The sequence below is a fragment of the Actinoplanes sp. NBRC 101535 genome, assembly GCF_030269225.1.
Taxonomy (GTDB): domain Bacteria; phylum Actinomycetota; class Actinomycetes; order Mycobacteriales; family Micromonosporaceae; genus Actinoplanes; species Actinoplanes rectilineatus.
Genome location: NZ_BSSY01000015.1, coordinates 1 through 115,343 on the forward strand (window position 1 = coordinate 1; position 115,343 = coordinate 115,343).

A 115,343-nucleotide genomic window follows, 5' to 3' on the forward strand; every position below is an offset into this window, starting at 1 on the left:
AGTGGAACTGCCCGTGCGGCAGCCACCACGACCGTGACGTCAATGCCGCCATCAACATCAAGGCCGCCGGGCAGGCGGACTTCAACGACCGTCGAGCGCAGGTAAGACCAGGACTTGTCCCGGCACCGCGCAGTGAAGCGGTAACCCGCCAGAACGCCGCGCGTGCCACGCGCAGCGTGGCTGGAATCGCCGTCCTTTAGGGCGGCGAGGATGTCAAGGCACCACCCGCACGTCGATCCGGACGTCGTCCATGGCGGCGGCCATCCGGCGGCCGACGTCGGCGGCGTAGAGCGCGTCGGCCCAGAGCAGACCCACGAAGCACAGCATGAGCACCACGAACGTCCACACCCGGGCCTCCCCGGGCCTCCCCGCGCCTCCCCGCGCCTACACCACTACCTGATCATCATCGTGATCTTCTTGATCGCGAACCTCGGCCCGGTCCGCGCGGCGCTCGCCCGCGAACCCTGGACCGTGGTCGTCCCCTGGCTCGGTCTGGACATCCTGGCGTCACCGGCAAACCGCCGGCGTAGCCGTCCCGCAGCCTCGGCCGTCATTTCGCTGCCCCGGCTGTGGTCGGGTGGCGCTCGTTTTCGAGCCGTGTTGGACGGCCTGTCCCTCCCAGCCGTCGTTCGGGGTTGTTGTGGATCGCTGGGTGAGCCGTGGGGGACGGCTGGGGTGGGTGGGCCGTCGTTCGGGGTTGTTGTGGATCGCTGGGTGAGCCGTGGGGGACGGCTGGGGTGGGTGGGCCGTCGTTCGGGGTTGTTGTGGATCGCTGGGTGAGCCGTGGGGGACGGCTGGGGTGGGTCGGCCGTCGTCCAGGGTCGTTCTGTGGAGATCGGCAGGCGGGTGGGGCGTAGTCGATCAATCGCCCGCCGGCATTGTGTTGTCTTCGGGTGCCCGGGGCCTCGGCAACGCGGCGGGTGATTGATCAACATCGTGCCATGGGTGACGAGTCGGCCCGGGAACTATCGGTCAGCCGGCGTTCGTGGCTGCCGCGCGGAGTCGGACCGTGGCCGGCGTGCGGAGTCGGACCGTGGCTGCCCGCGCGGAGCCGGACTGTGGCCGGCGCGTGCCGGAAGGGTTGCAGGCGACACCGGTCCTGGGCTGGATGGCGCCGTGATCCCGATCGACTATTGTGGACGGCCATGGACGACGTGAAGCCCCGAAGCGCTTCGATCGACACGACCGTGCCGCATCCCGCCCGGCGATACAACTACTGGCTCGGTGGCAAGGACAACTTCGCGGTGGACCGGGAGTCCGGCGCCGAGTTCGAGAAGCTGCTGCCCGGTCTGCGCGACGGCGTGCAGGCCAACCGGGCGGTGCTGCGCCGGGCCGTGCGGTTCCTCGCCGAGGAGCGGGGCATCCGCCAGTTCCTGGACATCGGCACCGGACTGCCCACCGTGGACAACACGCACGAGGTCGCGCAGCGGGTCGCCCCGGAGAGCCGGATCGTCTACGTCGACAACGACCCGCTGGTGCTCACCCACGCGCGGGCGTTGCTGACCAGCACGGAGCAGGGCCGGACCGCCTACATCGAGGCGGATCTGCGCGACCCCGCGGCGATCCTGAACAGTGACGCGGTCAAGGAGACGCTCGACCTGACCCAGCCGGTCGGCCTGATCCTGGTGGCGGTGCTGCACTTCATCCCGTACCCGGGGGCTGCCAAGAAGCTGGTGCGCCAGCTGCTGGACGCGCTGCCCAGCGGCAGCTACCTGGTGGTGACGCACGGGACCGCGGACTTCCTGCCGCCGGAGATCGCCGCCGCGCACGAGAAGATGTACGAGGAGGGCCGCTCGGACATCTGGCCGCGCCGCAAGGCCGAGGTCGAGGACCTGTTCGAGGGCCTGGAACTGGTCGAGCCGGGCGTCGTGCCGAACACCCTGTGGCGTCCCGAGGAGGGCGACCCGGAGCTGGACCTGCAGGTCGTGGCCGGCTGGACGGGCACCGCCCGCAAACCCTGACTCACCGCGCGTCGCGGAACCGTCCGGGGCTCACGCCGAGGATCCGTTTGAAGTGCCGCACCAGGTGCGGCTGGTCGTAGAAGCCGCTGCCGGCCGCCACCGCCCGCAGCGGCTCGCCGGCCAGGATGCGCCGGCGGGCCAGGTCGACGCGGCGGGAGATCAGGTACTGGTGCGGGGACATGCCGAACTCGCGCCGGAACGAGCGGACCAGATGCGCCGGGTCGAAGTGCAGGGTGGCGGCGGCGACACGGAGCGGCAGGCCGTCGACGATGTGTTCCTCGAGCAGGTCACGCAGGCCGTGTGCGGCCGCGCGGAGGGCCGGCACGGGTGCGGCCGGATCACCCAGGCGTGCGCGCAGCCCTTCCAGGGCGAGGGCGAGAGGTGCGTCCGCCGCCGGCGCCTCCTCCGGGGTACGCGCCAGCTGATGCACCGTGGAGATGAGGCGGTGCAGGCGCTGGTCGGCCAGTGCCGGGGTGTCGACGGCCGCCCCGATCAGCCGTTCCGGCAGCAGAGCGGGTTCCAGGTAGAGCACGCGTTTGCGGAAACCGCCCGGCTTGGCGGCGGTGCCGTTGTGCGGGATCCGCGGCGGCAGCACCGTGATCAGGTCGCCGTACGCCCCGCGTTCGTGCCGGTCCAGGTCGTAGCGGACGGCGCCGTCGTCGACGAGCAGGACCGTCCAGGTGTCGTGGGCGTGCATCGGGTAGGCGTGGTCGCCGAACCGGGCGTGCAGCACCTCGGCGACCCCGTCGAGCGGTGGTCGCCATGCGCGGAGCAGGGGTCCGTCCGGCACGTCAACATCGTACAAGACCTGGCGGGGCGTCCCGGCCTTTGATGGGGGCATGACCGAACCACTGGGTTTTCCGGCACCACTGCGTTTCGCGACCAAGATCGCTGTTCTGCTCCGCGACGACCTGCCGGTGTGGCAGCGCCTCAATGTCACCGCTTTCCTGGTCAGCGGCATCGCGACGGCGGTGCCCGAGGTGCTGGGCGAGCCGTACCTCGACGCCGGCGACGTGTCCTACCTGCCGATGTTCCGCCAGCCGGTGCTGGTCTTCGCCGGTGGCAAGGAGACGTTGACCGGGGCGCACGGGCGGGCGCTGAGCCGGGGAGTGTCGCTGTCGGTCTTCACCTCGGACCTGTTCGGCACCGGTCACGACGCGGCGAACCGGGCCGCCGTCCGGGCCGTCCCGACCGCTGACCTGGACCTGGTGGGTCTCGCCGTCTACGGCCCGCGGGTGGCGGTCGACAAGATCATGAAGGGTGCCGCCATGCATCCGTGAACACTCGGGGACGGTGCTTCGACGCGTACCCGAAAAGAGCGGAAGAGGCGTTCGGAGCGCAACCACTCTGCTTTGCCGCACATGTGCCGATAGGAAGGGTGTGGCGTGGATCTCGGATAGGACGGTGTCCCGGCCCCAGGTGGGGTCAGGGCGGCGATCCGTGCCTGATTCGTGGTCAGCGGGTGAGCCAGCGCAGCGGGTCGGCGACGATGGTGCGGACCACCGAGAGCGCGGCGCCCAGAGCCGGTGCCTCGGCGCCGTAGGTCGAGACGGTGACCTCGGGGCTGGCCCAGCCGGCACCGAGGAAATGCGCCGCCACCTCGCGTTCCACCTCGGGGGCCAGCCACGGTGCGAGCTGGCGGTAGATGCCGCCGAGGACCAGGCGGCCGACGTCGAGCAGGTTGAGACAGCCGGCCAGGACACCGCCGAGGACCGCGCCGGCCTCGGCGAGCGCGGCGAGGGTGGCCGGATCCCCGGCCTGGGCACGCTCGGTGATCAGGTCGGCGGTCGGCCGGACGCCGAACGTGGTGCCGGCCCCGTCGGTGATGCCGGCGGCGCGCAGGATCGCCTCGTGACCGGCGTAGCGCTCCAGGCAGCCGCGCCGGCCGCAGGGGCAGGGCGGGCCGTTGCGGTCGACGGTCAGGTGGCCGATCTCGCCGCTCCAGCCGTGCGACCCGCGGTAGAGCTCGCCGTCGAGCACGATGCCCGCGCCCACGCCGATCTGCCCGCTCACGTAGAGATAGCTGCCGCCGGCCCGCAGCAGGCCCGCCTCGGAGAGCGCGGCGAAGTTCGCCTCGTTGTCGAGTGCGGCCCGCTCGCCGTGCGCGCCGGCCGGCAGCAGGTCGGAGACGTCCAGGTCACGCCAGCCCAGGTTGGGGGCGAGGGTGACGGTGGCGCCGGCCCGGTCGACGATGCCCGGCACCGCGACGGCGCTGCCGACCAGGTCGAGGCCGTCGGCCTCGGCGGCCTGCCGGGCGCCCCGGGCCAGCCGGTCGACCCGGTCCAGGATCTCGCGCGTGCCGTGTCCGCGCTGGTCCTCGGCGACCACGTGTTTGTAGCGGACCTTGCCGGTGAGATCCACCACGCAGACGGCGGTGTAGTCCACGTTGACGTCGATGCCCAGACCGGCCGGGCCGTCCGGGCGCAGGGCCAGCGCGGTGCCCGGACGGCCGGCGCGGGTGCGGGCGGTGGAGCCGACCTCGCGGACCAGTCCGCCGCCGATCAGTTCATCGATGAGGCTGCTCGCCGTCGACCTGTTGAGGCCGGTCCCGGCCGCGATGCCGGCCCGGGAGATCTCGCCGGACTGCTCGGCGACGCAGCGCAGAGCGAGCGCCAGATGGGTGGCCCGGGGATTGACGGCCGGTGTCGTGCGGCGCTTCGCCCGGACCGTGGCGGCGCTGGGCATCCGGACTCCTCTCGCGCGTCGTGTCGTCACGATAGCGGTCCGTACATGATCACCCCTCGGCGCATTAGTCCGAGTGGGCAACAAATAGTATGGCGCGGACCTCATTACGGGCTGTTGAGGGATGGGCCGAAGGCCCCTCCTTTTCATGCCCAATTTCTGCAGGTGCACGGGCTGTGACGGGGCCTACAGTGAGAGACGCTGCTCACGAAGAGTGTTACACAGCCGTTACGGCGCAGCGCGTGCATCGGGCAGGCAAGAGCGTATGTTGTGACCGGCAACAAATAGACCCCGGTTGGCGTCCTGCCGCCGGAATTTTCAGTACTCAGAAAGGAGACGTCTAGGTGTCCAAGAACTTCCGGGTTCTCGCGGCTGTCACCCTGGCCGCCACTCTGGCCGCGGCGTCGGGCTGCAGCAGCAGCCGTTCCAGCGACGAGTCCTCGGACTCGGGCAGCAACCTGATCGGCATCGCGATGCCGACCAAGAGCCTCGAGCGGTGGAACAACGACGGTACGTACCTCGATGGTCTGCTGAAGAAGGCGGGCTACGAGACGTCTCTGCAGTACGCCGACAACAAGGTCGACCAGCAGATCACCCAGCTGCAGAACATGATCAACCAGAACCCCAAGGTTCTGGTCGTGGCGTCGATCGACGGCACCGCGCTGAGCACCGTCCTCGAGACGGCCGCCAAGGCGAACGTCAAGGTCATCGCGTACGACCGTCTCATCAACGAGACGCCGAACGTCGACTACTACGCGACCTTCGACAACTACCAGGTCGGCAAGCTCCAGGGTGAGTTCATCAAGGAGAAGCTGGCCCTCGACACCGCGGCGGGCCCGTTCAACATCGAGCCCTTCGCCGGCTCGTCGGACGACAACAACGCCAAGTTCTTCTTCTCCGGCGCGTGGGACGTGCTCAAGCCGTACGTGGACAGCAAGAAGCTGGTCATCCCGTCCGGCAAGAAGCTCGCCAGCAACGACGACTGGAAGAACGTCTCCGTCGACGGCTGGAGCTCCCAGAAGGCTCAGGCCGAGATGGACAACCGCCTGAACTCGTACTACACCGGCGGCAAGAAGCTCGACGCCGTCCTCTCCCCGAACGACTCGCTCGCGCTGGGCATCGAGCAGTCGCTCGAGTCGAAGGGCTACAAGCCGGGCACCAACTGGCCGATCATCACCGGCCAGGACGCTGACCAGGCGAACGTCAAGAACATCCTCGCCGACAAGCAGTCGATGACGGTCTGGAAGGACACCCGCACCCTGGGTGACCAGGTCGCCAAGATGGTCGACCAGATCGTCAAGGGCGAGACCGTCGAGACCAACGACACCACCACCTACAACAACGGCAACAAGGTCGTCCCGGCCTACCTGCTGCCGCCGGTGGTCGTGACCAAGGACGACGTGAAGACCAAGCTCGTCGACTCCGGCTTCTACACGGCTGACAAGCTCGGCCTGTAAGCAGTCGCCGGCTCAACGCTGGGCAACACCGGGTTCCCACCGACTTCCGGTGGTGGGAACCCGGTCAGTCCCGGTTCTCGACCCCCCTACAGCAAGCGAGTTGTGATGGCCAACGACACCACCCCGATCCTGGAAATGCGGGGCATCACCAAGACCTTCCCGGGCGTCAAGGCGCTGCAGGACGTCACGCTGAGCGTGGCCCGCGGGGAGGTCCACGCCATTTGCGGCGAGAACGGCGCGGGCAAGTCGACGCTGATGAAGGTGCTCAGCGGCGTGTACCCGTACGGCACCTACGACGGCGACATCGTCTTCGAGGGCGAGACCAGCCGATTCAAGACGACGCGCGACTCCGAGGACGTCGGCATCGTGATCATCCACCAGGAACTGGCGCTCAGCCCGTACCTGTCGATCGCGGAGAACATCTTCCTCGGCAACGAGCGCGCCAAGGGCGGCGTGATCAACTGGGCGCAGACCAACAAGCAGGCTGCCGAGTTGCTGGCCCGCGTCGGTCTCTCCGAGGCGCCCGATACCAAGATCATGGACATCGGTGTCGGCAAGCAGCAGCTCGTCGAGATCGCCAAGGCCCTGTCCAAGAAGGTGAAGCTGCTCATCCTCGACGAGCCCACCGCGGCTCTCAACGACGAGGACAGTGCGCACCTGCTGGAGCTGATCCGTCAGCTCAAGGCCGAAGGCATCACCTCCATCATCATCTCGCACAAGCTCAACGAGATCGCCGCGATCGCCGACAGCACGACGATCATCCGCGACGGCCAGAGCATCGAGACCATGGAGATGCACGGGGCCGAACCCGTCAGCGAGGACCGCATCATCCGCGCGATGGTCGGCCGCGACCTGGCCACCCGGTACCCGGACCACACCCCCACCATCGGTGAGGAGGTGCTGCGCATCGAGAACTGGACCGTGCACCACCCCAACGACCCCAGCCGGGTCGTCGTCGACCAGGCCAACGTGACCGTCCGGGCGGGCGAGATCGTCGGCATCGCCGGACTGATGGGCGCCGGGCGTACCGAACTCGCGATGAGCGTGTTCGGGCGCAGCTGGGGCACGAACATCTCCGGCAAGGTGTTCCTCCACGGCAAAGAGGTCAACCTCAAGACCGTGGACGCGGCGATCGACGCCGGCATCGCGTACGCGACCGAGGACCGCAAGCACTACGGCCTCAACCTGATCGACGACATCAAGCGCAACACCTCCGCCGCGAAGCTGAAGCGGATCGCGAAGCTCGGCGTCGTCGACGCCAACCGCGAGATCACGATGGCGGAGCAGTTCCGCAAGGACATGAAGACCAAGGCCTCCAGCGTCGACATGGTGGTCGGGAAACTGTCCGGCGGCAACCAGCAGAAGGTCGTCCTCAGCAAGTGGCTCTTCGCCGAGCCCGAGGTGCTGATCCTCGACGAGCCGTCCCGCGGCATCGACGTCGGCGCCAAGTACGAGATCTACGAGATCATCAACAAGCTCGCCGACTCCGGCAAGGCCGTTCTGGTGATCTCGTCCGAGCTGCCCGAGCTGCTCGGCATCTGCGACCGGATCTACGCGATGAGCCAGGGGCGCATCACCGGACAGATCGACAAGGCCGAGGCCACGCAGGAGGGCCTCATGCGGTACATGACCCAGGAGAAGAGCGGAGCAACGCGGTGAGCGCGTCCAAGTCGGAACCCAGCAAGAACAAGAGTGAATCGCTGGGCGCGTACCTCGGCGGAAACCTGAAGCAGTACGCCATGATCGCGGCGCTCGTGGTCATCGTGCTCTTCTTCCAGTTCCAGACCGACGGCCTGATGCTGCTGCCGAACAACGTCGCGTCGCTGATCCAGCAGAACGCGTACGTGTTCATCCTGACCATCGGCATGGTCATGATCATCGTGGCCGGCCACATCGACCTGTCGGTCGGTTCGGTCGTCGCCTTCATCGGCGGCATCAGCGCCCTGATGATCATGCAGTGGGACGTACCGTGGCCCGCCGCGGTACTGCTGTCGATCGTGCTCGGCGGCATCGTCGGCGCCTGGCAGGGCTTCTGGGTCGCGTACGTCGGCATCCCCGCCTTCATCGTCACCCTCGGCGGCATGCTGCTCTTCCGCGGCCTCGCCATCTACTTCGTCGGCACCACCGTCGGCGGCCTGCCGTCCGGCTTCAACTCGCTGGCCATCGGCGCCGTGCCCAACTGGCTCGGCTTCATCGGCAACCTCGACGCCGTCACCGTGGTCATCGGCGTCGTCGCGGCCCTCGGCCTGCTGATCGGCCAGTTCCGCACCCGCCGCGAACTGGTCAAGAACGAACTGCGGATGGAGCCCTTCGCGGCCTTCATCGGCCGCATCGTGGTGGGCATCGCCGCCATCGCGTACGTGACCTACCTGCTCGCGAGCAGCGCGGACGGCATGCCGATCGTCCTGATCATCGTGGGTGTGCTGGTCCTGCTCTACTCGTTCATCATGGGCAACACGATCTTCGGCCGGCACGTCTACGCGATGGGCGGCAACCTGTCCGCCGCGATGCTGAGCGGCGTGAAGACCAAGCGGGTCAACTTCATGCTCTTCGTGAACATGGGCCTGCTCGCCGGTGTGGCGGCCGTGGTGACGACGGCCCGCGCGGGTTCCGCCGTCGCGGCCGCCGGCCAGAACTACGAGCTGGACGCCATCGCGGCCGCCTTCATCGGCGGCACGGCCGTCAACGGCGGCGTCGGCAAGGTCACCGGCGCCATCGTGGGTGCGCTCATCATGGGCGTGCTCAACATGGGCCTGTCGATCATGAACGTGAGCCCGGAGTGGCAGCAGGTCATCAAGGGCCTGGTGCTGATCATCGCGGTCGCGTTCGACATCCTGAACAAGCGCCGCGGAAAGTAGGCGGGTCTCGTTCCGGAGCTTCACGCTTTCGAGCGTGCGGGTTTGGTGAGCAGCGCCGATCGGCTTGGCCGGTCGGCGCTGCTTCGTATCCGCGGTCGTTCCCGTTCCCGTTGTCGTCGCGGGCCACAGCGTGTCGCTGTCGCTGTCGGTTTGCGGGTTGCCTTGGACCCGTCAAGTGCACTGTTCCGCCCGCTGAGCGCGTCCTCTTCGCCCGTTGAGGTGGGACAGCTCAGGCGGGCCCGGCTCTCAGCTGAAGGTCCAGCGCTGGTTGGGAGTACTCAAGCAGAGGGTGACGATGACACCCTTGCCGGTGCGAGTGCCGGCATAAGGGTCGGTGAGGCAGAGACCGCTGGCGACGTTGGTCAGGACGCCGTCGGTGTTCATCTGCCACTGGGCGTTCGTGCCGGCGCCGTCGCAGGAGGTCAGGCGGACGGTGGTGTCGACGGACACGGCAGCGCACCAGTCCTGCACCTCGAGCGTGCGGTCGGCGTTCAGCCGCCACTGCTGCGGGCTGGAGTCGTTGCAGGTGTCGACGTGGACCTCGCGCCGGTCAGCGGCCCGCCCACCGCGCAGGTCGAGGCAGACCTTGTTGCCGCTGACCAGTGAGCCCTCGCCGGAGGGCACCACGGTGGGAGCCACCCCGGCTGGTGCCGTCGTGGCCGACGAGGTCGCGGCGGCAGGCCCGGAACTCGGTGTGCTGCCCGACGACGGGGCACCGGTGGTTGGCGCGGCCGTGCCGGTGGTGCGGGAACCGGAACCGGACGTGGAACCGCCGTTCTGTGTGGAGGTGCCACCGTTTCCGAGTACCGCGCTCTCTTCCTGGCCGAGAGCATCCTCTGTTGCGGCGGCAGCGGCCGCTGATGCTGCGGCGGGGCCGGTGACCACGGGCAGCGAAGACCCGGGCATCGCCGACGAGGTCGTCGGCTGCAGAACCGGCCGCAGCATCGCATAGCCACCGACGGCCACCGCGACAGCCACCCCGGCACCGATCAACAGCAGGGGCCGATGCCTCCGCGCGCTCGCCACCGGTTCCTCGGCCGTCCCACGAGCCGCCACGGCGGGCAGTACCTGCGTAGGGATCTCCCGGTTCGGATCGTCCTGCCAGGTGGCGGGCACGCCGTCGCGCGCTCCGTCGGAACCGGCGCCCTCCTTCAGGACGAACGGCCTGACCAGCAACGGATCCCGGTCGCGAGCGACGTCGTCGCCCGGCGCGCCGTCCACTGAACCCACGGACTAGCCACCCCTCGGTCAGCCGATACGGTGCCCCAACTTACCGGTCCGTCTCCACGCGCGTGGGGCGGCTCCTCCCTTACATGATCATTGCTCCAGCCCGTTCCTCTCCGCGTTCACACCTTCTCTTCTGCGTCATCATTTCTTCCCGTGGGCGGCCTTCCCGTGGGCGGCCTTCCCCTGGGCGGCGAGTCCCGTGGGGAAGGCCGAGTGCCTTCTTCTCGTTTGTCGCTTCGATTACGGCTGTTACGCCTTGTCGGCGACATCCTGGTCCTGGGCGGCCATCACCGTTTCCAGAAAGGCTTCCGCCCCGGCGTCTCCGAGGTGTCGGTCTTCTCGGCCCCACCCGCGAACTCGTCCAGAACGCGGATCGCCGTCGCCCAGCGTTCCTCCAACGACGTATCGCCGCGCAGCAGGACGGCCAACTCCCGCAGGGATTTGACCTCTTCCTCGGGTGCCTGCGCGATCAGAACATCCAACCGGCTGGCCAGGTCCTCCAGAAGATCCTTGCGATCGAGCACTGGCTCACCAGCCGCGTTGCGCAGCCGGTCCGCCTCCACCGTGGCCAGACTCCGGAGCTCCGGGATCGACGTTGCGGAACCTGCCGACGCGACCTTGCCGAGGCGGGCACGTCCGATCGGCCCGGCGAAACCGCGGGACACTCCGGCCGGCGGTCCGGTCATCGGGCCTGGTCGCGGCATCCCCGACCGAGATGCCCCAGATCCAGGCGATCCGGCACGGGGAGGGGCGAAGCTCGGCCGACCGGGCGCCGGTGCACCTGTAGGTGGCGCAGGCGGCGCAGCACTGGGAGCGGTCGGAGAAGACGGCGGCGCGGTGGGCGGTGTGCCCGGACCGGGCGACGGGGTGGCTGGAGCAGGCGGCGGTGCACCCGGCGCGGGCGGCGCAGGCGGGAACGGCGAGGGCGGCGGCGGACCCGCGAAGGCCGCCGTATCAGCTGCCACGAACGGCGAGGCGGTCCCCGCGAAATACACCGGCGGCGCGGCCGGCACGGGCTGTTCCCAACCGGACGGCGACTCGACAGGCTGGGTGACCCGGCGGTTCTTGCCACCCTCGTTCACCACCCGCTGGTCGACGGCGACGTAGGCGGTGAACCGGCACAACACCCCGAACCGCAGCGAGGTGCCGACGATCGCCTCCTCCCGGAACAGTTCCCCGGAGGCATACGCGTCCTCGAGATGACGCAGCCATGCTCGCGCCCAGAGAGCGGTCACCGCGGACTCGTCGCGTCGCTGGAGCGTCACTGTGGTCCGGAACTCCTGGGCGTCCCGGGTCCGGCCGGTCACCGTGAGCGTTCCCTCCGGGGTTCCGGCGTAGCGACCCGTCACCACCAGGGGAACTCCGGGGTAGAGACCGGGAAGTCGGGCCGGACTGATGTCGGAGAGGGAGAGATCGTCCCCGTCGGCGGTGATGGCGAGCCCGGTGACGACCGGGGCGCCGATCCGCCGGTGGATGTGTTCCATCGCCTCGTCCAGCCGGTCCTCGCTCTCCACCAGCTCGGCCCGTCCCGCGCCGAGCGTGGCGAGCCGGCCGAGGAACCCGGCGTTGACCGCGCGGTCGATGCCGATGGTGTGCACCCTGGTGGAGCCGATCAGCGACGAGACCTCGTGGACGATCTGGTCCTCGTTGCCGACCTGGCCGTCGGTGACCAGGACGAGCACCCGGTCCCGGCCGGTGCTGTCGGCGAGCAGGCCGAGACCGGTGGTCAGCGGGGCGAGGATCTCGGTGCCGCCGCGCGCGTCGGCCCTGGCCAGGTGCTCGACGGCGCGGAACCGGTTGCGGTCGGTCGCGGCGTGCAGCCCGGCGCCCAGGTCGGCCGGGTGGTCGACCTGGTGGTCGAAGGTGAGCACGGCGAACCGGTCTCCGGCGGTCAGCGTGTCGATCACCCGGGCGGCGGCGCGGCGAGCGGCGACCATCTTCCAGCCGCCCATGCTGCCGGACCGGTCCAGCAGGAGCACCACGTCTTTCTGCCGGGGCGCAACCGTGGGGTCGGGCGGCAGGACGGTCAGCTGGAAGGTGCCGGCCTGCTCGCCGCCAGCACGGTCGCCGACCGGCGGGGTGCTGTCGCTGGAGGCAGCGCCGGCAGCGGTCGGGTGGGCGTCGGGGCCGCTGTCGGGGACTGCGATCGCGGACTCGCCGCCCGGGGCGTAGACCAGGCGCAGGACGAAGTCGCGGTCGGCCCGGTCGCCGGACGCGATCCGCAGGACACCGCCCTCGTCGGTGACGGTGTGCAGGCTCGACCGCACGTCGCCGAGCTCGAGGCCGGCCGGGTCGATGGTCACCCCGACGGAGAGCCGCAGCGGATGGGGGAATCCGGGCAGCAGCACCGGCGGCGAGATGCGGGAGGCGTCCGGGACCGCGTCGGTGTCGGGGTGCTGGCCGTCGCCGGCCGAGGGCACGGACAGCGGAACTCCGGGAAGGTATCGGGGGGCGACGACCAGCGGGAACCGGAAGGTCGCCGCGCCGTCCTCGTAGGGAAGAGGTCCCACCAGCTGCAGACGGATGGTCACCCGCTCACCGGGCATGATGTTGCCGACCCGCATGGTGAAGACGTCGGGCCGTTCCTCCTCGGCGATCGACGCGCGCTGGCCGGAGGCTATCGCCTGGGCGTACTCCTCCCGGGCGGCACCGCGTTCCTGCAGTACGGCGGTGATGGTCCGGTCGTCGGCGGTCATGCTCATGCCGGTGACCGCGGCCCGGTCCGGCAGGGGGAAGACGTAGGTGGCCTCGAGTGCGGTGTCGTGCGCGTTGACGAACTCGGTGGTCAGCGCGGTGCGCACGAGCAGGCCGCTGATTGCGGCGCGGACGTCGAGCCGGTCGAGCGGCAGGTTGCCGCGTTCGGTGCGCAGCGTGCCGATCCCGGCGTCGGGCAGATCGGGCAGACGTTCCAGCTCGGCCGGACCCATCGGGTTGACGGAAATGATCATTCATTTCTCCCATCGGTGAGCCCGCGGGACGCGAGCAGGTCGAGCAGAGGACGGGCGGCCACGGCGAGAGCGTCGCGGTCCAGGCCGTCCACGGGGTGGGGGACCAAAAGGATCACGCCCTCGCTCAGCGGGATGCCGGTGAGCAGGGGCGCGTCACTGTTGCCGTGGTGGAGACCGGCCGGGTCGAGCGCCATCGGGGCCGAGGGACGCGCGAACGTGACGGGCGGCGCGGGCACCCGTGGGGGGTTCTTCCAGAAATCGGGCCGGGCCGGTGGGGAGGCCGGGGGGACGTCGGCGTCCAGAAGATCGTCCGGAACCCGGGCGGCGTCCGCCAGGGCCGTGTCGGTGGCGCCCGCCAGCTCCGCCTGGATCTCGGCGAGCGTGCGCCCCGCGGCCTGGCGCCGCTTGATGGCGACGAGCTGCAGGAGATGACGGGTGCCGTAGAGCGCGGTGCGCCCCCGCATGCCGAGCGGCCGGTCGACCAGGCCCGTCGTCGTGTACCACCGGATCGCACGGCGGTCGGGCAGGTCCCGGACGCGTCCGTTGGGCGCACCGGGGTATTCCGCGGTGAGGGCCGCGTGAACCCGCTCGACCAACTGCTCCATCGTCCACATGCCGTCGATATTGACACTGTCACCGTGACACTGTCAATATCGACGGAGGCGGCGAGGAGGGGTGGCGTGAGCGGCAGGCGTGATCTACGGCAGAGCGGTGCCGTCGACCTTCAGGGTGTATGGCGCGTATTGCTGGACCGTGCCCGTCGGTTCGTCGAAGGCGACCACCGCCACCACCTTGGTGAATGCGCGGAGCTTGTCGGCCTCCGCCAGCGGCACGATCGTCGCCTCGCCGCGGGCGAGCCCGACCAGGGTCACGTGCCAGGCGTGCACCGGGGCCGGGCGGATCTGCGTCATCGACCGCCAGCCGTCCAGCGTGCCGGCCGGCACCGCGGTGCCACCGATGGTGATGTTCTTGATGTGCCAGCCGCCGAGGTTGACCGCCGCGTCACTGACATACCGGAAACCCACAAAGACCTGCTTCCCGGCGTACGCGGAAAGGTCGTAGGTCAGATCGGCGTCCACGGCGGTGCCGGTGATCGCCGCACCCAGCGGCCCTTTGACGGTCCGGTTCCCGGTCGCCGGGCGGTAGGTGCGCCCACCGTCCGACGACACCGTCAGATAGCCGTAATCGAACTTCTCCTCCATGGCGAACGACGCGGTGACCCGCAGCACCGGGTCGCCGGCCGGCACGTCGACCGCCCGGACCGCCGTCGCGTCTGTTTTCGGGGCGTTCCCGGAGAAGAGCGTCCCGCCGTCGAGGGTCCAGCTCAGCGGGCTCGCCGGCAGTGTCGCGGCGCCCTGGAACTCCACGGTGCCGAACCCTTTCGGCAGGCGGACGTAATCCGCGCCGTTGGGCGGCGCCCCCGGTTTTCCGGTGGACTCCGGGTTGCCGAGGTTCACCGCCGACCGCAGGCTCGGCACGACGACCCGCCCGGCCGGGACACCCGTGATCGACCCGTCCGGGTCGCCGGCCGGCTTGTCCACCAGGGTCATGAGCTGGAAATCGTGCAGGACGTCATACCACGAGGTGCCCTCGGGCAGCACCGCCGCGACCGCGTCCATGCCCCGATGTTCCCTGTCGTTGTGCAGCGCGGAGAGGACCTTCGTGCCGAACCGGTCCCGCAGATAGGCCATGAGCTGATAGGTGATGCCGTAATCGGCCAGGATCGCGTCCGGGCCGCCTTCGGACCACAGGTTCAGCGAGTTCGACGGGCCACCGCAGTCGCGCGGATTCGGGTTGGCGCCGGTCTTGACGCTGCCGAAGCCCTGATAGCAGGTGATGTGGTTGTCGAATCCCCGGTGATAGACGCCGAGACTCGCGTCGACGTACCCCGTGAGGGTCTGGGCGTAATCGGAGAGTCCCTCGTCGACCCAGGTCTCCTCTTGCGGGTCGGTGTAATAGCTGAGCAGGTGGTGCCATTCGTGGGCGAACGTCGACTCGTACATCCGGGGGCGGGCCGGCCGGCTGACGCAGAGATCGTCGTCCGGCTCGTTGCGGGGATCCGCGCCCATCCGGTGCGGCCAGTCGAACGCGTCGATGGTCATGACGTTGCGGTCGAAGAGTTCGTTGAGCTGCTCCGAGAAGAACCCCGACACGTAGGTGGGGCGCTCCGGGAAACTGAAGTAGTTGTCGTCGCGGATGTTGTCGACAAGCGTCACGGTCCGGCCGCCGTCGCCGCTGAAGTCGCCGTCCACGCCCGGGTTCGTCCCCGACCGATCGGGCGGCGTGCTGAAGACCGTCGTCTCCTTGGGATAGATCGTCTGGTCGAACTCTCTGACCAGCGTCGCCAGCTGCGCGTCGGTGACGGTGACCGTGGTGTCCGGGCGGCAGTCACCCTTGGGGAAGGCCACATCGGCGGCCACCCACACCTCGATGTGCTCGCCCACCGCCCGCAGGGTGTAGTCCTTGCGGTAGATGTCGTTCTTGACCGCGTTGAGTCCGGCCCAGCTGCGCACCGTTCCCAGCGGCGGGGTCTTGGCGGCCGCCCGGCGCCCGGCGGGCTGCGGGCCGCGGTAGGCGGGCGCAGGCAGGGGGATCCCGTCCAGCGTGAGCCGGGCCGGTGTCAGCTCCCGGGTATCGGCCGTGGGTGGTGCAGGCGGGGGAGCGGCGGCGATGCCAGTCGTATCGGCCGTTGCGGGTGCCGCGGCCGGGGGCTGTGGTGGTGGCGCGGCAGGAGCCGGTGCGGCGAGGAAGGGAACGGTTACGGCAACAGCCGCGAAGCTCGCAAAAAGGATGCGCGTCACGTCTCGCGAGGCTACCCAAAGTCGCGAGCCCGTGACGCCAACACCCGTTGTTGTGGATCAGGAAACCTCCTGGCGGAGCACCCTCACGACACCGGCGACCAGCGGAATCACCACCCAGACGGTGGCCGAGACCGCCAGCCGGGACCACTCGCCACCGGTCATGTCCGGGTTCGTCAGGGCCTGCGAGGTGAAGTTCAGATCCAGCCACTCGGAAGCGGTGCTCAGGCTCTTCACCACGCTGCCCAGGACGGACCACACCGTCGGCAGCGCGAAGAACACGACGATCGCCAGCGGCGTGCTCAGCAGCAGCGTGCCGAACCCGATTCCCATCAGCACGAAAACGGCCTGGAGCAGCAGGCTCTGCCCGATCAGCGACGGCTCCAGCCGCCACGACGCGGCACCACCGAGCGGACCGGCGATCACGGTCGCCACCGCGGCCAAGATCGCGGCCAGAGCCGTCGCCGCGACCGAGATCAGCACGCCGGCGACCACCTTGGCGCCCAGGACCCGGCCGCGGGCCGGCACCAGGGTGAAGGTGCCCAGCACGGTGCGCTGCGACCACTCGCTCGTCACCGACAGGATGCCGAGCACCGGCAGGAGCACCGCCGACGGCACCTGGCCGAACAGGAAGAACGCCGGGAAACTCTGTTCGGACTCGTCGGCCCACCCCAACTGCAGCACCGACGTGCCCGCGGTAGCCAGGACGATCACGATCAGCAGCCACAGCCCGGCCCGGGTGTCCGCCAGCTTGCGCAGCTCGACCACGGTGAGCCGGCCCAGCGTCACCGGGCGGGAGACGGCGGGGGACAGGGCGCTCATCGGGAGACCTCCTCGAGCTCGGACTTCGCGGTCAGCCGCAGGAACATCTCCTCCAGGCCGCCCGACCCCGCTGCTCGCAGCTCGAGCAGCACCACACCGGACTCGGCGGCCGCCTGCCCGATGCTCTGCGGGCCGGCCGGCACCAGCACGCCGCCGTCGGCGCAGCGGGAACCGGTCACGCCCATCCGGTCGAGCAGCGCGTCGAGAGCGACCGGATCGGCGGCACGGACCAGAGTGCCGGCGGCGCCGAGCAACTGCGCCTTGTCGCCCTGCATCAGAACCCTGCCGCCACCGATCATGACGAGCCGGTCCGCCACCACCTCCACCTCCCGCAACAGATGCGAGGAGAGCAGCACCGTCCCACCCCGGTCGGCGAACCCCCGCAGCAGCCCGCGCATCCAGTGGATGCCCTCCGGGTCCAGGCCGTTGGCCGGTTCATCCAGGATCAGCACGGCAGGATCGCCGATCATCGCGTACGCGAGACCGAGGCGTTGCCGCATGCCCAGTGAGTACGCGCGAACCCGCCGCCGCGCGGCGGCTCCCTCCAGACCGACCTGCCGGAGCCGCTCGGGCACCCGGGCGGTGTCGAGCCCCATGGTGACCGCCGCGAGTGCCAGAGTCTCCCGTCCGGTCCGCCCGGCGTGCTGGGCGGACGCGTCGAGCAGCACGCCGATCTGCCGGCCGGGGTTGCCGAGCCGGCGATACTCCACGCCGCTGACCGTCGCGGTGCCGGAGGTCGGCGTGGCCAGACCACAGATCATCCGCATGGTGGTCGACTTCCCGGCGCCGTTGGGCCCGAGGAACCCGGTCACCGTGCCGGGTTCGCAGGTGAAGCTCACGTCGTCGACGGCGAGATGCCGCCCGTACCTCTTGGTGAGATGTTCGACCTCAATCATGCGATCAGCGTGCTGCTGCCGGACCGGTCCGCGCGTCGGCCGGTGGTCGATGCCGGATAACCAAGGTCGGGGTCAGGACCCCTACTTTGGTCGGTATCGGGGCGCGAGCGCGGGCTCGTACAGTCGCGATGTGGAAATGGCGGAGCACCGGTGGCTGATACCGTCCGCGCTGGTCGCGGACCCGGACGGTCCCGCACCGGTGCGGCGGTCCACCCGTGACTGGGTGGTCGACGGCCTCTGCGTCGCTGTCGCCGCCGGTTTCGCGGTGATCCTCACCCTGAACCTGATCAACGATCCGTCGAACGGCGTCCCGCGATGGTGGGACACACCCCGCTGGCTGAGCATCGCGGACGGCGCCGCCGGTGTCGTCGCCGGGCTCTCACTCTGGTGGCGCCGCCGGTTCCTCGCCGCGGTGGCCGGATACCACCTGGTCCTCTCCCTGTTCACGTTGGCCGGCGCGGTCTCCATCCTCGTCGTGATCCTGACCGTCGGCGTGCACCGGCGGTTCGCCGTACTCGCGGGCTACCTGGCAGCCATCGTGGCCAGCAACTTCGTCTTCGCGGGTCTCCGCCACGAGAACGGGCAGACCTACTGGGAGACCGTCGGCTGGGGCACCGCCTTCGTGATCATCGTGGCGCTCTGGGGCATGGTGCTGCGGACCCGGCGTCAGCTCATCGTCTCCTGGCGGGAACGCGCCGAGCGGGCCGAGTCCGAGCAGCGTCTGCGGGTCGCGCAGGCCCAGGTGCTGGAACGCACGCGGATCGCCCGGGAGATGCACGACGTGCTCGCCCACCGGATCTCGCTGATCAGCCTGCACGCCGGGGCGATCGAGTTCCGGCCGGACGCGCCACCCGACGAGATCGCCGGAGCGGCCGCCGTCGTCCGGGCGAGTGCGCACCAGGCGCTGCAGGACCTGCGGGCGGTGATCGGCGTGCTGCGAACCGGGGCGCAGAGTGACGACGTACCGGAACGCCCGCAGCCCACGCTCAGCGCGCTGCCGGCGCTGGTGGACGAGACGCGGTCCTCCGGCAGCCGGGTGCGACTTGCCGTCTCGGCGGCCCTCGACGAGGTGCCGGCGACGACCGGGCTCACGGCGTATCGGATCGTGCAGGAAGGTCTCACCAACGCGCGCAAGCACGCGCCCGGCACCGCGGTGGGTGTCGCCGTCGACGGCGATCCCGGCGACGGTCTGACGATCGAGATCCGTAACCCGATGCCGGCGACCGCTCCCGCACGGCCCATCCCGGGCACCGGCGTGGGCCTGGTCGGGCTGGCCGAGCGGGCCGGGCTGGCGGGCGGCCGGATCACCCACGGCCCGGCGGACGGCGACTTCGTCCTCACCGCCTGGCTGCCGTGGACGGTGCCATGACGTGGACCGGTGCCCATGTTCACGGCCGTGTCCTCAGCATCGGAATCACGTCCATGGTCGCGTCATCAGCGGTGGTGGCGGCGTCATGAGTAGTAGCAGTGCGGGCGTTGATGGCAGGGCGAGTATCGGCGGATTGAGCGACAGCGAGGGCGATGGCGAGGGTGATGGCGGCGTGGGCGACAGTGGGGGCGGTGGTGACGGCGTGGACGGCGAGGGCGGCGCGGACGACCGGGATCCGAGCGTGGTCCGGGTGCTGATCGTGGACGACGATCCGCTGGTCCGGGCCGGGCTGGCGATGATCCTGGCCGGTGACCGGACGATCCGGGTGGTGGGGCAGGCGGCCGACGGGGCAGAGGTGCCCGCCGCCGTGGCCGTGCAGCGGCCGGACGTCGTGCTGATGGACATCCGGATGCCTGGGGTCGACGGGCTCGCCGCCACCGAGGCACTGCGACGGCGGCCCGGTGCGCCCGAGGTGCTGGTGCTGACCACGTTCGACGCCGACGAGTTCGTGTTGCGGGCGTTGCGGGCCGGGGCGAGCGGATTCCTGCTCAAGGATACGCCGCCGGGGCAGATCGTGGAAGCGGTGCTGCGGGTCGCCCGGGGTGAGGCGATGCTGTCGCCGAGCGTGACCCGTCAGTTGATCGCGCACGTCGCGGTCGTGGCGCCGCCGCCGCGGGACCGGGCCGCGGAACTGCTCGGGCGGCTCAGCGCGAGAGAACGGGAGGTGGCGCTGGCGATTGCCCGGGGCCGGACCAACGCCGAGATCTCGGCGGAGCTCTTCATGTCGGTGGCGACCGTCAAGGCGCACGTGTCGCGGGTGCTGGCCAAGATCGATCTGAACAACCGGGTCCAGGTGGCGCTTCTGGTACACGACGCGGGGCTGGTATGAACCGCCGAGGGCCGAGATCATCGGAGCGGATCCCGGCGGCGAACGGCCCAAGTCCGGCAGGAGATGCTATTCGAAGAGCGAGTGGTCGCGACCGCCCTCGGCCCGTGCACGGGCCCGGCGGCGGAGCTGGATCACCACGATATCGACGGCCGCCACCACGGCCCAGCCGACCAGCAGCCACCCCGGGAGGGTCCAGCCCGCGCGGAGCAGCAGCACGGCCAGGACCGCGCAGACCACCAGACCGAACGAGGCCAGGGCGAGCCTGAGGTTCAGCGGGCTGTAGGGCTCTTCGACCGTGCCCCGGCGGCCTTGTGGTTGCGGACCGATCGGCATGCGCCGAAGCCTACCCACCGTCGGCGTGGCGAAACCGGTCCGCGTACCCGCGTACCCGCGTACCCGGATCGGGCGTGTGCCGGATACCGGCGCGGCCTCGTCCGACCGGTTGATCGGGATCGGCGGAGTGGATCAGATTCGTCATGATCGAAAAGTTTCTATATCAATAGTTCGTTGTGGACGCGATGATGGGGGACGGTCATCCCATCGAAGGAGGCGACATGTCCCAGCCGGGCGCCACCTCGCAGCAGGACGCGGTCACCGAGCGGCGGCTCGGCACATGGCCGATCTTCATCATCGCGGTGTCCGCCATGACGCCGCTCACCGTGGTCGCCGGGGCTCTGCCGCTCGGCTACGGCCAGGTGGGCGAGAAGGGGCTGCCGGTCGCGTACATGCTGGTGGCCGCGGTTCTCGGCGTCTTCGCCGTCGGGCTCGCGGCGATGGCCCGGCACGTTCCCAACCGGGGTGCCTTCTATGCGTATGCGGCTGCGGGACTCACCCGGCCCGCGGGTGTGGGCACCGCCTTCGTGGCGCTGCTCGCGTACAACGCCATGCAGATCGGGCTCTACGGTGCCTTCGGCGTCGCCGCCCACAACGCGGCGGCCATTTTCGGACTCGACGTCTCCTGGGTGGTGTGGGCGTTCCTCGGCTGGGCGGTCATCGCCGGGCTGGGCCGGCTGCAGATCGACCTCAACGCCCGGATCCTGACCGTCCTGGTCTGCGCCGAGGTGCTGATCGTCCTGATCTTCGACTCGGTCATGCTCGGCAACCCGGCCGGTGACACCGTCTCGTTCGACACGCTCAACCCGGCGTTGATCGCCAGCGCCGGTGGCATCTCGCTGCTGGTCGCCGCGGTCGCCGGCATGGTCGGCTTCGAAGCGCCGCTGGTCTACGCGGCGGAGGCCCGCGACCCGCGCCGCACCGTGGCCCGCGCGATGGGGCTCACCCTGCTCGTCGCGGCCTTCCTGTACGGCGGCACGGCCTGGGCGATGTCGGTCGTCGCCGGGCCGGACCAGATCGTCGCGGTCGCCGCCGACCACCTCGACGACCTGTTCTTCTTCCTGCCCGAGCCGTACCTGTCCACGGTGGTCGTCGACCTCGGCCGGATCTTCTTCGCAACCAGTCTCTTCGCCGCGATGCTTGCCTTCCACCACACCGTCGCCCGGTACGCGCTGACCGTCGCCCGCGAGGGAGTCCTGCCCGAGGCGCTGGCCCGCACCCGCGACGATGTCCCGGTCAACGCGTCCCTCGCCCAGTCCGGCCTCACCGTCGCCGTGCTGGCGATCTTCGCTCTGGCGGGGTGGAACCCGACGACCGACCTGTTCTTCTTCGGCACGGTCTCCGGCGGCCTGGGCGTCCTGGTCCTGATGACGATCGCCTCGATCGCCGTGCTCCGCTTCTTCCGGCGCGGCGACCACGGCGAGACCCGCTGGCGCCGATCGGTCGCCCCGTGGATCGCCACGGTCTTCCTGACGCTCATCCTGTTGCTGACGGTCGCGTTCTTCGGTGACCTGCTGGGCAACGACAACACCTTCCAGGTCGTGTCGGCGCCGTTGTCGTTCCTGCTGGCCTACCTGGGTGGCGTCTACTGGGGTCGCAAACTGCGCAAGACCAGCCCCGAGGTGTACGCCGCCATCGGCACCGGCCTACCGCCGGGCGCGCCCACTCCGGCCGCCGCACCGGTGACCGCCGCCGACGGCAGCAGCGACTCCAACACCGGCGTCGTCACCGGCACCAGCACCAGCACCGACGCTGACGCTGACGCCGACTCCAGCGTGGATGCCGCCACTGATTCCAGCGCCGTCGCCGAGCCCGGTGCTGTCGCGGAGCCCGGCACTGTCGCTGAACCCGCCACTGGTGACGGGCCGAGCGTTGGTGCTGCCACCCGTTCCGGTGTCGGTACCGACGCAGACACGAGGCCGAGCGTCAGCAGCGGTTCGGGATCGGACGGCCAGATCTCCGGCGCGGCTACCGGGATCAACGGCGGCAACGGCAGCGTCGGCGGACCCAACCCTCCCGGACCGTCGATCGCGGATACGGGTACCGAGACGACGAACAGCGGATCGGGGTCCGGCCCTGCGGAAACCGGCGTCGGCCCGGCGGCAGCCCGGAACGGTTCGACGCCACCGGCCGCGACCACCAGCTTCCCGACACCGGCGGCAACGGAGTCGACACCGCTTCCTCCCGCGGATGCGACACCGGCGGCAACGGAGTCGACACCGGGAGCCGACCCGCATACGGAAGCCACTGCCGAAGACCGCGGAGCCTCCGCCGGGCAAGGCTCTTCCGCCGGAGAGGCGGACGCGGGTGCCGGCCCGGCCGCTGGAACAGTGTCGCCTTCGGGCGTCAGCGAAGGCGCAGGGGCGGAGGCCCCATCGGGCGCTGTCGTCGGTGCGGGGAAGGACGACACGGCGTCGGGTGCTGACGAGGGTGCCGGGGGAGGAACTGTCGCAGGGGATACGGAAAATGCCGGCGAGGATGTCGCCGACACGCCTCAGCGTCCGAGCCCCCGCAAGCGCGCCCCGTCTCCCCGTCCCCGTAGCCCCCGTCCCCGAGTGCCGCGTTCTCGTCCCGCCCTCGAGGACACTGACAGCACCACGAATACCGGCAACACCACGAATACCGGCAACACCACCGATGCCGGGGACCAGGGTGTCGTGTCCTCCACCGAGGCTGACGCAGCGGCGGCAGTCGACAAGCCCCGGCCCCGGACACCCCGTCAACGGTCGCCCCGGCGGCCGCGACCGGTCGCCCCGGACAACGCTGATTCGTCGGAATCCCCGGAGGACACCGTCTGAGTGCCACCGCATCGGCCCTGCCGCTCGCAGCAAACCAGCCGAGGCTGCGAGCGGCATCGCACCCCTTCGCGTCCGACGAGGTCCGCGCATGATGTGGGCTCGGGTGGGTCGACGACAGCCGAATGGAGCGCTCATTCCGCGATCACGGAATCGGTCGCCTCGGTATGACACGCGGTGGAGTGGCGTGGCCCGTGCCGAGGGCAGGCTGAACACCGTGCCGTCCCAGCGACGTGCCCAGCCGTCCAACTCCAGCCACACGCCGGGCCGGGCGGATTCGTTCGCCCGGCTTCCCCGTGAACGCCGGCGGGCGGGGCAGAAGTGGACGCCGAAAACTGTCGTACCCCTGTTCTAATCTCTCGCCCATGGTTACCGCGGCATACAGCTACCTCGGTTCGTCGACTCTGGACGACGGGCTCACCTTGCAGACCTCCGGCGGCCCGGCGGCGCATCCCCGGTTCTTCACCGGATTCCTGACCGACCCCGGTGCCGCGGCCACCGGCCTGCTGAGCGTGGCCGAGGTCGCCCGCACGCGATACTTCCGGCCGGTCAGCCCGGCCAGCCTCGACCCCGTGGTGACCGCCGGCTCCGACCGGCTGCGATTCGAGTCGTTCTCCGGCTGCTGCGGCGTCTATGCCCGGATGGACGTGCTGCCCGCCGGACTCGACGGTGACATCGTTGCGCACGGCACCACCAATGTGGACGTCAACGCGCCCCTGCAGCGGGCCCTGTCGCGGGTCGGGCGCACCGATCCGCTGCAGGTCGCCGTCGGCCCCGACGATCTGACCGTGACGACGTTCGACGGCGAGGTGGTCGAGCGCAAGGTGCCGTTGCCGTCCCGGTGGCTGCGCGGTTTCGCCGAGGCGCAGGTGCTCACCTCCCGCTTCGACCCGCGGGCGAGGATCGGTGTCACCGAGGCCCGGGCGCTGCTCAACCGTCTTGCGGCGGCGGACCGGTCGGTGCTGTGGGCGGTTCCCGCCGGCCGCACACTGCGCTTCACCTCCCGCCCTGCGCCGGGCGCGGTCTGCCTGCCGGGCGCCGGGCGTCTCGTCGCTTTGAAGCCCTTCTTGCGGTACGCGGTGAGCCTCACCGTCTACGGCCCGCCCGTCGCGGCCGGCAGCGGACCGGTGGCCAGCACCTGGGAGTTGGGCACGCCGTCGCTGCGCCTGTCGCTGACCCTGTCTCCGGAGCCGTACCGCGGCTTCTCCGGCGAGGGGGCGGTGCTGGAGTCGTTGTCCAGCGACGAGGCGGCCGACGACGCCGACCTGATCAGCGCACTGCTCTCCTGGGATCCGACGATCGACGTCGACGCGCTGGCCGCCTCGTCCGGTCTCGGCGCGCAGCGGGTCCGTGACGCGCTGACCCAGCTGGGCACGGCCGGCCGGGTCGGCTTCGACGTCGCCGAGGGGGGCTACTTCCACCGCACCCTGCCCTACGCGGCCGACGCGGTGGAAAAGATGAACCCTCGTCTGGCCGGGGCCCGGTCACTGGCCGCCGCCGGTGCGGTCACGGCCGGCGCGGGGGTGTCGGTGGTGGTCAGCGGCGACGAGACCTACCACGTGCGGCACGCCGACGGTGTCTTCTCCTGCACCTGCCCGTGGTGGGCGAGACACCGTGGCGGCCGTGGCCCGTGCAAGCATGCGCTCGCAGTCCGGATCGTCTTAGCCGAAGCCGAAGCCGAAGCCGACAACGATGCCGGCGCCGACGTTGCTGCTGGTGGTGCGGGCGCCGGTACTGGTCTTGCCCGTGGTGCGGGTGCGGCTGGTGGCGCTCATGCCGGTACGGTCACCGGCACCGCTTTCACGGAGACCGCGGAGGCCTGCGCATGAGCATCACCTGGGAGGAGATCGACCGGCTCTCCCGGGCCGGCGAGTTCGGGGTTCTCCAGCGCCGGCTGCTCGCCGCGACCGCGGAGGAGCGCCGGGCGCAGGCGGCCGCGATCGAGGCGGGGATCACCGCGCTGCCGCCCGATGACGGGTGGCGCTCCGACCACCATCCCGCTCCCGGCTACGCGATGGCGATCATCGGGTGCCTGCCGTCGGCTGCTCGTGCGGCGGCATTGCTCCGGCGGCGTCAGTTGGATTCGTGGACCTGGTCGCGTACCCCGGAAAGATATTTGGAAATCGCCCGGACCCGTGACCAGGCCTGGATCGGCGATCTCGGTGCGCGGCTCGCCCAGCGGATCCCGGCCCGAAGTCCGCACGCCTCCGAATGGTCCGTGGCGAGTGCGTTCCTGCACGCCGGTGGGGCTACCCCGACGATCACCGAGGGTGCGGTGCGGAGTTGGCTGTTCGACCTGACCCGGCCGCATTGGCGGAACCGGCCGGTTCCGCCGCTGAGCATGCGGATGCGCGACGAGCCGTTCCTCGATCTGCTGATTCCGGCCCTGTTCACGGTCGACGGGCTGGGGATGAACCTGGCCGCCGTCCAGTGGAACGAGGAGACGAAGGAGTGGGACGGCGCGCCCCGCATCGTCACGGTGATCGCGCACCTGGTCGGTGAAGGCCGGCTGGAACGCAAGACCGTGCTGGCCGCCACCGTGGACCGTCTCGTCCGCGGTGACCGGGCCACCGCGCTGCGCCCGTTCGCGGTGTTGCACGACGTGCTCGCCCCTACCGAGGACGAGTTGTCCACGCACGCGCTCGACTATGCCCGGATGATGGCCGACGGCAACGGCGCGGTCGCCGCCCTCGGTCAGCGGTCCCTGCGCGCGGTCGACGACAGCGGGCGCCTCGACCTGGAAACCCTGCTTGACGCCAGTGCCCCGGTGCTGCTCCGCCCCGAGAAGACCCTGGTCAGAACCCAGCTGACCTGGCTGGACAAGGTTTGCCGGCGGATGCCGGAGCGGGCCGGCGAGATCCTCGAGACGATCGCTGTCGCCTTCGGTCACTCGTCACTCGCCCTGCAGGAACGCGCCCTGACAGTGATCGCCAAAAGGATCGGCGACCTGGACCCGGCAACCGTGGCCCGTCTCGCCGACGCCGCCGGGGCCCTCACCGGCGACATGCCGGCCCGGGCTGCCGCGGTGTTCGGCGCTGCTACAGAGTTTGGTGCTGCCACGCCGCTTGGTGCTGCCGTGTCGCTTGGTGGTGCCACGGCGTCTGGCGGTGTCACGGCGCTCGGTGCTGCGACGAGGCTTGGCAGTGCCACGGTGCCCGGAGCCGTTGCACCCGAGGTCGCAGACCGGGTCGAGGTGCGCACCGGCGGTACCGATCGCACCGGCGGTACCGATCGCAGCGACGTCGACTGGCTCACCATGCCCTCTGTCGACTCGGGTGCGCCACCTGTGGTGCCGGGACTTGTGCCTGGCGATGCGGGCGGGCCGTCGGTGGTCTCGGGCCTGGGATCGGGCGTTGCGGAGCTGCTGTCCGTGCCGCCTGTCGCCGCCATGCCTGCGCCGATCGATGACGCGGCCGAGCTTGCTGAGGCGGTCGCGAGTCTTGTTCACGACTCCACGGCCGTCGGGTGGGAGCGCGTGCTCGCCGGGCTCGTCGCGCTGCACGCCGCCGGGGAGCGGGAGGCGATCGCGGTCGCGCTGCCGCCGGTTCTCGACCGGTATCCGCGCATGTTCATCAAGAACAACTGGAACATTGGTTCGGCGGGCGTCTACCTGGCCGCGGCGATCCGCACCGCGGCGGGCGAACCCCGCGACGAGGCGAACCATCAGTGGACGGTCGCCACGGTCCGGACGGCCTGGCAGGAGGGCCGGCGTGGCGGGGCCGACTCGCCGATCGGGATTCGTCCGTCGGACGTGCTGGCGCTGCGGGTCGCGGAGATCGCCGTGCACCTCGGTGGGCCGGTCACGCCGACGCTCGTCGCTACCCCCACTCACGTGAACGGCAGCCTCGACGCCGCCGTTCTGCTCGACCGTCTGCGGCGGGCTGAGGCCGAGGGATGGCAGCCGTGGGCGTTCGACCTGGAACAGGCTTTGCTCCGGGTGCCGCATACCGCAGCTCCTGAGGTCGTCGCGCGGGCAGAGCGTCTCACCACGCCGGCTGGGCGGCAGTTCGCCCAGTGGCTCGTGTCCGGAGGGCTGCCCGACCCGGTCAGTGAACGGTTCGTCCAGGAGGGTGAGAGGAACCTGCGGGGCGAGTACACCTGGAGTGCGCCGGTCCGTCGCCGGGTCGTGGCGTCGTTGCGGCCGGCTCGGGACGGCGGTCTGCGGCTGGAACGACAGTTGCTCACCCGAGAGCCGGGGCGGCATCCGTCGTATACGCCGGGTGACTTCGACGGGGTCGCGGACGTGCTGGCCATGGTGCTGCCGCACCACCGTGAGGCGGCCGTCGCCTGGGCACTGGGGGACCTGGCCGCCCTCGCCGACCAGGACCAGCGGGGCAGCGGGCAGCTGTTGCCGATCCTCGCCGAGTGTTCCGGGCCGTTCGGGCCTGCTATGTCGGTGGCGCTGGCCTACGTGTTCGCCGCTAAGCAGGAGGCGGACCGGGCCGCGGGCGTCGACATGTTCCTGGCGCTGGCGGCCGGGGAGCCGACGTTCTCCGCTTCCTCGGTCGGTGTCGACCTCGCTGATCTGGCCGCGGACAGCACGATCAAGCTGAGCCGGGCTATTCCGGTGCTCACCGACCTGCACCGCGCGGGAGCTTCTGCGGCGTTGTGGGAGCTGTTGGTCGCGGCCCTGCCACCGTTGATGCGGACGAAACTGCGGGCCGTGCCGGATCTGCTCGAACTGGCTACCCAGGTGGCGGCGGAATCGGGGATCACGGGCGGGATCGAGGGACTCGAGGAGGTCGCGCGGCGACCAGGCAGCTCTCGGCTGGTCACCGAGGCAAAGCGGCTGCTGGCGATCCTCACCGGGCGTGGACGAGAGAGTCAGGTGCGGTGAGGGCGTGGCTCGCTGGCCGGACGAGACGCCCAGCCCGCCTCACCGGCCCAGCCTGCCTCGCCGGCCGCCTCCGGGCCTGCCCGCCGACCCGGACTGCCCCACTGGCAGGGCTGGCCTCCACCGGCCCAGCCTGCCCCTCCGGCCCGGGACGAGCGGTTCGGGCCGGCAGGGCGGGGGCGACTTCGGCGGTACGGGAGGACGTGCAGACACGGCCGGTCCGCGTGGCTCGTAGGAGGAACACCGGGGTGGTGTTCGGCGAGGCGCTGGACGAGAGGGCGGCGACAGGGCGGGTCAGCCGGCCTGGGTGAGGATGTCGTTGACGATTTTCTGGACCACGGCCTTGGTGGCGGGCTGGCTGTAGACGCCTACTGCGATCTGGTACTTCGGGGTTCCGGTGGAGGGGAAGAAGTGGCTCATGTCCAGGATGTAGCGGCCCTTGGCGTCCTTGGCCTTCTCCACGTACGAGGTGGTGGCGTCGAGCGACTTCGACGTGGCGCCGTCGTCGAACCAGAGCGCGCTCATCTCCTTGCGGGTGGCCGCCGTGCACGGCGAAGTGCACGGGCGCAGCATGATCTGGAGGCGCTTACCGCGGTCCGGTTCCGGGGCGCTCGCGTCGAACGGGTTGCCCTCGTCGACACAGACCCACGCCTTGGCGTCCTCGATGTCGATTTTGCCGGCCAGGCATCCCCAGCCGGACGGGGTACGGAACGCGAACGGGTAGCCGCTGAGCGCCATCGTGTAGGTCTCGTCGTTGGAGCTGTACGACGGACCGCTCAGGGTGCGGGCGGTCGCCGAACGCAGCGTCGGCTTCGCCTCCGAACCGGAGGTGGCTGATCCGCTCGAACCGGACGAGGTGGACCCGTTCGGGCCGGACGTGGCGGTCGGGCCGGCGGACGGTGCGGAGTACGTGGGGACGGTCGGCAGGGCCGGCGCCGAATAGGCGGGGAACGTGGGCAGCGTGGACGTCGTCTGTGAACTGCTGGACAGGCCGATGGCGCCGAGGCCGCACATGCACAGGATGAGAAGGAGCGGGATCACCATGAGGGCGATGTAGGCGGCCAATCCCCGGTATTTCTGCGGGGCGGGGCCGATCGAGCCGTCGAGCCAGACGATCAGCGGTACGCGGTACTCGACTTCGACGATCTGGCCCGGGTACACCGGGACGAACAGTTCGGCGGTGCCGATCCGGGACGGCAGCAGGTACGGCACGTGCACGTGCAGGTGGTGCTGACCGGGCGGGACCGGGATGACGGTGCGGCCCCACGCGCCGGGCACCCGGTGGCCGTTGACCGCCAGGAACGGACGGAACAAGGCCAGGAGGAACGCGGGCCACGGGTACTTGGTGGTCACGGCGATGGCTGTGACGTCAGAACCACCGGATACGGGACCCGCGGGCGGCGGGAAACCGGGCGCCGGCGCGCCGAAGGACGGTTGCCCGTCGAACGGTGGTTGCTGCGGCGTGGGTGCGCCGAACGGCTGTTGCCCGTCGAACGGTGGCTGCTGCGGCGTGGGTGCGCCGAACGGCGGCGGTCCGTCGAACACCGGCTGCTGCGGTGCGCCCCACGAGGGCTGCTGTGGGGTTGGCGCCCCGAACGACGGCTGTTGCGGAGTGGATGCCGCGTATGGCTGCTGCGGTGCCCCGGACGGCGGCTGCGGAAGCGCGGGTGTTCCGAAAGGCGGCTGCGGTGCCCCGGACGGCGGCTGCGGAAGCGCGGGTGTTCCGAACGGCGGCTGCTGCGGGGTGGGTGCGCTGAACGTCGGCGGCCGCGGTGTGCCGGCCGGCCCGGAGGTGGGGTCCGGCGGTACCGGGTGGGACGGCCCGGCCGGGGCGCCCCAGGCCGGTGGCCGGGGTGTGGCGGTGGGGACGCCGAACGTCGGTGGGGCGGGCAGCGGCGGCAGCGGGCCGGGGGTGCCGAACACCGGAGGTTCGGGGAGGGGGAATTCGGACGAGGGAACCCCGGAGGACGGTTTCTCCGGCGCGGGCTCGGACTGGCCCGGGGTGCCGGGCGTCGAGCCCCACGGTGGCTGGTTCTGGTCGGGCATGGAGTTCCTTCCCCGTCGGCGAATCCGGGGAAGTGTACGTATCAGCAGCTCACGGGGGTTCCTCAGGTTCGCCGGGAGGGCTGTTTCCTCCCGGGTCACCGTCGCTCGTCCGCTAAGTCAGGAAAAGCTCCATAAAACATTAAAACAAGGAAATATCCGAGCGCACAGCAACGACTCAAGCTGACCAAAACACCGAACAACACAAAACACGAAATGTCCGGATAAATATGTGAAGCGCCGCCCGTCTGGGGAGCCAAGCGGCGCTCACAGTGTGCGTTGTCTAACAACGCGACGATCAGACGGCTACACCCCTCACTTGCCGATCTTCACGTTGAACACCGGGTTCGCGGCCAGCTTCTTGAACGCCGCCAGACTTCCCGGCGTGCTGTCGATGCTGATGTCGCGGTCGCCCTGGTCGTCCTTCTTCGTCTCGAAGTGCACGATCGCCTTGATCGCCGGCCGCTTCGCCAGCTCCGGCAGCACGCTGTTGTACATCGCCGACTTGTCGGTGTCCTGCCCGACCCGGTGGTATCCGCCCCACTCCGCCACCATGAACGGCTTGCCCGGTGCCTTCTTGACCGCCCAGTTGTAGAACCCGTCCGGCGCGTTCTTGCCCTTGCGGTCCAGCAGGTCCCCGAAGTCGCCGTAGTGGTACTGACCTTTCTGCACCGAGACGTACGAGTCCAGGCCGATCCAGTCGACGATGTCGTTGCCCGGGTACAGGTCGTTCCACCAGGACTGGTTGATCCAGCGCTCGTTGCCCATGTACGCCATCACGTTCACCGCGTTCGTCACGCCCTGCTTACGGAGCCGTTCGATGGTGTGCCGGTACATGCCGCGGAAGTCCTTGGCGTCCATGCCCTTGCCGGGCGTCTTGGAGACGTCGTTCTCCGGCTCGTGGTTCAGGACGATGAAGAACTTCTTCCCGTACGCCTTGAAGCGCGCCGCCGCCGCGTCGATCCGCTTGTCCAGCTTGCCGGAGGCCACGTCCGCCCAGGTCTCGTCGCCGACCGCCACCTTCCAGTTCAGCATCAGGACGCGCGGGTTCGACAGGTCGTCGGTCATCGCCATCTCGGCTTTGGTGGGGAACTTCTCGTCACCCTTGTGGTACTGGTGGAAGATCGCCGCGGTCTTGCCGCTGGCCTTCTCGAACGTCTTGAGGGCCTCGTCGCGGGGTGTCGGCGAGAACCCGCCGGCCGCGCCGCCCCACAGGATGTTGCAGCTGGGGACGAGTTTCGCGTCGGTGACGCAGTCCTTGCCGGCTTTCGGGGCCTGGCCGGACGGTGCGGGGGTGGCGTCGGGTGCTGCGGCCGGTGCCGCGGCGTCCGTGATGATCACCAGTTCGGGACCGTGGTCGCTCTCGGTCGAGCCGAACCGGGTGACCTCGTCGTTCGAGGTGACCGCGAACGAGTAGGTGCCGGGGCCGTAGACCTCGCCGCTCAGGTCGAAGCCGACGGTGTCGTCACCCTCTCGGGGGGTGGCCGCGGCGACCGCCATACCCAGTTTCGGCATGTGCGCGCCGTCGAGTTTGCCCTGCGTCCAGCCGTTGTCGAGGACCCGCTTGACGGTCAGTTCGCCGTGCGGGGCGCCGTCCGGGTGCAGTTCCAGGCGGGCGCCCTTGACCGTCGTGCCGTCCGGGACGGTGAACTTCACGAACGTCGTCTTGACGTCGTTGCCGTCCTTGCCGGCGACCAGTTTCTTCTCGTGGCCGAAGATGGCGGCGGACCGTGCCGTCGACGTGTAGGTGTCGTCGGTCGCCTTGATCGCCACTTCTTTGCTGGTCTTCTTGACGGTGGGGGCGGCTTTGGCCGCGGCCGGGATCAGGACGGCGGTGCCACTGGCGAACAGCGCGGTCAGAGTGTGCACCGTCTTGGAAAGCTTGGCTCGACGCATCGTTGCGATCTCCCCCAGATCGTTCCGGCGGTGACCCGCCGGGCATGGGGGAGAGATTTCAGGCCGGGAGTTGCAGTCGAGTGCCCTTACCGGTGCCGGTCGGTTGCGTCTTCCTCTGGCCCGTTCGGGCACGTCGCACGGCCGTTCGCGGTGGTCCGGCCCGGCGTTCGGCGTCGGCTTTCCGGCATAGGGGGTACGCGTCGGCACGGCGATCGTGGCTGCGGCGGAGAACGAGCGCAGGGGGCGTGGGGGCGACGGTGGACTCACGTCGCGGCGGGCCGATCTGGATCCGCCGGTGGTCCGGACGTTGAGGTTCCGGGCACCGGTACCACCGGCGGATCGGCCGACACGAGCCGCGTTGCCTTCTGAGCGGCGCGGCTCCTGCCGGGTGCCGGCGGAGATGACCCGCTGACGTGAGGACCCTACGATTTCCCGGCATCCGGGAACGGGGGAGGGCGGCGCGGATCGATCAACCGGAACGGTTTCGCGTGACCGCACCGCTCGAACAGTGCGTGACGACGGCGGTGGCGCACGCGAGTCGGCCCGGTTAACCCGCCTGCTCAAGCTAGTGGCGCATGTCACACGATAATTCCCGTGAGGTGACTGAGGGTATTGTTAACTGTGCGTACTGAGGTCGTTGAGTGCGGAGAGCGCCCGGATCCGGCCGTGCTGCCCCGTCCTGGCGGGGTGGTGACGGAGCGAATCGGTGAGCGTCCGGTCCCCGCAGTGGGGGCTGCGGGGACCGGACCGGGGGTGGAATCAGGCTTGCGGGATCACTTCGCGGCGGTCAGGTCGTACACCGTGGCGCTGCCGACCGTGGTGGCCGTGTAGTTCGCCTCGACCCAGGTGGCGATCTGCGACGACTGGGTGGTCTCGCCGTCACCGCCGCCCATGCCGCCGCCGCGGCCACCGGCGATGTAGTAGGTGATCTGGCCGTTGCCGACGTAGGCCTGGAACTGCTCCAGCGTCGGCGCGGGGTCGGAGCCGTCCCAGCCGCCGAGGGCGATCACCGCGGTGCCGGTGGCCAGTTCCAGGTCGGCGGCCGACGTGGCGCCGGAGACCGCGCCGGACCAGGTGGTGGTCGTCTTCTCGAGCAGCGCGTTCAGCTCGCTGTTGCTGTTGGACCCGCCACCCATGCCACCGCCGCCGTCGCCCCCGCCGGGCCCGCCGCCCTGCGCCCGAGCGCCACCGTCCTGAGACTGACCGTCGGGGGACTGGCCGCTGTCGGAAGACTGGCTGTCGGAGGACTGGCCGCTGTCGGAGGACTGGCCGCCGGAGGAGGAGCCGGAACCTGAGGTGCCGGTCGGAGCAGGGGCGGAAGCACCGTCGGAACTGGTGGAATCCTCCGGCGACGACTCGGCCCCGCTGGTGCGGTCGGGCCGGTCCCCGCGCGTACCCCCTCCGCCGCCACCCGGACCACCGCCCATGCCGGACGTTCCGGACGGCCCGGAGGTCGGAATCGACCCGGTGTGCGCCACCGTGACCGTGACCGTCGCGTAGGCCGCGGTCCCCAGGCCCGCCGAGAGCAGGCCCGCGACGACACCCACTACCGCGAGACGTCGCAGCTGGGCGGCGGGAGCGGCGAGCGCGAGCGCCGCGACCACACCGGCGGCCAGGGCGACCCACCGCAGTGCCGGGATCCATTCGGTACGCCCGAGCAGCACGAACCCCCAGCCCGCGGTGGCCAGGACCATGCTCGCCAGCACCAGACGTGCCCAGAGTTCGGCGCGGTAGAGCCACAGCACCCGGGCGCCGATGCCCACCATCGCGGCGATCGACGGGGCGAGCGCGACGGTGTAGTACGGGTGGATCGTTCCGCTCATGTACGAGAACACGATCCCGGTGACCAGCAGCCACCCACCCCACAGCAGGGCGGCAGCCCGCGCCCGGTCGGTCCGCGGCGCCGTCCACGTCACCGCGAGCACCGTGACCAGGGCGATCAGTGCGGCCGGGAGCAGCCAGGAGATCTCGGTGCCCATCGCCTCGCCGAAGAGCCGTCCGATGCCGGTGGACCCGCCGAACGCGGTGTTCCCGCCGCCGCCCATGCCGCCGCCACCGCCGGCGTTGCCCGATCCGCCCAGGATGCGGCCCAGGCCGTTGTAGCCGAGCGCCAGCTCCCACAGGGTGTTGTTGGTGGATCCGGCGATGTACGGGCGGGAGGACGCCGGCCAGATCTCGACGAGCGCGATGTACCAGCCCGCCGAGACGATCATCGCGCCGCCGGCGAGGAGCAGATGCCTGATCCGTCTTCCGGTGCCGGCCGGGGCGGCCACCAGGTAGACCAGCGCGAACGCCGGCAGCACCAGGAACGCCTGCATCATCTTGGTGAGGAAGCCGAACCCGAGCAGCACGCCGGTCAGCGCCAGCCACTTGGCGCTCGCCGTCTCGGTGGCCCGGACCGTGGTGTACGCGGCCGCCGTCATCAGCAGCACCAGCAGCGCGTCCGGGTTGTCGTAGCGGAACATCAGCACCGCCACCGGGGTGACCGCCAGGGCCGCCCCCGCGAGCAGTCCGGCGGTCGGCCCGAACCAGCGTTTCACGGCCGCGTACAGCAGGTAGACGCTGGCCACGCCCATCAGGGCCTGCGGTGCCAGGATCGCCCAGCTGTTCACGCCGAAGATCCGCGCGGACAGGCCCATGATCCACATGGCGGCCGGGGGCTTGTCGACGGTGATCGCGTTACCCGCGTCCAGCGAGCCGAACAGCCATGCCTTCCAGCTCTGCGCGCCGGCCTGTGCGGCGGCCGCGTAGAAGCTGTTGCCCCATCCCGACGCACTGAGGTCCCACAGGTACAGGACCGCGGTCCCGAGCAGAAGCAGTACCAAAGGAACACGCTCTGGGACACTTCGGGACCGGTGGCGTGCAGTCGTCGTCATGGGACTAACCTCGCGAGTAGTTCTACGACGGCTCTGTGATCAATCTGTGGGCCGTCTGTGAGCTGCAACTTCGCCGCCGGTGGCACGGGGCCCGTGCCACCATGGGCGATATACGTGCGAGTGGCCCGGTCCGGAGTGGGAGAGATGAGCGAACACGTTTCCGACAGCGCCGAGTGGCAGAACCTTCAGGGACTCGCGGAGAAGTTCGCTGCGGTGCACCTGCGCGACCTGTTCGCCGGCGACCCGCGGCGCGGCGAGCGCTACGCGGCCGAGGTCGCTGACCTCTACGTCGACTACAGCAAGAACCTGGTCAGCGACGAGGTCCTGAGCGCCCTGGTGGCCCTGGCCGGCCGGGCGAAGCTGAGCGAGAAGATCACCGCGATGTTCTCCGGTGAACACATCAACATCACCGAGGACCGTGCCGTGCTGCACACCGCGCTGCGGCTGCCGCGGACGGCCTCGCTGGTCGTCGACGGCCAGGACGTCGTGGCCGACGTGCACGAGGTCCTCGACCGGATGGGCGCGTTCGCCGACAAGGTGCGCTCGGGCGAGTGGACCGGGCACACCGGTCAGCGGATCAAGACGATCGTGAACATCGGCATCGGCGGGTCCGACCTCGGTCCCGTGATGGCCTACGAAGCGCTGAAGGAGTTCTCGCAGCGCGACATCGAGGCCCGGTTCGTGTCGAACATCGACCCGACCGACCTGTACGAGAAGACGCAGGACCTCGACCCGGCTACGACGCTGTTCATCATCGTCTCCAAGACGTTCACCACGCAGGAGACGTTGACCAACGCGCGCGAGGCCCGGAACTGGCTGCTCGCATCGCTGAACGATGACGCCGCCGTCGCGAAGCACTTCGTGGCCGTCTCGACGAACGCCGCGAAGGTCGCCGACTTCGGCATCGACACGGACAACATGTTCGGCTTCTGGGACTGGGTGGGCGGCCGCTACTCGCTCCCGTCCGCGGTCGGCCTCTCGGTGCTCATCGCGATCGGCAAGGAGAGGTTCGCCGAGATGCTCGCCGGCTACCACGCCGTCGATGAGCACTTCCGGACAACGCCGATCGAGCAGAACGTTCCGGCCCTGCTCGGGCTGCTCAACGTCTGGTACGACACGTTCCTCGGCGCGCAGTCGCACGCGGTCCTGCCGTACGCGCAGTACCTGCACCGGTTCGCGGCGTACCTGCAGCAGCTGACCATGGAGAGCAACGGCAAGTCGGTGCGCCTGTCCGGCGACCCGGTCACGTACCAGACCGGCGAGGTGTTCTGGGGCGAGCCCGGCACCAACGGCCAGCACGCCTTCTACCAGCTCGTGCACCAGGGCACCAAGCTGATCCCGGCGGACTTCATCGGGTTCAGCAAGCCGAACCACGACATCGGCGAGATGCACGACCTGTTCATGTCGAACTTCCTGGCGCAGACCGGCGCGCTCGCGTTCGGCCGCACCCTGGAGCAGGTCAAGGCCGAGGGCACCGACCCCAAGGTCGCGCCGCACCGGGTCATGCAGGGCAACCACCCGACGACCACGATCCTCGCGGACTCGCTCACGCCGACCACTTTCGGTCAGCTGGTGGCGCTCTACGAGCACATCACGTTCACCCAGGGCGTGATCTGGGAGATCAACTCGTTCGACCAGTGGGGTGTCGAGCTCGGCAAGGTGATGGCCAACCAGCTCGCGCCGAAGCTGACCTCGGCCGACGCGCCCGCCGACGACGCCGACTCGTCCACCAACGCCCTGATCAAGCGGTACCGGGCGGCCCGCGGCCGGTAGTCGTTGCCTAGGCTCAGTGTCGTGGACGCGTCTACGGCACTGAGCCTTCGCCTTTCCAGCCTGCTGCTCGGCTCCCACCCCTGTCGCTCGGTGCTCGAGGTCGCCGAGTGGTTCGGCGCGATGCAGGCGCAGGACCTCAACAGCGTGCTCTGGTCGCTGGGCGCCCGGCTGTCTGGCTCGTCACTCGCGTCGGTGATCGCTGAGACCGAAGAACGAACGGTCGTGCGAACCTGGCCGATGCGCGGCACGGTCCACCTGATCCCGTCCGCCGACGCCCACTGGATGCTGCAGCTCACCGGCGTCCGCGCGCTGGCCGGCGCGGCGAAACGCCGGGAGATCCTGGGCCTGTCCGAGGAGACGGTCGACAAGGCGGCGCAGATGCTCGGCGAGGCGCTCGCGGGCGGCCGCCGCCTGACGCGATCCGAGTGCCTGGCCGCCCTCACCGACGGCGGCGTCGCGGTGAGTGGTCAGCTCGGCTACCACCTTCTCTGGTACGCGAGCCAACTCGGCGTGACAGCCATCGCCCCGAACCGCGGAACCGAACAGACGTTCGTGCTCCTGGACGAGTGGGCCGCGTCCCGGGTCACCTATGAACGGGAGGAAGGCCTGGCGATCCTGGCCCGGCGCTACTTCCAGAGCCACGGCCCGGCCCCGCTGAAGGACTTCGCCGGCTGGACCGGCCTCACCATGGGCGACTGCCGCCTGGGTGCCACGGCGGCCGGCCTGGTCGCCGTGGACGTCGACGGCACCGCGATGTGGGCCACCCCGGAGACCCTGGACGCGGATCCGGTGCGCGGCTGGTGGGCGCTGCCCGGCTTCGACGAGTACATGCTGGGCTACAAGGATCGTTCCCTGATGGCCACCCCGGCCCAGGTGGCGGCCGTGATCCCCGGCGGCAACGGCGTGTTCCAGTCCACCCTGGTGCGGGACGGCCACGTGATGGCGACATGGAAGCGCGCCCTGGGTAGGAAGGCCGTGACGATCACCGTCAACCCGCTGGCCGACTTCGACCTTTCAGACGCACAGCCGGCGCTGGAGCGATACGCCGCCTATCTCGACCTCCCCATGATCGTGAAGCCCGTCTGACCCCCTTGCGGGTGACGGTGCCGTTTGCGGGTGACGGTGCCGTCCCCATCTCGAGCGCAAGGCCGGGCACGCCGGCAGGCGATCACCAGGAGCGGCCAGCGCGGGCCGGGGCACCGCCGCCCGGCCATGCTCCATCCCACCAACACGCCCGGGCCGGGCGCCGCCGCACCGCCGCGCTCGACGTCTCGAGTTCCATCCCACCTACACGCCGCTCGAGCTTGTAGGCCGGCGACGTGATTTCCACCTTCGACGACGGCACCGTGCCCGCAGCCCCGTGAAGGTCCGCCGCCCGTCAGCCGTCGCTCGTTGCTCGTTGCCCGTTGCCCGTTGCCCGTTGCCCGTTGCCCGTTGCCCGTTGCCCGTCAGCCGTTGCTCGCTGCTCGTCAGCCGTTGCTCGTTGCCTGCCGCTCGCCGCTCGTCAGCCGTTGCTCGCTGCTCGCCGCCTGTCATCCGCTGCTCGTTGCTCGCCGCCCACCGTGACAGCCCTGCGCGACGGCTGGCGGTGGGCGGCCGTCGGTTACGGCATTTTTGGCCTCCGTCCTGAGCCGTGGTGAACGGCTCGGAGCGGTCAGCCGTCGTCGGTGGCTCTCCGGGTGATCGAATACAGCCGTGGTCGACGGCCGAGCAACCCCAGCCGTCGACCACGGCTGTCGGGCCGGATGCGGTCGACCGTGGGCGACGGCTGACACCGACCTGCACCGGCTGACACCGACCTGCACCGGCTGACACCGACCTGCACCGGCTGACACCGACCTGCACCGGCTGACACCGGCATCGGCCGGCATCGAGCGGCATCGGCTGACATCGACATCGGCCGACATTGGGCGGCGCTGAACGGCCGATGAGTGGTGACCATGGACGACGGCTTGGGGTAGAGCGCCGGGCTGCGTGGGAGCGCCGGCCGTGCCGGCGGCCCGGTGTTAACAGTTAACAAGCCTTGATATTTATAGATGTGAACGCCAGGATGAGGCCATGGGAGTTCGACGTGGGTTGATATCCGTGGTGGTCGGAGTGCTGGTGGCCACCGGGGCGGTGATCGGATGGTCGCCCAGCGGGGCGGCGGCGGTGGCCTGCTCGTCGACGGTGTGGGCGGAGGGTCCCACCTACACCGCGGGACAACAGGTGACCTATCAGGGGCATCTCTACCAGGCGCTGGTCACGCATACCGCCTACGCCGGGACCGGCTGGAACCCGGCGGCCACGCCGACCCTGTGGACGGACCTCGGCGCCTGCACCGGTGGCACGTCACCGACGCCGACCACGTCACCGACCACCAGCCCGACACCGACCACCAGCCCGACACCGACCACCAGCCCGACACCGACCGCCAGCCCGACGCCGTCGCCGACCGGGAGCGGCGGGACCTGCGCCACCAAGGGCCGACCGACCGGCAAGGTGCTGCAGGGGTACTGGGAGAACTGGGACGGCGCGTCCAACGGCGTGCACCCGGGCATGGGCTGGATCCCGGTCGACGACTCCCGGATCGCGCAGCACGGGTACAACGTGCTGATGGCGGCGTTCCCGGTGATCCGGCCGGACGGGACGGTGCTCTGGGAGGACGGCATGGACGCCGGGGTGAAGGTGCCGACGGCGGCCCAGATCTGCGCGGCCAAGGCGGCCGGGTCGACGGTGCTCATGTCGATCGGCGGGGCCACCGCCGGCGTGGATCTCAGCTCCAGCGCGGTCGCCGACCGGTTCGTGGCGACGATCGTGCCGATCCTCAAGGCCTACCAATTCGACGGCATCGACATCGACATCGAGACCGGGCTCACCGGCAGCGGCAGCATCGGCACACTGTCCACGTCGCAGGCCAACCTGATCCGGATCATCGACGGGGTGCTGGCCGCGATGCCGTCGAACTTCGGGCTGACCATGGCACCGGAGACCGCCTATGTCACCGGCGGCAGCGTCGTCTACGGCTCGATCTGGGGCTCCTACCTGCCGATCATCAAGAAGTACCTGGACAACGGCCGCCTGTGGTGGCTGAACATGCAGTACTACAACGGCAGCATGTACGGGTGTTCCGGCGACTCGTACGGCGCGGGCACCGTGCAGGGCTTCACGGTGCAGACCCAGTGTCTTGCCAACGGTCTCACCATTCAGGGCACCACGATCCGGATCCCGTACGACAAGCAGGTCCCCGGTCTGCCGGCGCAGGTCGGTGCGGGCGGCGGGTACATGACGCCGGCGCTGGTCACGCAGGCGTACCAGAGTGTTCCGGGGATCAAGGGCCTGATGACCTGGTCGATCAACTGGGACGGCTCGAAGGGCTGGACCTTCGGCGACACGGTGAAGTCCCTCCAGGGCCGCTGATCATCCCGGCTGCCCGTACGGTGAGGTCCTTCCAGGGTCGCTGATCACCGTGGCGGCCCGCTCACCGAGCCGCCAGCTCGGACCGCACGAGTTCCAGCAGCCGGCCCAGCCAGTTGGCGCCGCTCGAACTCCAGTACCGCGACGCCCAGTCGCTGTAGGACAACTGGGCGTCGCCGGTGCCGAGCAGTGTCGCCGCCATCGCCGGGTGGCGCTCGAATTTGTCCCGCAGCAGCGCGGTCATCACGCCCAGCCGGGCCGCCGGCCAGCCCGTCCGCCGGGGCGCCTCCTCGCCGAGCTTCCTGGCGTCGAGGCCCCGGTCGGCGGCGGCGATCCGGTCGTGCCAGCCGGTGTCGTCGGTGGACAGCGCCCAGTAGGCGTGCATGACACTGGCGTACGGCCGGCCGTCACGCACCACCGTCGCGGGGTAGTCGATCTGGAGGACCTCCAGGCCCGCCGGATCCGGCCAGCCGTTCGGGTAGACGTGCCCGCCGACGGCCAGCGCAACGGTCGACTCCGGACCGTCCGCCACCCGCCGGGCCTGGCTTCCGGCGACCGCGGCCCTGCTCCGGCGGAAGTAGTCGAGGGCCTGCTCCCGGACCTCCGGGGTCACCGTGAGCGTGCTTCCCTCGTTGCGGGCCGGGATCGTCTCACCCACCTCGGCGAGCAGGATCCGGACCGGAACGTCGTTCTGGTCCATGTCGCCGAGCATGTAGATCCGGCGGTGTTCCGGCACCGCGTGGTACGACCCGCGGACGGTCTCCAGGTTGGCCGCGGTCGGGTCGGCGGCGTACGCCAGGAGCGCGTTCCAGCAGCGCCGGGAGGAGTCCGGCCGGTCGTTGAGATCGTCCAGGTCGTCGGCGAGGTCGCCGATCAGCAGCTCGGGAGTCAGCCACGACTCCAGCGCCGGCACCGTCCCGCTCGCTGTCCCCTCGATGATCAGCGGTGCGCCCTCGGGCGGCGTCAGGGTCAGCGTGCCGTCGGCGAACGCGGCGCGCAGCCCGTCGACGTCGGTCGAACCGAATCGCCAGAGGACGGCGCCGTCGGCGAAGACACCGAGCGTGCTGAGCGCGTACCGGTCGCCCCGGTTGACGAAGATGAGGCGTTGTCTTCCCTGGATGACGTCGTCACCGGCCATCCGTGACGTCGCGGTGCTGTCCGGCATGCCGGCGAGCGTACAACGGCACCCACGCCCGGGCGGGCGGCGGCGTTGACCCCGTACCCGCAGAATGGGGTATGGATTTCGACAGTGCGCTGGCGTCGCTGTTCCAGCCGGAGGGCCGCCTCGACCCCTATCCCGCCTACGACGTGATCCGCGAACGGGGCCCGATCGTGCAGGCCGGGAACACCTGGTTCGTCACCTCGCACGCCCTGGTCAACCGGCTGCTGCGGGAGCCGGGCCTGCGGGTGGCGGACGCGGCCGACTACGACCGGTCGTGGCCGGACTGGCGGGAGAACCGTGGGGTGGCCTCGATCGTGCTGTCCATGTTGCAGACCAACCCGCCGGACCACTCGCGGCTGCGGCGGGCGGCCGCGGCGACGTTCACCGCCCGCCGGGTGGCCGGGCTGCGGGACGTGATCGCCGGGCAGGCCCGGGAGCTGATCGAGGCGATGCCTGCGCGGGCCGATTTCATGAGCGCGGTCGCCTTCCCGCTGCCGATCGGGGTGATCTGTGCGCTGCTCGGCATCCCGGAGCAGGATCGGGCCTGGTTCCGGCAGCGGACCTCGGACCTGACCGTGGTGCTGGAGCCGATCAGCTCCGAGGAGGAGATGCGGGCCGCCGACGTGGCCGGGCGGGAGTTGGAGGACTACTTCACCGGGCTGATCGCGGACCGGAAGCGGGCGCCGCAGGACGATCTGACCGGCGCGCTCGTCGAGGCCGGCTCGCTGACCGGTGAGGAGTTGCTGGCCAATCTGGTGCTGCTGCTGGTCGCCGGGTTCGAGACCACCACCAACCTGCTCGGTACCGGCCTGACGACCCTGTTCGACCATCCGGCGCAGGCGGCGCGGCTGCGCGACGACCCGGATCTCGCCCCGGCGTTCGTCGAGGAGATGCTGAGGTACGACTCGCCGGTCCAGTTGACCAGCCGGTACACCAGCACCGACCTGGACCTCGGCGACGGTCACCGGCTGGACGAGGGATCCTGGATGAACATGATGCTCGGCGCGGCCAACCGGGATCCGGAACGCTACCCGGAGCCGCATCGCTTCGACCCGGACCGGCCGAACATCCAGCCGGTGTCGTTCGGCGGGGGAGCGCACTACTGCCTGGGTGCGCCGCTGGCCCGGCTGGAGGCGCAGGTGGCGTTCCCGCTGCTGCTGGCGATCCGGCCGGGGCTGCACCTGGACGGTGTTCCGGAGCGGCGCGACCGGTTGACGCTGCGCGGCTACGCCACCCTGCCGGTCGCGACCGGGTAGGTCCGGCGGCGGCGACGCAGGTGCAGGGCCAGGCCGAAGAGCAGCGGCGACGCGACCAGCAGGACCGGGGCGATCGCCAGCCAGATGATGCCGCGCGCCGGGAACGGGTCGGCGGTCGGTGTCGGCCCGCCGAAACTGCCGGCTTCGAGCAGGTCGCGGGCCACGTCCAGGGTGAGGACGCCGTCCGGCGGGTCGAGCAGGGTCCGGGTGGTGCCGTCCGGGCCGAGGGCGAGCAGGGTGAGGTGGCCGGTCTCGTACCAGCCGGTGTCGTCCCAGCCGGTCGTCGAGGCGTCACCGCGGGCCGGGCGGAACGCGTCGTCCTCCGGCTCGTAGCGCAGGACGACCAGGTCACGGCCCTGACTCCAGCCCAGCGCCCGGATGCCGCTGCCGGTGACCGCCGGCAGCACCGGCCCGGTGGTCGCGGCGCCGGTCGTGGCGTCCCGGTAGCTGATCGTCCATCGGCGGGCGGCCAGCGCGTCCTCGTCGCAGGCGTCGAGGCAGCCGTCCAGTTCGGCGACGGCGATGCGGGCGCCGTCCGGGCTGAAGGCGCCGACTCCGGCCAGCCGCTGCCGGTCACTGAGGGTGGTGGTCCAGGCGGTTGCTCCGGTACGGTCCACCGCCCGCAACGTGGCACCGTCGGTGAGGACGATCCGGGTGCCGTCCGGGCTGATCGCGCCGCGCGCCGCGGCCTGCATCCCGACCGTGCTGGTCACCTCGCCGAGTGGCTGCAGCGTGTCGGTGTCCAGGTCGAGCAGGGCGAACCGGTTCCCTTCCGGGGCGCCGCCGGCGTAGAGCGCGACGAGCAGGGACCGGCCCTCCGGGGACCAGGCCACCGGCCCGATCAGGCTGTCGGCGTTCCCGCCGGTGTAGACCGGTGCCTTCCCGCTGGTCAGGTCGACGACCTCGAGGCCGCTGACGTCGACCGCGGGCCGGGCGACCCGGGTGCCGTCCGGGGAGAGCAGCACATCCTCACCGGCGGCCACGTCGTTCCAGCCGCCCTGGAGCAGCATCCGGTAGTCGCCGTCGCGGCCCACCACCGCGATCTTGCCTTCGGCGTCGTAGAAGTCTCCGCCCTGGAATCCGAGGGTGTCCCCGCCGGCGAGCACCGACGCGGGCCCGGGGGCGCCCATGTCGACGGTCGCCTGCCACATCCAGGGCAGTTCGAGACCGCCGGGAACCCGGTCGCCGGGGGCGGCGGCCCACGGGCGGGTCAGGCCCAGCGTGCCGGCACCCACCGACAGCGCCACCGCCGCCAGCCCCGCCAAGATCTTCTTCTGCATGGCGGGCATCCTGCCCTACCAGTGCAAACACCGCCAGATGCCGGTCCTTTAATATCGTCGGATATGGATTCCAAGAGGGAGCTGCCGCCGCTCGACGTCGCGGCTCTGCGGGCCGACACCCCCGGTTGTGAACAGGTCATCCACTTCAACAACGCCGGAGCGGGCCTGATGACCGCCTCGGTGCTCGCCGCGATGACCGGCCACCTGACGCTCGAGGCGCAGACCGGCGGCTACGAGGCGGCCGCCGCCCGGGCCGGGCGGATCCGCGGGTTCTACACCGAGGCCGCCGGGCTGCTCGGCGCGCGGCCCGAGGAGATCGCGTTCGCCAACAGCAGCACCCACGCGTACGCGACGGCGTTGTCGGCGATCGACTTCCGGTCCGGTGACGTCATCCTCACCACCCGGGACGACTTCGTCAGCAACCAGATCGCCTTCCTGTCGCTGCGCCGGCGCTTCGGCGTCCGGGTGGTCCGCGCGCCGAACCTGCCCGAGGGCGGCGTCGACGTCGACGCGATGGCCACCCTGATGCGTACGCTGCGACCTCGCCTGGTCGCCGTCACGCACGTGCCCACCAACTCGGGTCTGGTCCAGCCGGTCGCCGCGATCGGCCGGCACTGCCGTGACCAGGACCTGCTCTACCTGGTCGACGCCTGCCAGTCGATCGGCCAGCTGCCGCTCGACGTCACCGCGATCGGCGCGGACCTGCTCGCCGCCACCTGCCGCAAGTGGCTGCGCGGGCCCCGGGGCACCGGACTGCTCTACGTCTCCCAGCGGGTTCTGGACGCCGGGTACGAGCCGCTGTTCGTCGACACGAACGGCGCGGACTGGGTGACCGAGGACCGTTACGAGCAGGTCGCCACCGCCGCCCGGTTCGAGTACTGGGAGTTCCCGTACGCCACCCTGCTCGGCTGCGCGGAGGCGATCCGCTACGCCCGGACGGTCGGGATCGAGGCCGTCGCCGCCCGCACCGCGGCCCTGGGCGCCCGGCTCCGGGACCGGCTCGCCGCGATCGGCGGCGTCCGCCTCCTGGACCGTGGCGCTGACCTGGCCGCCCTGGTCACCTTCGCCGTCGACGGCTGGGACGCGGAACCGTTCAAGGCGGCGATGGACCGGCAGGGCATCAACTCGGCGCTCAGCCTGCGCGAGTTCGCGATCCTCGACTTCGGCGACAAGGGCGTCGACTGGTGCCTGCGGCTGTCCCCGCACTACTACAACACCGAGGACGAGGTGGACCGGGTCGCCGACGCGGTGGCCGCCCTGGTGCCTCTCGGGAGCTGTTCCTGAATCGGTTCCACACCCACTGCGGGTGTTGCCACACCCGCCACGGGCCCCGACGTCCGTATCGCATTATCAGCGGACGGCCGGGGCCGGCGCGGCACGGCGCTGGGCCGGTAGTTCGATCCACCGGTAGGTCAGGGCGGACACCCCCAGCACCATGGCCACATAGCCGGCGGCCACCACCACGTCCGGCAGGTCGGCGGTGAGCCACGGCTGGAGCAGCTGGATCGCGGCGTAGTGCACCAGGTAGATCGAGTAGCTCAGGACCCCGGTCCGGGCCAGCCACGCGGGCACCCGGCGGTGCCGCCACCGGAAGGCGACGGCGAACGTGCCGGCCACCACCAGCAGCGTGATCATCGACCGGGCGATGTAACCGGGGGTGAACCCGTCGAGCGCCCGCAGCTCGGCCAGCCAGTTCCACAGCAGGGCCGCCGCGACGACGGCGGCGGTCAGGCCGGCCTGCCGCCACCGGATCTGCCCCCGCTCGGCCCGGTAGAGCGTGGTGCCGGTGAACATCACCGCGACGATCAGCAGGCCGTCCCAGGCGTGCGCCGGATCCTGGTTGAGCAGCAGCAACGCCACCGCCAGCAGGCCCAGCACGATGCCGCCCAGCCGGATCCGGCGCAGGTACACCGCGGCGAAACCGGCCGTCAGCACCAGCACCGCCACCGGCAGCGGCACGAGCGACGAGGTCAGCGGGGCGGTCGCCACGGCCAGCCCGGCCAGGAGCACCGCGACCGCCGCCTCCACGCGCCGCAGCCCGACCGTGAACAGGCCGCTCACCAGCAGGTAGAACGCCATCTCGTAGCTCAGCGTCCACAGCACCGGCGTGATCAGCGGCACGTCCAGCAGGAACGGCAGCATCGTGGCGTGCCCGGTCAGGGTGCGCAGCGGATCCGCGGGCCAGGCGACCGGCAGCAGCACCACGACGACCGCGAGATAGAGCGGGAGCAGCCGCCGGGCCCGGCCCGTCCAGAACCGCCGCACGTCGCCGTGCCGCTCCAGCGACGCCGGAATGATGTAGCCGCTGACCAGGAAGAACAGCATCACCCCGGCCGGGCCGGCGTGCAGCCACTCACCGGTGACGGCGCGCACGTCGGTGAAGACGTACCGCGTCAGATGGGCATAGACGACGAGCAGCACGGCGACGGCGCGCAGGGCGTCGAGCCACGCCATGCGACCGTGCTCGGGTGCTGCGGACATCGGCAAAAGATAGTTGACTCCAGATCATGTCGATATGGAGCAGTGAGCTCAGCGGTGTCCTGCATCACGAGACGATCGACTCGGTGGTGCTGCGGGACAACCCCCTCGGAGACCCGCACGTCCGGCCGATCTGGGTGTACACGCCGCCCGGCTACGACGGCGGCGACGCACGGTACCCGGTGATCTACGTGATCCAGGGGTACTCCGGCGCGGTGACCATGTGGGGCAACCGGACCCCGTTCCGCCAGCCGTTCGTCGAGACCGCCGACCGGGTGTTCGCCGAGGGCCGGGCGCCGGGGTGCGTCATCGTCTACGTCGACGCGTGGACCGCGTACGGCGGCTCCCAGTTCGTCGACTCGCCCGGCACCGGGAAGTACCACACGTACCTCTGCGACGAGGTCGTGCCGTGGGTCGACGCGCGGTACCGGACCATCGCCGATCCGGCCGCGCGGGCGATCTCCGGCAAGTCGTCCGGCGGGTTCGGGGCGATGATCACGCCGATGTTGCGGCCCGACCTGTTCGGCATGCTCGCCACGCACGCCGGCGACAACCTCTACGAGTACGCGTACCTGAACGAGTTCGCCAAGGCCACCCGGGCGCTGCGCGAGTACGGCCACGACATCCAGGTCTGGTGGGCGGACTTCAACAGCCGGGTGGCGCTGACCAAGGAGGAGGACATGAGCCTGGTCATGGTGCTCGGCTGCTCGGCCGCGTTCTCCGCCGACCCGGACGGCACGCCGCGCCTGCCGTTCGACCCGCGCACCGGGCAGCTCATCCCGGAACTGTGGGAGCGGTGGCTGGCCTGGGACCCGGTGCGGATGATCGACCGGTACGCGGACGCGCTGCGCGGACTGTCCGCGGTGTGGATCGACGCCGGCACCCGCGACGAATGGTTCCTCGACCTGGGCGCCGAGGCGTTCCACGACGGCCTGCGGCGCATCGGCGTGCCCGCCGACCGGATCCACTTCGAGCTGTTCCCGGCCGGTCACGGGGCGATCGACTATCGCTATCCGCTGGCGGTCGCCTGGCTTGCGGAGCGTCTGCGGCGAGACTGACGGGTGTGGATGCGGCTAGCCTGGTCCGGGGCGACTCGTCGGATCGAGCGGGGTGGTCGTGCACATCGTCTGGACACCGGCGGGACCGGCCACGGCCGGTTTCGAGATCGAGGTGCGCCCGCGCAGCCGCGATGCCACTCTCGCCGACCTTTTTCGTACGCTCGGAGCACCCGTCCCGCCGGTGGCCGCGGTGGACGGGCGCCCGGTCGACACGTCCGTCCCGATCGGTGACTCCGGACTCCACGAGGGCGCCGTCCTCGCCCCGGGACCGCCGGCCGGGGCGGGACCGCCGACCCGGGCGGCGTACCAGGCGGTCACCGTGGCGGGACTCGAAGCCGGCCGGGCGTGGCCGCTGCTCCCCGGACGGTGGGTGGTCGGCCGTGCCCCGTCGGCCGGTCTGCGGCTGGAACACGACACCGTCTCCCGGGAACACTGCCGGCTCGACGTCGGCGCCGACGGTGTGACGGTCACGGATCTGGGCGCGGCGAACGGCGTACTCAAGAACGGGGTGCGGGTGTCCGGGACCGCCGGCCTGGACCCGGACGACGTGCTGGGGGTCGGCGCGGTCGCCCTGGCCGTGCGGCGGGCCGGCGACCCGGACCGCCCGGCCGGCCTGGACCTGCGCCGGCACCTGGGCCGTGGCGGGACGATCGCGTTCAACCGGCCGCCGCGCGCCGCGCCCCCGCCCGTACCCGAGGAGGCGACCGCGCCCGCCGTGCCGCGCGAGCCGCAGAAGCCGCACTTCAGTCTGGCGTCCACGCTCGGCCCGATCGTCCTCGCCGTGATCATGGTGGCGGTCACCCGGGACCTGCGTTTCGGGTTGTTCGCGCTGCTCTCGCCGGTGATCGGGATCGGCACGCACCTGGAGTCGCGGCGCCGGGTCCGCAAGGAGACCGCCGCCGACCGGGAACGCTACGACACCGCCCTGGACGCCTTCGGCGAGACGCTGGCGGCCGCCGCCCGCACCGAACGCGACCGGCTGCGGCACGTGCTGCCGGACCCGGCCGAGGCGCTGCGCCGGGCCGGGCTGCCCAGCACCCGGCTGTGGGAGCGGCGCACCCACCACGACGACTTCCTGCGCCTGTACGCCGGGATCGCCGACCGGCCGTGGCCACCACCGGCCCGGGCCGACAGCGGCGGACGGCTCCCGGACGACGCCGCCGACCGGGTCGCGGCGATCCGGCTGGCCGCGGCGCCGGTCGAGATCACCCTGGCGCACGGCGGTGTGACCGGCATCGTCGGCGACCGCGCCGCCGCCCTCGCCGTCGCCCGCAGCCTGATCTGCCAGGCCGCCGTGCACCACGGGCCGGCCGACCTGACCGTCGCGGTCTTCGCCGACGACGGCCGGGAACCCGCCTGGGACTGGTGCAAATGGCTGCCGCACACCCGGCTGCCCGACGACAGCGGGCGCTGGCTCGCCCACCGGCGCGACCGCAGCGACGCCCTGCTGCGGCAGCTCGCCGCCGGGGCGGCCGCCGGAACCGCCCTGGTGGTGATCGATTCGGAGGTTCTCACCGACGGTGTCGCCTCGCCCGGCCGGGACCTGCTCAACGCCGCCCGGATCGCCGCGCCCACCCCGTTCGGCCGGTCCGAGCCGCCGGCGCCGGTCGCCGGGATCGTCCTGGCCGCCACCGCCGACCGTCTCCCGGCGGCCTGCGACACCGTCGTCGAGATCGTCGGGCCGGACGGCGACGCCGTGGTGCGCCGCCCCGCCGACGGGGTCGCCGTCGAGGAGGTGCTGCTCGCCGGGATCCCGGTGGCCGACGCCCGGACCTGCGCCCGGCACCTGGCCCGGTTCGACGACCCGGAACTGCGGCGCACCGGAGCGGGCCTGCCCGACGGGGTGCGCCTGCTGCCGATGCTGGGCCTCGCCCAGGTCGACGCGCCCGCGGTCCGTGACCGCTGGAACCGGGCCGACCCGGTCGGCCTCACCGCCCCGCTCGGCATGACCGACCGGGGGGTGTTCGTCCTCGACCTGATCCGCGACGGTCCGCACGGCCTGATCGGCGGCACCACCGGCTCCGGCAAGAGTGAACTGCTCCGCAGCCTGGTCGCCGCTCTCGCGGCGGGCGCCGACCCGACCCGGCTGACGTTCGTGCTGATGGACTACAAGGGCGGCGCGGCCTTCGACGAGTGTTCCCGACTGCCGCACACCGTCGGCATGGTCACCGACCTCGACGAGCAGCTGGGCGAGCGGGCGCTGCGCGCGCTCGAGGCGGAGCTGCGGCACCGGGAGCGCAGGCTGCGGGAGGTGCGGGCCGACAACCTCATCGAGTACGTCCGCAGCGGCGCGGCCGTGGCCGACCCGATGCCGCGGCTGGTCGTGGTGATCGACGAGTTCGCGACGATGGCCAAGGAACTGCCGGACTTCCTGGCGGCGCTGGTCGGTATCGCCCAGCGGGGACGGACCCTCGGGGTGCACCTGATCCTGGCCACGCAACGACCGTCCGGGGCGGTCAACGACAACATCCGGACGAACACGAACCTGCGGGTGGCGTTGCGGGTGCAGGACGCGGCGGACTCGGTGGACGTGATCGGCGTGCGGGAGGCGGCGGAGCTGAGCCGGCTGCTGCCCGGGCGGGCCTACGTGCGGCTCGGCCCGGGTGAGGTGGTGCCGATCCAGACCGCGCTGGTCACCACCGCGTCCGGTGGTGGCGACGACGCCCCGGTGCGGGTGGTGCCGTTCACCTTCGACCCGGATCCTTCCCGCGAACCCGGTTCACCGGGCCGGCCGGAGGAGGGCCGGACCGACCTGGCGCGGCTGGTCGACGCGATCGTGGCAGCCGCGGCGGACCTGCCGGCGCCACGACGGCCGTGGCCGGAACCGCTCGGCGACGACGTCGACCTGGCCGGTCTGCCGCCGCATGATTCGCGGGCCGTGGTGGCGCTGGCGGACGACCCGGACCGGCAGCAGCAGTACCCGGTCGGCTGGGACCCGGTCGAGGGCAACCTCCTGCTGTTCGGGATCACCGGGAGCGGCACCACCACGACCCTGATCTCCCTCGGACTCGCGCTGGCCGTGGCCCGCCCGCCGGAGCAGCTGGAGGTGTACGCCGTCGACTACGGGACCGGTGATCTGGCCGTCCTCGAGGCACTCCCGCACGTCGGCACGGTGATCGCCGCCGACGACCGGGAACGCCAGGTCCGCCTGATCCGGCACCTGCGCGCCGAGCTGGACCTGCGGCGATCCGGTTCGTCGCGGCGCCCGATCGTCGTGCTGATCGACAACCTGGCCGCGATGCGCGCCGAGTTCGACGACGTCGAAGGCCTGGCGATCATGGACGTGCTCACCCGGCTGTACGCGGACGGGACCGCGGCGGGGATATCGTTCGCGGTCACCGCCGACCGGTTCAGCACCATCCCGCAGGCCTGGACGTCGGTCACCACCCAGCGGTGGCTGTTCCGGCTGCCGGACCCGTACGACTACGTGCAGGCCGGACTGACCCGCAAGGACGTGCCCGCCCGCACCCCCGGCCGGATGGTCGCGCTGCCGCAGGGACTGCAGGCCCAGGTCGGGCGACCGGCCCCGACCGGTGCGGCGATGGCCGCGGCGGTGGCGGCGAAATACCCGGACGGTCCCCGGCCCGCGGCCCGGATCGGGGTGCTGCCGACCACGGTCGACGCATCGGCGCTGCCACCCGCGGACGTGACCGGCGAGCCGTGGCGGATCCCGCTGGGCATCCGCGAGTCCGACCTGACGGCCGGGCAGCTCGTCCTCTACGAGGGGGACCACGCGCTGATCGCCGGCCCGGCCCGGTGCGGCAAGAGCACCACGTTGCTGACCATCGCCGGGGTGCTGCGCGCGGCGGGCGTGCACGTGGCCGGGATCGGTGGGCGGCGCTCCCCGCTGCGGGACCATCCGGCGCTGCACCGGTTCGCGGCCGCCGGCGGGGAGGCGGCGGCCCTGCTGGCCACGGTCCGTACCGTCGAGGGCCCGGTGGCGGTGCTGATCGACGACGCGGAGGCCCTGGACGACGCGGACGGGGCGATCGCCGGCCTGCTGGCGGCGCACCGGCCGGACCTGCACGTGGTGATCGCGGCCCGGGCGGACACGGTCCGGACCCTGTACAGCCACTGGACGGGCACGGTCCGGCGCTCGAAGGTCGGCCTGCTGCTGCGCCCGAACATCGACCTCGACGGCGACCTGCTGGGCGTCACGCTGCCGAGGCGGTCGCCGGTACGCCTGGACGCCGGCCGCGGCTACCTGATCCACAACGGCGACTGGGAGATCGTGCAGGCCGCCACGCCCTGAGGCTCATCGTTGCGGGCGGCGCACCTGGTAACGCACGTGCAGCACCCGGCTGCCCTGGATCGCCACGTCCGGGCCCTCCAGCAGGTGCTGCGCGCGGACCCGCCCGAAGTAGCGCTTGCCGGACCCGAACACGACCGGGACGACATCCATGCGCACCTCGTCGACCAGGCCCGCGGCGAGCACCTGACCGCCGACGTCACCGGCCGCGACCTCGACGATCCGGTCACCCGCGAGCTCCTGCGCCCGGGTCACCGCCGCCTCGACACCGTCGACGAAATGGAACGGCGCCTCCGCGTCCCAGCCGTCGGGTGCCGGCCGGTGCGACACGACGATCACGTGGTCGACCCCGCCCGGCGGTTGCCCGCTCCAGCCGTCGGTCATGTCGAAGACGTGCCGGCCGACGATGGTCACCCCGATCCGGTCCCAGTACGGCCGGGTGTAGTCGTAGGACGTCTGCGACACGGTCAGCACGCCGCTCTCCTCCAGCGCGACGTCACCGCCGGTCAGCCAGTCGAACAGCGGTCCGGGCTGATCGTTGTCGTCGGCGATGAAGCCGTCCACCGACACCGAGCTGTACATGACCACCTTGCCCACAGGGCTCTCCTCTGTTCCGGGGGTGTGCCTCCCAAGCTAGTGGGTCGTCCCTGCACGGGAGCGGGCCGCCGTCTGAGCCCAGGGCATACACAGAGGTTCTTCCCCACGCCCGTGGTGGGTGTGCCCACAACCGCCACGGGTGTGGGCAAAAACCGGGCACATGCCGAACGCACGCGCCGGCCGACAACGCACACGCCGGCCGGCAACGCACGCGCCGGCCGGCAACGCATACGCCGGCCGACAACGCGAGCCGGCGGCCCGGGTGGAGGACCGGACCGCCGGGGGCGTGGGGACGGGGCTCTGCGCGTACCCCTAAAGGTTCTTGAGAAGGTTTTCGAAGTCGGTCGTCAGGGCGAACGGGTCCACCACCGTGACCGGCTCCCGGCGCTCCGTCTCGCGGGCCAGCTCCGTCGCGGCCCGGTCGATGCGGGCCCGCAGCGGGCCCTCCACCGAGTCGGAACCCCAGTCGTCGCTCGCCGCGAAGACCGCCGTGGGCAGCACCGACGCCCGCAGGTAGGCGAACAGCGGCCGCAGCGCGTGCTCGAGGACCAGCGAGTGACGGGCCGTGCCGGCCGTCGCCGCCAGCAGGACCGGCTTGTCGACCAGGGAATCCTTGTCGAGGACGTCCACGAACGACTTGAACAGTCCGCTGTAACTCGCCGAGAAAACCGGCGTCACCACGATCAGCGCGTCGGCGGCGGTGACCGCGTCCTGCGCGTCCTTCAACGCTGCCGGCGGGAAACCGGTCAGCATGTGGTCGGTGATCTCGTGGGCCAGGTCGCGCAGTTCCACGGTCCGCACGTCGAGGGTGACGCCGAGCCGGGCGGCCGCGGCCACCGCCGCCGCGGACAGCTGGTCCGCGAGCAGGCGGGTGGACGACGGCTGGCTCAGGCCGGCGCTGACGACGACCAGATTGCGCTGCTTCATGCCGTGACCTCTTCCTTCTTCGCACGAGCGGCTGCCACCAGGGACGCGTGGGTGGGCGCGTCCGGCACGTGCGCCGGCTTCAGGGCGGCGAACTCCTTGCGCAGCACCGGCACCACGTCGGCGCCGAGGATGTCGAGCTGCTCCAGCACCGTCTTCAGCGGCAGGCCGGCGTGGTCCAGCAGCCACAGCTGACGCTGGTAGTCGCCGACGTACTCGCGGAAGCCCAGCGTCCGGTCGATGACCTGCTGCGGGCTGCCGACGGTCAGCGGCGTCTCGCGGGAGAAGTCCTCCAGCGACGGGCCGTGGCCGTAGACCGGGGCGTTGTCGAAGTACGGCCGGAACGCCTTGACCGCGTCCTGGCTGTTCTTGTTCATGAACACCTGACCGCCGAGGCCGACGATCGCCTGGTCCGCCTTGCCGTGGCCGTAGTGCTCGAAGCGCTGCCGGTACAGCTGGACCATCCGCTCGGTGTGCGACGCGGGCCAGAAGATGTGGTTCGCGAAGAAGCCGTCACCGTAGTAGGCGGCCTGCTCGGCGATCTCCGGGCTGCGGATCGACCCGTGCCAGACGAACGGCGGGACCTCGTCGAGCGGCCGCGGCGTCGAGGTGAAGCTCTGCAGCGGCGTGCGGAACTTGCCCTGCCAGTCGACGACGTGCTCGCGCCACAGCTTGTGCAGCAGCGAGTAGTTCTCGATGGCGAGCGGGATGCCCGCCCGGATGTCCTTGCCGAACCAGGGGTAGACCGGCCCGGTGTTGCCGCGGCCCAGCGTCAGGTCGACGCGCCCGTCGGCGAGGTGCTGCAGCATCGCGAAGTCCTCCGCGATCTTCACCGGGTCGTTGGTGGTGATCAGCGTGGTGGCGGTGCTGAGCTGCAACGTCGTCGTCTGCGCGGCGATGTAGGCGAGGGTGGTGGTGGGCGACGACGAGAAGAACGGCTCGTTGTGGTGCTCACCGAGCGCGAACACGTCGAGGCCGACCTCCTCCGCGTGCTTCGCGATCGTGACGATGTCCTTGATCCGCTCGGCCTCGGTCGGGGTGTGCCCGGTCGTGGGGTCGGTGGTGATGTCGCTGACGCTGAAGATCCCGAACTGCATGACCGGCTCCCTGGTGCTCGTCGTGCCTGTGCCCTGTCCAACTTCTTTGACGGGGAAACTATTTCAGATTCAAAGAACTTGTTCAGCGGCGGGGGTCACACTGAGCGGTCAGCTTCGGGCTTTTTCGGGGGTACGCGTGACGGGGAGTCCCGTGGCTCCCTCGCGACGTGGGCGCGGGGCACGGCCGTAGGGCCGGCATCCGGGGCCGGGTGCGTGGTCACCGGCCGCGGGCACATCGCCGTCGCAGAAACGGGCCCGGCTGGGGGAGGGGTGCGCGGCGGCCCGGGGAAGGGGCGGGCCGCCGCGTCGCGAGGGGTGCGGGGTGGAGAACCGTCAGAAGGAGGGGCAGAGACGCTTGCGGACCACCTGGACGACCTTCTCCGCCTCGGCGGCGGGAAGCGGCTGCTCCGGCGACGCGAAACGCTCACCGGCCCGGGTGGTCCACTGCGCCTCGGGCAGCTGCTTGATGTCACGACACTGGTCACGTCCCCGGTTGACCAGCGACTCCGGGGTTCCGGTGCTGATGATCGCCGGGCTGATCGTCTTGAGGTCGGCCAGGTAGGCGGCGGTGGTCTGCGGGTTCGGGGCGGGCGGGAACCCGAGCTGGGCCTCGATGCTGGCCCGCATCTCCGGCGAGGTGGTCCCGGAGGCCGCCGCGGCGGAGGCGGGCGCGGCCGGGACGGCGGCGGTGGCCTCCTCGTCGGTCTTGGCGCTGGAACATCCGGTCAGGGCGAGGCCGAGGGCGAGGGCGGCGGTGAGTACGAGAGCGCGCGACATGTCACTCTCAACGACGCCGGGCCGTACCGGTTCCTGTCCGGAAAGGGTCAGCCTCGGCGGCGATCAGGCTCGGTAGCCGTCGAAGAGCGGGCCGCCCGCCCGGGACAGCACCTCCTGGGCGAACGGCCCCGGATCCGCCCGTACGGCGAGCCAGCGTCCGGCCAGCGCGGGGTCGAGGTCGTGCAGTTCCCGCCACAGCCACTTGCCGGAGCCGAGCCAGCGGCCCGCCACCGACAGCGCGGCCCGCGCCGACGCGGGCCACAGGTCGGCGGCGATCGCGGCCCGCTCCCCGGGGTCGGTGGCGTGCCGCAGATCGTCCAGGGCATCCGTCAGGGAGTACCGCAGCCAGGCGAGTTCGGCCGGGCTCAGCGGCGGCGGCCCCTCGGCGAGCACCCGCGCGCACCGCTCCCGCAGCTCGCCCGGATCACCGGCCAGCGGGACGCCGTGCGCCAGCATCCGGTGCGTGCTCGGTTTGCGGGCGGCACGTTCGCGCTCCAGGATGCCGGCGAGGCGTTCCGGGGTGTGCACGAACAGCTCGACCGGCCAGCCCTCGAACACCAGGCTCTCCCGGAAACCGGGACCGTCGTCGCGCATGACCACGATGTCCAGATCCGACCCGGCCGTCCGGTGCGGCCCGAGCACACTCCCGGTGAGCAGCGCCCACCTGGCGTCGGGAAACCGGTCGCCGACGACGGCACGAGCGGCCTCGAGGGGTTCCATGCCGACATTCTCTCCGAGGGCGCCGTCACATGCCGGCTCGGCGGGACCGGGCTCAGGGCGTACCCGACAGGAAGAGGAACCAGAACGCCGAGGTCAACCACAGGCCGGTGATCGTGGTGAGGACCAGGCCGCCGAGCAGCGGCAGCAGCCACGGGCGGGTGGCGCGGGGACTGCTGAGCAGCAGCATCTTGGTGACGAACGCGCCGTAGAACAGGCAGCCGAACACCGAATGCGCCAGCGTGCGCGGGCCGGCGGTGCTGAAACCCAGCACGTAGAGGCAGTGGACCGCCATCGGCAGGGAGACCAGGACGGCGAGGCGGCCGGTCCAGCGGTGCGTGGCGGCGTTGCCGCGGAAGGCGGGCAGGCGGCCGTAGAGCGACAGCGCCGACAGCAGCTGGAGCAGGGCCAGGGCGGCGGCGGCCGACGCCAGCCACACCTTCGCCCGCACGTCCAGGAAACCCGCGGGGACCGGGGTGTGCAGGCGCGCGTAGACGCCGAGGACGACCGCGACGCCGACGCCCGCCGCCGCGGGCAGCCACACCCGCAGCACCTAGAAGCCCTCGCCGCTGTCGGCGTCGACGCCGGTCGCGCCGACGGTCACCCCGTCGACGACGGCGGTCCGGCCGGACACGTCGAGGCTCGGCGCGGGGCCGGGCACGCCGTCCGAGGAGAGCACCCCGACCTGGCTGCCGTCCGGCAGCACGATCCAGGAACCCTCGACCTCGGCGCCGCGGACCTGGGCGGTCGTGCGGTACAACCCGGACGGCTTCTCGACCACGCCGACGGTGAAGCCGCGGGTCTCGTCCTCGACGGTGATGTCACCCTCGGCCTCGCGGGCGGAGAACGTGCCGGTGAGCCGGCTGCCGCCGGAGCCCTTCAGCGCGAGTCTGCCGGCCTTCGCGGTGCCCTTCAGCCAGGCTTCGACACGCTTGCCGTCGCAGACGTACGCGATGGCGACACCGTCCCGGATGGACAGGGCGAGCGTGCCGCCGTCGTCGTCGACCCGCCCGGCGAGCGTGACCCGCAGGCGTTCCGCCGTGGCGGTGGTGGTCGCCGGGGCGGCCAGAGCGGTGGTCGACGGCACGGCCCCCGGCGTCGTCGCGACCGCCGGCGGGACACTGACCAGTTGATTGGCACTGTTCCCCCGCTCGCCTTTCCTCCGCTCGCTCGCCGATGCGGTCACGGTGATGCCGGTCAGGACCGCCGCCACCAGCGTGATCACGCCGAGGGTGACGAGTGGGCCGCGCCGCCATCGTGACGGCTCCCGGGGCGGCGGCGGCGCGGGCGTCTCCGCGGCCGGGCCGACGCCGGGCCGCAGGCGGGTCTCGTGCATCTCGCCGCCCAGCAGGCGTCCCGCCCAGTCGGACAGGTTGTCGCCGGCGGCCGGCGCGGGCGCCACCGGCTGGAAGGTGTCCGCGAGCCGGCGCAGGTAGGCGGCCACCTGCCGGGCCGCCGGCCGGGCCCGCGGGTCGGCGGCGAGACAGTCCCGGGCCATCGGGGCGAGCGCCTCGGGCAGTGCCGCCGGATCACCCTGCGGACTGCCGGTGATCAGCTCGACGAGCAGCACCCCGAGCGACCAGACGTCGGCGGCGGCGGTCGGCGTGGCCCCCGCGAAGATCTCCGGCGCGGTGTAGCCGGGGGTGCCGCCGGCCGCACCCCGGTCGGCGTCGTGCAGCAGCACCGCCACCCCGAAGTCGGTGATCCGCACCAGCGGCGGCGCGGAACCCCGGACGACCAGCACGTTCTCCGGTTTGAGGTCGAGGTGCACCACGCCCTGCGCGTGCGCGGCGGCCAGCGCGGCGGCGGTCTGCGCGGCGATCGTGGCGACCTCGGCCGGTGCCAGCCGGCCGCCGTGCTGCGCCAGGTGACGGCGCAGGTTCGGCCCGTCGACGAGATCCATCACCAGGGCCAGGGTGCCGCCCTCGACGATCAGGTCACGCAGCGCCACGATGCCCGGATGGTCCAGGTCGCGCAGCGCCTCCTCCTCCCGCAGGAAGAGCTCCCGGACCCGGCGGTCACCGGCGAACTCCGGCCGCAGCAGTTTCGCCGCCAGCGGCGGGCCGCCGTGCCGGCTGGACGCACGGTGGACCACCGCGACCGCGCCGCGGCCGATCTCCTCGTGCAGGAGGTATTCGCGGCCGAGTGGCTCCATGTCCCCGTGACCTTTCTTGATCGTTTATTGATCGTTCATGCGCCGCCGCCGGCGGTCATGATGTTCTGCGCGATCTTCTGCAACTGGTCCCGCAGTTGATCCAATTCCTGTTTGGCCTTGTCCAATGCGGCTTTCGTCTCCGGCCACGTCTGATCACGGAACTGCTGGGCCAGCGGCCCGTCCCACACATCGGGGTTGGAGAGCATCTTGCCCTGCGCGTCGAGCTGGGCGATCTGATCGGTGAGGCCGCCGTTCACGATCGCCTGCACCTGCTGGATGGACGTCTTCGCTTGGTCCGTCGAGAGTACGCGTCCCGCCATCTGTCCACTCCCTTTCTCCGGACTGCCATTGTCAGCACGGTGGCCCTATCATCGCAATCATTGCCGGATCCGAGGGGATGGCGATGGTCGATCTACGGGGGATAACCGAGGACGTTCCTTTCGATCATGCGGCGGCGACTCGGCTCGCCGCCCAGCTGCGCGCCTCCGCCGACGAATGCGAGGGCCAGATCCCGCGCCGCAGCACGGTCGCGGGCATCGCCGCCGAACAGTGGCGCGGCGTCTACGCCGGACAGTTCACCGGACGGATGGACATCTGCTACGCCGACGCCCGCCGCCTGGCGACGGCGATGCGCCAGGCGGCGAACCAGGTCGACGAACTGAGCCGGCTGGCCGCCGAGGAGCAACAGCGCCGGGAACAGGCCCGCGAATGGCAGCGCCGGCAGGAGGACGAGGGCCTGCTGGACCAGATCGGCGACTTCTTCTTCGGCGAGGACGACCTGCCACCGGTCCCGGACCCGATCACCCCGCCGGTCTACACCGCCGACGTGACCACCGTCGGCAGCCGGGAGTGACATGCCGACCAGCGCCGCGCGGCCGGACGACCTGGACGCTTTCGTGCGGGGCAGCCGGGCCGCGGACGAGGAGTTGCGGGTTCGGGTGTCGCGGCTGCGGGAGGCGTACGCGCAGTTCCAGGACGGCAACCGGTGGGGACGTTTCGAGGCGTCGTCGCTGATCGGCGCCTTCGGCCAGTATGTGGATCTGAACGAGGCCGACGCGCGGTGGGTGGCGGAGATCGCCCGGGCGTTCCGGGCCGCGGGTGGGGATGGTGATCTGTCGCGGTTGCCGGATGCGGCGCTCGCGGCGAGTCTGCGGTCGGCCGGGCTGGGCGACGCGCGGGCGGCGGTGACATTCGACGACCCGATCGGGTACGGGTTCCCGCCGACCAGTGGCTTCGCGAACGATCCGGTGAACACCGCGTCCGGCAATCTCGTCACACTGTTCCGGGTCACGCCGGGGTTCACGATCGTCCACAACAGCCGCTCGGGCCGGACGGGGGCGTTCGGGCCGGGCTGGTCGTCGTGGGCGGACGCCCGGTTGTTCGCGGACGCGGCCGGGGCGAGTTTCGTCGGCCCGGACGGCCGGCGGGCGGTGTTCCCGCGCCACGGTGCGGGGTACGGCCGGGTCGCCGGGCTGGCAGCCGTGGTGCGGCCGAGCGGTGACGGCCTGGAGATGCTCGGAAACGACGGCCGGAGCTGGGTGTTCGACGCGGCGGGCCGGCCGGTGTCGGTGGAACGGACCCGGTTTGAGTACGACGCCGAGGGGCGTCTGGCGCGGGTGGGGGAGACCCGGCTGGCGTGGTCCGGCGAGCGGGTTACGTCGGTGGGGGAGGTGTCGTTCGGCTACGCGGACGGGGTGCTGGTCGCGGCGGGGGACACCCGCTATGAGGTCTCGGCGAGCGGGCGGGTGCTCGCCGTGGTGGACGCCGACGGTGTCGCCGCGGTTCGGAACACCTATGACGACGAGGGGCGGGTGATCACACAGACCGGAAACTTCGGAAATGTCAGTAGTTTCGCCTATCTCCCTGGCCGAGTCACCGTGGTCGGGGAGACCGACACCTATGTCCACGATCAGCAGGGCCGGTTGCTGGCGGTCACCGATGGGCACGGGCGGACGCTGCGGCGGACCTACGACGAGTGGGGCAATCCGGTCACGGTCACCGACCGCAACGGCCACACGGTGACGATGCGCTGGGACGAGCACGGCCGGCTGCTCGAACGTGACGGTTTCCGGTACACGTACGACGAGTTCGGGCGGGTGGTGACGGTCGTCGCCCCGACCGGCGGGCAGGTCCTCCACCGTTACGAGGGTGCCGGGCGGATCCCGTCGGAGATCCGCGACGCCGAGGGCGGCCTGACCCGCCTGGATGTCCGTGACGGTCTGGTTCACGGGGTGACCGACCCGGACGGTGTGACGTTGACGTTCACCCTCGACGGGTCCGGGCAGGTCACCGCGGTCACCGACGCGTTCGGCGGCACGGCCCGGATCGAGCGGGACGCCGTCGGCCGGGTGATCGCCACCCGCACCCCACTCGGCAGGGAGACCCGGTACGGGTACGACGCGTCCGGTCGTCTCGTCGAGCGCCGGACACCCACCGGTAACCGCTGGACCTACGAATACACGCCCGCCGGCCGGATCACCGCGATCGTCGACCCGTCCGGCGCCCGCCACGAGACTCGGTACGGCGAGCACGGCGCGGTTGCGTCCACCGTCGACCCGCTCGGCCACGAGACGACCCGCGCGTACGACCCGTCCGGCAACCTGACCCGGCTGACCACGGCGGACGGATCCGGCTGGGAGTTCACGTACGACGTGCTGTCCCGCCTGACCGGCGCCACGGATCCGTCCGGGTACACCTGGCTGCGGGAGTACGACCCGGAGGGCAATCTGACCGCCGCCGTCGACCCCGAGGGCACCCGGCGGACCGCGACGACTGACGCCCGCGGCCGGGTCGTCGCTCTGCACGACGGCATGACCGGCAGCGTCTTCGAGCACGACCCGCTCGGCAGGGCTACCGCCCACCTGCGGCCGGACGGCACCACGGCCCGGGCGGGCTACGACCGGTGCGGACGCCGGACCACGGTGGAGGACCCGCTCGGCGGCGTGACCAGGATCGAGTACACGCCGGGCGGCCGGATCCGGCGGACCACCTCACCGGGCGGGCGGGTGACGACCTTCGAATACGACGTGGCCGGCCGGCGTACCGCGGTGATCGACCATGCCGGACGGCGGACCGGACTGCGGTACGACGCCGACGGCGCGGTGATCGCGGCGGGGGAGCTGAAGTTCGGGTACGACGGGGACGGCCGGCTGACCCGGCGCGGCGACGTGACGATCGGCTACGACACCGTGGGCCGGGTGGTGGCGCTCGGCGAGCGGCGCTTCGGCTATGACCCGGCGGGCCGCCTGACCAGCGCGACCGACGGGCTCGGCCGGCACACCCGCTACGGCTACGATCCACGCGGCAGGCTCACGCGCGTCGTGGATGCCCGGGGCGGTGTCACCGCGTACCGGTACGACGCCGCCGGGCGCCTGACCGCGGTCACCGATCCCCTCGGCCGGGTCAGGGGTTACGCCTATGACCGGGCCGGCCGCCTGGTCGAGAGCACCGACGGCGCCGGGCGGCGTCTGCGCCGTCGTTTCGACGGCTCGGGCCGGATCGTCGAGCTCACCGCGGGTGACGGCACCCGCCTCACGTTCCGGCGTGACAGGGTGGGCCGTCCGGTTGCCGTCGCCGACGGGCACGGCGCGGTCGGCCTCACCTGGGACCGCGCCGGACGCCTGATCGCCAAGAGCCGCGGGGGCCGCACCGTGCGCCGTCGCTTCGGCGCGGACGGCGAAGCCCTCGCCACGGTCCTCCCGGACGGCTCGACGTGGGAGCGGACGCCGCGGGAGACCCCTGCCCGGGTGCTGCCGCTGCATTACGACGCGGCCGGTCAGTTGGTCGCCGAGGGCCAGACCCGTTTCGTGTACGACGAGAGTGGCCGTCTCGTGGCGGACGGTGACGTGGCGTGTGTCTACGATGCGGCCGGGCAGTTGGTGTCGCGGGGCGGGGTCGTCTACGAGTACGACGGCTCCGGCCGCCGGATCCGGGAGGGCGACCGCCGCTCGTACGAGTGGGACGCTTTCGGCCGTCTCGCCGCTGTCTACGACGACGGCTGCCGGACCGGCCTGCGGATCGACCCCCTCGGGGAACTCGCCGAAGTGGCCGGGCAGCAGGTGCTCTGGGACCACGACGTGTGCTGGCTGGACGACCGGCCGGTGCCGCCACGGGAGGAGGCCGGGCGCGATGCGTGGGGTGCGCCCGCGCTTACCGGCCCGGGTATCGGGTTCCGCGGCGAGCTGGAGTTCGCCGGGCTGACCTGGCTGCGGCATCGGGTGTACGACCCGTCGTCCCGTTCGTTTTTGAGTCCTGATCCGTTGCCGCCGGTTCCGGGGACGGCCTGGTCGGGGAACCCGTACCACTACGCGGGCAACGATCCGGTCGGCCGTGCGGACCCGTCGGGGTTGCGGCCGGTCACGGATGCCGAGCTGCGGTCCTACCGGGACGACATGGGCAGCGGCTTCTTCGAGGACGCCGCGGATTGGGTGGGCGACAACTGGGAGTACCTCGCCGCCGGGGCGATGGTCGTCGGCGGTGTGGCGTTGATGTTCACCGGCGTCGGCGGCCCGGCCGGGATCGCGTTGATGGCGGCGTCCGGGGGTCTGCTGGCCGGCGGGATCAGTGCCGGGGTGCAGAAGTTCACGACCGGTGAGGTGGACTGGGGGCAGGTCGCGGTCGACGGCCTGATCGGTGCCGCCGGTGGTGGGCTGGGCGCGGGTGCGGCGGCGGTGGCGAGCAACTCGGCGCGGCTCGCCGCGACGAACCCGTTCGTCCGGGAGTTGGCGATCAACGGCGCCGAGTCGGTGGTCGGCGGCGGCGTCGAACGCGGCCTGACCGGCGGCGACATCTTCAACCCCCGGGCCCTCGCGACGGACCTGCTGACCGGCGGAACCGTCCCGGTGCCGGCCGGCAAGCTGTCGGGTGGGGGAGGGCCACCGCTGCCGCCCCGCGAGGTGGGAGTAGACGCCAACCCCCTCATCCAGGGGCTGGACTTCGGGCAGACGGCCCGGCTGGACGCCGCCCTGGCCGGGCGAGCGCCGGTAGTGTCGCCGCAGGCGATGAACGAATACCTGGTCAGAGGCTCACAGGAACGCATCGACGACTTCCTGGAGCAACGTGGCGGCCGGGTGGGAGCCCAGCCGACCGACGCGGAAGCCGCAGCATTGAGGGAGCGTGCGACAGAGATGAAGGATCCGTTCGGCAACTCCCGGAAACTGGGCGAGGGCGACTCGCGGGTGGCGGCCTCGGCGATGCGTGACCAGGTGCCGCTGATCACCGACGACCGGCGTTTCACGAACTTCCTCAAGGACTACCCCTACCCGGTGGAGCCGTTCTGATGGGTGCGTTCAGCGTGGTCACCGCGCCCGAGGAGACCTGCCCGCACTGCGGCAGCCGAATCCGGCGGGGTGTGCAGTTCAAGTACGGCGCCCTGTGGGCGAACCGGTACGCGGTCGGCGATCCCGTCGAGTGGGGTGCCGGCGACGCGGGGGAGCCGGCCCGCCTGGTGCAGGTCATGGGCGATCCGGAGCCCTGCCCGGTCTGCGGCGACGAACCCGAGTGGGTCTACGACATCGTCGTGCGGGACGGCGTGATCGTCTCGGTCGAGCGAGGCACCAGCGACCCGTATGTCGGCTCCGACGATTACGTGGTCGTGCTGGAGCAGTGACCCACGGCCCGGGGGTGATGGTGAGCGATGCGGACGAGTGCGCCGTACCTGTGACGCGTGGAGCAATCCGGTCACGGTGACCGATCGCAACGGGCACGTGACGACGTTCGCATGGGACGAGCGGGGGCGGCTGCTGCGGCGGGGACCGGTGTCGTACCGGTACGACACCGCGGGACGCGTGATCGCGATCGGGATGGACGGGACGACCCACCTGCACTACGACGGCGAGCGGATGCCGAGCGAGATCGTCGACCCGGAGGGCGGGGTGACCAGGCTCGACGTGCGGGACGGCCTGGGAGAGGTGGGCATCGGGGAGGTGCTGACCGCCGGCCTGATCGGCGGCGCCACCGGTGTGGTCGGGGCGGGCGCGGGCCTGTTCCTCAGCAACTCGGCGCGGCTGGCCACGGTCAGCCCGTCCCTACGCGATCGCCGGCCTTCCGCAGAACATCCTCGGCACCACCGACCGGGCCGGGAACATCGTCATCCGGCCGGGACTGTCGGCCGACGACTTCGCGGAGACCCTGCGCCACGAGACGGTGCACTCGATGCTGACCGCGAGCAATCGCAGGGTGGCGGACCTGCAGATGTCCGCCTACAACTCGTCCCACCTCTGGCGCTACGCCGAGGAGGCGCTCTCGGAGACCTACGGAACTCTGAGCCCGCTGAAGGGACTGACCTTCCCGCTGACCGCCCCGGGGTACGACATCGCGCCGAAACGCCTGATCGCCGAGGCGGCCGGGGCGGCCGGAGTCGTCGGAGGGCTCGGATTCGGTGGCTATCAACTGGCGGAGGGGATCTTCGGTGCGGATCGACCGTGAACAGGCCGTCGCCATCGCCCGGGCTGCTGCCGACCGGGCCGGGAAGGAGTGGATCGGGCCGATTCATGTCGGCTGGGGATGGTGGCGGTACACGATCCGGACCCGGGCCGACTTCCGGGGCGGAAATCTGGTGGTCACCGTGGACCGGCGGACCGGAGGAGCCACGGTTTCCGGTCCGTCGCCTCGATGAGGAAATGATCGGGAGTGCTTTACGGCGTACCCGATGAAGATCTTTTGAAATTGATCAGTGTGATTGGTGCTGGCAATTTCGGGGGAGCGTGCTTACGATCGGCCCCTGCGCCATTGTCCGGGGGTGATGGTGAGCGATGGGGACGAGTGCGGCACGTCCTGACGATCTGGACGCGTTCGTGCGGGGCAGTCGTGCCGCCGACGATGAGCTGCGGGTTCGGGTGTCGCGGTTGCGGTCCGCCTATGCCGATTTTCAGGACGGTAATCGGTGGGGTCGGCTTGATGCCTCGTCGTTGATCAATGCGTTCGGGCAGTATCTCGATCTGAACGAGATCGACGCTCGGTGGGTGGAGCAGATATCCCGCGCGTTCCGGGCCGCCGGCGGGGATGGTGATCTGTCGCGGTTGCCGGATGCGGCGCTTGCGGCAAGCCTGCGGTCGGCCGGGTTGGACGGTGGCCGGGGTTCGGTGACGTTCGACGATCCGATCGCCTACGGGTTTCCGCCGACGAGTGGATTCGCGGACGATCCGGTGAACACCGCCACCGGCAATTTCCTGCTCGCCGAATCGGATTTCCCGTCGTGGCGGCGGGTCTACAACAGCCGGTTGGACGGGGCCGGCGCGTTCGGTCCGGGCTGGTCGTCGTGGGCGGACGTGCGGCTGGCGGCGACGGCCGAGGGGGCCGCCTACGCGGGGCCGGACGGGCAGCGCGCGGTCTTCCCGCGGCACGGTGGGGGGTACGGCCGGATCGCCGGAGTCGCCGCGTGGGTCCGGCCGCACGGCGACGGCCTGGAGCTGGCCTGGGCCGACGGCCGCAGCTGGATCTTCGATGCGGCGGGCCGGCCGGTGACCGCGGACCGCACCGCGTTCGGCCACGACACCGAGGGCCGGCTGGTCACGGCCGGTCCGGTGACGCTGACCTGGGACGGCGACCGGATCGTCGCGGCGACGTCGGCGGGCGGCCGGCGGGTGGTCTACGCCTACGACGACGGGGGTGCGCTGACGGGTGTCGGCGACCGCCGGTTCGAACTGGACGAGCGGCAGCGGATCGTCGCCGCGGTCGACGCGGACGGGGTCGCGGAGGCTCGCAACACCTACGACGACGCCGGCCGCGTCGTCACACAAACCCGAAACTTCGGAAATATCGCGAACTTCGTCTACCTGCCGGGCCGCGTGACCGTGGTCGGGGAGACCGACACCTATGTCCACGATCAGCAGGGCCGGTTGCTGGCGGTCACCGACGGGCTTGGGCGGACGCTGCGCCGTACCTACGACGAGTGGGGCAATCCGGTCACGGTCACCGACCGCAACGGCCACACGGTGACGATGCGCTGGGACGAGCACGGCCGGCTGCTCGAACGTGACGGTTTCCGGTACACGTACGACGAGTTCGGGCGGGTGGTGACGGTCGTCGCCCCGACCGGCGGGCAGGTCCATCACCGTTACGAGGGTGCCGGGCGGATCCCGTCGGAGATCCGCGACGCCGAGGGTGGCCTGACCCGCCTGGATGTCCGTGACGGTCTGGTTCACGGGGTGACCGACCCGGACGGTGTGACGTTGACGTTCACCCTCGACGGGGCCGGGCAGGTCACCGCGGTCACCGACGGTCTCGGCAACACCGCCCGCGTCGACCGCGACCCGGACGGCCGGGTGCTCGCCACCACCACCCCGCTCGGCCGCCGCACCACCTTCCGCCACGACGCCCGCGGCCACCTCGTCGAACGCACCGACCCGGCCGGCCACAGCCGGCACTACGAGTACACCCCGGCCGGGCGCCTCACCGCGATCGTCGACCCGTCCGGCGCCCGCCGCGAGACCCGGTACGGCGAGCACGGCGCGGTCACGGCCACCGTCGACCCGCTCGGCCACGAGACGACCCGCGCGTACGACCCGTTCGGCAACCTGGCCCGGCTGACCACCAGCGACGGCGGGGCGTGGGACTTCACGTACGACGTGCTGTCCCGCCTCACCGGCGTCACCGACCCGTCCGGCGCCACCTGGCTGCACGAGTACGACCCCGAGGGCCACCGCACCGGCACGGTCGACCCGGTCGGGGTGCGGCGGACCGCGACCGTCGACACGCAGGGCCGGGTCACCGGGATCGGCGACGGCCTGACCGGCAGTACCTTCGAGCACGACCCGCTGGGCCGGACCACCGCCCACGGACGCCCGGACGGCACCACGGCCCGTGCCGGATACGACCGGTGCGGACGCCGGACCACGATCGAGGACCCGTCCGGCGGCGTCACCCGGATCGAATACACCCCGGCCGGCCGGGTCCGCCGTACCACCTCACCGGGCGGCCGGGTCACCACCTGTGAGTACGACGCCGCCGGCCGCCGCACCGCGGTCGTCGACGGGGCCGGGCGGCGCACCGTCTGCCGGTACGACGCGGACGGCAACCTGACCGCAGCCGGGACGATCACCCTCGACTACGACGACGCCGGGCACCTGATCCGTCGCGGACACCTGCGGTTCGGCTACGACAACGCCGGCCGGCTGACCGCGATCGGCGCCCGCCGTTTCGAGTACGACCCGGCCGGCCGGGTCAGCGCCGCGATCGACCCGCTCGGCCGCCGCACCACCTACCGGCACGACTCCCTCGGACGCCTGACCGCGATCACCGATCCGCTCGGCAACACCTGCACCCGCGAGTACGACCAGGCCGGACGCCTGGTCGTCGAGACCGACGCGCTCGGCCGGTCCACCCGCTTCGTACACGACGCGGCGGGGCGGCTGGTCGGGCGTACCGACGGCGCCGGCCGCACGGTCCGCTGGACCCACGACGGGTCCGGACGGATCGTCACGATCACCGCGGGCGACGGCGCGACGATCACTTTCCGCCGTGACTCGCTCGGACGGCCGGTCGTCATCGACGAGCCCGGCCGCCGCCACCGGTTCCGGTGGGACCGGGCCGGGCGGCTGGTCGCCAAGGACCGCGACGGCCTCACCCTGCGTCACCGGTACGGCCCGGACGGCGAACGCCAGGCCACGGTCCTCCCGGACGGCACGGAGATCACCCGCGGCTACGACGACGGCGGCCTGCTCAGCGCGGTCGGCACGGTCACGCTGCGCCGCGACGCGCTGGGCCGGCTGATCGGCACCGACAGCGGCGTGACCTGGGAACACGACGCGGACGGCCGGATCATGCAGGCGGGGGACCGGCTGACACGGCACGATGCGGCCGGTCAGTTGGTCGCGGAGGGTCAGACCCGTTTTGCGTACGACGAAAGCGGCCGTCTCGTGGCGGACGGCGACGTGGCGTGTGTCTACGACGCGGCCGGGCAGCTGGTGTCGCGAGGCGGGGTCGTCTACGAGTACGACGGCTCCGGCCGCCGGATCCGCGAGGGTGATCGCCGCTCGTACGAGTGGGACGTCTTCGGCCGTCTCGCCGCGGTGGTGGTCGACGGCCACCGCATCCCGGTCGGCGTCGACATCACCGGCGAACTGGCGTCGGTCGCCGACCGGGCCGTCCTCTGGGATCCCGGCCCGGCCGGCCCGCCCTGCTGGCTGGGCGACGCCCCGCTCCCGCCATCCTGGACAGCGCCGTCCGCGGACTGGCAGGGCACCCCCGACGGGGACAGCCGGGACGCGTGGGGCGCGCCCGCGCTCACCGACCCGGGTATCGGGTTCCGCGGCGAGCTGGAGTTCGCCGGGCTGACCTGGCTGCGGCACCGGGTGTACGACCCGTCGTCCCGCTCGTTCCTGAGCCCCGACCCGCTGCCGGCCGTCCCCGGCACGGCCTGGTCCGGGAACCCGTACCACTACGCGGGCAACGACCCGGTCGGCCACGCGGACCCGTCGGGCCTGCGGCCGATCACCGACGCCGAGCTGCGGTCCTACCGGGACGACATGGGCAGCGGCTTCTTCGAGGACGCCGCGGATTGGGTGGGCGACAACTGGGAGTACCTCGCCGCCGGGGCGATGATCGTCGGCGGTGTGGCGCTGATGTTCACCGGCGTCGGCGGCCCGGCCGGGATCGCGTTGATGGCGGCGTCCGGCGGTCTGCTGGCCGGCGGGATCAGCGCGGGTGTCCAGAAGTTCACGACCGGTGAGGTGGACTGGGGTCAGGTCGCGGTCGACGGCCTGATCGGTGCCGCCGGTGGTGGGCTGGGCGCGGGTGCGGCAGCGGTGGCGAGCAACTCGGCCCGGCTGGCGGCGACGAACCCGTTCGTCCGCGAGCTGGCGATCAACGGCGCGGAGTCCCTGGTCGGCGGCGGCGTCGAACGCGGCCTCACCGGCGGCGACATCTTCAACCCCCGAGCCCTCGCGACGGACCTGCTCAGCGGCGGAACGGTCCCCGCCCCCGGCGGCCGGGTGGGCGGCTCCGGCGCCGCCGACGACCTGATCGACGTCTACCGCTTCCACACCGCCGCCGACCCGAGCACACTGCGCTCGCCCCTCTCCGACCACCCGGACATCCAGGATTGGGTGAGGGCGAACCGGCTGAGCACCCCCGAGCAGCTGCGGGCGGCAGCGGAGGCGCACGCCACCGGCAACACCTCGCTCAGCCCGTTCGTCAGCATCACCACCGACCCGCTCGCCGCAGCCCGTACCACCGACCCCGGCCTGTCCGCGATCATCAACGGCACACCGCATCCGGCCTACCGGCAGGCGCCGGACCTGAGCCACTTCCAGGTGCCCCGGGACCGGGTGGTCTGGCCGTCCAACCAATTGTCCCTCTCGGAGGGTGAAGGCCTGTTCCACGGTGACGACTTGGCCGACTTCCTGGTGGATACTCGTCCGAACCCCTTCCCGATGAGCCCGCCCGGAGGCGTTCCATGATCGATCGCTCCGAGTTCGACGACGTGATCGTGACGGTGGCGCACCCGTGGGGAGACATCGACGCGACCCTGACCGAGTGGGCGTCGCGAGGTCCGGGCGCACGGCCGCTCGTCACGATCGTCCGGGCCCGGCGCCGATCCACCGGACGCCCGGTGTCCCTCGAGGAGATCCCGCTCGAATACCACAACACCCGGCACAGCCGCACCCTGCAACGCGAGGGCCGGCTGCCGACGCCGTGGGGCCCGCCACCGGACGACGTGCAGCAGGCCCCGCTGTCGGCCCTGCCGCCGGAGATCCGAGACCGCATCCGCCGCGACCGGGGAGAATGAACCGACGATGCTGGAACGCTCCGAGTTCGACGACGTGATCGTGACGGTGGCGCACCCGTGGGGCAACGGCCACACCAGCCTCGCCCAGTGGGCGGCGACCGGCCCGGACGCGGCCCGGCCGTTGGTGCGGATCAGCGCCGCCCACCGGCAGTCCACCGGCGAGGCGGTGCCGCTCGACGAGATCCCCCTCGAGTACCACAACACCCGCCGCAGCCGCCGCCTCCAGCGCGAGGGGCTGCTCCCCACCCCGTGGGGGCCGCCGCCCGACGACCCGCCGCTGCCCGACCTGCCGCCGGACACACCCCCCGCGATCCGGGAGATCCTGGAGAACGAATGACCGGCCGGCGCCGTCCCGGCCTGCCGTCGGAGAGGCGGAAGCCCGGGGAGCGGCCGACGGGTGTGGCGGGCCCGGTCGGTTCTGCTGCCGGCGATGCGGGAGTGGCGGAGAACGACTGACGGGTGAGCGGCCCGGCCCGTCCGGCGGTAGCGTGGATCAATGCGGTTCGGGCCGGCCTCTGCCGCGTTCACCTATGCGGAGGTGGGCGCCACCCGTGACGTGCCGCTGCCCGCCGGTTACCGCTGGATCCGCCGCGACGTCGAGATCGGCGCCGGGCAGGAGGCCTTCGAGCGGGCAGCCGCCGGACTCATGCACTGGGAGATGCACCGGGCCGCCGGCTTGTCGGTGCTGCGAGGGTCCGCCCCGCACGCCATCCCCGGTGCCGTGGTGATCCTCGGACTGCTCGGCCTGACCTTCCCGTGCCGGGTGGTGTACTGCCTGGACAACCCCCGGCAGCGCGGGTTCGCCTATGGCACCCTGGGCGGCCACCCGGAGCGCGGCGAGGAGGCGTTCGCCGTACACCTGACCGAGGCGGGCCGGGTCCGCTTCCGGATCACCGCGTTCTCCCGGCCCGCGTCCGCGCTGGCCCGAGCCGGCGGTCCACTCACCACCCTGGCCCAGGAGTTGGCGACCTCCCGCTATCTGCGAGCGATCCGTTCACTGGCCGCCTGACCACGCTGCGAGCAGGACCAGGACGCATGCGCCGATCTCGATCAGGCCCACCCGTTTCGGTGTCAGCGGCCGCCCGGGCAGCGACCAGGTGCGGACCAGCAGCAGCGCGAACACCAGCGCGGGCACGACCCCGATCACCGCCGCTGCCGCGAACGCCAGCAGGTGATAGAGCACCGACCCCCGGGTGTACGCGACAACGCCCCGTTCCCGGATCATCGTCTTGACGAACAGCACCGTGCCCGCGAAGTACAGCAGCACGATCAGCCCGGCGACCGCGACCCGTGTCGGCGCGACGCCCGCGACCACGGCGACCACCGGCACCATCAGGCAGCTCTGCACCACCGACGCCAGATCGTTGACCAGCGCCCGTTCCCGCCGCCGCCAGGCGAACCACCCGTTGACCGCGAGCAGCACCGTGTAGGCCGGGGCGAACCACAGCAGTTGCGGCCGGGCGACCAGCACCGGGATCGCCAGGGCCGCGGTGACCGGACCGTAGAGCAGCAACGGCTCCCGGAACCGTCCCGGCCGCCGCGTCTTGACGGCCTGAAACGCGTAGTAAGAGAACAGGTATCCGCCCAGCCACGCCCCGAGCAACGGCAGGTCCAGCCAGTGGAAGCCGCCCACCACGATCCCGGCGAGGTAGGGCACGAGCAGCATCGCCCACGCCCCGTGCTGCGGCGGCAGGAACGTGCGGACGGTGCGCCGGCGGCGGACGGGCGCAATGGTGACGGTCGCCATGCCGTCACGGTAGGCGTTCGGTGGGCACCGGCTCCAGGGGGCCTGAGGCCCGGTGATCAGCCGCCGGATCGCCGCTTGGGCTGACCCGCCGTGGAGATTGAGCATGACGACTCCGGCGATGAGGGCGAACCCGGCGACTTCAACCAGAGTGAGTGGTTCGTCCAGTAACAGCGCAAAGCCATCGACATTGACTGATTAGGTGGCCTTGTGTGGGAGCGGGATCCGCCACACGATGCGAATCTGTTCGGCGATGGGCATCGACGGAGCGCCGATGAAGACGCTGCCGATGAGGTAGGCGAGGACGAGGACCCTCGCTTCGTGCGACATGTCCCACCACGTTTGGCCGCAGGCCGAGACGGCCTCGTCCCGGATCGCGGCGTCCTCCAGCGACAGGTCTTGCCTCGTCACGAGGCCGGGGTCGGACTTCAGCGCCTCCTGGAACGCGGCCTCCGCCCGGATCAGCAGACCGTCCTCGGTGTCGAGCCTGCGGATGATGCGCTGGGAGACGTAGTTGTCCGCGACCTCCGCCCTGATGTCCGCGTGGCCGTCCGGCGCCTCCTGCCGTGCCCATGCCGTGGCAGAGAAACAGGCGGTGAGCCAGGTGATCTCCGAGAGGTCGAGGATCGTCTCGCCGATACGCGGTACCGGTCCAAAGCCGGGATGCCCGGGGAGTACGTCGAGGCACAACATCTCCGGGCCGACGTATTCGGGTGCCCAGCCCAGATCGCTGTGCAGCAGGGTGGCGAAGCCCTCGCCCCTGCGCTGCCAGAAGATCAGGTCCTCGCCGAGCTCGTTGATGAAGTGCATGACGACGTCGAAGGAGTCGAACTCGACGCCGGCCATCTCACCGAGACGGGCCCGTAGCGCGAGGTTGCCGCGGTATCGGTTGAGGAATCGGCGGGTCTCCTGGACGAAGTCCGTCACGGTAGTGTCGTCGAGGCGATCCTCCTCGTCGACGACGATCGTCTTGAGAACGAGCCGGTTCCGCCGGGCCGCGAGCAACTGCCGGGTGGCGTTCGTCCAGTAGAGGCCCTGTCGTTCCGGGTCGTGTACGACGCAGAGGACCGGAATGTTGCCGTCGGCCCAGGTGGCGGCGTGCTTGCCGACCGGCACTCGGTAGCCGCCGCCCGGGCTGCGCCAGGACGTCCCGCCCTTAACCTGCACCTTGACCACGTCTCCGGTGACCTGCCGCCGATCGGTGAATCTGACGTACAGGTCTTCGCCGAAGTCGTTGCGTTGGTCGATTTCCTCGACGATGTGCTCGTGGTCTTCCAGAAGGCTCCGGAGGGCGTTGACCGCTGCGGCGGCCACTCGTCGGGAATGCGGGACGGTCGGCACTGTGCTCCTTCGTTCTCGCGACGGGAGAACGATAGGCGGCGGGTGTGACAGAAACCGGGGTCAGGAGAAGGCCAGGCCGAGGAAGCCGGCCCCCATCGCCAGGCAGAGCGCCCCCAAGCCGATCACCAGCAGCGTCACCTGCCAGGCCTGGTAGGCGCCGAGCAACGCCCCGCGCAGGGTCTCGCCCATGAAGGCGGTCTCGCGCAGCCTGCTCAGCTTCTCGTCCTCGTCGCCGGCCTGGATCTCGGCGGTGATCTCCGCGTAGGTGCGGCCACCGGTCGCACTCGCCACGTGCGCGCCGATCAGTGTGGAGTAGGCGCGGGCCTCGGTCCCGGTGCGGACCGTGCGGCCGGCGTACGCGTCGAGGCCGGCCGGCAGGTGGTCGGCCGGGAAGCTGATCCGCTGGCGGGCGAGTTCCGCGGTGACGCTGCGCCGGCCGATCAGGCCCTGCGCGATCATGATGACGGCGGCGGCGATCAGGGCGATGCCGACCAGCGCGAAGAGAGTGGCGATCATGCACTCAGCCAAGCGTCGCGGGTGCACGCCGGGCAGGGCCGCAGGTCCCACCCCGGCCGGGCCGCCCGGCTCCCGCACCGCTCCGATCGTTACCCGCCCGGCTCCCGTACCGCTCCGATCGTTACCCGCCCGGCTCCCGTACCGCTCCGATCGTTACCCGCCCGGCTCCCGCACCGCTCCGACCGTTACCCGCCCGGCTCCCGCACCGCTCCGACCGGTACCCGCCCGGGCTGAGAGGGGACGGCCGCTCGCCTACCTGTGACGTCCGTACAGCGTCCACCGCGCCCGGCGTAACGGTTTTCCCGCTCCCGGACCGGCGCCAGCCGAGGTCCGCGCCTCGTACCGCCGGTCTAGGGTTTCAGCATGACGACTCTGACGGACCGTCCCCACACCGCACTGCTGGTCATCGACGTGCAGAAAGGCGTGGTCGCGGGCGCACCCCGGCGCGACGACGTCATCGCCAACATCAACACGCTGATCAGCCGGGCCCGCGCCACCGACGTGCCGGTGGTCTGGGTGCAGCACTCCGACGACGACCTGGCCCGCGACAGCGACGACTGGCAGTACGTGCCGGAGCTGCGCCGCGACGAGACCGAGCCGCTGATCCACAAGAATTACGGCGACTCGTTCGAAGCCACCGAACTCGAGCAGGTCCTCGCCGCCCGGGGCATCGGCAAGCTGGTCGTCACCGGCGCGCAGAGCGACGCGTGCATCAGGGCCACCCTGCACGGCGGATTCGTCAGGGGATACGACGTGACCCTGGTCTCCGACGCGCACACCACCGAAGACCTGACGAAGTACGGCGCACCCGCTCCCGAGCAGGTCATCGCGCACACCAACCTCTACTGGCAGTGGCAGGGCGGCCCCGGGCGCACCGCCGAGACCGTCGAAACCGCGAAGGTCGACTTCACCTCATGACCAGCGACAACCTCTGGCTCCGTCAGATCGCCGAGAACCCGGGCCACTCCCAGTGGTACATCGACCGCTTCAAGGCCATGGCCGACCGCGGCGACGACCTGGGCGGTGAGGCCCGCATGATCGACGCCATGCTGCCGCGTGCCGCCCGCATCCTGGACGCGGGCTGCGGCACCGGCCGCGTCGGCGGTCTGCTGGCCGCCACCGGCCACCAGGTCACCGGCGTCGACCTCGACCCGGTGCTGATCGAGGAAGCCCGGCGCAACCACCCGGGCTCCACCTGGCAGGTCGGCGACCTGTCCGAGCTGGCACTGGACACCCGCTTCGACCTGATCGTCTGCGCGGGCAACGTGGTGACCTTCGCCGGCCCGTCCAGCCGGCCGGCGATCCTGTCCCGCTTCCACGAACACCTGGCGCCGGGCGGGCGCGCGGTGGTCGGCTTCGGCGCCGGCCGGGGTTACGACTTCGACGACTTCCTCACCGACGCGGAGAAAGCCGGCCTGGCCGCCGACCTGCTCCTGTCGACGTGGGACCTGCGCCCGTACAACCCTGGAGCGGACTTCCTGGTCGCTGTCCTGCGCCCCGCCTGACCCCTCTCCTGTCGACGCCGGCATCTTCCGTGAGCCCTTCTCGGAAGGTGTGGGGTCCCGCCGGTCCGGGGCCAACGTCCCTGCCGAGCGGACCGTGATCGCGGAAGCCTGAGGTCAGGGTCCCGCATCACCGGCGGGACATCCCGGCACGGACAGTGGAGTTCGACATGAGCACAACCCCGGCACTGGCGGACCGTTCCGTCGGCGCATCACGCCCCGGCCTGATGCTCGCCGTCGCCACCCTCGGCTTCGCGGTCAACTTCTGGGCGTGGGCACTCCTCAGCCCCCTCGCCACCACCTTCCAGACCGTCCTCGGACTGAGCGCGTTCCAGCAGGCACTGCTGGTGGCCGTACCCGTCGTGGTCGGCTCGGTCGGCCGGATCCCGATCGGCGCCCTCACCGACCGGTACGGCGGCCGGGTGATGTTCCCGCTGGTCTCGCTCGCCACCATCGTCCCGGTCCTCTACCTGGGCCTCCTCGGGCACGACTCGCTGACCGCCCTGCTGATCGGCGGCTTCTTCCTCGGCGTCGGCGGCACCACCTTCGCCGTCGGCGTCCCCTTCGTCAACGCCTGGTTCCCGCCACAGCGCCGCGGATTCGCGGTCGGCGTGTTCGGCATGGGCATGGGCGGCACCGCGATCAGCGCCCTCACCACGGTCAAACTGGTCGACGCGACGAGCACGCCCGTCCCGTTCCTGATCACAGCGGCTGCCCTCGCGGCGTACGCACTGCTCTCCTGGCTGGTGCTGCGCGACGCCCCGAACCGCCCGGTCCCGGCGTCCCCGCTGAACGCCCGCCTCCGCGCCGTACTCCGGCTGCGCGTCACCCGGCAGGCTTCCGCCCTGTACGCGGTCGCGTTCGGCGGGTACGTTGCCTTCTCCGTCTACCTGCCCGCCTACCTGAAGACGGCGTACGCGCTGACCCAGGCCGACGCCGCCAACCGGATGGCCGGATTCGTCCTGCTGGCAGTGCTGATGCGCCCGGCCGGCGGCTGGCTGTCGGACCGCTACACCCCGAGCCGGGTGCTCGCCGTGGCCCTGAGCGTGGTAGCCACAGGCGCCACCGTCCAATCCTTCACCCCCGCCCTGGCGCCGATCGGCACCCTGGCGTTCCTGGCGATGGCGGCCGCCCTCGGCGCGGGAAGCGGCGCGACGTTCGCCCTGGTCGCCCAGGTGGCGCCGGCCGACCAGGTCGGTTCGGTGACGGGGGTGGTCGGTGCGGCGGGCGGGCTGGGCGGATTCGTGCCGCCGCTGGTGATGGGCGCGATCTACGGCCGGTTCCAGTCGTACGCGCTGGGCCTCGTCCTGTTGGGCGTGGTCGCGGCGGGCGCGTTGTTGCTGGACGTGCTCTCGGTAGCCCGCCGTCCAGCCACAGCCTGACCCGCCGTTCAGCCCTTGCGTCGAGGTCCCGTTCAGCCCTTGCGTCGAGGTCCCGTTCAGCCCTTGCGTCGAGGTCCCGTTCAGCCCTTGCGTCGAGGTCCCGTTCAGCCCTCGCGTCGAGGTCTCGCTCAGCCCTCGTGCCGAGGTCCCGTGCCGAGGTCCCGTGCCGAGGTCCCGCCAAGGTTCCGTGCCGAGGTCCCGCCGACGTCTTGCGCCGAGGCCCCGCCACACGAACGCACCCGACACCGCATCGGGTGCGTTCACCTCTTGCTAGGGCGGTATCCGTACCCGCACCGGTGATCGGGCGGGTTCACCTCTCGCTGGGGCGGTATCCGTACCCGCATCAGTGATCAGGTGCATTCGCCATCGTCGAGGCGGGCAGTCGTACCCGATGCGGTATCGGGTACGACCGCCATCTCGGTTGGGACAGTGGCCGCACCCGTACTCGTGATTGGGTGCGGCCACAGTCGTCGAGGCGGGCAGCCGCACCCGAACCTGTGATCGGGTGCGTTCACCACCGCAACCGGGGAGGTGAACGACCCCGTTTTCGCGATCGGGTGCGCTCACCGCCGCGATCCGGATGGTGAATGCACCCGATCACAGGTTCGGGTGCGGTGACCTTCGTCGAGGCGGGTGGTCGTACCCGATGCGGTATCGGGTGCGTTCGTCATCGGTTGGGACAGTGAACGCACCCGTACTCGTGATCGGGTGTGTTCGTCATGCCGGTTGGGGCAGTGGGCGTACCCATAACCGTGATCGGGGGCGTTCGCCGCCGCGACCGGGATGGTGAGCGACCCCGATGCGGTACCGGGTGCGGTGACCGTCGGGGAGGTGGGTAGTCGCACTCGAGGTCGCATCGGGTGCGTTGACCATCACGGTCGGGGTGGTGGGCGCCCTCGATCACGGAAACGGGGTCGTTCACCATCGGGGCTGGGGTGGTGGGCGAACCCGCGCTCTCGGTCGGGTGCGCTCGCCGTCGCGGAGGCAGTGATCGCACCCGCTACCGGATCGGGTGCGTTGACCATCGAGGCCGGACGGTGAGGGACCCCGTACCTGTGATCGGGTTCGGTCACCGCTCGAGGTGCTCGAGGTGCTCCAAGTGCTCCAAGTGCTCCAAGTGCTCCAAGTGCTCCAAGTGCTCCAAGTGCATGGTGCGCGACCCCGACCTCGTGATCGGGTGCGGTCGCCGCTTCGGGGGCCGATGGGCGTACCCGATCATGGGTTTGGGTTGGTTGGCTGCCCCTGACGGGTGGGTAGGAGCACCCGATACCTGATCGGGTCGGCTCACCGCCGTGATGTGGCCGACCGCTGTGCAGGGCTCTTGCGGGATGGTCCAGCAACGGCGGATGCCGTCTGCGGGAGCGGGGCGTGGAGAAGCCCAGGCCCGGGCGACTGCTGTGAGGGGTGCGCGTGGAGAAGCCCGGCCGAGGCCGACTTCTGCGGAGGACGGACGCGGAGAAGCCCGGCCGGGAGAGCCGGCCGGGCTGATACTTCCGGTGCGAGTGCGGTGCGTCGAGGTTGGGAAGGAGCGGGCGGGAAGGAGCGGGGGAAGGAGCGGGGGGAAGGAGCGGGCGGGTCAGATGAGCCAGCGGTTCTTGCGGACCAGGGGGAGCTGCGCCCACCGGCGGCCCAGGCCCCAGGTGTGACCGGCGTAGGTCAGGGCCATCAGGGCGGCGCCGATCGCGTACACCACGTGGTAGTCGACCAGCGGGTTGCTTGAACCGGTCGGGTCGCCCGCCGTGGTCGTCGTCGCGAGCGGCCATTCCGCCATCCACATGAAGGCCATCATGAAGGCGGCCGAGACTGCTGCGACCCGTAGGCCGATGCCCAGGATCAGGGCGACGCCGATGCCCAGCAGGCCCAGCATGAATGCCCAGTTCGCCCAGGTCGCGCCGGCGATGCTGTGGAACACGTTCTGGAACGGTCCCACGTCGACCGAGCTGAGGAAGCCTTTTGTCGGCGATCCGCCGTTGATCCAGGCGCGGGCGGCCGGGGTCGAGTAGCCGAGCCCGAAGGTCTTGTCGAGGAAGGCCCAGAGGAAGACGAGCCCGGTGGCGATCCGGAGCACGGCGAGGGCCCGGGCGGCCGTGTGGGTCAGCATCGATCCGGGGGCTTCCACGGTTTCGAGGCTGGTGGTGCTGGTCTCGCGGGGGATGGTGGCCATCTCTGCGGCCCTCCTTGGATGTCGTCTGCACCTATGAATCTCCTCCGTTTCCCGGTTGGGGGACCGTGCCGGAGGACCGTAGGTCCCGCACCCGGGGGCCTGTCCGTTTCGGGACCTTCGGCAGGGTCAGGCCGCCGGGCGGACCTTCGGCAGGGTCAGGCCGCGGGGCGGGCCGTCGCCCGGTCCAGGTAGACCGGGCAGTCGGCGTGGTGCAGCAGTTGCAGGCCGGTCGAGCCGAGCAGCGCTCCCGCGATGGCCCGGTGGCCGTGGCTGCCGACCACCACGATCCGGCCCGCCTGGGACGCGCTGGTCAGGACGGCCGCCGCGGTGTCGAACGACAGGCGGGTCCGGACGGGCACGTCCGGGTATTTCGCCCGCCATGGTTCCAGTTGCTCGTCGAGGTGGGAGCGTTCGGCGGCGTCTTCCTCGGGGGTGGTGACCGTGACCGCCCCGATCGGGTAGACGCCGAGCATCGGCAGCCGGGCGCGGATCACGTCGATGCCGCAGCCGCGTGCCGAGGCCAGTTCGAACGCGCTGCGCAGCACGTGGTCGGCGGTGCTGGAGTCGTCGTATCCGACCACGACCGGGCCGTCGGTGACGTCGCCGCGGCCGCGGACCACCACCACCGGGCAGCTGGCTTGGACGGCGACCCGCTGGCTGACCGAGCCGAGTAGCAGGCTGGCGAATCCGCCGCGGCCGCGGCTGCCGACGACCAGCAGCTCGGCGCTGTCGGATTCGGCGAGTAGCCGGGCGGCCGGGTTGCCGACGAGCACGTCGGTCTCGGTGGTCACTCCGGGGGCGGCGTCGCGGGCCAGGGCCGCGCCGGCTCGTGCGACGGTTTCGGCCATGTGGCGTGCTACGGCGAAGTGGTCGCCGCCGAAGTCGTACCGGGCTTCCGCCCACTCCCAGTCGATTACGTGGGCGATCCGTAGGACGGCGCCGCGGAGCTGGGCTTCACCGGCTGCCCAGCGGACCGCGGCCCGGCTCGAATCGGTTCCGTCGGTGGCCACGATGACGGTGCGCTGCGACATGGCTCCTCCTCTGTCCCGTTTTGAGGAATTCCACGCCGTTCGGCGGTACGGGGGCAGGGCCGTCAGGTCCCGGTACCCGGGACCTTGGTCAGGAGGAAGACCTGTAACACAATGGAAACGCACAGGTACGTCGGTGAAGATCGACGGAGATCGTGCGTCGACGACGGGGGTTCGGGGTAACAGGAAAGATCAACCGTTGAGGGGAGAACGCCGGATGATGATTATGTCGCTGTTGGCCGCGGCGGGACTTTTCGTGCTGCGCCGACCAGCCGTCGCGTCCAGGCCGGACACACCGGTCGTCCTGCCGCCCCTCGCGGACAGCACCGAGGGGCTGTTCGTCGTCCAGCTCCTGCGCGGTGAACTCACCCGTGAGCAGTACCGGGACGCCCTCGCCTGCCTGGCGGCCCGGGATGAGGAACGCCACCCGATGCCCCTGCCCCGGGAGTAGCGCGCCATACTCCGGGGATGGCAGAGATCGTCCTGGTCCGGCACGGACAGACCGAGTGGAGCGCGACGGGACGGCACACGTCGTACACCGATATGGCCTTGACCGCCGAGGGTGAGCGGCAGGCCCGCGCCGTGCGTGACCGCCTGGCCGGGCGCACCTTCGCCGCCGTGCTGAGCAGCCCCCGGCGGCGTGCCCTGCGCACCGCCGAACTGGCCGGGCTGGACGTCACCGAGGTGACCGAGGACCTGGCCGAGTGGAACTACGGCGACTACGAGGGGATCACCACCCGCGACATCCGCGCCGGCCGGCCGGACTGGTCGTTGTGGAGCGACGGCTGTCCCGGCGGTGAGTCCCCGGAGCAGGTCGGTGCGCGGCTCGACCGGGTGCTCGCCCGCGCCCGCGAACTGCTGACCGGTGGCGACGTCGCGCTGGTCGCCCACGGGCACTGTCTGCGGGTCGCCGGCGCCCGCTGGGTGGGTCTGCCGCCGAAAGCCGGTGGCCTGCTGAAACTGGACACGGCCACCGTTTCGGTGCTCGGTTTCGAACACGAGCGGGACGCGGTGCTGGCCGGCTGGAACGCCTGATCCCCGGTGACGCTGCGCTGACACCCGATGCACAGGTTCGGTACATGGTGGCCCACAGGCGTGAGGCGAATCGTGAAGGAACACGAGAGCTTCACCGAGGGAGTCGGACACCATGCTCGTACAGCAGTTGGATCGTGGACCACAGACACCACGCAGCGCACCGGCCGTGGCCGTTCTCGGGCACCGGAGCCGTGTTGCCGGGCTCGCGCAGTACCTTCCGTCCGGCTGGTCGCTGCGGATGCTGCCCGCGCTCGACGACGTCCGCCCCGGTGAGCTGGTGGTGATCAGCGGCGCGACCGTGCACGACGTCCGGCTGGCCCGGGCCGTCCTGCCCCGGGAGACCCGGGTGGTGGCGCTGATCGACGACTGGGCCGCCTCCGAACTCGTCGCCGGGGTGCTCAGTGCGGGCGCCGACGTCTGCGTCCGCGGCGGCCACCCGGCGATCCTGGCCGGGCACCTGGTCGCCTGCCGGCGTCGCCAACTGGTGGAACGCTGGGTGGACACCGGCCTGCCGGAGGCCGCGTGACGGCCCGGTTCAGTGGTCGAGGACCCGGGCCATCTCGGTGCGGGACCGCACGCCCAGGCGGGCGAAGACGTTACGCAGGTGGTGGTCCACGGTCCTCGGGCTGAGCCGCAGTTCCCGGGCCACCTCCCGGTTGGTCGCGCCACCGGCGACCAGCGCGGCGATCCGTTCCTGCTGAGCGGTGAGGGCAGCGGTGAGGGGCGCGGCGTGCACGGGACGACCGGTGCGTTCCCCGGCGGCCCGCAGCTCGCGGATGCTCTGCGCCGCCCACGGCCCGGCGTCCAGCAGCCGGAACGTCTCGGCGGCCCGGCGCAGATGGTCGCGGGCCTCGATGTGGCGTCGCCGCCGTCGCAGGAAACGCCCGTAGAGGAGTTCGGTGCGGGCCCGCGGGAACCCGGCTTCGCCGTCGTGCCGGAGGGCCGCGCCGAAGTGCCCGTCGGCCGCCGCGGGATCGCCGGAACGGAGCGCCCGGCACCGGTCCCGGAGAGCGAGCCAGGCCGGCTGCCCGGTCAGCCCGGCCCACCGGTCGAACGCCGCCGCCACCGGACCGTACTGATCAGAATCGCCCGGCGCGGCCTCCAGCAGATGCGGGACCACCGCGAACCGCAGCAGCGCCGACCCGGGACCGGAGGTCTGCGCCACCACCGCGGCGAGCCGGCCGGTGGCCGCCGGGAACTGCCCGTCGCACAGATCCAGCAGCGCCAGCGCCCAGTCGCCGAGCGGCCGCCACTGGTCGCCGCGGGCGCCGTCGAGGCGTACCCGGGCGGTGTCCCGATCCCCGGCCAGCGCCGCGAGGACCGCGAGAATCGCCAGGTGGGAACTCTCCAGCCGGGGTGACCCCGCACTCCGGGAGATCGCCGCGCCGTCGAGCGCCGCCTCGGTCCCCGCCGCGTAGTCACCGCAGGCCAGCCCGGCCAGCGCCGCCAGTTCGAGGGCTTGCGGCACCAGAACGGTCGTCCCGCGGGCCCGGGCGATCACGGCGGCGCGCTGGGCGCAGGCGGCGGCCCGGCGTCCGTCCCCGGCCAGAATCCCGGCGGTTGCGGCCCGGAGCAATGCCGTCGGCTCACCGACGCCTTCGGCGATGTCCAGGGTACGCCGAAAGCACCGCAGAGCCTCCTCCTCGTCACTGGCGGCGACCGCCGTGAGCCCCGTGACGTGTGCGACGGTGAGCAGGGCCGCCGCCGGTCCGCCGACGTGTTCCGCCGGCGTCGCGTGCCCGCCGCCGCGTGCCGCTCCCGCAAGCGCCCGGTCGTCGATCACCCGGGCGGCGACGGCCCGGAAACGGTCGCGTTCGCCGGGGTGGCCGGCCGCCTCGCCCGCCAGGGCGAGCGCGTGCAGCGCGGCGAGAGGGTCGCTGCCGGTCAGGTCGGCGGCCACGTCCAGGAGCAGGTCACGGGCACCGGGCCGCCCCTGGGCGAGGCGCGTCTCGGCGACCAGGGCCCGGGCCCGCACCTGGACCGGTCCGGTCTGCTGCCGGGCGAGTGGCGTCGCGTGCAGGATCGTCGCGGCGGCATGGGCGCGTCCGGCCAGCCATGCGGCCCGTGCGGCGTGCACCAGCCGGGGCGCCCGGTCGGCGGGCGCGGGTGCGAGCCGGGCCGCCTGCTCCCAGGCCACGGCGGCGTCGCCCGGCAGGGCTTTTCCGGCGGCGTGGACGAGCCGGCGTGCCAGGTCCGCGTCCGGCCCGGTGCACGCCGCGGCCCGGTGGAGCAGCGCCGCCAGCCGTGACGCCCGAACCTCGGCAGCCTCGGCGGTCTCCGGAACCTCGTCTCGTCCAGGCGCTCCGGCGAGAGGCGCGAGGGCGTCCGCGAGCGCCGTATGGGCGGCCTGTCGCCGGTGGAGAGGCATCTCCGCGTACACCGTGGCGGCTATCAACGGCGACGCGAACCGCACGGCCGCGGCGTCGGTGGTGACCACACCCGCCAGTTCGGCCCCGGCGAGGTCAGCGGCGCCCGCCGGCTCCGATGTGGTCGCCGGGGGGAAGGTCGCGGCGGCGGCCAGCAGCACCGGGAGCGGGACGTGCGGGGGAGCGGCGGCCAGGTCGGCCAGGTCGCGGGCCGGGGCCGGCAGGGCGTCGAGCCGCGCGCGGAGGTCCCGCCGCAGCTGGTGGTCCGCGGGCAGGGCGGTGGGCAGGGGCGCGTAGCCGCGGGTCTGCTCCGGCGACAGCGCTCCGGCCAGGGCCACGAGGGCCGCCGGGGTGGTTCCCGCCAGCTCGATCAGGGCGGTGGCCACGTCGTCGGTGATCCCCGGGGCGTACCGGGCGAGCAGGTCGGCGGCCTCCGCCGGAGAGCAACGTTTCTGCACGAGGGGTGCATCAATCATGCGGGCGAGTTTTCCGGTACGGCCGGTGTCACGAAAGGGGCGTGTCGCCGGATTTCGCTGGATGAAATTTCCGCGGTGTTTCCGGGTTGTTGCCGCGGAGCCGGTGGTTTCGCCGATGCGTGCCGCCCCGGACCGTGTCGACACTGACGGGCATCGATTCGTCAACCCGTCCCCGAACCCAGGAGCACCGTCGTGCAACGTACCCCCGCTCGTACCCGGACCCGCCGTCTCCTGCTCGCCGCGGCCGCGGCCGTCGCCCTGATCGCCGGGCCGGGCGCCGTTCCCGCGTCCGCCGCGGCAAGCCCCTACGAACGCGGCCCCGCACCCACCCTCGCCGCCCTGCAGGCCTCCCGCGGGCCGTTCGCGGTCTCCCAGACGTCGGTGTCGCGGCTGGCGGTGACCGGGTTCGGCGGCGGCGAGATCTACTATCCGACCTCGACCAGCGAGGGTACGTTCGGCGCGATCGCCGTCTCGCCGGGCTACACCGCGCTGTGGTCGAGCATCTCGTGGCTGGGCCCGCGCCTGGCCTCGCACGGTTTCGTGGTGATCGGCATCGAGACGCTGACCACCCTGGACCAGCCGGACTCCCGCGGTGACCAGCTGCTCGCCGCGCTGGACTACCTGACCCGGTCCAGTTCGGTGCGGTCCCGCATCGACGCGAGCCGGCTCGCGGTCGCCGGGCACTCGATGGGTGGCGGCGGCAGCCTGGAGGCGGCGAGCGACCGCCCGTCGCTGCAGGCGGCGGTCCCGCTGGCGCCGTGGAACCTGGACAAGTCGTGGACCGAACTGACCGTGCCGACCCTGATCGTCGGCGGCGAGGCGGACACCGTCGCGCCGGTCGCCTCGCACTCGATCCCGTTCTACACCAGCATCCCGGCGTCCGCGGAGAAGGCGTATCTGGAGCTGAACAACGCCAGCCACTTCTTCCCGCAGTCCGTGGACACCTGGACGGCCGTGCAGGCGGTCTCCTGGCTGAAGCGTTTCGTCGACGACGACACCCGCTACGACCAGTTCCTCTGCCCCGGACCGAGTAACCTGTCGATCTCGGACTACCGCACCACCTGCCCGCTCTAGCGCCGTCGTCGGGAGAGGCTCTGAGCTACCACGACCGATACCAGGACTGGTATCAGGAGCCAGGTCGCGCCCGGTTGCGCGGCCTGGCCCGCAATCCGGGTCTGCCGCCGGATCTGCTGCTGCGGGTGATCGACCACCCGGCCGTCGAGTCCTACCACGTCATGGCGCGGCGGGAGTTCACCGACGCGACGTTCGACCTGCTGGCCGCACATCCGGACGCGCGGGTACGGGTCCATCTGGCCGAGGCGGAGGGCGCCACCCCGGGGCAGCGGGCCCGGATGCTCGACGACCCCAGCCCGGAGGTGATCAAGGCGCTGCTGGTGGGCCCGTACGCCCGCTGGTGGGTGCCGTTGCCGCCGGAGGTGACCGGGCAGCCGCCCCGGGAGAGGGTGCGGCCCGTACCGCTGAGCCGTGCCGAGGCCGAGGAGATGGCCCGGGACGACGAGGACGAGTGGCAACGGGCGAGGGCCGCCCTGGAACCGGCGTTGTCCACCGGGACGGTCGGCCGGCTCACGCGGGACCCGCATCCGACGGTCCGGCAGCATGTGGCGATGCGGGCCGGACTGACCGAGGCGGAGCGGGCCGCGATCGACTACCGGGTCGAGCAGGGCGACTACCTGGCGGTCCCGGACTGGGTGCTCGACGCGGACGGCGATCTGCTCACCGCGTGTGTCCGGTCGGCGCATCCGGGGCTGCGGCGGGCCGCGGCGTTCCACCGGGACCTGACCGCGGAGCACATCGCGATCCTGGCTGCCGACGACGACTTCCCGGTGCGCCTGCTGCTCTGCGAGTTCCAGGCCGCGGTGCCGGTCGACGTGGTCGTCCGGACCCATCTGGCCGGGACGACGATCAACATCGGGGACCTGCTCTGGCATCCGGCGCTGCGGGCCGCGGATCTGACGGGGTACGCGGACGACCCGGACCCGGGCGCCCGGGCGCTGGTGCCGCTGGACCGCCGGGCCCCGGCCGGCCTGATCGAGCGGCTCAGCCACGACGCCGATCCCTGGGTGCGCTCCGCGGTGGCCGGCGACGGCCGGTTGTCCGCGGAGAGGGTGCTGGAGCTGTACGCGGACCCGGAGACCACTGCCGCGGCCTCTGCCAACCCACATCTTCCGGTCACGGTGATGGAACGGATCCTGGCCGAGGCGGACCACCTGAGCGGTCCACCCCGGCCATAGGAGACCGTGCCGGCGCCACATCGACGGGGGGACGACGGCGCCGGCACGGAGCTTTCAGGAGCCGGCGGTCGCGGTCGGTTTGAGGACCGAGCAGGTCTCGACGGCCTTCTTCACGGTCGTGTCCGAGGTGTCCAGGTTCGCGGTGTCGGTGACGCCGTTCTCCTTCAGGCAGTTGGTGTACGCGGCATTCGCCCCGTTGCCGCCGCCCTGCTGTCCGCCGCCGCCGTTGTTGCCGCCCCGGCCGGCGCCCATGCTCGGCTTGAGCGACGCGCACGCGGTCTGCGCCTTCTCCCAGGTCGCGTCGTCGACGCCCTCGGGCTGGCTCAGGCCGCCACCGCCGGGGAACCCGCCGCCACCGCGCTGGCCGGCGCTGCCGGACGGGCGGGGCTGGCCGGACGGCCGGGCGCCGCCGTCGCCGCCACCGGGACCGCCGGAGGGCATCGCGCCGCCGGACGGCATCGCGCCGGGCTGCCCGCCGTTGCCGCCGCCGGGACCACCGGACGGCAGGCTGATGGTGACACCGTTCTCGTTCAGGCAGGCGACGTACTCGGTGAAGGCGCTGTTGCCGCCGCCGTTCTGCCCGGTGGAGTCGCTCGCCGTGCTCTCCTCGTCCGTGCCTGCGCAGGCCGCCGTGAACAGCAGTGCCACGGAAGCGATGAGCAGGGCGGCGGCGCGGCGGTGCGCCTTCGAACTGACTAGCGGCACGATGTGTCTCCTGTTCGACCACGGTCTCGCCCCAGGCGGGCGCGACCGTGACAATCAAACGGTCGGACCTGTGCGCAACGTCGGTGGTTGCTAGGAGTTAGCTAAGAATGGTGATCATGGCTTCGAGCGAACTCCCAGGTGGGACCGAGCCCGCGGCGAGGACGGGTCGCCAGACTTGCCGCCCATGGGAGTTGCACTGGCCGGTCGCCGGCGTCTGATCTGGCTCGGCGTGTCGGTCGTCGTGCTCGCGTTGCTCGCCTTCGGCGTGGTGCGTGCGCTGACGGCCGGCGCCACGCGGGAGGAGTCGAAGGCGGCCGAGCCCGCCACGGTGGACAAGGGCGCGGTGACCACCGAGGTGGCCACCACCGGCACCCTGCAGCCGGCGCAGACGCGCAGCCTGTCGTTCGCGGTCAGCAGCACCGTGGAGACGGTCAAGGTGCGGGCCGGTTCGACGGTGGAGGCGGGTCAGGTGCTGGCCACCGTGGACGACACGGATGCCGCCGAGGCCGTCGAGGCGGCGGAGGACGCGCTCTCCGATGCGCGCGACGCGCTGGACGACGCGGAGGACGGTTCCGGCTCCACGTCGGCCGCCGGATCCTCGGGCTGCTCGGGGACCGACGTCGCTGCCGCGTACACCGCAAGCTCGGAAAGCCCCTCGCCCACCGCGACGGTGACCGCCTCGCCGACCCCCACCGTGACGGTGACCGCGACCGCGACGCCCACCGTGACCACGAAGGCGCCCGCCGCGACCACGAAGGCACCGGCCCCGACGACCAAGGCGCCGGCCCCGGGGAAGACCACCGGGTCGAGCGAGTGCACCTCCGGCGGAGGTGGCCAACAGGGCGGCGGTGGCAGCAGCGGTGGTGACGCGATCCTCACCGCCCAGCAGCGGGTGAACAAGGCCGAGGTGACCCTGGAGGAGGCGCAGGAGGCCCTGGAGGGGGCGACCATCACCGCGCCGATCGCCGGCAAGGTCCTCGCGGTCAGCGGCAAGGTCGGCAGCCAGGTCAGTTCCGGTTCGACCTTCGTCAGCCTCGCCGACGTGTACGACATGCAGATCAGCGCCGACTTCCCGGAGGCCGACGCGGATCGTCTGGAGGTCACCCAGAAGGCCGTGATCACGCTCGCCGACCGGGCGGGCGAGACGTTCGAGGCCACCGTGGTGCAGGTCGACCCGGTCGGTACGAGCGACGGCACCCTGACCCGGTTCGGCGTGGTGCTCTCCTTCGACACCGCGCCGGAGGAGTTGCTGGTCGGGCAGAGCGCCGCGGTCCGGGTCACCACCGGCAGCAAGGACGACGTGATCCGGGTGCCGAGCACCGCGGTGCACGACGTCGCCGGGGAGAACGGCACGGTCCTCAAGGACGGTGCGGAGACGAAGGTGACGATCGGCCTGCGCGGCGATCAGTACACCGAGGTGGCCTCCGGGCTCGCTGTCGGCGACGTGGTGGCGAAGTCGTGGTAGGCGTCTCAGCCTGTTCCTGATCCTTTCATAGCGAATTCAAAGAAAGCGCTGATAGTTCTCTACGGTGCTCTCCGAAACCCGCGGCAACGTGGCCCTCAGTGACTCTGCGGCGCGGCCGTCCCGCGTCCTCGTCGTCGACGACGAGCCGAACATCTCCGCGCTGCTCAGCGCGACGTTACGGCTCGTCGCCTTCGACGTCCGGGTCGCCGAGACCGGCCACAGCGCCCTGGTCGCGGTGAGTGAGTTCGAACCGGACCTGATCGTCCTGGACGTCATGCTCCCGGACGTGGACGGTCTCGAGGTGGCCCGGCGGCTGCGTGCCGCCGGGTCCCGGGTCCCGGTTCTGTTCCTCACGGCACGCGACGCGGTGGAGGATCGCATCCTGGGACTGTCGGCCGGCGCGGATGACTACGTCACCAAGCCGTTCAGTCTCGAGGAGGTCGTGCTACGGATACGCGCGATCCTGCGGCGCAGCCAGCCGGAGGAGCCGAAACCGGACACCGGGATCCTGCGGTACGCGGATCTCGAGCTGGACGAGGACGCCCACGAGGTACGCCGCGCGGGGCGGCTGATCGAGCTGTCCCCGACCGAGTTCAACCTGCTGCGCTACCTGATGATCAACTCGGGCCGGGTGGTCAGCAAGGCGCAGATCCTGGACCGGGTCTGGAAGTACGACTTCGGCGGCGACGGCCGCATCGTGGAGTCCTACGTCTACTACCTGCGCCGCAAGATCGACCGGACCGATCCGCCGCTGATCCACACGGTCCGCGGCGTGGGCTACGCCCTGAGGCTTCCGCGCGGCGAGGAGTAGTGCTGCGTCGCTGGCGGCACTGGACCCTGCGTTCTCGCCTCGTCCTGGTCGTCGGCGTCCTCAGCGCGGTCGCCCTGATCGTGGCGAACGTCGCCGGCGTGCTGCTGATCCGCAACTACCTGCAGGACCGGATCGACGAGCAGCTGCTCGGCATCAGCCGGCCGCTCTCCTCGGCCGAGCCGATGCCCGGCGGGTTCCTCCCGCGCAACCGTTTCCGGATCGGTCCGGACCAGGTGACGTACGCGTACCTGCCGGACGGCACCCTGGAGCCGGACCGCAGCTCCACCCCGAACGGCAGCCGCCCGGCCGCCCCCACGCTCGCGGAGGTGGCGGCCCGGGCGCTGAGCCCGGAGCCGTACACGATCGAGGCGCCGGACGGCACCGACTGGCGGGTGATCGCGGTGGGCCGTCCCGGCACCGGCGAGTACACCCTGGTCGGGTCGTCGCTGGTCGAGGTGCAGCAGACCACCGAACAGCTCCTGCTGATCGACGCCGGGGTGATGGTGCTGCTGCTGGGGCTGCTCGGTTCGGGCGCCGCGTTCGTGGTCCGGCTGGGGCTGCGCCCGCTCACCGAGATGGAACGTGCGGCGGCCGGCATCTCGGCCGGTGAGCTGTCGACCCGTGTCCCGACCGATCCGCACACCGAACCCGGCCGGCTCGGCCTGGCACTGAACGCGATGCTGGGCCGGATCGAGACCGAGATGGAGGCGCGGACCGCCTCCGAGAATCGGCTGCGTCAGTTCGTCGCGGACGCCTCGCACGAGTTGCGGACCCCGCTGACCTCGATCCGCGGGTTCGCCGAGCTGTACCGGCGCGGCGGGGCCGCGCCCGGACCGCAGCTGGACGAGACGATGGCCCGGATCGAGGGCGAGGCCGGCCGGATGGGCGTGCTGGTCGAGGACCTGCTGCGGCTGGCCCGGCTGGACCGGCAGCGCACCCTGGACCTGCGCCGGGTGGACCTGCTGGAGATCGCCGCGGACACCATCCGGGACGCGCACGCCCGCGTCCCGGACCGCCCGGTGCTGCTCTCCGGGCTCGACGACGACGAGGACACCTTCGAGCCGGCGACCGTGCTCGGCGACGACCACGGGCTGCGCCAGGTCGCCACCAACCTGGTGGCGAACGCGCTCAGCCACACGCCGGACGGGGCGCCCATCACGGTCCGGGTGGGCCTCGGGACGGTGACCGTCACGACGGGGGCGGTCCGTTCCGGCCCGGCTACCCTCAGTGAGGGCGAGTCGGCGGCGATCCTGGAGGTCGAGGACGGCGGCAAGGGCGTTCCGGCCGAACACGCGCACCGGGTCTTCGAACGCCTGTTCCGGGCCGATCCGAGTCGTACCCGTGCCAAAGGCGGAGGTTCCGGGCTTGGCCTGGCCATCGTGGCGGCGATCGTGCACGGTCACGGCGGCTGGGTCGAGTTGCACGAGACGCCCGGCGGCGGGGCCACCTTCCGGGTGATCCTCCCCGCCATTCGTGACGCCGTGTGAGGTTCCGAGCTGGCTCCCAGGTTCCGCCGAAGATCCTCCTAGGACGTGCCCCCAGAGTGTCGGCATGAAGGTACGTCTGAGCCGCCACCCGTCTCTGGTGGTCAACGCCGTGATCGGCGTCGCGCTCGTCGCCGGGGCGTTCGCGGTGTACGAGACATTCTCTGGAACCGACGACGGGACGGCCGCCGTGGCCTCGGAGAGGACGGTCACGGTACAACAGGGCACGGTCACCAAGACCGTGACCGCGGACGGCACGCTGGAGAGCGCGAGCACCGCCAGCGCCAGCTTCACCACGGGCGGCACGGTCACCGCGATCAGCGTGAAGGTCGGCGACAAGGTCAAGAAGGGTCAGGTCCTGGCGAAGGTCGACCCGGCCGCCGCGCAGCGGACCCTCGCCGCCGCGGAGGCCGACCTGGACGCCGCCCAGGACGCCCTGGACCGGGTCGAGGCCGCCGGTTCCGACACCGCGGACGCCGAGAACCAGGTGGACGAGGCCGAACTGGCCGTCGACGAGGCCCAGGCCGGGGTGGACGGCACCACGCTGACCGCCCCGATGGCCGGCACCGTCACCGCGGTCAGCGGCACCCTCGGCAGCTCCGCCTCCTCGTCCTCGGGCTCCTCCTCCGGCGGCAGCGGCTCCCAGGGAGGCGGCTCGTCCTCCTCCTCGTCGTCGTCCTCCAGCAGCAGCGGCTTCGTCGAGATCGCCGACCTGACCAAGATGCAGGTCTCCGCGGCCTTCGCCGAGGCGGACGCGACCAGTCTCAAGGAGAAGCAGGCCGCCACGGTCACCTGGAACGCGCTCAGCGGCGTCGAGCAGAGCGCCAGACTCGCCGCGATCGACCCGTCCGCGACCACCTCGAACAACGTCGTCACCTACGGCGTCACGCTCACCCTGGACAAGGTGCCGACCGGCGCGAAGGTCGGCCAGACCGTCTCGGTGTCGGTCACCACCGGCTCGGTGGAGAACGCCGTCTACGTCAACCCGGCGGCACTCACCACCGCCGGCAACCGGCACACCGTCACGGTCGTCGCGAACGGTGTCCAGGAGAGCCGCTCGGTGGAGATCGGCCTGGAGGGCGACTCGGCCACCGAGATCACGTCCGGTCTGACCGCGGGCGAGCAGGTCGTCGTCAAGACCACGTCCAGCAGCACCAGCGGGACCAGCGGCCAGATGGGCGGCGGCTTCGGCGGCATCAGCGGCGGGGGCGGCAACTTCGGTGGCGGCGGCGCCCCGGGCGGCGGCGGCGCGCAGGGCGGCGGTGGCGGTCGATGAGCCGTCCGGTCCTCGAGGTGCGAGACCTCAAGAAGATCTACGGTACGGGTGAGGCCACCGTGCACGCCCTCCGCGGCGTGTCACTGACCGTCCAGCGCGGCGACTACGCGGCCATCATGGGATCGTCGGGCTCCGGCAAGTCGACCCTGATGAACATCCTGGGCGCTCTCGACATCCCCAGCTCCGGCACGTACCACCTGGACGGGGTGGACGTCAGCCGGCTGTCCGACGCGCAGCTCGCCCTGGCCCGCAACCGCCTCATCGGGTTCATCTTCCAGTCGTTCAACCTGATCCCGCGGACCAGCGCGGTGGCCAACGTGGAGCTGCCGTTGGCGTACGCCGGCGTCAAGCCCAAGGAACGCCGGCGCCGCGCGATGGCAGCCCTGGACGTGGTCGGCCTCGCCGACCGGGCCGGACACGAACCCAACCAGCTCTCCGGCGGCCAGCAGCAGCGCGTCGCGGTGGCCCGGGCCCTGGTCACCGAACCGGCCCTGCTGCTCGCCGACGAACCCACCGGCAACCTGGACTCCAAGTCCACCGACGACGTGCTGCAGGTCTTCGACGACCTCAGCACGGCCGGCCGGACCATCGTCATCATCACCCACGAGGACGAGGTGGGCGCCCGCGCCAAGCGGCTGATCCGCCTGGTCGACGGCTCGATCGTCTCCGACGTACGCCAGTCGCCGCTGGACCGCCCGCCGGTCGGCGCGGCCGCGGCCGCCGCCGCGATGGCCCGCAACCACGGCCGCGCGGCGGTCTACTCCGGGGGACGGCACTCACAGTGAGCCTCTTCGAAGTCATCAGATTCGCGCTGCGCGGCCTGTCCGCCAACAAGCTGCGCAGCGCGCTCACCATGCTCGGCATCCTGATCGGCGTCGCCGCGGTGATCCTGCTGGTCGCGGTCGGCAACGGCTCGGCCAAGGCGATCAGCGACCGGATCGAGGCGCTCGGCACCAACACCATCACCGTGATGAGCACCGGCCGCGGCGGCTCCAGCAGCACCTCGCTCACCAAGGAGATGGCCGACGCGCTCGTCGACCCGGAACTCGCGCCGGCCGTCAAGTCGGTGTCACCAGTGGTCAGCGCGTCCTCGGCGACCATGACGTACGAGGGCAGCGACCACTCGGTCAGCTCGTTCGTCGGCACCACCCCGGCCTGGTTCGCCGCCTCCAGCACCCCGGTCGGCACCGGCAGCGCGTTCACCGAGGACGACGTGGACCAGGGCCGGCGGGTGGTGGTGATCGGGCAGACCGTGGCCGAGGAACTGTTCCCCGGCATCGACCCGATCGACAAGCAGGTCACCGTCGGCGGCGCCCTGTTCACCATCGTCGGTGTGCTGCAGGAGAAGAGCTCCACCGGGCAGCAGGACTCCAACGACACCGCGGTCGCCCCGCTCACCGCGGTCCAGCAGGTCCTCACCGGGTACGGCGCGCTCAGCTCGATCATCGTGGAGGCGGCCGACCCGGACGACGTCGACGCGGCGCAGGACCAGGTGGCCACGATCCTGGACCAGAAACTCGCCGTCGCCGACTCGTCGTCGTCCACGCCGTACCGCATCCAGAACGCCTCGTCGCTGCTGGAGACCCAGACCGAGACCGCGGACACCTTCACCACCCTGCTCGGGGCGGTGGCCGCGATCAGTCTGCTGGTCGGCGGCATCGGCATCACCAACATCATGCTGGTGACGGTCACCGAACGGACCCGGGAGATCGGCATCCGCAAGGCCCTCGGCGCGCCCCGCCGGGTGATCCTGACCCAGTTCCTGATCGAGGCGAGCCTGTTGAGCGTGATGGGCGGCGCCCTCGGGGTGGCCGCCGCGCTGATCGGCAGCCAATTCGAGATCGTCGGCGTGAAACCGGTGATCGTGCCCAGTTCCATCGGATACGCCGTGGGCGTCTCCATCGCCATCGGGCTCTTCTTCGGCGGCCTGCCCGCCGCCCGCGCCGCCCGGCTGCGGCCCATCGACGCGCTGCGTTACGAGTGAGGATCTGACTGTGAACCGGTTGAACGACGAGACCGCGGTCATCCCGGCCGTGCCCCGGTCCGAGGCCGAGGCCCACGAGGGCCTCTCCGCCGAACTGGCCGCCGCCGCCCCCAAACGCTGGTGGAACAAGGGCACCGTGGTGCTCGGCGTGGGCCTGCTGCTGATGGGCGGGTTCCTCGGCGGAGTCCAGGCCCAGAAACAGTGGGGTACGTCCTCCGCCAGCGCCGCGGGCCCCGGCGGGTCCGGGGGTGGACGCTCCGGCGGCTTCCCCAGCGGGATGAGTGCCAGCGGGGCGCCGGGTGGCGGCGGGTTCGGCCAGCAGCAGGCCGCGTCGTCGGACACCGCCGGCAAGGTCAAGCTGGTCAACGGCACCACGATCTATGTGGAGACCGAGGACGGCAGCGTCGTGACGGTCAAGACCGGCGCCGGTACGACCGTCTCCACGGCCGAGAAAGGCAAGCTCAGCGACGTCAAAGCCGGCGACTCGGTGACCGTCGAGGGCGACACCGCCGACGACGGCTCGGTCACCGCCACCACCGTGACGAAGAAGTGACCGATGTGATGTAACGAGAAAGGCATTGATGAGCGTCCCCGGCGAATCCTAGGCTGACACCTTCACTGACCTGGGAGGTGAGCGCGGCGCCCGCACTGCACGGCCGCGAAGCGCTGCTCGCGGCGATCGAGACCCGGCTCAGCGCCGGAGGCGGGGTGACCCTGCACGGTCCGCCCGGCATCGGCCGGACCGCGCTGCTCGACGCCGTCGCCGACACCGCCGCGGCGCGGGGGGAACTCGTCTTCCGCCTGCGCCCGGCCCGGGGCGAACGGGCCGTCGCGTACGCCGGGGCCGCCGACCTGGTCCGGCAGGCCCCGGCCGATGCGGTCGCCGCGCTGGCCCCCGCACCCCGGCACTCGCTCGCCGCGCTGGGCCAGGGCCGGCCACACCGCACCGGCGTGCCCGCCCTGGCCCGGCGACTGGTCCTCGCCGAACTGCTGGCCCACTGCGCCCGCCTCGCCCCGGTGCTGCTGGTCCTCGACGACGCCCAATGGCTCGACCCGGAATCCGCCGAACTGATCGGCTTCGCCATGCGGCGCCGCCCCGGCCCCCGGATCCGGGTGATCGCCGCCGAGCGCCGTCTCACCGCCGGCCGGCCCCGCGCCACCCGGCTGTGCCCGTCGCCCGTACTCGAGATCGAAGTACCGCCCCTGGACCCGGACGACCTGACCGCCCTGCTCGAAGCCCGCGGCCTGCCCTGCCGCACCGCCAGCCGACTGCACGAGGCCAGCGCCGGCAACCCGTTCCTGGCCCTGGCTCTCGGCGCCACCAGCGGCGCCGGCCCGGCCTGGCGACCATCCCCGCTCCCGGAGGCCGCCCGCGACCTGATCCGGGAACGCCTGCGCGCCCTCGGCGACGACGTCACCGCCACCCTGCTGGTCGCCGCGCTGGCCACCGAACCGACCACCACCCTGCTGCAGCGGGCCGGCCGGGCCGACGCCGCCCGCGAACTGCGCCTCGCCGCCGCGGCCGGGGTGGTGACCCTGACCGGCGAGGCGATCCGCTTCACCCCACCGCTGGTCGCCCGGGTCCTCGCCGACGAAACCCCGGCCGACACCCGCTCCCGGGTGCACACCGACCTGGCCGGGGCGGCCTTCGACCCGGTCGAGGCGCTACGGCACCGCGCCCTGCGGACATCCCGCCCGGACGCCGTGGTCGCCGTCGGGCTCGCCGACGCCGCCCGGCACAGTGCCGCCCGGGGCGCCGAACGTACCGCCGCGGAGCTCTACCTGCTCGCCGCCGACCGCAGCCCGCACACCCTCGCCGAGGAACGCCTCGACTGGCTGGTCGCCGCCGCCCGGACCGCCCTGACCGGCGGCGCCCCCGCCCTGGCCGGCCGGGCCGCCGAAGCCGTGATCGCCGCCGACTCGCCGGCCGGCCACCGGGTCCGTGCCCGGGTGGTGCTCATCGACCTGGCCGGGCAGGGCCTCGCCGACATGGGGGAGATGTTCGCCGCGGCCCTCGCCGAAGCCGGCGACGACCCGGCCCTGGGCGCCCCGGTCCGGCTCCGGCTCACCTGGGCCGCCTTCCTGGTCGGCGACCTCGACGGGGCAGCCGCCGAAGCGGCCCGCGCCCAGCAGGCCGCCCAGCAGGCCGACGACCCGACCACCCAGGCGATGGCGCTCAGCGTCCTCGCCCAGATCCAGCGCGTCCGCGGCGAACCCGCCTGGGACAAGACCCTCGCAACCGCCCGCGAGCTGCCGGCCACCCCGGCGCCCGACTGGCTGCACTACGGTCCGCAGTACATGGCGGCACGGTTCGCCCTCTTCGACGACCGGCTCGACGAGGCCCGCGCCGAACTGCTGACGCTGCTCGCAGTCGCCGAACACGACCGGGTCGGCGAGGCGCGGGTCGAGGTGCTTCGCAGCCTCTCCGAGGTGGCCACCCGGGCGGGCCGGTGCCAGGAGGCTCTGCGGTACGCGCACCGCGCCGTCCACGCGGCCGCGGCAGCCGGACTGAGCCCCGGCCCGACCTGGTACACCGCCGCGGTCGCCGAACTCGCCGGCGGCAGCCTCGGCGCGGCAGCAGGCTTCGCCCGGCGGGGCATCCGCGCCTCCGAACAGGAGGGTGACGGCCTCTACCTGCGCCGCCACCTGCACGCACTCGGCCAGGCCGAACTGCGCCTCGGCGAGACCAGGGCCGGGGTGGCCACCCTGCGCCGGCTGCGCGACCTAGAAGACGGCACCGGCAACGCCGACCCGATGATCGTACGCTGGCACGCCGACCTGGCCGGCGGACTGGCCGCCCTCGGCGAACACACCGAAGCCGCCGAGATCCTGGCCCGGGCCAGAGCCACCGCGGCACGCCTCGGCAGCATTCCGGCCCTGGCCGGATACCTGGACCGGGCCGACGCCATCGTCCGCTCCGAGTCCGGCCACCCCGACGACGCGGTGGCCCTGTCGACGGCAGCCGCCCGCCTGTTCGAACAGCTGCGCCAGCCGGTCGAGCAGGCGTACGCCCTCCTCGTCGCCGGCGGCGCCGAACGCCGCCGCCGCAGATACGCCGCCGCCCGCGTCGCCATCGGCGCCGCCCTGGCCATCTTCCTGGCCGCCGACGCCCGCCCCTGGGCCGAGGAGACCGAACGGGCACTGGCCCGCACCGAGGGCAGCTGGGCCCCCGAACAAGGCCTCACCTCGACCGAGCTGCGCATCGCCGGCATGGTCCGCGACGGCGCCAGCAACCGGGAGATCGCCAACCGGCTCTACCTGAGCGTGAAGACCGTCGAAGCCACCCTGACCCGGGTGTACCGCAAACTCGGGGTGCGCTCGCGTACCCAACTCTCGTCCAGGCTGGTGCTACTTGAGCCTTCCGACTGAGGCCGGGATCACTACCCGTAGTTGACCAGCGATTACGCGACGCAGAGTGACCCGGGTTACCGCTTTTCAGTGGTCGCGGTCACTTTTGGAGCGAAAGTTTTACCTGGTCGATTTGGGGATGACGGCGAAGACGTGGATTGTTGTCAGCGGAAGCGACGAGGCTTTCTCCGTCACTATCCGTCAAGGAGTGCCCCATGCAGTTCATCCGTGAAGCCCGCGCCGCCCTCGCCGACTACCGCGCCACCCGGCGCGCCCACCGCCGCCTGAGCGACGAGCTGGCCGCGTTCCGCACCGCTGCGGAACGTTCCGAACTCGACATGATGCTGAGCCGTCACACCGCCGAGGAGACCCGCGAAGTCCACGCGATCCTCAGCAGCCAGGACGCCGACCGCCGCTACTCGGCCGCCGGCTACCACGCCTGACCCCCGGCGCGGCGCCGCCCGCAGTTCGGGCTCAGCCCCGGGCGGCTAGGGCTCAGCCCCGGCAGTTCGGGATCGCCCCGGGCGGCTAAGTTCAGTCCCGGCAGCTCGGGCTCGCCCCCGGCAGCTTGGCTCACTTTCGGCAGCTCGGGCTCAGTGCCGTAGCGCGGGGTCGGCCCGCGCGATGCGGCACCGTCCCGCGAGCGGCATCACCCCAAAGTCGCAGTTCGTGGTTCTGGTCTCGCAGTTCGCGGCTCCGGTCTCGCAGTTCGCGGCTTGGTGTCGCCCGCCGTGGTTCGCGGCTCCATCCCCGGCAGTGCCGTCCCCGCATCACTCGTTCCCGCATCACATCCCCAAGCCCCGGGCCGAACGCCGACCCGGAGGGTCCACCGAGGAAGCAGCACCCGGTCCGTCCCCGGGCAGCCCTCGTGGCCGACCCGAAACCGCCCCTGGTGACTCACACACCAGGGGCGGTTTCGCGTCCCACCCCTCCCGCCCGACCGCGGTGAGCACCCCCGTTCTGGTGATCGGGTGTCCTGACCGTCTTTGCTGGTGGTGGGCGCTCCCGTTCTGGTGTTCGGGTGTGGCAGCCGCCCGTGTCGGCGGTGGGCGTCCCCGTTCTGGTGATCGGGTGCGCTGGCCATCCCGTTCGGGGCAGTGAATGCACCCGATCACGAGACCGGGTGCGCTCGACGTCTCAGTGGAGTGGTGAGAGCGCCCCATGCCGTTTTGGGGTCCGCAGCCGTCCTTTTCCGCGGTGGGCGTCCCCGGTCCCGTGATCGGGTGTCGGAGCCGTCATTTTCGGGTTGGTGGGCGTACCCGAATCCGTGATCGGGTGCGTTCGTCGTCCCGTTTGGCTGGTGGGCGCACCCGATGCCGCTTCGGGTGCGGTTACCGTCTTTACGGGCGGTGAGTGCACCCGGTTTCGTGATCGGGTGCTGTGGGCGTTCTCGCCGGTGGTGGGAGCCCCCGGTCGGGTGATCGGGTGTCACGGCCGTTCTTCGTGATGTGGTGAGCGTCCCCGGTTCCGTGATCGGGTGCGCTTACTGCCGGGTCGGGTTGGTGAATGCACCCGATCACGAGACCGGGGACGCTCACGGTCCTGACGAGGTGGTGAGTGCACCCGATGCCGCTTTGGGGGCGGTGACCGTCTTTGGGGGCTGTCGGGTTACCTGTTTGCGTGATCGGGTGCCGTTGCCGCCTTGTCCGGGGTGGTGACCGGCTCCGTGGTCGGGTGCGGGGACCGCCTTGACCGGGATGGTGAGCATCCCCGGTTTCGTGGTCGGGTGCGGGACTGCCTGACCTGGGGGTGGGAGGTGGGCAGCCGTGGGTAGCTCGGGGACCGGGTGGTGCGGTTGTGGTGGGTGTGGCTCGTACCCCCGAAGGAGAAGGAGGCCCGGGCAGGGTGCCCGGACCTCCTGGGGTGAGGAACGACGGTGGGGCGAGGTACGACGATGGGGAAGTAACGACGGTGGGGTTGAGGAACGACGATGGGGTTGAGGAACGACGGTGGGGAAGTAACGACGGTGGGGTTGAGGAACGACGGTGGGGGAGTCAGGTCGTCAGCGGTCGGCCGGCTCGGAGTTCGGGTTGGCCTTCAGGCTGCCGGGGTGGGCCTTCGCGGTCGGGTCGTTTCGGGTTTTGAGCAGGCTCGCCACCGTGGTGACGATCAGGATGCCGATGATGACGCTGAGCGAGACCGGGGTGCTCACCTCGGGGACGGCGTCGCTGATGTCCTTGTGGCCCCAGTGCAGTATCAGCTTGACGCCGATGAAGGCCAGGATGATCGACAGGCCGGTGGAGAGGTAGACGAGGCGGTCGAGTAGGCCCTTCACCAGGAAGAACAGGGCTCGCAGGCCGAGGAGGGCGAAGGCGTTGGCGACGAAGACGATGTACGCCTCCTCGGTGACGCCGAAGACCGCCGGGATCGAGTCGAGGGCGAACAGCAGGTCGGTGCCGCCGATGGCGAGCAGGACCAGGAACAGGGGCGTGACGACGCGTTTGCCGTCGACGCGCGTGATCATTTTGCCGTCGATGTACTCCTCGTGGACCGGGAGGAAGCGGCGGGCGGTCTTGACCAGGCCGTTCTCCTGGACGTCGGGGTCCTCGTCGCGGTGGCGGAAGAGTTGCACCGCGGTGTAGAGCAGGATCAGCCCGAAGATCAGGAACATGAAGCTGAACGCGTTGAGCAGGGCGGCGCCGAGCACGATGAAGATGACCCGCAGCACCAGGGCGATGATGATGCCGAAGGTGAGCACCTCCTGCTGGTACCTCTCGGGCACCGCGAAGGTGGTCATGATGATCACGAAGACGAAGAGGTTGTCGACGGACAGGCTCTTCTCGACGATGTATCCGGCGAAGTATTCGGTGCCGTAGTCCCAGCCGGCGATGCTCGCGAAGACGACGCCGAAGAGCAGCGCGACGGTGATGTAGAAGATTGACCATGCGGCGGCTTCCTTGAAGCCGACGACATGCGGACGGAGCACCCCGAGAGTCAAATCGAGGGCGAGCAGGGCGACGATGACCCCGATGGTCACGATCCACCCGAGCGCGGAGACCTCTAGCATGCTTTCAAGATTCCCTGAAGATCCTGCAAGCATGCTGAGGAATCGGGCGGGTTTCTCGATTCTTTCCTATCAGGAAACCCTCAGCTGTATCTGCTTGGCGTGCCTTTACGAGGCCAGGAACGATCTTTTCGCCAGGCCCATCCAGAAGCCGTCGATCGGCTGTTCGGGGGCCTGCTCGGGGTTGCCGGAGGCACCGAGCGTGAGGAACATCGGCGAGAAGTGCTCGACGGTCGGGTGGGCGTAGGGCATGCCGGGGGCGCGGTCGCGGAAGTCGGCCAGTTCGTCGACGGCGCCGCGGGCCAGCGTCTCGGCGGCCCAGGCGTCGAATTCGCGGGACCAGCCGGGTGCGGCGGCGTCCGGGCGCCAGTCGCGCAGGAACGGCAGGCCGTGGGTGGTGAAGCCGGAGCCGATGATCAGCACGCCCTCGTCGCGCAGCGGGGCCAGCCGGCGGCCCAGTTCGAGCAGTCTGTCCGGCTCGTCGGTGGGCAGGGACATCTGCAGCACCGGGATGTCGGCCTCCGGGTACATCACGGTGAGCGGCACGTATGCGCCGTGGTCGAGGCCCCGGTCGGTGCGGGTGACGGTCTCGCCGTCGGGCATCAGCGCGGCCACCTGGCCGGCCAGTTCGGGTGCTCCCGGCGCGCGGTATTGCACCTGGTAGTAGCGCTGGGCGAAGCCGCCGAAGTCGTAGACCAGCGGGACTGTCTCGGTGGCGCCGAGCATCAGTGGCGCCGACTCCCAGTGTGCGGAGGCCATCAGGATGGCCGTCGGCCGGGGGAGTGCGGCCGCGAGGTCGCGCAGTTGCGCCGTCCAGGTGGGGTCGTCCACCAGGGGCGGGGCGCCGTGGCTGAGGAAGAGAGCGGGCATCCGCACGAGGGCCTCCGTTGAAACTTCAACTAAATCCGTCACCACCGTACGCCCAAAATGCTTGATCCGTCAACTAGTTACTCTGAGTATTCGATCATGGGAGCGCGCCCATAGTCGGGTCAAATGTCGGTCAATATCGATACGTGGAGATTGTTAAGTCTCTTTGCCGACACCCGAAGCGCTCAATCTTTATTGATCAACGCTCAAACTCCCTGATGGGGGGCGTGATCGAATTGGTTCACAATGGAGTCCACATTTGACTGAGGAGCGTGTTGCGCGCGGCGCGCGGAGCTGGCAGGCTACTGCGGGTTGCGCCCGGGGGAGCGCTTCGTAATTGCTTCGTGGCACGTCACCATCATTACTGTCGGTGAACTTCGCGGGCATTTCCCAAGGCGTCGAGAGGAGAACCTGCCGTGGCGTCGCCGCCGCAGCTACCACCCGCGGACGATCTCTACCTCACCGCTCACGACACCCCCAAGGGCAAGGCTCTGCTGTCCCCGGCCACGCTCGGTCTCGGACTCGGCGCCGCCCTGCTCGGTGAGCTGATGCTCTGGCGCCGCGTCGATCTGGTCGACACCGACCTGGTGGTCATCGACGAGCGCCCGACCGGCGACGCCGCCACCAGCGCGGTGCTCGAGCAGCTGCGCCGCGAGGCCGGTCAGCACGGGGTCCGCAACTGGCTCGCCTACCTCTCCACCGGCATCGCCACCGACCTCGTCGAGCGCCGTCTCGCCCGGGTCGGCCTGATCCAGCGGGTGGAGAAACGCGGTCTGCTCGGCGGGACCAAGGTCTCCTTCGTGCCGGCCGACTCGATGACGGCCGGCTGGCCGGCCACCCGCATCCGCACCAAGGCCTCCCGCGACGAGTCCCTCGACGTGGCCGACCTGCTCCTCGCCGGGCTGATCCTCGCCACCGGTCTCGACCAGCACGTGCTGGCCACCCTCAACGCCCGGGACCGGGCCCGGCTCTTCGACCAGTTCCGCCGCCTCTTCCCGGCGATGCTGCAACAGCTCGTCGCGCAGGCGGAGGCGGCCGTGGGCGACGCCGTCATGGCACGGCGCGCCTGACCCACCCCACCCCTAGAGAAACATTCACAACTGGAGAACGCGTGTCCACGACCGCAACCCAATCCCCGGCCCCGGGGAGCCAGCTCACCGACGCGCTGGCCCGGGACCGTCTCGGTGTCGCCTCCGTCGTCTTCTTCGTCATGTCGGCGGCCGCCCCGCTGACCGTGGTCGCCGGGGTCGTCCCCACCGGCCTCGCGGTCACCGGGCTGACCGGCATCGCCATCGCGTTCATCGCCGTCGCCCTGGTTCTCGCGATCTTCGCGGTCGGCTACGTGGCGATGGCCCGGCACATCTCCAACGCGGGCGCCTTCTACGCGTACGTGTCGCGCGGGCTGGGCCGCCCGCTCGGTGTCGGCGCGTCGTGGGTGGCGCTGCTGGCGTACAACATGTTCCAGGTCGCCTCGTACGGCGGTTTCGGCGCCATCGCCCAGCCGCTGTTCCTGGACTGGTTCGGCCTGGACGTGCAGTGGTGGGCGCTCGCCCTGGTCACCTGGGCGCTGGTCGCGATCCTCGGGGTCCGCGACGTCGCCGTCAACGGCAAGGTCCTGGCCACCCTGCTGGTCGCCGAGATCGCGCTGACCGTGGTGTTCGCGGTCGCCGAGATCGGCGCGGACGGTTTCACCGCCTCGGCCGCCCCGCTCGACCCCGGCACCCTGGTCGGCGCCGGCTCCGGCGCGCTGCTGGTCATGGCGATCACCGGCTTCGTCGGCTTCGAGCAGTCGGTGGTGTTCAGCGAGGAGTCCCGCGACCCGCGGCGTACCGTCTCCCGGGCCACCTACATCGCCATCGCCCTGATCGCCGTCCTGTACGCGTTCGCCTCCTGGGCGATGATCTCCGCGGCCGGCGCCGACCAGGTCGTGGCGCGGGCCGGCGAGGAGGGCCCGGAGCTCTTCTTCAACCTGGCCTCCGGGCAGCTGGGCAGCGCCGCCCTGCACCTGGGCCACGCGCTCTTCCTCACCTCGCTGATCGCCGCGATGATCTCGTTCCACAACATCATCTCGCGGTACATGTTCTCGCTGGGCCGGGAGGGCGTGCTCCCGCGCACCTTCGGCAAGACCGTGCCCGGCACCGGCGCCCCCAAGAACGGCTCGCTCGCCCAGTCGGCCCTCGGCCTGATCGTCATCGTGCTCTACGCGGTGATGGGCTGGGACCCGCTGGTCCAGCTCTTCTTCTGGGGCGGCACCGGCGGCGGCCTCGGCGTGCTGCTGCTCGTCACGATCACCGCGTTCGCCGTGATCGGTTACTTCGCCCGTAACCCCCAGGGTGAGGACGTCCTGCACCGGGTCGTCGCCCCGGTGATCGGCGCGATCCTGCTGCTGGTCATGTCGTACCTGGCGCTGTCCAACATCGCCCTGCTGCTCGGCGTCGAGCCCGGCAGCACCCCGGCGCTGGCGGTGCCCGGCTCGTTCGGGCTGCTCTTCGTCGCCGGCGTCCTCTGGGCGCTCTACCTGCGCGGGGCCCGCCCGAACGTGTACGAGGGCATCGGCCTCGGCGCCCGCAGCGCCACCACCGGCGGCGGTGGCTTCGCGGCCGCCCTGAACGAGCCGGACGGCCGGCGATGAGCGAACCGGTGATCCGGCGGGCCCGCCGGGACGAGATCCCGGCGGTCGGCGCGCACATCTCGCACTCCTTCGACGACCTGGCGGCGGACGCGTACCTCGTCCCGGTGCCGGCCGACCGCAAGCGGGTGATGGGCGAGTTCTTCGCGCTGGAGAGTGAGACGGCTTTCGCGTACGGGCGGGTCGAGGTCATCGACCACGAGGACGGCGGGTACGCGGCCGCCGCGGTGTGGTTCGACCGGGTCGGCGAGCTGCCCGAACCGGACGGGTACTCCGACCGGCTCACCGCGCTGGCCGGCGAGCACGTCGACCGGTTCGGCGCGCTCGGCGAGCTCTTCGAGAAGAACCACCCCACCGAGCAGCACTGGCACCTGGCGTTCCTCGCGGTCCGGCCCGGTGAGCAGGGCCGTGGGCTGGGCGGCCGGCTGATGGACAACGTGCACCGCGACCTGGACGAGCGGGGCGTGGACGCGTACCTGGAGGCGACCAACCCGAACAACGTGCGGCTCTACAAGCGGCACGGTTATGCCGAGATGGACCCGTTCGAGATCTACCTGCCGGACGGCACGCCGTTCTACCGGATGTGGCGCAGGGCAGCCTGAGGCACGCCGCGCTCTTGACGCTCCGCCGTCCCGTCGTTACACCTGACGGGGTGGCGGAGCGTCCCTATGAGGTCGTGGTGTCGCCGGAGAGTGCCGGGTGGGGGCACGCCGGTCTGCGGGTGGTGCGCCTGCCGGTCGGCGGCCGGGTCCGGTTCGGCACCGGGCCGGACGAGATGCTGGTGCTGCCGCTGGCCGGCGGCTGCGACGTGGCCTGTGACGACGAGCGCCTGACGCTCACCGGTCGACGATCGGTGTTCTCCCGGGTGACCGATTTCGCCTATCTGCCGCGGGACACCACGGTCATTCTGCGCGCGCCGGTCGGCGGACGGTTCGCGTTGCCGTCGGCCCGCGCCGGCCGGGTGCTGCCGTTCCGCTACGGACCGGCCGAGGAGGTGCCGGTCGAGATCCGCGGCGCCGGCCCGGCCGGCCGCCAGATCAACCGGTTGTGTACGCCGGAGAGCTTCGAGGCCGACTCCTTGATCGCCTGTGAGGTGCTGGTCCCGGGCGGCCACTGGTCGTCGTACCCGCCGCACGAGCACGACCAGGAGGAGATCTACTACTTCGAGGTGGCCGGAGCCGGTTGTGGGTATCACCGGACCGGGGAGACCTGTTCGGTGGTGCGGACCGGGGACGTGGCACTCGTGCGGGAGGGCCCGCACGGTCCGGCGATGGCCTCCCCGGGGTACGACCTGTATCACCTCAACGTGCTGGCCGGTGCCGGTGAGCGGCGGTGTCTGTACCGTGACGATCCGGCGTACGGCGTGATCCCTCCGGATCGGCGGGGCGGCTCTCGGCTCCCGCTGACCTCGGTGACGGAGAAGCGCCGGGTCGATCCGATCAAGGATTTAAACTGATCAACACCGGCTTGACATCGGGAGTACATATGAGAAGAGGATTCCTCGCCGTCGGCGCGGCGACGGTTCTGCTGCTCGCCGCCTGCAGCAGCGGCGGGCGCGAGGCCACCGAGGAGGACGGCGCCTCGGGCGGCAACGCCCCGGGCAGTTCCGGATACACCATCGCGTTCATCACGCACGAGACGCCCGGCGACACCTTCTGGGACAAGGTCCGGGCCGGGGCCGAGCAGGCCGCCAAGGACGAGGGCGTCACGCTGAAATACTCGAACGACCCGGACGCCGGCAAGCAGGCGGTGCTGATCCAGCAGGCGGTCGACTCCAAGGTGCAGGGCATCGCCACCACCCTGGTCACCCCGGATGCGCTGGCCGGCTCGGTCAAGGCGGCCGGCGCGGCGGGCATCCCGGTCGTCGGTCTCAACGCCGGCATCGACCAGTACAAGGACCTCGGCGCGCTGATGTACTTCGGCTCGGACGACACCGTCGCCGGCGAGAGCATCGGCGAGCGGATCGCGGCGGCCGGGGCGAAGCACCCGCTGTGTGTGATCCACCAGCAGGGTTCGGTCTCCCTCGAGGCCCGCTGTGCCGGTGTCCGGGCGAAGGTGCCGGGCACGGAGAACCTGCAGGTCAACGGGGCCGACGACGCGGCCGTGGTCAGCGCGCTGCAGGCCAAGCTGGCGCAGGACAAGACGATCGACTACGTGGTGACGCTGGGCGCCCCGATCGCGCTGGACACCGTGCAGGCCAAGGAGCAGGCGGCCAGCACCGCGAAGGTGGCCACCTTCGACCTGAACGCGGAGACGGCCAAGGCGGTCAAGGCGGGCACCATCGAGTTCGCGGTGGACCAGCAGCCGTACGCGCAGGGCTACCTGGCGGTGTCGTCGCTCTACCTGTACCTGAAGAACGGCAACGACATCGGCGGCGGCGGTCCGACGCTGACCGGCCCGTCGTACGTCGACGCGAGCAACATCGACAAGATCCTGCCGTTCACCGAGAAGAACACCCGGTGACCAGGAGTCCGGTCCGGCTGCTCGCCCGTCCCGAGGTCGGCGCGCTGGTCGCCGCTCTGGCGATCTTCGCGTTCTTCCTGGCGGTGGCGCCCGCGTTCCGGTCCACCGGCGCGCTGTTCACCGTGCTCTACCAGGCGTCGACGATCGGGATCGTGGCGGTCGGCGTCGGGCTGCTCATGATCGGCGGCGAGTTCGACCTGTCGGCCGGGGTCGTCGTGACCACGGCCGGTCTGGTCAACTCGTTGTTCTGCTGGTGGTTCGGGGTGAACCTGTGGGTGGGTGCGCTGCTCTCCCTGCTGGTCTGCCTGGCTATCGGCTTCCTCAACGGGTGGCTGGTGATGCGGACCGGCATCCCGAGCTTCCTGATCACGCTGGGCACGTTCTTCGTGCTCCAGGGCGTCAACCTGGGTGTCACGAAACTGGTCACCGGTTCGGTGGCCAGCGCGAACATCGCCGACATCGACGGTTTCCGCTCGTTGCAGGCGGTCTTCGCCGGAAACTTCGGCATCGGTGGCGTGACCGTGTGGACGACGGTGCTCTTCTGGGTGCTGTTCGTGGCGGTCGCCGCGTGGATCCTGCACCGGACCCGCCCCGGGAACTGGATCTACGCGGTGGGCGGAGCGCCGGAGAGCGCCCGCGCGGTGGGTGTGCCGGTCGTGCGTACCAAGATCATGCTTTTCATGTCGGTGTCTTTTCTGGGCTGGTTCGTCGGGATGCACACCCTCTACCGGTTCAACACCCTGCAGGCCGGCAACGGTGTGGGCAACGAATTCATCTACATCATCGCCGCGGTGGTCGGCGGGACCCTGCTCACCGGTGGGTTCGGCAACGCCATCGGGGTGGCGTTCGGCGCCTTCATCTTCGGCATGACCAACCTGGGCATCGTCTACGCCGGGTGGGACCCGAACTGGTTCAAGGCCTTCCTCGGCGTGATGCTGCTGCTCGCCGTGTCGGTCAACCTCTACGCCCGGAAATGGGGGTCCCGGTGATCGAACTGGCCGGCGTGGGCAAGAGTTACGGCCCGATCAGCGCCCTGCGGGACGTCTCGCTGACGGTCGACGCCGGGTCGGTGACCTGCGTTCTCGGCGACAACGGTGCGGGCAAGTCCACCCTGATCAAGATCATGTCGGGGTTGCATCCGCACAGCGAGGGCACGCTGACCGTCGACGGCACCGCGCGCGTCTTCGGCTCCCCGCGTGAGGCGCTCGACCTCGGCATCGCCACCGTCTACCAGGACCTCGCGGTGGCGCCGCTGATGGAGGTGTGGCGCAACTTCTTCCTCGGCTCCGAGCTGACCGGCGGGCGGTTTCCGTTCGCCGGCCTGCGGATCAAGGAGATGCGGCGGATCACCGACGCCGCGCTGCGCGACATGGGCATCGAGATCGACGACATCGACCGCCCGATCGGCACCCTCTCCGGCGGTCAGCGTCAGGGCGTGGCGATCGCCCGGGCGGTGCACTTCGGCGCCCGGGTACTGATTCTCGACGAGCCGACCGCGGCGCTCGGCGTGAAGCAGTCCGGCGCGGTGCTCAAGCAGATCGCGGCGGCCCGTGACCGGGGCCTGGGCGTCGTGTTCATCACCCACAACCCGCACCACGCCTACCTGGTCGGAGACCACTTCGTGGTGCTCAAGCTGGGTGCGGCGGTGCTCGACGCGCGGCGTGCCGAGGTCACCCTGGAGGAGTTGACCCTCCAGATGTCCGGCGGCGACGAGCTGCAGAGTCTCTCCGAGGAGCTGTCCCGCCCCTCGTAGGACCGACGTCTCGGGCCCGCCTTCTCCAAGGCGGGCCCGAGACCTTTCGTCAGCGTGCCGGAACAGCCAGGATCTGACCGGGAATGATCCGGTCCGGGTTGGACAGGACGTCCCGGTTCAGTGCGAAGATCTCCGGCCAGCGGTTCGGATCGCCCAGCTCGGCACGCGCGATCCCGCTCAGCGTGTCGCCGCGCTTGACGGTGTGCAGGCGCGGAACCGGTCCGGACGGCCGGGCCGGCGGCAGCACGAACACCTGACCCGGGAAGATCCGGTTCGGGTCGCGGATCGCCGACCGGTTCAACAGGAAGATCTCCGTCCAGCGGTTGCCGTCGCCCAGCTCCCGCTCGGCGATCCGGAACAGGCTGTCACCCGCCTTGACGGTGTACGTCCGCGGCGGCTGCGTCGCCCCCGGCAGCACCCCGGCCAGCCGCAGCAGGTCGGCCAGCTCGAACGTGCCCGCCTTCGCCGACGGCAGGGTCGGCTGCCAGGACGGCACCTTCAGGATCGAGTCCTCGCTGCGCCGCACCAGCCCGACCAGCACCTCCGCGACCAGCGTGCTGCCCACCGGCCCGAGACGCGCGCCGTCGTGGAAGTGCTTCGCCTCGGCGAGCACGTAGTACCAGAGCGGGGTGCGGGTCTCGAAACCGCCGGCGGTCAGGGCCGCGGCCTGGTCACCGCCGCCGGACGCCGCCAGCACGTCGTCCTTGCTCAGAACCGCGAGACCCAGGTGGTGCGCCAGGGCCTGGCCGGTGGGCAGGCGCAGGCGATAACCCCGCAACAGATTGCGTACGGCCAGACGAGCCGCCAGATCCGGCGTCTCCGTCTGGCCGTCCACGGTCTGGAGGGCGAACAGGGCCTGGTTGCCGACCCGGGCGAGACTGGTGTCGATCTTGCGAGCCTTCTGGGCCCGGTCACCGATGATCCGTTCCCACTGGATGATCCAGTTGTCCGGAAGAGTGTCGGACCCGCCCAGCTGCCCGCCCAGCGCGGTGAAGGTGAACAGCAGCTGCAGCGACGCGCGCGGGAAGTTCAGGTTGAAGTCGTAGCTGCCCCGCACCATCGAGTGCCCGAACCGGTAGGCGCCGACCGAGAACTCCAGCGGCATGAAGAACGACGGGGAGAACGGGTCGTACCAGCGGTTGCCCTTCTTCACGATGTCGTCGACGATCCCCGGCTCACAGACGAGCCGGAGGAAGTCGCGCACCACGATGTGCTGGTAGTGCTGGCGCAGCACCCGCCGGGCCCCCTCGAAGGAGAGACCGGTGTCGACGAGCCGGTTGTGCGCCTTGAGGAAGGCGACGTGCAGTTGCGCGATGATCAGGTTCTCGTCGTTGCGCGGATCGCCGATCAGGGCCGCCCGGTCGTGTTCGATGTCCGCGCTGCGCCCCTCCCGGGGCAGGTCGTTGTCCCGGCCCTTGTCCGGGACCGGCTTGGTGACCCCGGTGTCGGCCCCGGCGTCGGCGACCGGGCCGACCAGCAGCTTGTTGCGGTTCGCCGGGTCACGCGGGGCGGGCTCGCCGTACACGCTGTCCAGGTCCAGGGTGGCGGTCCGGCGGTTGCGCAGCGCCTTGCGGACCAGCGCCTGCGGCAGCGGCGACATCGCCGGGTCGAGCAGCTCCCTCATGGTGCCCGAACCCGGTTGCTGGATCTCCAGCGTGATGTCGTGGTCGACGAACTGCCCGAAATAGGTGTACGCCGCCGGAATCGGGCTGTCCGGCCCGGTGTCCGGGTCGGCCATCGCGGTGCCCAGCGCGGCGAGCCGGGCCGGGGTCTGAGCGGTCTGCTCGACGAGGTTGGCCTCGTCGTCCTGCAGTCCTGGGAACAGCAGGTCGAACCTTCCTGTCGGCGGTGGGCCGGAGAGCGCGAACAGCAACGGTGCCCGGGTGCTGAGATCGGCGAGGTCGTCGCGGGCGGCGTTGATCTGGTCCTCGGTGATGGGGCGCCCGTGTGGGAGACGCGGCATGGTGGAACCCTTCCCTGCGGAGACGGCAGGGCCGGCGAGACGGCGTCGCGACGGCCGGGGGGCCCACGAACGGTGCTCTGCGGGTCACGCTAGGCAGCCGGGTCAAGAGATGGAGACGGGTGCCCGACACACCGGGGTGCCGTTTCTGCCGATGGGTGCTGCTTCTCGTCGCCGGGTGCTGCTTTCGTCGATGTGGTGCTGCTTTTCGTCAATGGGGTGCTGCTTTTGTCAACGGGTGCGCAGGCCGTCGAAGGCCAGGGTGGTGACCATGGCGGCGATGGTCTCCGGGGCGCCGCGATCCGGGCGATACCACTCGACCAGCGAGTTGACCATGCCGAACAGCAGGCGGGCGGCGACCGCCGGATCGACGTCGGCCCGGACGCCGCCCTCGGACTGGGCCTCGCGGACCAGGTCGGTGACGCTCCGGTCGAACTCGCGGCGCCGGGCCAGGGCGTGCAGCTCCGCCTCGGTGTTGCCGTGCACCCTCAGCAGCAGGGTGACGAACTCCAGTCGCCCGGCGAGGACCAGCACACTGCGGCGGATCAGGTCCTCCAGCCGGGCGGCGGCGGGGGCGGCGGTGGCGCGTACCTCGGCGGCGGCCTCCTCCAGGCCGCCCAGTGCCCGGTCCACCGCCATCGTCAGCAGCTGCTCCTTGCCGCTGACATGGTGGTAGAGGGCCGACTTGGTGATGCCCAGCGACTCGGCGATGTCGAACATGCTGGTGGCGTCGTACCCGTGGGTGTTGAAGAGGCGGACCGCGGCGGCCAGCACGGCGTCGAGGTCGTGGCCGGGCCGGCCACGTCGCCGTGTTGTCGGAGTTTCCACAGGCTGAATCTACCGGGACTTGAAATACTGACCGTGCGGTTGGTAAATAAGAGGGGAGCTGTTTCTTCGTGTGCTCCCTGCTTGTGTGCTCCCTGTTCGTGTTGTTCCGGCTCGTGTTGTTCCGGCTCGTGTTGTCCCTGCCTGTCGCCGTCGCATCGGAGCGAAGATGACGAACCCCGCAGAGCTCTACCGCACCCACCGTGAGCTGCTGGACCGCGCTGTTCAGGCGGCGGCGGAGCGGGACTTCTGGTCGGCCTTCCCGGAGTCGCCGAGCAAATCGGTCTACGGCGAACAGGCCGCGCCGGCCGGCGAGCGCGCGTTCACCGCGCTGCTCGGCAAACCCTTCCCGATCGAGGTTCCCGGCGCCTCCGGCAGCGTCACCACCGAGCGCTCCCCGTGGGGGCTCGAGCTCGGCGTCAGCTATCCACGGGCCGATCCGCTCGCCCTGATCGCGGCGGCCCGTGCAGCCGTCCCCGGCTGGCGAGCCGCCGGACCCGAGGGCCGCGCCGGGGTGGCCGCCGAGATCCTGCGCCGGATCAACGCCGCGACGTTCACGATGGCCCATGCCGTGCAGCACACCACCGGGCAGGCGTTCGTGATGGCGTTCCAGGCCGGCGGGACCCATGCCCAGGACAGAGGCCTCGAGGCCGTGGCGGTGGCCCTCGCGGCGGCACGGCGTACCCCCGCGGTGTCGGCCTGGGCCAAACCGCAACGCGGCGCCGACCCCCTCAGCCTGACCAAGACCGCGACCATGGTGGGCCGCGGCGTCGCCGTGGTGATCGGCTGCACCACCTTCCCCACCTGGAACAGCTATCCCGGCCTCTTCGCGAGCCTGGTCACCGGCAATCCGGTGATCGTGAAACCGCACCCCGGCGCGGTGCTGCCGCTGGCCCTGACCGTCAAGATCTGCCGGGAGGTGCTGGCCGAGGCGGGGCAGAACCCGGACGTGGTGACGCTGGCGGCCGAGGAGCCCGGCGACGGCATCGCGGCGACCCTGGCCACCCACCCCGACGTGCGGATCGTGGACTTCACCGGGTCCAGCGAGTTCGGCGACTGGCTGGAGGCCAACGCGCGGCAGGCCGTCGTCTACACCGAGAAGGCCGGGCTCAACACGGTGATCCTCGATTCCACCGCGGACTACCGCGGTCTGCTGCGCAACCTGGCGTTCTCGTTGTCGCTCTACAGCGGCCAGATGTGCACCACCCCGCAAAACCTGCTGATCCCCCGGGACGGCATCACCACCGACGCCGGTCGGCGCACCCCCGACGAGTTCGGCGCCGACCTGGCCGCGGCGCTCGGCAAGCTGCTCGGTGATCCGGCGCGGGCGGCGGGCACGCTCGGGGCGATCGTCAACGACGGGGTGCTGTCCCGGCTCGGCGAGGCGTCCGCGACCCATCCGGCGCTGCACCCGTCGGCGGCCGTCGACGACCGGCAGTTCCCCGGCGCGACGATCCGCACCCCGCTGGTGGCGCGGCTCGACGCGGCCGACGAGAAGGTCTACACCCGGGAGTGGTTCGGGCCGGTGTCCTTCCTGGTCACCACCGACTCCACCGAGCACAGCCTGCAGATCTTCACCGAGACGGTCCGCACGCACGGCGCGCTGACCGCCCTCGTGCACACGACGTCCCCCCAGGTGATCGAGGCGGCCCGCGAGGCGGCGCTGGACGCCGGGGTGCACCTCTCGGAGAACCTGACGGGCGGCGTCTTCGTCAACCAGACCGCGGCCTTCAGCGACCTGCACGGCACCGGGGCCAACCCGGCGGCCACGGCGGCGCTGACCGACGAGGCGTTCGTGACCGGCCGGTTCTTCACGTTGCAGTCACGCCGGCACGGGGATCCGGCATGACTGTCTTCGAGCGGGCCCTGGCCCGGGACCAGCGGATCGAACCGCGGGACACGATGCCGGACGCCTACCGCGCGACGATGATCCGGCAGATCGCCCAGCACGCCCACTCCGAGATCATCGGCATGCAGCCGGAGGGCGAGTGGATCACCCGGGCGCCCAGCCTGCGGCGCAAGGCGATCCTGCTCGCCAAGGTGCAGGACGAGGCCGGCCACGGGCTGTACCTGTATTCGGCGGCCGAGACCCTCGGCGCGGACCGCGGCGACCTGACCCGGCGGCTCATCGAGGGCCGGCAGAAATACTCGTCGATCTTCAACTATCCGACGCTGACCTTCGCCGACGTGGGCGTGATCGGCTGGCTGGTCGACGGGGCCGCGATCTGCAACCAGGTGCCGCTCTGCCGCAGCTCCTACGGGCCGTATGCCCGGGCCATGATCCGGATCTGCAAGGAGGAGTCGTTCCACCAGCGCCAGGGCTACGAGTTGCTGACCACGATGATGGGCGGCACCGCGCAGCAGCGGGCGATGGTGCAGGACGCGGTCGACCGGTGGTGGTGGCCCTCGCTGATGATGTTCGGCCCGCCGGACGGCGCCTCACCGAACACCGCCCAGTCGATGGCCTGGAAGATCAAGCGGCACACCAACGACGAGTTGCGGCAGCGGTTCGTCGACATGACGGTGCCGCAGGCGTCCGCGCTCGGTGTGACACTGCCCGACCCGGAGCTGCGGTGGAACGAGGCCCGGGGACAGCACGACTTCGGCGCGCCGGACTGGGACGAGCTCAAGCGGGTGATCTCCGGGGACGGGCCGCTCAACCACCAGCGTCTCGCACGGCGGCGGCAGGCCGATGCCGACGGGGCCTGGGTGCGGGAGGCCGCGGCGGCGCACGCGGCCCGGTCATCGTCAGGGGGGACCACATGAAACACGAGTGGCCGTTGTTCGAGGTGTTCGTGCGGGCCAAGCGGGGGCTCAACCACGTGCACGTGGGGTCGCTGCGGGCCGCCGACCACGAGATGGCGCTGCACCACGCACGGGACCTCTACACCCGGCGCAACGAGGGCGTCAGCATCTGGGTGGCCCGCTCCGACCAGATCGCCGCCACCGATCCGGACGAGAAACCGGCGTTCTTCGAGCCCAGCGGCGACAAGGCCTACCGGCATCCGACCCACTACGTCATCGCCGACTCCGTTCCGCACATCTGACATGGGATTCGACGACGCGTACGACGCGCTCACCGACCACGACGACGACAGCCGCTGGGCCTACGGGACGGGGTTCACCGACCCGCTCGCCGGGGTGCCCGCGGACGTGCCGGACGGGGTCTCCCGCGCCGACCTGGCGACATACGCCCTGATGCTCGGCGACGACGCGCTGATCCTGTCGCACCGGCTGCAGCAGTGGGTGACCCGGGCGCCGGAACTCGAGGACGAACTCGCGCTGGCGAACATCGCCCTGGACCTGCTCGGGCAGGCTCGGCTGCTGCTCTCCCGGGCGGCGGCGGTGGCGGGCACCGGCAGCGAGGACACCCTGGCGTTCGGACGGTCGGCGGCCGAGTTCCACCACGTACGCCTGGTGGAGCGGGCCGACGCGGACTTCGCGCAGTTGGTCGGGCGGCTCCTGGTGTTCGCCACGTGGCGGCTGGCGCTGCTCGACCGGCTGACCGCCTCCCGGGACCCGGTGCTCGCGGCGGTCGCGGCGAAAGGCGTCAAAGAGGTCACCTACCACCGGGACTACGCAGCGCAGTGGGTGGTGCGGCTCGGTGACGGGACCGCTGTGTCGCGGGAGCGGATGGTGGCGGCGGTGTCGACGTTGCGGCCGTTCCTCGGGGAGTTGTTCGTGGCCGGCGAGGTGGAGTCCCGGTTGGGCGCGGGTGGGGTCGCGGTCGATCCGGGCGAGGTGCTGGCGGAGTGTCGCGCGGTGTTCCGGCAGGTTCTGGCGGCGGCGACGCTTGATCCGGATGGTCTTGACCCGGGTGACGGTGATCCGGGTGGGACCGGGCGAGACGGGGGTGAGCGGGCCGACCTGGTGGCGATTCTTGAGGAGATGCAGGGGTTCGCCCGGTCGGTGCCGGGAGGTGTGTGGTGAACGGTGCGGTCTCCGCGGACCGGGTGGTGGCGGGGGTGGTGGACCCGGAGCTGCCGATGGTGACGCTCGTCGAACTGGGCGTGGTGCGCGAGGTCACTACGGAACGGGAGCGGGTCGTCGTGACCGTCACGCCCACCTACTCGGGGTGCCCGGCCATGGAGGTGATCCGGGCGGACATCCGGGCGGCCCTCGAGCAGAGCGGATTCACGGGGGCGGTGGTGCGTACCCGGCTGGCGCCCGCCTGGACCACCGACTGGATCAGCGCCTCCGGGAAACGGAAACTCGCCGCGGCGGGCATCGTCCCGCCCGGGCCTGCGCCCCGGCGGGCAAGCGGTCCGGTGCCGTTGACCCTGAGGGTGCGACCGCCGGCTGTCGCGTGTCCCCGGTGCGGGGCGGCGGAGAGCGAACTGATCACCCGGTTCGGGGCGACCGCCTGCCGGGAGCTGCGGCGATGCCCGGACTGCCGGGAGCCCTTCGAACACATGAAGGAGATCTGAGGTGGCGGCCCGGGGATTCCATCCGCTGACGGTGGCGGCGATCGACCGGCTGTGCGCCGACGCGGTGGCGGTGACCTTCGCGGTGCCCGGCGAGCTGCGGGAGACCTTCACGTTCCGGCCGGGACAGTCGCTGACCGTGCGGCGCGGCGAGGAACGCCGGACATATTCGATCTGCGCGGCGGCGGGGTCGGCGCCGCGGATCGGGGTACGGGAGGTGCCGGGCGGGCGGATCTCCGGGTGGCTCGTGCGCGAACTCCGGGTGGGGGACGTGGTGGAGGTGGCGCCGCCGGCGGGGACGTTCACCCCGGATGTGGCGGGGGGCGGGCGGCATGTGCTGATCGCGGCGGGGTCGGGGATCACGCCGGTGCTGTCCATCGCGGCCTCGTTGCTGGAGTCGGCATCCGTGGCGACCTCCACGTCTTCCGGGGCGGCTTCGCCGGAGTCGTTTTCGCCGGGGGTGGCCGTTACTGATCAGCCCGCGGTGCAGGTTTCCCTGTTCTACGGGAATCGGCGGGCGGACACCGTGATGTTCGGTGAAGAACTGGCCGACCTCAAGGACCGTCATCCGGACCGGCTGGAGATCGTGCACGTGCTGTCACGGGAGCCGCGGGAGAGCGAACTGTTCAGCGGGCGGCTCGATGCCGAGCGGCTGGGCGTGCTCCTGCCGCTGATGGTCGACGTTTCGGCCGTCGACCACTGGTGGCTGTGCGGACCGTACGCGATGGTGACCGACGCCGCGACGGTGCTGGCCGCGGCCGGGGTCGACGCGGAACGGGTGCACCGGGAACTGTTCTGGGTGGACGAGGCACCACCCGAACCGGTCCGCCCCGAGGATCGGGTGATCACCGGTGGGTGCGAGGTGACCGTGCTGCTGGACGGCCGGTCGACGAGCGTACCGGTCGAACCCGGGACGACCGTCCTCGACGGCGCGCAGCGTGCCCGGCCGGACCTGCCGTTCGCGTGCAAGGGCGGCGTGTGCGGGACGTGCCGCGCCAAACTGGTCGACGGCGAGGTGACGATGCGGCGCAACTTCGCTCTGGAGGAGGCGGAGCTCGCCGCCGGCTTCGTGCTGACCTGCCAGTCCGTGCCCACTTCCGCAAAGGTGGTCGTCGACTTCGACCAGTGACCCTCATACTGTCGGGCTTCGGGCTCGGCATCATGAGTGGTGCGTGGATCCCCGCCTGCCGGCAGCGATGAGTGACTTT

General features: G+C 71.2%; 92 protein-coding genes. 57 read left to right on the forward strand and 35 right to left on the reverse strand.

The annotated features are described in order from the left end of the window. The coding region (locus tag QSK32_RS32710) for a zinc ribbon domain-containing protein (protein ID WP_285474024.1) at positions 1-200 on the forward strand (200 nt) is incomplete at its 5' end. Positions 201-213: 13 nt separating this feature from the next. Here QSK32_RS32710 and QSK32_RS32715 read toward each other — a convergent pair. Next, complete coding sequence (locus QSK32_RS32715; RefSeq protein WP_285474025.1) at positions 214-348, reverse strand: hypothetical protein; 135 nt, start codon at positions 346-348, stop codon at positions 214-216. 797 nt (positions 349-1,145) lie between these two features. On the opposite strand from QSK32_RS32715, the gene QSK32_RS32720 reads away from it, so the two are divergent. Then, complete coding sequence (locus QSK32_RS32720; RefSeq protein ID WP_045744730.1) at positions 1,146-1,961, forward strand: SAM-dependent methyltransferase; 816 nt, start codon at positions 1,146-1,148, stop codon at positions 1,959-1,961. 1 nt (position 1,962) lies between these two features. Here QSK32_RS32720 and QSK32_RS32725 read toward each other — a convergent pair whose 3' ends face one another. Continuing rightward, positions 1,963-2,802 carry an AraC family transcriptional regulator gene (locus tag QSK32_RS32725; protein ID WP_502872575.1) on the reverse strand — a complete coding sequence of 280 codons (840 nt, stop codon included), beginning with the start codon at positions 2,800-2,802 and terminating at the stop codon, positions 1,963-1,965. Between QSK32_RS32725 and QSK32_RS32730 the strand changes: the two genes are divergently transcribed. Next, positions 2,801-3,241: a DUF2000 domain-containing protein gene (locus QSK32_RS32730; protein ID WP_285474027.1), complete on the forward strand. Its 441-nt coding sequence runs from the start codon at positions 2,801-2,803 to the stop codon at positions 3,239-3,241. The genes QSK32_RS32725 and QSK32_RS32730 overlap by 2 nt on opposite strands. Before the next feature lie 175 nt (positions 3,242-3,416). On the opposite strand, the gene QSK32_RS32735 is transcribed toward QSK32_RS32730, so the two are convergent. Further along, positions 3,417-4,646 (reverse strand): ROK family transcriptional regulator, encoded by a 1,230-nt coding sequence (locus QSK32_RS32735; RefSeq protein ID WP_045744733.1) that lies wholly within the window; start codon positions 4,644-4,646, stop codon positions 3,417-3,419. Positions 4,647-4,987: 341 nt separating this feature from the next. Between QSK32_RS32735 and chvE the strand changes: the two genes are divergently transcribed. The 3 genes from chvE (at position 4,988) to mmsB (ending at position 8,958) form a co-directional block, all read left to right on the forward strand. Further along, positions 4,988-6,100, forward strand: coding sequence for a multiple monosaccharide ABC transporter substrate-binding protein (gene chvE / locus QSK32_RS32740; RefSeq protein WP_045744734.1), 1,113 nt, complete (start codon positions 4,988-4,990; stop codon positions 6,098-6,100). Between the two features lie 105 nt (positions 6,101-6,205). Then, positions 6,206-7,759, forward strand: coding sequence for a multiple monosaccharide ABC transporter ATP-binding protein (gene mmsA, locus QSK32_RS32745; protein ID WP_045744735.1), 1,554 nt, complete (start codon positions 6,206-6,208; stop codon positions 7,757-7,759). After that, positions 7,756-8,958 carry a multiple monosaccharide ABC transporter permease gene (mmsB, locus tag QSK32_RS32750; RefSeq protein ID WP_045744736.1) on the forward strand — a complete coding sequence of 401 codons (1,203 nt, stop codon included), beginning with the start codon at positions 7,756-7,758 and terminating at the stop codon, positions 8,956-8,958. The genes mmsA and mmsB overlap by 4 nt, the downstream gene beginning before the upstream one ends. A 246-nt stretch (positions 8,959-9,204) precedes the next feature. Here the strand turns inward: mmsB and QSK32_RS32755 are convergent, their stop codons facing one another. The 6 genes from QSK32_RS32755 to QSK32_RS32780 form a co-directional block, all read right to left on the reverse strand. Beyond that, entirely contained in the window at positions 9,205-10,188 is a 984-nt protein-coding gene (locus tag QSK32_RS32755; RefSeq protein WP_285474028.1) for a ricin-type beta-trefoil lectin domain protein, read from the reverse strand. A gap of 284 nt (positions 10,189-10,472) precedes the next feature. Next, positions 10,473-13,133, reverse strand: a complete 2,661-nt coding sequence (locus tag QSK32_RS32760) for a VIT domain-containing protein (protein ID WP_285474029.1) — start codon at positions 13,131-13,133, stop codon at positions 10,473-10,475. Next, complete coding sequence (locus QSK32_RS32765; RefSeq protein ID WP_285474030.1) at positions 13,130-13,747, reverse strand: MerR family transcriptional regulator; 618 nt, start codon at positions 13,745-13,747, stop codon at positions 13,130-13,132. The genes QSK32_RS32760 and QSK32_RS32765 overlap by 4 nt, the downstream gene beginning before the upstream one ends. An 84-nt stretch (positions 13,748-13,831) precedes the next feature. Next, complete coding sequence (locus tag QSK32_RS32770; protein ID WP_045744739.1) at positions 13,832-15,934, reverse strand: M6 family metallopeptidase; 2,103 nt, start codon at positions 15,932-15,934, stop codon at positions 13,832-13,834. Positions 15,935-15,991: 57 nt separating this feature from the next. Next, positions 15,992-16,753 carry an ABC transporter permease gene (locus QSK32_RS32775; protein ID WP_285474031.1) on the reverse strand — a complete coding sequence of 254 codons (762 nt, stop codon included), beginning with the start codon at positions 16,751-16,753 and terminating at the stop codon, positions 15,992-15,994. Then, positions 16,750-17,649, reverse strand: coding sequence for an ABC transporter ATP-binding protein (locus QSK32_RS32780; protein ID WP_045744741.1), 900 nt, complete (start codon positions 17,647-17,649; stop codon positions 16,750-16,752). Before QSK32_RS32780 ends, QSK32_RS32775 begins: the two co-directional genes overlap by 4 nt. A 136-nt stretch (positions 17,650-17,785) precedes the next feature. On the opposite strand from QSK32_RS32780, the gene QSK32_RS32785 reads away from it, so the two are divergent. Beyond that, on the forward strand, positions 17,786-19,018 hold the full coding sequence (locus QSK32_RS32785) for a sensor histidine kinase (RefSeq protein ID WP_285474150.1): 1,233 nt from the start codon (positions 17,786-17,788) through the stop codon (positions 19,016-19,018). 85 nt (positions 19,019-19,103) lie between these two features. Next, a complete protein-coding gene (locus QSK32_RS32790) occupies positions 19,104-19,907 on the forward strand; it encodes a response regulator transcription factor (protein WP_083449279.1) in 804 nt (267 codons plus the stop codon). 66 nt (positions 19,908-19,973) lie between these two features. Here QSK32_RS32790 and QSK32_RS32795 read toward each other — a convergent pair whose 3' ends face one another. Next, entirely contained in the window at positions 19,974-20,240 is a 267-nt protein-coding gene (locus tag QSK32_RS32795) for a hypothetical protein (protein WP_045744743.1), read from the reverse strand. Between the two features lie 221 nt (positions 20,241-20,461). On the opposite strand from QSK32_RS32795, the gene QSK32_RS32800 reads away from it, so the two are divergent. The 3 genes from QSK32_RS32800 (at position 20,462) to QSK32_RS32810 (ending at position 27,872) form a co-directional block, all read left to right on the forward strand. Beyond that, entirely contained in the window at positions 20,462-23,038 is a 2,577-nt protein-coding gene (locus tag QSK32_RS32800; RefSeq protein ID WP_285474032.1) for an amino acid permease, read from the forward strand. Between the two features lie 362 nt (positions 23,039-23,400). Next, positions 23,401-24,864, forward strand: a complete 1,464-nt coding sequence (locus tag QSK32_RS32805) for a DprA-like winged helix domain-containing protein (RefSeq protein WP_285474033.1) — start codon at positions 23,401-23,403, stop codon at positions 24,862-24,864. Continuing rightward, the gene (locus QSK32_RS32810) at positions 24,861-27,872 is read left to right on the forward strand and encodes a DUF6493 family protein (protein ID WP_285474034.1); all 3,012 of its coding nucleotides are present in this window, start codon (positions 24,861-24,863) and stop codon (positions 27,870-27,872) included. The genes QSK32_RS32805 and QSK32_RS32810 overlap by 4 nt, the downstream gene beginning before the upstream one ends. Positions 27,873-28,163: 291 nt before the next feature. Here the strand turns inward: QSK32_RS32810 and QSK32_RS32815 are convergent, their stop codons facing one another. The 3 genes from QSK32_RS32815 to QSK32_RS32825 all read right to left on the reverse strand — a co-directional run bounded on the left by QSK32_RS32815 (position 28,164) and on the right by QSK32_RS32825 (position 34,633). Beyond that, positions 28,164-29,915 (reverse strand): hypothetical protein, encoded by a 1,752-nt coding sequence (locus tag QSK32_RS32815; RefSeq protein ID WP_285474035.1) that lies wholly within the window; start codon positions 29,913-29,915, stop codon positions 28,164-28,166. Positions 29,916-30,227: 312 nt separating this feature from the next. Further along, a complete protein-coding gene (locus tag QSK32_RS32820) occupies positions 30,228-31,808 on the reverse strand; it encodes a DNRLRE domain-containing protein (RefSeq protein WP_045744744.1) in 1,581 nt (526 codons plus the stop codon). Between the two features lie 773 nt (positions 31,809-32,581). After that, on the reverse strand, positions 32,582-34,633 hold the full coding sequence (locus QSK32_RS32825) for an ArnT family glycosyltransferase (protein WP_285474036.1): 2,052 nt from the start codon (positions 34,631-34,633) through the stop codon (positions 32,582-32,584). A 195-nt stretch (positions 34,634-34,828) separates the two neighbouring features. On the opposite strand from QSK32_RS32825, the gene pgi reads away from it, so the two are divergent. The 3 genes from pgi (at position 34,829) to QSK32_RS32840 (ending at position 39,856) form a co-directional block, all read left to right on the forward strand. Next, positions 34,829-36,457: a glucose-6-phosphate isomerase gene (gene pgi, locus QSK32_RS32830; protein ID WP_285474037.1), complete on the forward strand. Its 1,629-nt coding sequence runs from the start codon at positions 34,829-34,831 to the stop codon at positions 36,455-36,457. A 21-nt stretch (positions 36,458-36,478) separates the two neighbouring features. Continuing rightward, positions 36,479-37,543, forward strand: coding sequence for a winged helix DNA-binding domain-containing protein (locus QSK32_RS32835; RefSeq protein ID WP_285474038.1), 1,065 nt, complete (start codon positions 36,479-36,481; stop codon positions 37,541-37,543). 972 nt (positions 37,544-38,515) lie between these two features. Continuing rightward, the gene (locus QSK32_RS32840; protein ID WP_285474039.1) at positions 38,516-39,856 is read left to right on the forward strand and encodes a carbohydrate-binding protein; all 1,341 of its coding nucleotides are present in this window, start codon (positions 38,516-38,518) and stop codon (positions 39,854-39,856) included. Between the two features lie 61 nt (positions 39,857-39,917). On the opposite strand, the gene QSK32_RS32845 is transcribed toward QSK32_RS32840, so the two are convergent. Further along, a complete protein-coding gene (locus tag QSK32_RS32845; RefSeq protein WP_285474040.1) occupies positions 39,918-41,018 on the reverse strand; it encodes an NADAR family protein in 1,101 nt (366 codons plus the stop codon). Between the two features lie 71 nt (positions 41,019-41,089). Between QSK32_RS32845 and QSK32_RS32850 the strand changes: the two genes are divergently transcribed. Further along, positions 41,090-42,271: a cytochrome P450 gene (locus tag QSK32_RS32850; RefSeq protein WP_285474041.1), complete on the forward strand. Its 1,182-nt coding sequence runs from the start codon at positions 41,090-41,092 to the stop codon at positions 42,269-42,271. Here the strand turns inward: QSK32_RS32850 and QSK32_RS32855 are convergent. After that, positions 42,241-43,551, reverse strand: coding sequence for a WD40 repeat domain-containing protein (locus tag QSK32_RS32855; RefSeq protein WP_285474042.1), 1,311 nt, complete (start codon positions 43,549-43,551; stop codon positions 42,241-42,243). The two genes, QSK32_RS32850 and QSK32_RS32855, sit on opposite strands and share 31 nt — an antisense overlap. Positions 43,552-43,614: 63 nt before the next feature. On the opposite strand from QSK32_RS32855, the gene QSK32_RS32860 reads away from it, so the two are divergent. After that, positions 43,615-44,835, forward strand: coding sequence for an aminotransferase class V-fold PLP-dependent enzyme (locus tag QSK32_RS32860; protein ID WP_285474043.1), 1,221 nt, complete (start codon positions 43,615-43,617; stop codon positions 44,833-44,835). A 66-nt stretch (positions 44,836-44,901) separates the two neighbouring features. On the opposite strand, the gene QSK32_RS32865 is transcribed toward QSK32_RS32860, so the two are convergent. After that, on the reverse strand, positions 44,902-46,032 hold the full coding sequence (locus tag QSK32_RS32865; RefSeq protein ID WP_285474044.1) for an acyltransferase family protein: 1,131 nt from the start codon (positions 46,030-46,032) through the stop codon (positions 44,902-44,904). Between the two features lie 26 nt (positions 46,033-46,058). On the opposite strand from QSK32_RS32865, the gene QSK32_RS32870 reads away from it, so the two are divergent. Next, positions 46,059-47,087: an alpha/beta hydrolase-fold protein gene (locus tag QSK32_RS32870; protein ID WP_285474045.1), complete on the forward strand. Its 1,029-nt coding sequence runs from the start codon at positions 46,059-46,061 to the stop codon at positions 47,085-47,087. A 58-nt stretch (positions 47,088-47,145) separates the two neighbouring features. After that, a complete protein-coding gene (locus QSK32_RS32875) occupies positions 47,146-51,339 on the forward strand; it encodes a type VII secretion EssC family protein (RefSeq protein WP_285474046.1) in 4,194 nt (1,397 codons plus the stop codon). A 3-nt stretch (positions 51,340-51,342) separates the two neighbouring features. Here QSK32_RS32875 and QSK32_RS32880 read toward each other — a convergent pair whose 3' ends face one another. The 8 genes from QSK32_RS32880 to QSK32_RS32915 all read right to left on the reverse strand — a co-directional run bounded on the left by QSK32_RS32880 (position 51,343) and on the right by QSK32_RS32915 (position 57,923). Then, positions 51,343-51,933 carry a dihydrofolate reductase family protein gene (locus QSK32_RS32880; RefSeq protein ID WP_045744753.1) on the reverse strand — a complete coding sequence of 197 codons (591 nt, stop codon included), beginning with the start codon at positions 51,931-51,933 and terminating at the stop codon, positions 51,343-51,345. A 312-nt stretch (positions 51,934-52,245) separates the two neighbouring features. After that, the gene (locus QSK32_RS32885; protein WP_045744754.1) at positions 52,246-52,860 is read right to left on the reverse strand and encodes an FMN reductase; all 615 of its coding nucleotides are present in this window, start codon (positions 52,858-52,860) and stop codon (positions 52,246-52,248) included. Continuing rightward, entirely contained in the window at positions 52,857-53,954 is a 1,098-nt protein-coding gene (locus QSK32_RS32890; protein ID WP_045744755.1) for an LLM class flavin-dependent oxidoreductase, read from the reverse strand. The genes QSK32_RS32885 and QSK32_RS32890 overlap by 4 nt, the downstream gene beginning before the upstream one ends. Before the next feature lie 333 nt (positions 53,955-54,287). Continuing rightward, positions 54,288-54,731: a hypothetical protein gene (locus tag QSK32_RS32895; protein WP_045748493.1), complete on the reverse strand. Its 444-nt coding sequence runs from the start codon at positions 54,729-54,731 to the stop codon at positions 54,288-54,290. A gap of 63 nt (positions 54,732-54,794) precedes the next feature. Continuing rightward, on the reverse strand, positions 54,795-55,451 hold the full coding sequence (locus QSK32_RS32900; protein ID WP_045748492.1) for a nucleotidyltransferase domain-containing protein: 657 nt from the start codon (positions 55,449-55,451) through the stop codon (positions 54,795-54,797). Between the two features lie 52 nt (positions 55,452-55,503). Continuing rightward, a complete protein-coding gene (locus QSK32_RS32905) occupies positions 55,504-56,001 on the reverse strand; it encodes a DUF6529 family protein (protein WP_045748491.1) in 498 nt (165 codons plus the stop codon). After that, positions 56,002-57,603 (reverse strand): protein kinase domain-containing protein, encoded by a 1,602-nt coding sequence (locus tag QSK32_RS32910; RefSeq protein ID WP_045748490.1) that lies wholly within the window; start codon positions 57,601-57,603, stop codon positions 56,002-56,004. A 35-nt stretch (positions 57,604-57,638) separates the two neighbouring features. Further along, complete coding sequence (locus tag QSK32_RS32915) at positions 57,639-57,923, reverse strand: hypothetical protein (RefSeq protein WP_045748489.1); 285 nt, start codon at positions 57,921-57,923, stop codon at positions 57,639-57,641. A gap of 83 nt (positions 57,924-58,006) precedes the next feature. On the opposite strand from QSK32_RS32915, the gene QSK32_RS32920 reads away from it, so the two are divergent. The 9 genes from QSK32_RS32920 (at position 58,007) to QSK32_RS32960 (ending at position 70,340) form a co-directional block, all read left to right on the forward strand. Further along, entirely contained in the window at positions 58,007-58,456 is a 450-nt protein-coding gene (locus tag QSK32_RS32920) for a hypothetical protein (protein ID WP_157411654.1), read from the forward strand. A 1-nt stretch (position 58,457) separates the two neighbouring features. Further along, positions 58,458-62,882: an RHS repeat-associated core domain-containing protein gene (locus tag QSK32_RS32925; protein WP_285474047.1), complete on the forward strand. Its 4,425-nt coding sequence runs from the start codon at positions 58,458-58,460 to the stop codon at positions 62,880-62,882. Continuing rightward, positions 62,882-63,211, forward strand: coding sequence for a hypothetical protein (locus QSK32_RS32930; RefSeq protein WP_285474048.1), 330 nt, complete (start codon positions 62,882-62,884; stop codon positions 63,209-63,211). Before QSK32_RS32925 ends, QSK32_RS32930 begins: the two co-directional genes overlap by 1 nt. Positions 63,212-63,561: 350 nt before the next feature. Then, on the forward strand, positions 63,562-64,029 hold the full coding sequence (locus QSK32_RS32935) for a hypothetical protein (protein WP_285474049.1): 468 nt from the start codon (positions 63,562-63,564) through the stop codon (positions 64,027-64,029). After that, positions 64,013-64,219: a hypothetical protein gene (locus tag QSK32_RS32940; RefSeq protein ID WP_285474050.1), complete on the forward strand. Its 207-nt coding sequence runs from the start codon at positions 64,013-64,015 to the stop codon at positions 64,217-64,219. The genes QSK32_RS32935 and QSK32_RS32940 overlap by 17 nt, the downstream gene beginning before the upstream one ends. A 346-nt stretch (positions 64,220-64,565) precedes the next feature. Next, positions 64,566-69,002 carry a DUF6531 domain-containing protein gene (locus QSK32_RS32945; RefSeq protein WP_285474051.1) on the forward strand — a complete coding sequence of 1,479 codons (4,437 nt, stop codon included), beginning with the start codon at positions 64,566-64,568 and terminating at the stop codon, positions 69,000-69,002. Beyond that, positions 68,999-69,331 (forward strand): hypothetical protein, encoded by a 333-nt coding sequence (locus tag QSK32_RS32950; RefSeq protein ID WP_285474052.1) that lies wholly within the window; start codon positions 68,999-69,001, stop codon positions 69,329-69,331. The genes QSK32_RS32945 and QSK32_RS32950 overlap by 4 nt, the downstream gene beginning before the upstream one ends. 7 nt (positions 69,332-69,338) lie before the next feature. Then, on the forward strand, positions 69,339-69,668 hold the full coding sequence (locus QSK32_RS32955; protein WP_045747587.1) for a hypothetical protein: 330 nt from the start codon (positions 69,339-69,341) through the stop codon (positions 69,666-69,668). 159 nt (positions 69,669-69,827) lie between these two features. Continuing rightward, positions 69,828-70,340, forward strand: a complete 513-nt coding sequence (locus tag QSK32_RS32960) for a DUF1990 domain-containing protein (protein ID WP_083449654.1) — start codon at positions 69,828-69,830, stop codon at positions 70,338-70,340. Here QSK32_RS32960 and QSK32_RS32965 read toward each other — a convergent pair. From QSK32_RS32965 to QSK32_RS32975, 3 genes are all read right to left on the reverse strand, one after another. After that, entirely contained in the window at positions 70,326-71,078 is a 753-nt protein-coding gene (locus QSK32_RS32965; protein WP_285474053.1) for a YwiC-like family protein, read from the reverse strand. The two genes, QSK32_RS32960 and QSK32_RS32965, sit on opposite strands and share 15 nt — an antisense overlap. 195 nt (positions 71,079-71,273) lie before the next feature. Next, positions 71,274-72,416 (reverse strand): DUF4365 domain-containing protein, encoded by a 1,143-nt coding sequence (locus QSK32_RS32970; RefSeq protein ID WP_285474054.1) that lies wholly within the window; start codon positions 72,414-72,416, stop codon positions 71,274-71,276. 60 nt (positions 72,417-72,476) lie between these two features. After that, positions 72,477-72,932: a hypothetical protein gene (locus QSK32_RS32975; protein ID WP_052721173.1), complete on the reverse strand. Its 456-nt coding sequence runs from the start codon at positions 72,930-72,932 to the stop codon at positions 72,477-72,479. A gap of 363 nt (positions 72,933-73,295) precedes the next feature. Between QSK32_RS32975 and QSK32_RS32980 the strand changes: the two genes are divergently transcribed. The 3 genes from QSK32_RS32980 to QSK32_RS32990 all read left to right on the forward strand — a co-directional run bounded on the left by QSK32_RS32980 (position 73,296) and on the right by QSK32_RS32990 (position 75,816). Beyond that, positions 73,296-73,850: an isochorismatase family protein gene (locus QSK32_RS32980; protein WP_045747589.1), complete on the forward strand. Its 555-nt coding sequence runs from the start codon at positions 73,296-73,298 to the stop codon at positions 73,848-73,850. Further along, positions 73,847-74,437, forward strand: a complete 591-nt coding sequence (locus tag QSK32_RS32985) for a class I SAM-dependent methyltransferase (RefSeq protein ID WP_285474055.1) — start codon at positions 73,847-73,849, stop codon at positions 74,435-74,437. The genes QSK32_RS32980 and QSK32_RS32985 overlap by 4 nt, the downstream gene beginning before the upstream one ends. A 167-nt stretch (positions 74,438-74,604) precedes the next feature. After that, a complete protein-coding gene (locus tag QSK32_RS32990; protein WP_285474056.1) occupies positions 74,605-75,816 on the forward strand; it encodes an MFS transporter in 1,212 nt (403 codons plus the stop codon). A 1,576-nt stretch (positions 75,817-77,392) separates the two neighbouring features. Here the strand turns inward: QSK32_RS32990 and QSK32_RS32995 are convergent. Then, the gene (locus QSK32_RS32995; protein WP_045747591.1) at positions 77,393-77,980 is read right to left on the reverse strand and encodes a DoxX family protein; all 588 of its coding nucleotides are present in this window, start codon (positions 77,978-77,980) and stop codon (positions 77,393-77,395) included. A 155-nt stretch (positions 77,981-78,135) separates the two neighbouring features. After that, positions 78,136-79,011 carry a universal stress protein gene (locus QSK32_RS33000; protein WP_285474057.1) on the reverse strand — a complete coding sequence of 292 codons (876 nt, stop codon included), beginning with the start codon at positions 79,009-79,011 and terminating at the stop codon, positions 78,136-78,138. A 214-nt stretch (positions 79,012-79,225) separates the two neighbouring features. Here QSK32_RS33000 and QSK32_RS33005 point away from each other — a divergent pair, with 214 nt between their 5' ends. The 3 genes from QSK32_RS33005 to QSK32_RS33015 all read left to right on the forward strand — a co-directional run bounded on the left by QSK32_RS33005 (position 79,226) and on the right by QSK32_RS33015 (position 80,569). Further along, positions 79,226-79,459: a hypothetical protein gene (locus QSK32_RS33005; protein WP_045747592.1), complete on the forward strand. Its 234-nt coding sequence runs from the start codon at positions 79,226-79,228 to the stop codon at positions 79,457-79,459. A gap of 17 nt (positions 79,460-79,476) precedes the next feature. Next, on the forward strand, positions 79,477-80,043 hold the full coding sequence (locus QSK32_RS33010; RefSeq protein ID WP_285474058.1) for a histidine phosphatase family protein: 567 nt from the start codon (positions 79,477-79,479) through the stop codon (positions 80,041-80,043). Between the two features lie 112 nt (positions 80,044-80,155). Then, positions 80,156-80,569: a hypothetical protein gene (locus QSK32_RS33015; RefSeq protein WP_285474059.1), complete on the forward strand. Its 414-nt coding sequence runs from the start codon at positions 80,156-80,158 to the stop codon at positions 80,567-80,569. A gap of 9 nt (positions 80,570-80,578) precedes the next feature. Here QSK32_RS33015 and QSK32_RS33020 read toward each other — a convergent pair whose 3' ends face one another. After that, positions 80,579-82,885, reverse strand: a complete 2,307-nt coding sequence (locus QSK32_RS33020) for a helix-turn-helix domain-containing protein (protein ID WP_157411541.1) — start codon at positions 82,883-82,885, stop codon at positions 80,579-80,581. A gap of 192 nt (positions 82,886-83,077) precedes the next feature. On the opposite strand from QSK32_RS33020, the gene QSK32_RS33025 reads away from it, so the two are divergent. Together QSK32_RS33025 and QSK32_RS33030 are read left to right on the forward strand one after the other, a co-directional pair. After that, entirely contained in the window at positions 83,078-83,959 is an 882-nt protein-coding gene (locus tag QSK32_RS33025) for an alpha/beta hydrolase family protein (RefSeq protein ID WP_425394691.1), read from the forward strand. Between the two features lie 74 nt (positions 83,960-84,033). Next, on the forward strand, positions 84,034-85,137 hold the full coding sequence (locus QSK32_RS33030) for a hypothetical protein (protein ID WP_285474060.1): 1,104 nt from the start codon (positions 84,034-84,036) through the stop codon (positions 85,135-85,137). A 54-nt stretch (positions 85,138-85,191) separates the two neighbouring features. Here the strand turns inward: QSK32_RS33030 and QSK32_RS33035 are convergent, their stop codons facing one another. Continuing rightward, on the reverse strand, positions 85,192-85,842 hold the full coding sequence (locus QSK32_RS33035; RefSeq protein WP_045747596.1) for a hypothetical protein: 651 nt from the start codon (positions 85,840-85,842) through the stop codon (positions 85,192-85,194). A 184-nt stretch (positions 85,843-86,026) separates the two neighbouring features. On the opposite strand from QSK32_RS33035, the gene QSK32_RS33040 reads away from it, so the two are divergent. From QSK32_RS33040 to QSK32_RS33080, 9 genes are all read left to right on the forward strand, one after another. Next, positions 86,027-87,307, forward strand: a complete 1,281-nt coding sequence (locus QSK32_RS33040) for an efflux RND transporter periplasmic adaptor subunit (RefSeq protein ID WP_285474061.1) — start codon at positions 86,027-86,029, stop codon at positions 87,305-87,307. 64 nt (positions 87,308-87,371) lie between these two features. Beyond that, positions 87,372-88,118, forward strand: a complete 747-nt coding sequence (locus QSK32_RS33045) for a response regulator transcription factor (protein ID WP_245674316.1) — start codon at positions 87,372-87,374, stop codon at positions 88,116-88,118. Between the two features lie 2 nt (positions 88,119-88,120). Beyond that, positions 88,121-89,605, forward strand: a complete 1,485-nt coding sequence (locus QSK32_RS33050; protein ID WP_285474151.1) for a sensor histidine kinase — start codon at positions 88,121-88,123, stop codon at positions 89,603-89,605. A 64-nt stretch (positions 89,606-89,669) separates the two neighbouring features. After that, positions 89,670-90,878, forward strand: a complete 1,209-nt coding sequence (locus QSK32_RS33055) for an efflux RND transporter periplasmic adaptor subunit (RefSeq protein ID WP_285474062.1) — start codon at positions 89,670-89,672, stop codon at positions 90,876-90,878. Then, entirely contained in the window at positions 90,875-91,663 is a 789-nt protein-coding gene (locus tag QSK32_RS33060) for an ABC transporter ATP-binding protein (protein ID WP_045747599.1), read from the forward strand. The genes QSK32_RS33055 and QSK32_RS33060 overlap by 4 nt, the downstream gene beginning before the upstream one ends. Further along, complete coding sequence (locus QSK32_RS33065; RefSeq protein ID WP_045747600.1) at positions 91,660-92,862, forward strand: ABC transporter permease; 1,203 nt, start codon at positions 91,660-91,662, stop codon at positions 92,860-92,862. The genes QSK32_RS33060 and QSK32_RS33065 overlap by 4 nt, the downstream gene beginning before the upstream one ends. Before the next feature lie 10 nt (positions 92,863-92,872). Then, on the forward strand, positions 92,873-93,415 hold the full coding sequence (locus QSK32_RS33070; RefSeq protein WP_052721175.1) for a hypothetical protein: 543 nt from the start codon (positions 92,873-92,875) through the stop codon (positions 93,413-93,415). A gap of 77 nt (positions 93,416-93,492) precedes the next feature. Next, positions 93,493-96,231: a helix-turn-helix transcriptional regulator gene (locus QSK32_RS33075; protein WP_285474063.1), complete on the forward strand. Its 2,739-nt coding sequence runs from the start codon at positions 93,493-93,495 to the stop codon at positions 96,229-96,231. A gap of 194 nt (positions 96,232-96,425) precedes the next feature. Next, positions 96,426-96,653, forward strand: coding sequence for a hypothetical protein (locus QSK32_RS33080; RefSeq protein WP_045747602.1), 228 nt, complete (start codon positions 96,426-96,428; stop codon positions 96,651-96,653). A gap of 1,559 nt (positions 96,654-98,212) precedes the next feature. Here QSK32_RS33080 and QSK32_RS33085 read toward each other — a convergent pair. Both QSK32_RS33085 and QSK32_RS33090 read right to left on the reverse strand, forming a co-directional pair. Then, positions 98,213-99,217 carry a TerC family protein gene (locus QSK32_RS33085; RefSeq protein WP_045748068.1) on the reverse strand — a complete coding sequence of 335 codons (1,005 nt, stop codon included), beginning with the start codon at positions 99,215-99,217 and terminating at the stop codon, positions 98,213-98,215. A 105-nt stretch (positions 99,218-99,322) separates the two neighbouring features. Further along, positions 99,323-100,084, reverse strand: a complete 762-nt coding sequence (locus tag QSK32_RS33090; RefSeq protein ID WP_045748067.1) for a dioxygenase family protein — start codon at positions 100,082-100,084, stop codon at positions 99,323-99,325. A gap of 413 nt (positions 100,085-100,497) precedes the next feature. Between QSK32_RS33090 and QSK32_RS33095 the strand changes: the two genes are divergently transcribed. The 7 genes from QSK32_RS33095 to QSK32_RS33125 are packed head-to-tail and all read left to right on the forward strand — an operon-like array spanning position 100,498 to position 106,926. After that, entirely contained in the window at positions 100,498-101,151 is a 654-nt protein-coding gene (locus QSK32_RS33095; protein ID WP_045748066.1) for a GOLPH3/VPS74 family protein, read from the forward strand. A gap of 41 nt (positions 101,152-101,192) precedes the next feature. Further along, the gene (locus QSK32_RS33100; protein WP_285474064.1) at positions 101,193-102,713 is read left to right on the forward strand and encodes an APC family permease; all 1,521 of its coding nucleotides are present in this window, start codon (positions 101,193-101,195) and stop codon (positions 102,711-102,713) included. Further along, positions 102,710-103,312 (forward strand): GNAT family N-acetyltransferase, encoded by a 603-nt coding sequence (locus QSK32_RS33105; protein WP_285474065.1) that lies wholly within the window; start codon positions 102,710-102,712, stop codon positions 103,310-103,312. Before QSK32_RS33100 ends, QSK32_RS33105 begins: the two co-directional genes overlap by 4 nt. 50 nt (positions 103,313-103,362) lie before the next feature. Continuing rightward, positions 103,363-104,166, forward strand: a complete 804-nt coding sequence (iolB, locus tag QSK32_RS33110) for a 5-deoxy-glucuronate isomerase (protein ID WP_245674351.1) — start codon at positions 103,363-103,365, stop codon at positions 104,164-104,166. Between the two features lie 29 nt (positions 104,167-104,195). After that, entirely contained in the window at positions 104,196-105,173 is a 978-nt protein-coding gene (locus QSK32_RS33115) for a substrate-binding domain-containing protein (RefSeq protein WP_045748063.1), read from the forward strand. Continuing rightward, positions 105,170-106,162, forward strand: a complete 993-nt coding sequence (locus QSK32_RS33120; RefSeq protein WP_045748062.1) for an ABC transporter permease — start codon at positions 105,170-105,172, stop codon at positions 106,160-106,162. The genes QSK32_RS33115 and QSK32_RS33120 overlap by 4 nt, the downstream gene beginning before the upstream one ends. Then, entirely contained in the window at positions 106,159-106,926 is a 768-nt protein-coding gene (locus QSK32_RS33125) for an ATP-binding cassette domain-containing protein (RefSeq protein ID WP_245674350.1), read from the forward strand. The genes QSK32_RS33120 and QSK32_RS33125 overlap by 4 nt, the downstream gene beginning before the upstream one ends. Before the next feature lie 49 nt (positions 106,927-106,975). Here QSK32_RS33125 and QSK32_RS33130 read toward each other — a convergent pair whose 3' ends face one another. Both QSK32_RS33130 and QSK32_RS33135 read right to left on the reverse strand, forming a co-directional pair. Further along, positions 106,976-108,889 carry a LysM peptidoglycan-binding domain-containing protein gene (locus QSK32_RS33130; protein WP_285474066.1) on the reverse strand — a complete coding sequence of 638 codons (1,914 nt, stop codon included), beginning with the start codon at positions 108,887-108,889 and terminating at the stop codon, positions 106,976-106,978. A gap of 228 nt (positions 108,890-109,117) precedes the next feature. Next, entirely contained in the window at positions 109,118-109,714 is a 597-nt protein-coding gene (locus QSK32_RS33135) for a TetR/AcrR family transcriptional regulator (RefSeq protein WP_045748060.1), read from the reverse strand. Positions 109,715-109,880: 166 nt separating this feature from the next. Between QSK32_RS33135 and paaN the strand changes: the two genes are divergently transcribed. From paaN to QSK32_RS33165, 6 genes are read left to right on the forward strand one after another with little or no spacing between them, the layout of a single operon-like run. Continuing rightward, positions 109,881-111,560 carry a phenylacetic acid degradation protein PaaN gene (paaN, locus tag QSK32_RS33140; protein ID WP_285474067.1) on the forward strand — a complete coding sequence of 560 codons (1,680 nt, stop codon included), beginning with the start codon at positions 109,881-109,883 and terminating at the stop codon, positions 111,558-111,560. After that, on the forward strand, positions 111,557-112,477 hold the full coding sequence (gene paaA, locus QSK32_RS33145) for a 1,2-phenylacetyl-CoA epoxidase subunit PaaA (protein WP_285474068.1): 921 nt from the start codon (positions 111,557-111,559) through the stop codon (positions 112,475-112,477). Before paaN ends, paaA begins: the two co-directional genes overlap by 4 nt. After that, a complete protein-coding gene (gene paaB, locus QSK32_RS33150) occupies positions 112,474-112,758 on the forward strand; it encodes a 1,2-phenylacetyl-CoA epoxidase subunit PaaB (protein WP_045748057.1) in 285 nt (94 codons plus the stop codon). Before paaA ends, paaB begins: the two co-directional genes overlap by 4 nt. A 1-nt stretch (position 112,759) precedes the next feature. Beyond that, positions 112,760-113,641, forward strand: coding sequence for a 1,2-phenylacetyl-CoA epoxidase subunit PaaC (gene paaC / locus QSK32_RS33155; RefSeq protein WP_285474069.1), 882 nt, complete (start codon positions 112,760-112,762; stop codon positions 113,639-113,641). Then, on the forward strand, positions 113,638-114,138 hold the full coding sequence (gene paaD, locus QSK32_RS33160; protein WP_281179153.1) for a 1,2-phenylacetyl-CoA epoxidase subunit PaaD: 501 nt from the start codon (positions 113,638-113,640) through the stop codon (positions 114,136-114,138). The genes paaC and paaD overlap by 4 nt, the downstream gene beginning before the upstream one ends. Position 114,139: 1 nt before the next feature. After that, positions 114,140-115,264 carry a 2Fe-2S iron-sulfur cluster-binding protein gene (locus QSK32_RS33165; protein ID WP_045748055.1) on the forward strand — a complete coding sequence of 375 codons (1,125 nt, stop codon included), beginning with the start codon at positions 114,140-114,142 and terminating at the stop codon, positions 115,262-115,264. Positions 115,265-115,343: the final 79 nt, after the last annotated feature.

What these genes read in the sequence shown, in the direction of transcription:
- QSK32_RS32915 (WP_045748489.1), bottom strand. Translation starts at nt 57,923, where the DNA reads ATGGCGGGACGCGTACTCTCGACGGACCAAGCGAAGACGTCCATCCAG.
- QSK32_RS32805 (WP_285474033.1), top strand. Translation starts at nt 23,401, where the DNA reads ATGGTTACCGCGGCATACAGCTACCTCGGTTCGTCGACTCTGGACGAC.
- QSK32_RS32800 (WP_285474032.1), top strand. Translation starts at nt 20,462, where the DNA reads ATGTCCCAGCCGGGCGCCACCTCGCAGCAGGACGCGGTCACCGAGCGG.
- QSK32_RS32885 (WP_045744754.1), bottom strand. Translation starts at nt 52,860, where the DNA reads ATGAAGCAGCGCAATCTGGTCGTCGTCAGCGCCGGCCTGAGCCAGCCG.
- QSK32_RS32845 (WP_285474040.1), bottom strand. Translation starts at nt 41,018, where the DNA reads ATGCCGGACAGCACCGCGACGTCACGGATGGCCGGTGACGACGTCATC.
- QSK32_RS32720 (WP_045744730.1), top strand. Translation starts at nt 1,146, where the DNA reads ATGGACGACGTGAAGCCCCGAAGCGCTTCGATCGACACGACCGTGCCG.
- QSK32_RS32735 (WP_045744733.1), bottom strand. Translation starts at nt 4,646, where the DNA reads ATGCCCAGCGCCGCCACGGTCCGGGCGAAGCGCCGCACGACACCGGCC.
- QSK32_RS32840 (WP_285474039.1), top strand. Translation starts at nt 38,516, where the DNA reads ATGGGAGTTCGACGTGGGTTGATATCCGTGGTGGTCGGAGTGCTGGTG.
- QSK32_RS33020 (WP_157411541.1), bottom strand. Translation starts at nt 82,885, where the DNA reads ATGATTGATGCACCCCTCGTGCAGAAACGTTGCTCTCCGGCGGAGGCC.
- QSK32_RS33130 (WP_285474066.1), bottom strand. Translation starts at nt 108,889, where the DNA reads ATGCCGCGTCTCCCACACGGGCGCCCCATCACCGAGGACCAGATCAAC.
- QSK32_RS32775 (WP_285474031.1), bottom strand. Translation starts at nt 16,753, where the DNA reads ATGAGCGCCCTGTCCCCCGCCGTCTCCCGCCCGGTGACGCTGGGCCGG.
- QSK32_RS32960 (WP_083449654.1), top strand. Translation starts at nt 69,828, where the DNA reads ATGCGGTTCGGGCCGGCCTCTGCCGCGTTCACCTATGCGGAGGTGGGC.
- QSK32_RS32900 (WP_045748492.1), bottom strand. Translation starts at nt 55,451, where the DNA reads ATGGAACCCCTCGAGGCCGCTCGTGCCGTCGTCGGCGACCGGTTTCCC.
- QSK32_RS32890 (WP_045744755.1), bottom strand. Translation starts at nt 53,954, where the DNA reads ATGCAGTTCGGGATCTTCAGCGTCAGCGACATCACCACCGACCCCACG.
- QSK32_RS32950 (WP_285474052.1), top strand. Translation starts at nt 68,999, where the DNA reads ATGATCGATCGCTCCGAGTTCGACGACGTGATCGTGACGGTGGCGCAC.
- paaN (WP_285474067.1), top strand. Translation starts at nt 109,881, where the DNA reads ATGACGAACCCCGCAGAGCTCTACCGCACCCACCGTGAGCTGCTGGAC.
- QSK32_RS32990 (WP_285474056.1), top strand. Translation starts at nt 74,605, where the DNA reads ATGAGCACAACCCCGGCACTGGCGGACCGTTCCGTCGGCGCATCACGC.
- QSK32_RS33105 (WP_285474065.1), top strand. Translation starts at nt 102,710, where the DNA reads ATGAGCGAACCGGTGATCCGGCGGGCCCGCCGGGACGAGATCCCGGCG.
- QSK32_RS32725 (WP_502872575.1), bottom strand. Translation starts at nt 2,802, where the DNA reads ATGCCCCCATCAAAGGCCGGGACGCCCCGCCAGGTCTTGTACGATGTT.
- QSK32_RS32850 (WP_285474041.1), top strand. Translation starts at nt 41,090, where the DNA reads ATGGATTTCGACAGTGCGCTGGCGTCGCTGTTCCAGCCGGAGGGCCGC.
- QSK32_RS32870 (WP_285474045.1), top strand. Translation starts at nt 46,059, where the DNA reads ATGTCGATATGGAGCAGTGAGCTCAGCGGTGTCCTGCATCACGAGACG.
- QSK32_RS32995 (WP_045747591.1), bottom strand. Translation starts at nt 77,980, where the DNA reads ATGGCCACCATCCCCCGCGAGACCAGCACCACCAGCCTCGAAACCGTG.
- QSK32_RS32965 (WP_285474053.1), bottom strand. Translation starts at nt 71,078, where the DNA reads ATGGCGACCGTCACCATTGCGCCCGTCCGCCGCCGGCGCACCGTCCGC.
- QSK32_RS33015 (WP_285474059.1), top strand. Translation starts at nt 80,156, where the DNA reads ATGCTCGTACAGCAGTTGGATCGTGGACCACAGACACCACGCAGCGCA.
- QSK32_RS32765 (WP_285474030.1), bottom strand. Translation starts at nt 13,747, where the DNA reads ATGTGGACGATGGAGCAGTTGGTCGAGCGGGTTCACGCGGCCCTCACC.
- QSK32_RS32790 (WP_083449279.1), top strand. Translation starts at nt 19,104, where the DNA reads ATGAGTAGTAGCAGTGCGGGCGTTGATGGCAGGGCGAGTATCGGCGGA.
- QSK32_RS32920 (WP_157411654.1), top strand. Translation starts at nt 58,007, where the DNA reads ATGGTCGATCTACGGGGGATAACCGAGGACGTTCCTTTCGATCATGCG.
- QSK32_RS33040 (WP_285474061.1), top strand. Translation starts at nt 86,027, where the DNA reads ATGGGAGTTGCACTGGCCGGTCGCCGGCGTCTGATCTGGCTCGGCGTG.
- QSK32_RS32930 (WP_285474048.1), top strand. Translation starts at nt 62,882, where the DNA reads ATGGGTGCGTTCAGCGTGGTCACCGCGCCCGAGGAGACCTGCCCGCAC.
- QSK32_RS33000 (WP_285474057.1), bottom strand. Translation starts at nt 79,011, where the DNA reads ATGTCGCAGCGCACCGTCATCGTGGCCACCGACGGAACCGATTCGAGC.
- QSK32_RS32985 (WP_285474055.1), top strand. Translation starts at nt 73,847, where the DNA reads ATGACCAGCGACAACCTCTGGCTCCGTCAGATCGCCGAGAACCCGGGC.
- paaA (WP_285474068.1), top strand. Translation starts at nt 111,557, where the DNA reads ATGACTGTCTTCGAGCGGGCCCTGGCCCGGGACCAGCGGATCGAACCG.
- QSK32_RS33005 (WP_045747592.1), top strand. Translation starts at nt 79,226, where the DNA reads ATGATGATTATGTCGCTGTTGGCCGCGGCGGGACTTTTCGTGCTGCGC.
- pgi (WP_285474037.1), top strand. Translation starts at nt 34,829, where the DNA reads ATGAGCGAACACGTTTCCGACAGCGCCGAGTGGCAGAACCTTCAGGGA.
- QSK32_RS32785 (WP_285474150.1), top strand. Translation starts at nt 17,786, where the DNA reads ATGGCGGAGCACCGGTGGCTGATACCGTCCGCGCTGGTCGCGGACCCG.
- QSK32_RS32865 (WP_285474044.1), bottom strand. Translation starts at nt 46,032, where the DNA reads ATGTCCGCAGCACCCGAGCACGGTCGCATGGCGTGGCTCGACGCCCTG.
- QSK32_RS33115 (WP_045748063.1), top strand. Translation starts at nt 104,196, where the DNA reads ATGAGAAGAGGATTCCTCGCCGTCGGCGCGGCGACGGTTCTGCTGCTC.
- mmsA (WP_045744735.1), top strand. Translation starts at nt 6,206, where the DNA reads ATGGCCAACGACACCACCCCGATCCTGGAAATGCGGGGCATCACCAAG.
- paaB (WP_045748057.1), top strand. Translation starts at nt 112,474, where the DNA reads ATGAAACACGAGTGGCCGTTGTTCGAGGTGTTCGTGCGGGCCAAGCGG.
- QSK32_RS33090 (WP_045748067.1), bottom strand. Translation starts at nt 100,084, where the DNA reads ATGCCCGCTCTCTTCCTCAGCCACGGCGCCCCGCCCCTGGTGGACGAC.
- QSK32_RS32780 (WP_045744741.1), bottom strand. Translation starts at nt 17,649, where the DNA reads ATGATTGAGGTCGAACATCTCACCAAGAGGTACGGGCGGCATCTCGCC.
- QSK32_RS33085 (WP_045748068.1), bottom strand. Translation starts at nt 99,217, where the DNA reads ATGCTAGAGGTCTCCGCGCTCGGGTGGATCGTGACCATCGGGGTCATC.
- QSK32_RS32925 (WP_285474047.1), top strand. Translation starts at nt 58,458, where the DNA reads ATGCCGACCAGCGCCGCGCGGCCGGACGACCTGGACGCTTTCGTGCGG.
- QSK32_RS32810 (WP_285474034.1), top strand. Translation starts at nt 24,861, where the DNA reads ATGAGCATCACCTGGGAGGAGATCGACCGGCTCTCCCGGGCCGGCGAG.
- QSK32_RS32815 (WP_285474035.1), bottom strand. Translation starts at nt 29,915, where the DNA reads ATGCCCGACCAGAACCAGCCACCGTGGGGCTCGACGCCCGGCACCCCG.
- QSK32_RS32855 (WP_285474042.1), bottom strand. Translation starts at nt 43,551, where the DNA reads ATGCAGAAGAAGATCTTGGCGGGGCTGGCGGCGGTGGCGCTGTCGGTG.
- QSK32_RS33080 (WP_045747602.1), top strand. Translation starts at nt 96,426, where the DNA reads ATGCAGTTCATCCGTGAAGCCCGCGCCGCCCTCGCCGACTACCGCGCC.
- QSK32_RS32980 (WP_045747589.1), top strand. Translation starts at nt 73,296, where the DNA reads ATGACGACTCTGACGGACCGTCCCCACACCGCACTGCTGGTCATCGAC.
- QSK32_RS32860 (WP_285474043.1), top strand. Translation starts at nt 43,615, where the DNA reads ATGGATTCCAAGAGGGAGCTGCCGCCGCTCGACGTCGCGGCTCTGCGG.
- paaC (WP_285474069.1), top strand. Translation starts at nt 112,760, where the DNA reads ATGGGATTCGACGACGCGTACGACGCGCTCACCGACCACGACGACGAC.
- QSK32_RS32760 (WP_285474029.1), bottom strand. Translation starts at nt 13,133, where the DNA reads ATGATCATTTCCGTCAACCCGATGGGTCCGGCCGAGCTGGAACGTCTG.
- QSK32_RS32895 (WP_045748493.1), bottom strand. Translation starts at nt 54,731, where the DNA reads ATGTCGCGCGCTCTCGTACTCACCGCCGCCCTCGCCCTCGGCCTCGCC.
- QSK32_RS32910 (WP_045748490.1), bottom strand. Translation starts at nt 57,603, where the DNA reads ATGGAGCCACTCGGCCGCGAATACCTCCTGCACGAGGAGATCGGCCGC.
- QSK32_RS32975 (WP_052721173.1), bottom strand. Translation starts at nt 72,932, where the DNA reads ATGATCGCCACTCTCTTCGCGCTGGTCGGCATCGCCCTGATCGCCGCC.
- QSK32_RS32795 (WP_045744743.1), bottom strand. Translation starts at nt 20,240, where the DNA reads ATGCCGATCGGTCCGCAACCACAAGGCCGCCGGGGCACGGTCGAAGAG.
- QSK32_RS33060 (WP_045747599.1), top strand. Translation starts at nt 90,875, where the DNA reads ATGAGCCGTCCGGTCCTCGAGGTGCGAGACCTCAAGAAGATCTACGGT.
- QSK32_RS32955 (WP_045747587.1), top strand. Translation starts at nt 69,339, where the DNA reads ATGCTGGAACGCTCCGAGTTCGACGACGTGATCGTGACGGTGGCGCAC.
- QSK32_RS32730 (WP_285474027.1), top strand. Translation starts at nt 2,801, where the DNA reads ATGACCGAACCACTGGGTTTTCCGGCACCACTGCGTTTCGCGACCAAG.
- QSK32_RS33010 (WP_285474058.1), top strand. Translation starts at nt 79,477, where the DNA reads ATGGCAGAGATCGTCCTGGTCCGGCACGGACAGACCGAGTGGAGCGCG.
- QSK32_RS32820 (WP_045744744.1), bottom strand. Translation starts at nt 31,808, where the DNA reads ATGCGTCGAGCCAAGCTTTCCAAGACGGTGCACACTCTGACCGCGCTG.
- QSK32_RS33055 (WP_285474062.1), top strand. Translation starts at nt 89,670, where the DNA reads ATGAAGGTACGTCTGAGCCGCCACCCGTCTCTGGTGGTCAACGCCGTG.